This window comes from Mesorhizobium opportunistum WSM2075 (assembly GCF_000176035.2).
Lineage (GTDB): Bacteria > Pseudomonadota > Alphaproteobacteria > Rhizobiales > Rhizobiaceae > Mesorhizobium > Mesorhizobium opportunistum.
In genome coordinates this window covers 5,123,703-5,234,878 of record NC_015675.1, presented here as the reverse complement: position 1 = coordinate 5,234,878, position 111,176 = coordinate 5,123,703, and the positions used below count along the sequence as shown (strand labels likewise).

The following is a 111,176-nucleotide window of genomic DNA, read 5'->3' as shown; positions in this document are numbered from 1 at the left end:
AGTGACTTCATTGCCGATGGGGACAATTTCACCGGCGCCATCGCTCAGAGGCACGATGCCCCGGCGCGGCGTCAGCGGATAGGTGCCGTTGAGGATCATCGTGTCGCGCCGGTTAAGCGAGGCGGCGCGAACGCGCACCATGATTTCATGAGGTCCTGGCTCCGGCCGAGGCTCGTCGCGCATCACCAGGCTTTCGATTCCCGCGGATCCTTCAAGGCGTAAGCTTTGCATGTCGGTCTCGAATATATAGACTGATCTACATATTATGTAGACCGATTGTCATATTCGATGCAAGGCCTATAATGATCGCTGCTGACAGAGGTTGACATGGCGAACGATACACGGGCCCGCATACTCGAAACGACTGGACTGCTGCTCAGGCAGCGCGGCTATCACGGCACTTCGCTCAACGACATATTGAGCGCCAGCGGCGCGCCGCGCGGCTCGCTCTACTTCCATTTTCCCGGCGGCAAGGACCAACTCGTGATCGAGGTGACGCGCGATAGCGTTGCCGACGTCACCGAGAGGCTTGGCGCGGCTTTGGCCGCCGAACGCGACCCCGCGGTCGCCGTCCACCACATCTATCAGTCGGTCGGACACATGCTCGAAGAGAATGAGTTCTCACTCGGCTGCCCGATCGCGCCGGTCGTGCTGGACTCGCCAAGCGACGTGCCCGAGCTTGCCGAACTGTGCCGCTCGGCCTTCGAGCAGTGGATAGGCTTGCTGCGAGATGCCTTCGTCAGGGCAGGGGTGCCCGAGCGTCGCGCGCATGCCTTGGCGCTGCTGGTCGAATCATCTCTGGAAGGGCTGATGGTGATCGCGCGCGCCACCCGCGACCGCGCCCCGCTGCAGGCGGTCGCCGACGAGGTCGCGGCACTGATTGAAGGCGCCGTGCTGGCTGGGGGAGCACGGCAACGCGCGGATACAGCCGTCTGACGCCGATCGAAGGGTGGCGATCAGGAGCATGCAAACAAAAAGGGCGGCATCGCTGCCGCCCTTTCCGTATCTGAAGGCTGATGGAAGCGTGGATTAGAAATCCATACCACCACTCAAGCCCGCTTGCGGGCTTGAGCAATGTGAGTTCATGGGCGTGCTTTATGGATTTCTTAGAAATCCATGCCACCCATACCGCCCATGCCGCCGCCCATGCCGCCAGGCATGCCGCCGCCGCCAGCCGACTCCTTCTTCGGAGCCTCCGCGATCATGGCTTCGGTGGTGACGAGCAGGCCGGCGACCGAGGCCGCGTCCTGGAGGGCGGTGCGCACGACCTTGACCGGGTCGACGATGCCCATGGCGATCATGTCGCCATATTCGCCCGACTGGGCGTTGTAGCCGAAGGTCGCGCCCTTGTTCTCAAGGATCTTGCCGGCAACGATCGAAGCTTCCGCACCGGCGTTGGCCGCGATCTGGCGGGCCGGAGCCTGCAGCGCACGACGCACGATGTTGATGCCGGCGGCCTGGTCGGCATTGACGCCGGTGGCCTTGATGTTGGCCGAAGCGCGCAGGAGAGCGACGCCGCCGCCCGCAACGATGCCTTCTTCCACGGCCGCGCGGGTCGCGTTGAGGGCGTCATCGACGCGGTCCTTCTTTTCCTTGACTTCGACTTCCGTCGCACCGCCGACGCGGATCACGGCAACGCCGCCGGCGAGCTTCGCCAGACGTTCCTGCAGCTTCTCCTTGTCGTAGTCCGAAGTGGTCTCTTCGATCTGCTGCTTGATCTGGGCAACGCGGCCCTGGATCTCGGCCTTCTTGCCGGCGCCGTCGACGATGGTGGTGTTCTCCTTGGAGATCGACACCTTCTTGGCGCGGCCGAGCATGTTGAGGCCGACGTTCTCGAGCTTGATGCCGAGGTCTTCCGAGATGACCTGGCCACCGGTGAGGATGGCGATGTCTTCCAGCATGGCCTTGCGGCGATCGCCGAAGCCCGGAGCCTTGACGGCGGCGATCTTCAGGCCGCCACGCAGCTTGTTGACGACCAGCGTGGCCAGGGCCTCGCCTTCGACGTCTTCCGAGATGATGAGCAGCGGCTTGGAGGTCTGCACGACGGCTTCGAGAACCGGCAGCATGGCCTGCAGGTTGGAGAGCTTCTTCTCGTGGAGGAGGATGTAGACGTCCTCGAGCTCGGCAACCATCTTGTCGGCATTGGTGACGAAGTAGGGCGACAGGTAGCCGCGGTCGAACTGCATGCCTTCGACGACTTCGAGCTCGGTCTCGGCGGTCTTGGCTTCTTCAACCGTGATGACGCCTTCGTTGCCGACCTTCTGCATCGCTTCCGCGATCATCTTGCCGACCGACTCGTCGCCATTGGCCGAGATCGTGCCGACCTGGGCAACTTCCTCGGAGGTCTTGATCTTCTTGGCAGCCTTGCCAAGCGCCGCGACGACTTCGGTCACGGCCAGATCGATGCCGCGCTTCAGGTCCATCGGGTTCATGCCGGCGGCAACGGCCTTGTGGCCTTCCTGGACGATCGACTGCGCCAGGACGGTCGCGGTCGTGGTGCCGTCGCCGGCGATGTCGTTGGTCTTCGAAGCGACTTCGCGGACCATCTGCGCGCCCATGTTCTCGAACTTGTCTTCAAGTTCGATTTCCTTGGCGACAGTGACGCCGTCCTTGGTGATGCGCGGGGCGCCGAACGACTTGTCGATCACGACGTTGCGACCCTTGGGGCCGAGCGTGACCTTCACCGCGTCGGCGAGGATGTTGACGCCGCGCAGCATGCGCTCGCGGGCATCACGGGAGAATTTTACGTCTTTGGCAGCCATTTTTTAGCTCCTGGCAGGGGCTTGGGGTAAGCCCGGAATTCAGTTGACGGTGAGGCCGATAATCAGCCGATGATGCCCATGATGTCGGATTCCTTCATGATCAGAAGGTCTTCGCCATTGAGCTTGACTTCGGTGCCCGACCACTTGCCGAACAGGATACGGTCGCCAGCCTTGACGTCCAGCGGGACCAGCTTGCCAGCTTCGTCGCGAGCGCCGGAGCCGACGGCGATGATCTCGCCTTCCTGCGGCTTTTCCTTTGCCGTATCCGGGATGATGATCCCGCCAGCGGTCTTGGATTCGGATTCGACCCGGCGAACGACCACGCGGTCATGAAGCGGGCGGAACTTCGACTTTGCCATTTTTTCTTCCTCGATGAGAACGGTGAGAAACAGTTCCTCCATCCGGCGAAGCCGGACAACAACAAAGCCCGGCGGCGCCGGGCCCTGTAGTTAGCACTCACCAAAGGCGAGTGCTAACGTGGCGCTGAAATAGGCCGCTGGCTTTTGAGAGTCAAGGTGCGCGAAGGCCGCGATGCGAGCGAAATTTTCCTCATGCTGCCGCACGGTTTTAGAAAACCTGGGTTGCGCCTGCCCCGGCTTGTGCGCCGTCCTGCTGTCTTCATTGTCATGGCGCGTTCAGTGTCTTGGCGCCCGCAGCACCAACAGCGGGCATCGCTCGGCAAGCCCATAGCTCCCGGTCAAGGCGATGCGAACATCACCAAAATACGCTTCCGCCTCGCTCACCAATGCAGTCGCCGGTGCGAAGGTGTAGATGGCCGGCGAGTTCCGATAGACATCGATGGTGCCGATGGTGGGCAGATCCCAGCCTGTGCGAGCCGAAAGCTCGTTGCGGTCAGGAAACAGTGCGTCGAACCTTTCCGCGATCGTCCTGACCGGAATGGCATGGTCGGGCGCATCACCCGTCGCGGTCATTGCGACGCGCCATTTGAGTTCGTGGAAGGTCGAGACACCGGCCGAAAGTGCAAGCGCCCGCACCGCCGCCGGATCGTCCGGTGTTTCGGGACCGGCAAAGAGGCGCAGTCCCGCTCGGCCGTCGGTGCGCAGTACCCCGGCGATCGCCGCAAACAGCGCCCGGCGCGCGGTTGAAAGGCCGAGCGCCGACAGGCAGCCGTCGCCGATCACCGCATCGACGCTTGCTTTCGACACCGGCAAGTCGAGCCAGTCGCCGTTGATTGCCTTCCTCAACGCGGTGTCGCCTGGCCAGATACCGGCGATCATGTCGGACGATTCATCGACGGCCGTCATCGTCGTCCCGAGCCCGGCGAGCTCCGGCGTCACGCCGAGCAGAATGACGTGCGCCTTCGAAAGGTCGAGCTCACGCTCATAGGCCTCAACCGCTTCCGCTGGCGGCCGCAACGGTGGTCCGAGCAACTGCCAGTGCCTTCGAATGGCATTCCAATGGTCGGTCATCCGCAGCCCCCAAGCCGGCATTGTATTGGCAGCTATAATAGAGGACGCTAGAGAGACCAAGCGGGGGGCGCATGACACGCATCGCGGTTATTACGCATGAGTTCGACAGGTTCGAACGCCGGCGCGGGCCGCTGTTTCGCCGCGGAAACTCCTATATGCTTTTCGGTTTGCTGGAGGAACTGAAGCGACGCGGGCATTCCGTCCGCATAATCCCTGGAACGTCGGCAAAGCCGGAGGCCGATATAGCGGTGCTGCACGTCGATGCGACCGTGACGCCACCCGAATATGTCGAATACGCACGCGCTTTTCCCTTCTGCCTGAACATCGGGGCCGCCGACATCTCCAAGCGACGCGTCAGTGGCGCGGTGATCGGCAAGGATGACGACTGGCTAGGGCCGGTCATCGTCAAGAGCAATCTCAACAATCTCGGGATGCGGGAGCAGGCGCTCAACCGGCGATCGCTGCGTGCCGGAAAGCCGAAGCCGTTTCCCGGCGTCGAGCCTATCGAGGGTTATCGCGTCTATACATCCCTTTCGGAGGTCGCGCCGGCGGTCTTCGACCGCAGCGATCTCGTCGTCGAAAAATTCATTCCCGAGCCGGAACCGGACGGCTTTGGAGCCCGCTTCTGGATATTCTGCGGCGAGCGCGAGCGCTGCACCCGCCATGTCTCGCCACAGAGCCTCGTGAAGGGCGACGACACGATCCGCCGTGAGCCGGTTCCGGTTCCCGAGGAGCTTCGCGCGCTGAGGCGCCGGCTTGGCTTTGACTACGGAAAGTTCGATTTCGTCATGCATGAGGGCAGGGCGGTGCTGCTTGATGCCAACAAGACGCCCGGTGGCGCCCGCAATCTTTCCGCGTTTCTCGCTGCCGGCAATGCCAATCTTGCCGACGGCTTCGAAGGCCTTGTCCGCCAGCTCGCATAGCGGGCGTCCTGATGCTTGCGCCGCCCGGCACCTCTCATTCGCGGCAGCTTGCTGATGATCGCCAGGGCTACAGATCGCCTGGACTCCAAAAACACAGGGCTACAAAAACAGCCGCAACTGGGTGTGGATGATCGACCGGTAATCCTCGATGGTCCGGTGGCTTTCGGCTCCGCCTTCCGCAAGCGCCAGCCGCACCACGGCGCCGGCGAGCTGGAAGATCAAGAGAACCATGCGTTCGAACTGCTCGTGCTTGTCCGGCGCGAGCAAGGCGATGACATGGTCGCAGAACATCTTGGCTTGATGCCGGGTCTCGGCGATGTCGAGATTCTTGAGCGCCTTGTCGGCCTGGATGGCGTTCTGCAGGTCCTGGATGGCCGGATCGCCGGCAACGCGGCTGCGATAGTCGTCGAGCAGCCGGTCGGCCGCCACGATGATGTCCTTGGCTTCGCGGACATCGGCGACAATCACTGACAGCCGCGCCCGGCTGACTTCGGAGAAACGCTCATAGAGCATCGCCAGGATCGCCGACTTGTTGGGGAAGTAGTGATAGACGGTGGCGATCGGCCCGCCCGCCAGCATGCCGACTTCCTTCATGGTGACGGCATCGATGCCCTTTTCGCCGATCAGCCGCATGGTCGTCGACAGGATGGCGTCGATGCGCTCGCGGCTGCGCTCCTGCTTGGGCCTGCGCCTCGGCTCGATCATCGTCTGCCTTGCTTCAACCATGCACCGGTCTTTCGCGCGCGTTTCCAAATTCTGGTTGACAACAAATATGATCAAGTATCAGCTTCTGGAATCCTGACAGATTGTCAGTTTTTTTGCCGCGCGGCAAGGACGTTGGGAGGCGCCTTTGGCTTCGACAGATACCGGCCACACGGGCACCGGCCATACCGGACACAAGGACACCGGACACAAGGGCAATGGCGACTGGCTGGTCGGCAATCCGACCGGCGGGCAGCTTGCCTCGGCTCTGTGGATCGGGTCGGTCGGCCTGCTGATCCTTGGGCTGCAGCCCGTTCTGCTCGGCGCTCTCTATACCGAGGGCCATGTCAGCGGCGATGAACTGGCGCTGGTTGCCACCGCCGAGATGATCGCCATCGCCATCGGCTCGGCGATCGTGGCGATGCTGCTGTCCGCCCGCAATATGCGCTGGAAAAGTGCGGTTCTCCTGCTGCTGCTGGCGCTGGCGAACATATGGACGGCCTATGCCGCCGGGGCCGGCACATTGATGGCCGCACGCGCCCTGGCTGGTCTCGCCGAGGGCGGCCTGGTCGCGGTCGCCACCGAATTGATCGCCCGTTCGCGGCGAGCCGAGCGCATCGGCGGCTATTTCGTCACCATGCAGACCCTGGCGCAATGCGCCCTGGCGTTGCTGCTGGCGCTCTATGTCATCCCCGCCGCCGGATCGGCCGGCGGCTTCTTCAGCCTCGCGGTCGTCTGCGTCCTGTCGCTCGTGATCGCCTTCATTGTTCCCGCTGACTACGCCGATCTGCCGAAGGAGGAGGATCTGGCCAATGTGCTGACGGTTCCCTCGATCACCGCTTTGCTGTCGGTCTTCTGCTACTTCATGTTCTTCGGCGCGGTGTGGGCCTTTCTCGAGCCGCTCGGCGCGCAATTCGGCATCGACGGCCGCACCGTTGGCCTGATCGTCTCGGCCAGCCTCGCGGTGCAGGTCCTGGGCGCGACGACGGCGACCGTGTTCGAGGCGCGCATCGACTATCGCATCGCCATCGCAGCCATTGGCGCCGTCGCGGTCGTCGCCTCGCTCGTGCTCGCCAGCGGACCTGGCCTCACCACCTTCTGGGTCACCGCCCTGGTGATGGGTTTCATCCTCCTGTTCATCGTGCCCTACCAGATCCGGCTGGCGATCACCGCCGACGAGACGCGCACCGCCGTGCTTTTGGTGCCGGCCGCCCAACTCTTTGGCCTGGCGATCGGTCCGGTCGCGGCGTCCTTGCTCATCGACGGCAAGGATTTTCGCCCGGTGCCGGAATTCGCCGCCGCCAGCGCCGTCGCCAGCGTGGCGTTGCTCGGCCTGTTCATCCTGATGGCGCGGCGTCGCCGGCTTGTCGTGTGAGCGCCATGTCGAAAACCTGGAGCAACTGGTCCGGCTTTGTCACCGCCGAGCCACGGCTGATCGCCAGCCCCGCCGATGCCGGCGAACTCGGCGATCTCATTCGCACGGCACCGGGTCCCGTCCGCGTCGTCGGCGCCGGTCATTCCTTCACGCCGCTGGTGAAATCGCAGGGCACGATCCTGTCGCTCGAGAAACTCGAAGGCCTGGTCTCGCATGACGCGCAAAAGCATCAGGCACGCGTGCGGGCAGGGACGCGGCTCGGTTCGCTGATGCACATCCTGCAAGGCATCGGCCAGGGCCTGCCCAATATGGGCGACATCGACCGCCAGGCGATCGGCGGCGCACTGGGAACCGCCACCCATGGCTCCGGACCGACGCTCGGCGCCTACCATACGCAGTTGGAGACGGTGCAGATCGTCGACGGGCTTGGCAAGGTCCGTGACTTCAGTCGGGCAGGGGATCAGGACATGATCCACGCCATCGGCGTCGCGCTCGGCGCTTTCGGCATCCTCAACGAAGTGACGCTCAACAACATCCCGACCTACCGCCTGCGCCGCCGCAAATGGGTGCTGCCGATCGCCGATATGCTGCGCGATTTCGAGACCATGATGACCGCGCACCGGTCGGCCGAGTTCTATTACATTCCGTTCTCCGGCTATGCGCAGTTCATCGCCAGTGATTTCAGCACCGAGGCGACCACCGCACGCCCGACCGAGGATGACGAGGGCTCGTTGAGGACGCTGCGCCGGCTGCGCACCGCGCTTGCCTGGCTGCCGTCGCTGCGCCGCCGGCTGATCCTGGGCGCCGTCGCCAAAGTGCCATCCGAGGACTATGTGCAGGACTGGCTCAACGTCTATGCCAGCGACCGGCAGACAAAATTCAACGAGATGGAATATCATTTGCCCTTCGAGGAGGGCCCGAAGGCGCTGGCCGAAATCATCGAGCTGACCGAGAAGCGCTTTCCCGAGGTCTATTTCCCGATGGAGGTGCGCAGCGTCGCGGCCGATCGGTTCTGGCTTTCGCCCTTCCATGACAGGCCGACCTGTTCGATCGCCATCCACCACGATGCCGCCAACGATCCGCTGCCCTTTATGCGCGCGGCCGAGCCGATCTTCCACAAATATGGCGGCAGGCCGCATTGGGGCAAGATGCACAGCCTGCAAGCGGCGGACCTGAAGAAGCTTTACCCGCGTTGGGACGATGCGATGGCGGTGCGCCGCGACATCGATCCGCAGAACCGTTTCGTCTCGCCCTACATGGCTGGCCTGTTCGGCATCGAACCCAGCCCTTTCGGCACCTGATGATGAGCGCCTATTTCGCCACACTATCGGAGGCTCTGAAGCAAGCCGGCATCTTCCAGCCCTGCCTGCTGCTCGACCGCGACCGGCTGGATAGCAACATTGCCCTGGTCAAAGCGAGACTTGACCCCGGCCTTGCGGTGCGGCTGGTCGACAAGTCGCTCGCCTGCCTGCCGCTGCTTTCGCACATCGGCAAGGCGCTTGGGACCGATCGCTTCATGACGTTCCATCCGCCGATCAGCGAGGCGGTGTTGAAGGCGTTTCCGGATGCGGACCTCCTGTACGGCAAGCCGATGCCGGTCGGAGCGGCCAGAGCCATGCTTTCGAAGGGCGAAGTTGACCGGACACGCATCTGCTGGCTGATCGACACGCGGGAGCGGCTGGCGGAGTATGGCGCCCTGGCAGCCGAGCTCGATGTCGACCTGCGCATCGCCTTCGAAATCGACGTCGGGCTGCATCGCGGCGGCTTCGCTGAACCGGCGGCCTTGTCGCAAGCCTTGAAGGGACTGTCGGCGCACAAAAGGCTGCGCTGCGAGGGCGTCATGGCCTATGAGGCGCATGCGCCGCACATTCCCGGCCTGTTCGGTGGGCCGGCCAGGGCGCTGGCACGAGCGTCCGAGCGGGCCGCCGCTTTCGTTGCGTGCCTCGGCGCCGGCCAGCGCGGCATTCTCAACATCGGCGGCTCCAAGACCGCGCTGCTTCACCAGGGGGGCATGGCCAATGAAGTGTCGATGGGTTCGGCCTTCGTGCTGCCCGGCGATTTCGATACACCTGGCCTCGATGGCTTCCAGCCGGCGGCTTTCATCGCGACGCCGATCCTGAAAGTGGTCGAGCCGATGCTGCCCGGCCCGCCGGCTGTTTCCCGCCTGCTGCGGGCGCTCGGCCGGTTTCCGCGCAAGGGCTGCTACCTCTATGGCGGCAAATGGATGGCCGAACCGGCATTTCCCCGGGGGATGACGACGAACGGCCTGCTTGGCCTGTCTTCCAACCAGCAATTCATGGGCCTGCCTGCCGATGCCGTCGCCCGGCCCGGCGACTACGCATTCCTGCGGCCGACGCAGAGCGAGGCCGTGCTGCAGCAATTCGGGCCGGTCGCGGTGCTTTCCGGCGGCAAAATTGTCGATCGCTGGCCGGTGTTGCCGATGATGTGATCGCTCCGGATAGTTGACTCCGTCAAGTAAATGGTCGATCCTGTGCCGACAGGAGATACTCATGACGATTCACCATAAGGAAGTGTCCAACAAGGAACTGATCGATGCGGTCCGCGCCTTCAACCGCTTCTATACCCGCCAGATCGGCCTGCTTGACGAGGGGCTGTTAAAGAGCCCGTTCTCGCTGACCGAGGCGCGGGTGCTTTATGAGCTTGCGCATCGCGACGGGCTCGTTGCCAGCGACCTTGTGCGCGATCTCGGTCTCGATCCCGGCTACGTCAGCCGCTTGCTGAAGAAATTCGAGGAGCGGGGCCTGGTCGAGCGCGCCGCCACGGAAGCTGATGCGCGCCGCGCCTCGATTACGTTGACGCCGGCGGGCAAGGATGCATTTGCGCCGCTTAACCAGGATTCGCACGATCAGGTGCGTGCGTTGCTCGATCGTCTGGTGCCCGCGGATCAGGACCGACTGGTCAAGGCGATGCGCATTGTGCAGGATCTGCTCGGCGACAAGCCTGAACCTGGGGTGCCTTACATCCTGCGGCCGCTGCAGGTCGGCGACATCGGCTGGATCACCCGCCGGCAAGGAATGCTCTACGCGCAGGAATATGGCTGGGACGAAACCTATGAGGCACTGGTCGCCGAGATCCTCGCCGCATTCGTCAAATCCTTCGACCCGAAATGGGAGCGCGCCTGGATCGCCGAGCGGGAAGGCGAGGTGGTCGGCTCGGTCTTCATCGTGCGCAAGTCCGACCAGGTGGCGAAGCTGCGCCTGCTCTATGTCGAGCCCTCGGCACGTGGCCTCGGCATCGGCAAGCGGCTGGTCGAGGAGTGCATCGGCTTTGCCCGCGCCAAGGGGTACAAGACGCTGACCTTGTGGACCAACGACATTCTCTCGGCCGCCCGGCACATCTACCAGGCGGCCGGCTTCCAGCTGACCGAGGAAGAGCGGCACCGTTCCTTCGGCAAGGATCTGGTCGGCCAGAACTGGAACCTGGAACTGTAGCGGCGCCTCAGGTCTTGACCGGTATCCAGATCTCCAGCCCGCCATTGCCGCTACGCGGATCGAACTCCGGACCATAGCGCTCGAAATCGGGCGCGTCGGCCACCTCGTGCCCCGACGCGGGCAGCCATGTGTTCCAGATCGTGTTGACCGTACGGCGGATGGTCGAGATGTGCTCGCGATGCGCGAACACCGCATATTTCTGGGCCGGTATCCGCACGCGGCTGAATTCCCTGGGAAGATCGGAAAAGTCCGTCACCTCGACGCCGGCGATGTAGTCGAAATTGCCGACATCGTCGCCGTTGACGCAGACACCGTAGGCGACGTCGCCGGTCTCGCCCGGAATGTTGCCGATATAGGGGCCGAAGCGCTGCCATTGCATCGGTATGGCGGCGCTGGTTTCGCAGCTGTAGCGTTCGCCGAGACCTGCGATCAGGAACGGCCGGCTGGTCTCGAAGCGTGGCGGTTCAAGATTGGTGAGAGGGGACTGGTCCATCAGGATTGGCTCCACGAGTTCGAGGGACTTGGTCGAACCTTCCGCGCGCACCAGTTCCGGCGTGGTGCCGAACTGGTCGCGGAAGGCCCGGGTGAAAGCCTCATGCGAGTTGTAGCCGGCGTCGAGCGCGACGCGCAGGATGTCCGGCGCTCCGCCGGCGAGCTTGCGCGCCGCCTCGCTCAGGCGCCGCGCGCGCATATAACCCATGACCGAGCGGCCGGTGGCGGCGCCGAAGGCCCGTGTCACATGAAAGCGCGACACGCCGCTGCTTTGGGCGACATCGTCGAGTGATATCGCGTCCGGCAGATGGCTCTCGACGAACCACAGCGCTTTTTCGGTCGGGTTCATGGCTCTCCTTCCCGCATTGGCCAGATCATACTGCCGCCTTTCCACGCGGCCGGTTTGATCGAAATTGCGCAGCGCGCAAAGTGATGCAAACTAGCGCCGCTGACGCTGGAAGAACCGGCGAAGCCGGCGCCCGATCTCGCGCGGCTGATGGCGCAATCTGCCTTGATGTTTTTGGGCGGTTGGCACGATCGGCAGGGAGAAGGCCGGGTTGAGTGGCTGTTGGCGCCCTAGCCGTTCCCAGTGGATCAGCCCGCGCATGATCCGGTCCCAGGCAAGCACGGTTGCCACTGCGGTGGAAAGTTCACCATCATTGGCGGGCTCATGGCGCCGCTCGAACTCGGCATAGGCCTCGGCGACATAGGTCCCGAAATCGAAATTGTCGGGATTGGGATCGTACGAATCGCTTAGCGCATAGCGCGCCTGCCGGGCAATGAACGAAGCGATGTCGACATAGTTTTCGTGGTGAATGTGGAGGCAGTTCGGTGCCTCCAGCCGACGAAGGCGCTTGGCACCGGTCAGAACCTGCGGCACACGATGATGGCCTGGTTGCCAGGCGACGGTCCCCTTGCGGAAGAACCGTATCTGGTGATCCGGATAGAAGCCGGAGCCGCGCATGACATGGCCGGCGACGGAGTTGAATCTTGGCAGCGCAAAGGCGTCAGTGTTGTCACTATAATCGCGCACGAGCCCTTGCAGTGCCTCGTATGCGTCGTCGGCGAGGTACTCGTCGGAATCCAGCACAAGCACCCAGTCGTTTTGCGCCTGCGGCAGGTATTGGTTGCGGATTGCGTCGACGGCATCGACGATTGCACAACTCAGCACCCGGCAGCCGGCCGCACGTGCGATCTCGATGGTCGCATCGCCGCTTTGCATATCGATGACGATGCGCTCCGATGCCCAGGCGGTGGTTGCCAGCAGCCGGGGCAAGGTCAGTGCCGAATCCCGCGTATGGACGATCAGCGATATCTCGTTTGCCTGCGTCACCCGCTCTCGTCTCCGTCTATGGTGTAGCGCCCACGCCACCGCTCGAAGAACAGTTTGCGCGAGGCCTTGTGGCGGTCAGGCCGCCGGTCCGAGGTCGATTCCAGATGCAATGAATCCCGGCGCTGGCCACATGCGATGCGGATTCCCAATTGCCGTGCCCGAAGACAGAGATCGACATCCTCATAGCCGAAAGGGAATGTCTCGTCGAAACCGTTCAAGGCGTTGAAGGCCGCATGGTCGATCATCATGGCAGCCGCCGTCACGGCCTGCGGGAAAGTCGTCGCCCGGCTGACGATCGCGCTTCGCCTGCCATGATCCTGGTGATAGGGGCCACGTTCTCCAGCGTCGAACCGCACACCACAATGCTGGATCGTGTCGTCGGGCAAGACCAGCCTTGTGCCGCAGATGCCAACCTTGTGGTCACGGAAGATCTCAAGCATCTCCACCAGCGCGTCTGGATGCAGAAGCACGTCATTGTTGAGGAAGAGGTACCGTGTGGCGGCAAGCTCGCGGGCGCCGCGATTGCAGGCTGCCGAGAAGGAATGCCTTAGATCCAGCCTGACGATCCGCACGTGCGGCGGCGCGAGATCATCGGCGAGATAGGGTATGGCGGAGCCATTGTCGACGACGACGACACAGGTCTTGCCTAGCTGTGTCCTCGCCAAGGCATGCTCAAGCTGCAGCAAGCAACTTCGCAGCAGCGCCGTCAGGCCCCATGAAGGAACGATGACGCTTAGCTCCATGACAAGGCGTCCTTCAAGCCCGCCTCCATAGCAGATCGCAGTTTCTTTCTCTGAACCGCGATGCGGTAACGGGATGCCATCGCCGCGCCGCCGTCGCGCAGTGCGGCACGCCGGGAGCCTGCGCCTTGCTTGCTGATTTCGGCGAGCGCGGCTGGCAGTTCTGTCGGCTCAGCGATGTATGCGGTATGCCCATGTTTGAGATACTCCATCCCACCGATGACTGGAACCGATACTACAACGCAGCCCGCCGCCATCGCCTCGAGCGCCGGCAGTCCGAAGCCTTCAGAGACTGCCGTGCCCAGGAAGAACCCGGAGCGCTTAAGACTGTTCGCGCAGATATCTTCACTAACGCCGTCAATCGGCAGGAAGTGGAGGGAGAGCACATGCTTCTTCGCCGATTGGGCTATCGCGGCGCCTCTGCGCGGCATGAAGGCTGCGCACCGCTCATCCTTGGGGGATCCGTCATGGAAGAAAGCGTCGGAGATCGATATGCCGACATCGATCGAAACGCGCCGGGCGACGAACATTGCATAAGTCGTCGCTTGTTCCCAACACGTCAGCACGGTGACATCCCTGTCGTGCAGAATGGGGTTGATGAGGGGGTCGGTACCTTGGCAGTGGAAGATCAGCCGCGCCCCAGTTGCCTTCAACTCGGGATAGTCGTGCGGCAATGAGAAGATGAGCGTATCGCTCTTCCCGGCATTCGCGACGACCTGCTGCCTGTCCACCACAGGCTGACTGCATCGGAACCATGAAGGCGCAAGGTTGCCAGGGGTCGCGACCGCCATCGGCACGCCGGCGTCCGTCAGCAACTGCGCGAACTGGAAGCCAACCTTGATGCCGCCATAAATACCGACCCCAGGCAGAACATAGTAGTTCATCGGCCTTCCAGCGCACGCCACCGTTTTCGGCGCAGCGCTTCCCTGATACCGAGGCGGCGATGGAGAACCCATCGCAGACCGCGAAGCGTAGCCGCAAAGGCACGGCCGTAATGCAGCTCCGCGAACTTGAGCCGCGCATTGTCGATCAACGAGATCCGGACGGAGGTCGGGATATCCGCGCCTCGCTGACCGAGATGCGGCAGCACATGGTCCAGTTCGACGATTTCGAGCCCACGCCGTGCCATTTCAAATCCGACCGCGACATCTTCCATGTAGCAAAAGTATCTCTCGTCGAAACCGCCGATAGCATGAAAAATCTCTCGTCGAACGAACAGGGCGGCCGCGAGCGGCCAGCTCCACTTGTGGTCGTGATAGAATGGGAGACGTCTCAGGCGCCGAGCCCATTTCGCCATGCCGTTATTGTCCAGAAGGTCGGCTGTCAGCTTGAGTCGGGAATAGCCTGGCTGGCGACCGGCTGTGACTCCGCCATGCCAGTCGACATAGTCGGGAACGATCATAGCATCGGGTTTTCGACGAAGCGTCGAGAGTGCCACCTCGACCGCAGCCGATGTCACAAGGCAGTCCGGGTTGAGGAAGCATAGATATTTGGCGCTGGCGGCGGCGGCGCCTTGGTTGGCAGCGGCGGCGAAACCCTCATTGTTTTTGTTCCGGATGATGGTCACGCCCTCATGCGTCACGTGATCGAGTGTCTCGTCGGTCGAGGCATTGTCGACGACAATGATCTCATGCTGGTCCGGCAGGGCGTCGAGGCAGTAGCCGATTATCTTTGACGAGTTGTAGGTGATGATGATGAACGCCAGGTCGGCAGGTTGCCCTGTCGCTGCGTTGTCTAGCAAGGGGCCGGCGGGACCTTCGGCAAGAAGGTTATGCATCGCGAGAACGGTTTCAAATTCGGGGCCGTTGCAGAAGTTGCTGAAGTGGGCGATCAGCGCATCCGGTCGGGGAAAGCCCGTATCCCAGTGGCCGCAATGGTTCCATTGCCAGGAGAGGGAGACGCAGCGATCCGGCACCACTGAATTTGCCCACACCTGGAAATAGTCCTGGTCGGCGATCATGTGCGCGCCAACCGAGTGATCGGCAGGCAAAAGCAACCGTCGGGCCGCAACCCACTCCAGCAAAAGCTGCAGTTCGTCCCTGAAGGCCAGCACCACGCCACTGTTGAAGTAGCGAAACGATATCGCAGATGGCGCCGCCGCTGACCCGTCGATGAATGCTAGCGAGCGCTTGCTGTAATGTTCCTGGAAGTCCCCCGGCGTCATGCCCGAACCAGCGATGCCGGTCTGTTCGACCATTGCCATCCGCTGTTCGCCCAGCGCCGTCGACACCTCGGCCGCCGCCAGGGGGCGCAACAGGATGGTATCGGCATCGACCTGAATAATGATCTCGGCGCTGGACTGCCCGAGACACCAGGCCAATGCGTCGAATTTGGCCAGAAACCCGTCGGCCCGGTATTCCTGCCGTGCGGCGTCGAGCAAGTTGAGATGGATGCGCGGCGAGGGCGGCAAGATTGGGGAGGAGAACCGATCCGTGACTATATAGATTTCGAAATCCGTGTTCCGGAGAAAGGACGCAACGGCTTCGCGCGCCGCCAGCGCATAGCCTGGCTTGCCGATCGCGAGCATGCAGATTGCTACCGTCCGCTCGTTCATTCGGCTGGGTCACCACGCATCATGCCGGGCACCTCCGCTGTGCGGACCCGTCGCGCCAGATAACGTCGCCGGCGTCACGCCGTGCCTGGCATGGAGATAACCGAGGTTTGCCCCGGTTTCGTGAAATCTCAGGCCGGGAATGCCGGCCAACGACGACCTTGCGTCGATCCGGCGCCCGATGCGGAAAACCAGCCCCTCGCTCGCCCGACGTGTCAACGACCAGCCGGGCTCCGGAAATAGAAAATACCAGCCATTTCAAGCGAGCCCTTCTTCGTGAAGCTGGACCCAGATGCTTCTGCGATCCCGAACGATACCGCAATGTGTTCTCACGAGTATCGGCAGGTCAACCGTGCGCGCACGCTCTATTTTCCGCCAAAGATAAGATTGCGCGATCGCCACGGCACCACAACGAATGGTCTCGGCGAAAAAACGCATCGAAGCGATTGCGCAAACGTTTCGATGACATTATGGTTTTCCAAAATCCGCCGAAATCAATTAGAGCGGGCCAGGAAACGCATCATCAGGGAGGAGCGCTTGCCAGCACTCCGATTGAGCCATCATGCCGACAATGGCTGAGGTCGCGCGCCGCGCCGGCGTGTCGGTTTCGACCGTCTCGCATGTCATCAACCACACCCGCTTCGTCTCGCCGGAGAAGGCGCGGCTCATCAATGATGCGATTGCCGCGATGGGCTATCAGCCCAACGAGCTGGCGCGGTCGTTGAAGGTGGCGTCGACCAACAGTGTCGGCCTGGCGATCTCGGCGATCTCCAATCCCTACTTCACCGACATCATCTGCGCGGTGGAGGCCGAATGCGCGCGTCTCGGCCTCATGGTGTTCCTCTCCGACACGCAGGAAGATCCCGACCGCGAGCTGTCGGTGGTGCGCGCCTTCCACCAGCGCCGTGTCGACGGCGTCATCCTGGCACCGTCGGGTTCGCCGCAGCGCGCCATCGACTACCTGGCCGAGAAGAAGCTGCCTTGCGTGCTCATCGACCGCTTCGCCGATCAGCGCTTCGACCAGATCGGCGTCGAGAACGAAACCGCGATGCGGGCGCTCATCGACCACGTCGCCTCCTTCGGCCACAAGCGCATCGGCTATATCGCCGGCCAGCCGGGCCTGGCGACGACGCGCGAACGCATCGAGGCCTTTCGCGCCTCGCTCGTCGCCAATGGACTTGAATGCCTGCCGCACTATGTCTCGCCCGAGAACGTCGACACGGCGAGCGCCACGGCATCGACCCACGCCATCCTGTCCCTACCGTCGTCGCCCACGGCATTGGTCACCGGCAACAACATGACGACCATCGGAGCGGTGCGGGCAATCCGCGAAAGAGGCCTCTCGATACCGGGGGATCTCTCGCTTGCCGGTTTCGACGATTTCGAATGGGCCGATTGCTTCGAGCCGCGGCTGACGCTCGTCGCGCAGCCCTGCACCGAGATCGGCCGGCAGGCAGCGACCTTGCTGTGCGCCCGCATCGCGTCGAGCGGCCTGGAGCCGCAAGCGGTCCGGCTGCAGGCTATGCTGCAGGTCCGGCAATCCTGTGCGGGGCCGGTTCCCATGAGGTCGGCTCCCGTGAGGTCGGCTCCCGTGAGGTCAGCCCCCGTGAGGTCAATATGAGCGCGCCGTTGCTTTCCGTTACCGGTGCGGTCAAGCGCTTTGGCGGCGTCCAGGCGCTGCGCGGCGTCGACTTCGATCTCAAGGCCGGCGAGATCCATGCCCTGCTCGGCGAGAACGGCGCCGGCAAGTCGACGCTGATGAACCTGTTATCGGGCGTCTACACGCCGGACGAGGGCACCATCCTCATCGACGGCAAGCAGGTAACCTTCAACAATCCGCGCGAGGCGCAAGCCGCCGGCATCGCCACCATCTTCCAGGAGCTCGACCTGGTGCCGACGCTCGACGTCGCCGCCAACCTGTTCCTCGGCCGCGAGCTGATGCGGCCGGGCGGCTTCCTCGACGTGCCGGCGATGCGCGGCGAGGCCCGCAAGCGGCTGGAAGCCATCGAGCTTGCCATAGATCCGGCGGCGATGGTCGCCGATCTGTCGATCGGCCAGCGCCAGGTCGTGGCGATCGTCAAGGCGCTGTCCTACGCCTCGCGCGTGCTGATCATGGACGAGCCGACGGCGGCATTGACGGTCGGCGAGGTCGAGAGGCTGTTCGACATCATGCGCAAGCTCGCCGCCACCGGCGTCGGCATCGTCTATATCTCGCATCGCCTGGAAGAGGTGCCGCAGATCGCCGACCGGGTGACGGTGATGCGTGACGGCAGCATTGCCGGCGTCACCGAGCCGCATGCGCCGCAGGCGGAACTGGTTCGCCTCCTGGTCGGGCGGCCGCTGGACGAGCTTTATCCCGGGCGCTCGAGGGCCGCCGGCAAGACGCTGCTCAGCCTGCGCGATGCGAGCTTCAGGCTTGCCCATGAAAGTGCCGGATGGCAGCCGCCGACCGGCATCTCGCTCGATGTCAATGCAGGTGAGATCGTCGGGCTGGCCGGCATCATGGGGGCAGGGCGCACGGAACTGCTGAGCGCGCTCTATGGCGCCGGCCTGTCCGGCCGCTGGGAGGGCGAGGTCGCCATCGACGGACGGCCAGTGAAGCTGGATTCGATCAAGGCGGCCCGCGCGGCCGGCATTGCCTTCGTCACCGACGACCGCCGCGGCAGTGGCCTGATGCTCAGGATGGCTGTTGGACTCAACCTCGTGATGTCGGTGATCCGCCGCATCTCGCCGGCCGGCCTGATGTCGCCGCGCCGCCAGGCGGATGCGGTGCGGCAATCCTTCGGCCAGTTCGACATCAGGCCGAAGAACCCCGACATCGCCGTCGGCGCGTTATCCGGCGGCAATCAGCAGAAAGTGGTGCTGGCAAAGGAAATCCTCGGCAATCCCCGGCTGCTGCTGCTCGACGAGCCGACGCGTGGCGTCGATGTCGGCGCCAAGGGCGAGATTTACGCACGGTTGCGGCAATTGGCGGCACAGGGCCTCGGCATCCTGGTCGCCTCCAGCGAGATGCCGGAACTGATCGGGCTCTGCGATCGCATCGTGGTGCTGCGCCAGGGGCGCAATGTGGCGGAATTCATCGGCGGCGTCGACGAGCACACGGTGCTGGCCGCGGCAAATGGCAGGGAGGCCTGATGGCGGACGAAAAGATCTCGGTGGCAGTAGCTCCGGCGGTGCCGGCGGCAGCGCCAAAGCATCGCGACCCGCTGGCCCTCATCGTGCGCTTCCAGAGCCTGATCGGCCTGGTGCTGGTGGCGATCGGCGGCATCATCTTCTCGCCGCGCCGGCATGGCGAGATCCTGTTCCTCAACCCCGACAACATCGCCAACATCGTGCGTGCCGTGTCGGAGACCGGCATCATCGCCATCGGCATGACCTTCGTCATCATCACCGCCGGCATCGACCTGTCGGTCGGCGCCGTGCTCGGCCTGTCCAGCGTGGTGACCGCATCGATGATGATTTCCGGCGGTTTCGGCCTCATCCCGACCATCCTTGCCGTGCTGGTCATGGGCATCGTCTTCGGCACCCTCCAGGGCACCATCTCCACCCGTTTCCGGCTCGAACCCTTCATCGTCACGCTCGCCGGCCTGCAGGCCGCGCGCGGTCTGGCACTCGTCGTCTCCGGCAACCAGTACATCAACATCTCATACGGCGACGGGCCGGGCCTGGCGCCGCCGGTGTTTGCCGTGCTGGGCGAGCGTCTGTTCAACAACACCGTGCCGGTGGCGACGCTGGTCTTCATCGTCTTTGCCGCGATCGCGACGGTGGTGCTCAACACCACGCGCTTCGGCCGCTACGTCTTTGCCGTCGGCGGCAATGAGCGCGCGGCGCGCATTTCCGGCGTGCCCGTCTCCATGGTGAAGATCTCGGTCTATGCCATCACCGGCTTTGCCGCGGCGCTTGCCGGCATCGTGCATGCCGGCCAGTTCAATTTCGGCAGCGCCAATGACGGCATGGGCTACGAGCTGACGGCCATCGCCGCCGTGGTTATCGGCGGCACCAGCCTGTTCGGCGGCGCCGGCTCGATGGTCGGCACCGTTGCCGGCACCATCATGCTCGGCGCGTTGGCCAACATCCTTCAGCTCAACAACATCACGCCTGCCATGCAGCTGCTCGCGACCGCCGCGATCATCGTGTTGGCGGCAGTGCTTCAATCCCTCGTTCGCCGCCGCGAGGGTTTGGGTCGTTAGGAGGAAGGCGGCAGCAAGTGGACGTCAACCAAGGTCTGGCCCCCGGCCCGACGAGGAGGAGAGAGTTATGAAAACCACAACACAAAGGCGTGTGCTCAAGGCCGCGCTTCTGGCAGGCGCTGGCCTGTGCATTGCGGGAGCGGCGCAAGCCGCCGACCCGATGGTGAAAGCCTGCGCCAAGGACGGCCAGTTCATCATCGGCTTTTCGCAGGCGAACAATGCCGAACCCTACCGCCAGCACGTCAATGACGAGCTGACCGCGGCGGCCAAGGAAGTGCCGGGCTTCACCCTGCAGATCGCCGACGGCGCCGGCAACGTCAACACGCAGACCTCGCAGGTCGACAACTTCATCACCCAGAAGGTCGATATCCTTTTGATCTCGCCCTTCGAGGCGGCCCCGCTGACGCCGGCGGTCAAACGTGCCATGGATGCCGGCATCCCGGTCATCGAACTCGACCGCAAGACGGTCGGCGACCCCGGCAAGGACTACACCGCCTTCATCGGCGGCGACAATTACAAGATCGCCATGGAAGCCGGCAAATACACCGCCAAGACGCTGCTGCCGGATGGCGGCGAGGCGGCGGTGCTGGAAGGCCTGCCGAGCTCCACGCCGGCTGTCGAACGCCTCAACGGCTTCAAGGACGGCGTCAAGGAAAACGCCAAGATCCAGGTCGTCGCCGAGCAGGCCGCCGACTGGGTGCCGGACAAAGCCCAGACCGCCTTCGCCGCCATGCTGCAGGCGCATCCCGACATCAAGGTGCTCTATGCTTCCAACGACATGATGGCGGCCGGCGCGCTGCTTGCCGCCAAGGGCGCCGGCAAGGACGTCAAGATCATCGGCACCGATGGCTTGCCGGGACCGGCCGGCGGCATCGAGGCCGTCGCCAAGGGTGACTGGGCGGCGACCTTCACCTACCCGACGGGCGCCAAGGAAGCGATCGAGATGTCGAAGAAGATCCTGCTCGATTGCGCGACCTCGGTGGAGCCGACGGTGACGGTGGACACCACTGCGATCACGCCGGAGAACGCCAAGGCGATGGCTGGGAAGTAGGGCAGGGCTCTGCAATCGAAGGTGTCGCGACAAGGCCCCGCAAGGGGCCTTGTTTTTTGGGAATCGATCAATCGACAGGAGGCGGCTCGACCTCGGCTTTGCTAGGGCGCGGCCGCCACGGGTTCGTTCTTGCGCATCGTCAGTTCGTAGTTGAGCCGGTAGCGGCCGCCCTCGAATTTCCAGATCAGCGGGGTGCGCACGCCGTCGATCGAGCTGGCGCCGACCGGCAGGTCGGGAAAATCCCTGACATGGCTGGGGTCGTCCGGGCTGGTGTCGTCCTGCTCGAACACCTTAAGTCCGGCATGGTCGACGAAGGTAAGGTTCGAGCTGCCGAACCGCGTCGCCCAATCCTTCTGGTCGGCGGAGTCGTCGCAGTCGAACTCCACCTCGCCTGAAGCCGGAAAACGGATGGTGCGGCTGTCGATCGACAGTTGCGTGAAGATGTCGTCGGAGCCGAATTCCGGATTGGTCTCGTCCTCGCAGATCAGCGCCTTCATCTCGAGATTGCGCACCGTGGTCTGCATGGAGGCGCGCACCCGCACCGGCTGGTTTCCAGCCGCGGCCTGGTGGATGACCAGATAGCCACGCGTGCCGTCGCCCATGGCGTCGCTGACGATGCGGCTGCTGCCGGAAATAGCGATTGGGGGTTCGCCGCCATGCGGGTTGTCGAACTCCTCCAGCGTCGCCTTGTAGCCGTTCGGGTCGGGCAAGCCGTCGGCGGTCAGCGTGACGGTCTGGTCGGCGCCGCTGTCGGCCTGGCCGACGACGTCGAAACGGAACCAGGCTTCGTCCTGGCTGCCGAGCAGGCTGCCGGCTTCCGTGAGCGAGGCGAACTGCGGCGGCTCGCCAGGCTGCAGCGGGCAGGCCTCTTCCTTGGTCGCACAGGTATGGCGGCGCACCAGCAGCGCATAATTGCCTCGCCAGTCGCGGTCCTTGCCGGTGATGCGGATGAAGAACTCCTTGGGCAGCGCATAGGTGTGGACGGTGAAGGTCTGCTCGCCGTCTTGGATCGTCCTGGTGTCGCCGTAATAGCTGGAGATCGGCGTCGTCATGTTGGACGGCTGGTAGATGTCGATGTTGACGCCCGGATTGTCGGCGCCGATCGAATAGCTGCCCGCATCCTGGCGCACGACGTGGAACCACTGCATCGAACCCGGAAAGCGGATCTGGGTGACGTCCTGGCCGTTCCTGAAATCGATCACCTCCTCGGCCTGCGGCTTGCCGTCGGGCCCCTTCTTCGACTTCAGGTCGACTTGGTAGGCAATGCCCGGATGGCAGAAATTGTTGCCGAGATTGAGGTCGGCGGTCAAAAGATTGTGGTCGCTCTCGAGGTTGACGAAATCGACCGGGATGGTGACATGCTGGACGCAGATCGGTCCTTCGATGCCGCCGCTCAGATAAGGCTGCGGCGCGGCGAGGATATAATCGTAGCGCTCGCCGTCGATGTAGTTGGAGATGCCGGGGTCGGCACGGTTGGTCGCTGCCCAGCTGTCATAGTGCTTGGATGTCCAGTATTTGCCGGGACTGGCGAAGCGGCGCGCCCATTCGCCCATCGGCTGGTGGAACAGCGGCACGTTGAGGTCGCCCATCACCAGCACCCGTTCGCGCTTGCGCTGCGCTGCCGTCAGCGGCGACAGCGTCGTCTCGATCAGCTTCTGGACCTGGTCGAACTGCGCATCGCGGGCGTCGGCGTGAAGCTCGGGCGGGCTCTTGTCGAAATAGTCGGCCTGGGCATGGGTGAAGACGACCGTGTAATTGCTTTGCGAGGGCTGGTGGAGCAGTCGCACGATCGCCGCGCCCTTGCCGGACAGGCAGTCGACGCCGCCGCAATGATCGTAGAGCGTGAAGCCGACCTCGTCGGTCGCGGCATCCAGTGTCTCGCCGTCGTTCTTGCCCCATTTGAAGGTGTCGTCGGGCAGCGGCAGGAACTTGAAGTCCTTTTTGGCGAAGAACATCAGGCCGCTGTCCTCGCCGTCGATCTTCTCGATCGGCTCGCCATAGATGGCTATGGCCGCCGCCGGATCGAGGCTGGTGATGGCATCGACGATGGCCTGCGGCCGCACCTTCAAGAGCGCGGCGTCGATCTTGCGCACGAAGTTCGGATAGACCGGCGTCAGCCTGTCGATGAGGATCTGCTTGGCGTCCTCGTCCCAGGCCTCGTTGATGGCGATGATGTCGAAGCGGTCGGTGTCCTTGAGAATGGTCTCGGCGAGATGCTTGGCCTGTTTTTCGGTCTGGCCGTGGATCTGGATGAGGCAATCGGCGAAGTTCGGATTGGCGCATTTGAAGATCGGCGACAGCAGATAGGCGTTGAAGGTGGCGATGCGCACCGTTTCCACTTCCTGGCCGCTCGCGCCGATCGGCTCGGCAAGAAGCGTGACAGCAAAGATCGCCAACCCGGCCAGGACTCTGCCCAGCCAGGACCCGCAAGAAACCGCCAGCAATCGACCGCCCATCTTTGCCCCCGCGCTCACTGAACGAAACCCCGCTCACCCAATGAAACTATGACAAAGACAACCGTCCACACCATGAAGCGCTTCACATTGCCCTGCGGGCCAGGCTTGCGCGGCCTTGCTCGCCAATATCAGTTACAGGCAGCGGCGGTCTTCAGAGCCTGGGCTCGGGAAGGTGCGGGCAGATCCCCGATCCGGCGGACGGCGGCATAAAACCTTGGATAGTCGCCGGAGCACAAATCGAACAGGCGAAGAAATGCCGGAACCTGTTCGCCGTAGACAGCGGTCGCGGCGAGCTTGGCGTTGTTGATCGGGGCGGCGAACCAGGCATCGTATCCCCGATATCCGGCCCATTGCTTGTCGCGCATCCGCCGGTAGCGCACCCGCAGCCTGTCGATCGTGGCTGCCTTGGCAGCCGCCATCTTTTCCGGGGTACGTGGGCTACCATAGACTTGGCCCAACTCGTCCCGCGTTTTCGCGATCAGTCCGAGAAAATCGGCGCTACGCTTTCGATTGGCTTCGTAGCGGCGCAACCCGGCGCGGTTGCCGGTGGCGCGAAGCCATTTCCGCACGCCGCTGGTTTCGACGGAAACCGCGAAAGCCTCGTTGAACGCGGAGTCGCCGTCGACATAGATTTTCTGATGCGCCAGCTCGTGAAAGACAACGCTGGCGAGATAGGTGTCGTCCTGGCGAAGCATGGTGCTGAGCAGCGGGTCGCTGAACCAGCCCAGCGTGGAATATGCGGTGACGCCCGAAACGTAGACGTCGAGCCCCTGTCGTCGCAGTTCGACAGCACTTTCAGCCGCGGATTTCCGCGAAAAGTAGCCTCGGTACGGAACGCAGCCGAAGACCGGAAAACACCATGTAATTGGAGTCAGCGAGAATTGCGGCGCGGCAAAAACCGCATACGTCACATCGTCCCGACCGATGTCGACATAGCTGCGGTAGCTGCTGTTTTCGGGCAGCGCCAGTTCATCCGTGGCAAAGCGGCGTATGGCACTCGCCGACGTCAGCCTGGCGCGCAACGCCTCGGGTGTCGAAGGATCGCGGATCAGCCTCCCGACACTTTTCCGCGCCGCCATGATCCGTACATGGCCCTCCACCGACTGCGCATAATAGGAAATGCTGGTGCACCCGGTGATGGCGGACGCCACGATAACGGCGGCAAGCCATCGAAAAACCCGCTTCCTGCCCACTGCTTGCTTGTCTCCCCATGAAACGAAATGGGACATTCGTGCTACGAACTACCCGCCGGTCGCCGGGCATGGAATGCAGGCAAGAAGGTCGGAACGAAACGCCCTCTGAAACCTCGACAGATATGGGCGATTCGCTTCTTTTTCGATCGGGAGCGGCGTCTGCGAGACAGAGCGCTCTTCGATTTGGCGATCGACAGCAAGTTGCGCGGTTGCGACCTCGTCAAGATCAAAATAGGCAACCTTGTTGCCGGGCAGGATATCCGAACTCGCGCGATGCTCATCCAAAAGAAGACCGGCCGAGGCTGGCTGAGATCCGGGACGTTGCGAGCTAGATACGTGCCGGCGTCCGAAGGTTTGCCAGACGTCTTGCCGTCCGAGAAAGCTCATTTTTCCTCCTCAACGCGCTGCAGGATCGAGCGATAACGGTCGAGTACGGCAGGGTCTTCGTGGACCACCTCTTCTGTCAGAATGTCGTCCAGGGAATTTCCTACATGCCGGGAACAGGATGACCTTACGCGCGCGAGAGCTCCCCCGGCCTGCGCGGTTTCGCCCAGTTCTGCATGGCAGATGGCGACGTAGACAAGCGACCATGAGTGCAGGGTTGGCATTTTGGCGAAGCTGGCCAACCCCTCGCGGTAGCGTCCTGCGTTCGTGAGTATGATACCGAGCACATCATTAAACCATCCTACTGCGAACGGGTCGCGGCGCCGGGCCTGCTCCAGTTCGCGAAGCGCAGCATCGTACTTGCCGACGTAGTTGAGTAGAAGAGCGTTGTAGATGAGTATGAACGGATCGTTCGGATTGAGGGAGACGGCACGGTCGAGACTAGTTTCGGCTTCTCGGAATCGGCGCAGGAACATCGAGGCGAAACCGTTGGCGAGATGCGCGTAGGCCTCTTCGGAATCGAGTTGCAGGGCGGCTTTCGCCGTCCGTAGCCCAACCTCGACATCGTTGATGTCGTTGGACCAGAAGTATTTGATCGTCTCGACAAAGCTGAGCATGCCGAGCGCCCCTGCGAAGTCGGGATCGAGCTTGACCGCAATGCCCAGGAACGGCGCCGCTTGGACTGCCGTTTCAAGCTGGCTGACAAGCTGGAGCGCCCGAAGGTAGTTTTCGTACGCGGAGACATTTCCGGTCGGGTGAGCCCTGGCGCGCGATGCTATCGCCGTTCTGGCCTGTCGCGCCAGCCGAGCCGCGATCATCTGGGTGATGTCGTCCTGGATGGCGAAAATGTCATCGAGCTGGCGGTCGTAGTGCTCGCCCCATACATGAGCCATGGAAGCTGCGTCCGTCAGCTGCACGCTGACCCTGATGCGGCTACCGATTTTCCGAACACTGCCTTCCACGACATACTGGACACCAAGCCTCATCGCGACCTCGGCGAGGTCCCCCTTCTTACCACGAACGCGGAAGGACGAATTCCGCCCGATGACCAGGAATTCCCTGAATTTGCCGAGCTGCGCGATGATGTCTTCAGTAATCCCGTCGCTAAAATAGTCCTGCTCGGGATCGCCGCTCATGTTGTCGAAGGGAAGAACGGCGATGGAGGGTCTGGCTTGCATCGAAGCCGGGTCGGTCGCCGCAGAGGGCTTGGGACCAGCATACTTGTAGCCGCGACCATGCACCGTCACGATCATTTCAACGGGCAGCAGTTTTCGCAGCGCGGAAACATGGACCTGGAGCGTATTCTCCTCCACCACCAAGCCGGGCCAGGCGGCATCGAAGAGTTCGGCCTTGCCGATCACCTCGTCCGGCCGGTCCAACAACGCCGCTAGGATGTCAAAGGATCGCGCCGAAAGCTCGACCGGTCCCGTGGGTCCAAGCAGCAGCCGCTCGGTACGTTTCAGGCGAAAGTTGCCGAATTCCACGTCCATCACCAAAGACCTGTCGCTTCAGGGCAAGATAGCTGAAGCAGGATAGCTGAAGACGGTCCTGATGGCGAACTTCAGGAGTGTTCAGGTTCGTTGAGGAGTCTTCAGGTCTCGGACAAGGACGCAGGCATGGAGCGGTGTCATCCTTAGCGCTGCAGGAGAACCCATGACCGACATTTCGACTGATCCCCAAGTCCATTTTGGTTCAATAGTTATCCGGAGCACAGTCGTGGCTCGACGAAGCCTTCGAGGATCCCGAGCGTTACTGATTGCCATGGCATGTTTGGTCGGCGACGCATTCAGGATGGCCTACGTGGATCCCCTTGTCAGTCACGATCGCCAGCCCAAGATCGCGCCAGACAAAGATTTTGAAGGGCGGGACCCTACTTGGTGAAATATTCGCGCCTATCGAAGAACGCAAGCTATCCGCAATCTTTGCAAGGCAGCAGACGAACCGCTCTCTGGCCCGATCGTGCGGACAGGTGAACGTGCTAGCAGCAGCGGCTTTCTAGAACCGTACGTGACCATGGAACGATCGGGATGGTCGGTTGCTGCCGTTCGGTCACCGGTGATTGAATGGCAGCTATCTCACGGCCGATGCCCGAAAGCGGATTGTCCGGAACCAGCCCCCAAAGGCGACATCATGGGAATCCTGCCGCCGATGTTGGCGGATGTCCCCGCGTGCCGGATAGAAGGGAAATGACAACCAGCCTCGCACGTCACCCCAAACCCTTCGTCGACCGCTCCAGCGCATCCACCACCAAATCACAAAACTTTGCGTGATCCAGCGTCATCGCCACGCTGTGCAGGGGCCTTGTTTGTTTTGGGGTCGCCTGCCGGAGAATGGCAGCTTCGCGCGCCGTTTTCGGTGCGCAGGCTCAAGCTGCAGGGGCGATGATGGCAGGAACAATATCCGTGTTCTGAGCCACCTTGATGCGCCATCCCGACCGCCCTTCTTGGACGATCAGAAGCAATATGCCCTTCCTGATCCCGACCGGGGTTCCGTCCGGAGCAGATGCTCCCGTTAGGGTCCAACTGTAGTGAATGGAAGCAAGCCCCTGAGCCAATTCCACAACCGACGAGACATCGCCTTCCAGGCGGCTATCCCGAAACATGGTGTCATGAGTGGCTCGGTGCGCTGCTTCGATTTCGGACCGGTTCTTCCACCAGACACCTACGACGTTGACGAAATTAGCATCGGAAGCGAACAGAGATGCGAACTCATCCATGTCGTGCCGGTTCCAAGCGTTCGCAAAAGCGGCAGCGACATGCTCGGGCTTGCCGTTCGTCACGCTCATGACCCCACGCCTCCTGAATACTTCCGCTAACCATACAGGGGCCGGCAGCCGATGCGACCACTGCAAAAGTCAAATTTCAACTGAAACGCGGCATCGGATGCGGGATGCTGCTCGGCTTTCTCGGTGGTGAAAACGGTCGGGTCGATCATGGCCGCCACGCAGCACGCTGAGCGGCAGGTTCCGCAATGGACTGACGGCCACAGGCCTTCTACCACTTGACCCGCAAACCGAGCGAACCCGTCAGTGCATGGCTGTCACCGAAGTTCTCCAACCCCGTGCGGGCGACAGCTTCGCCAAAGACGGAGAACTTGTCGTCGGCCCAGTTGATCGTGCCGCCGATGCCGAGACCGCCCCATAGCCGCTCGTTTCGGCTTGAGAGGGTACTGCCGGCCAGGTCGACCGACGAGCCGTCCTCGAAATCGTAATAAAGGTTGGCGATCGTGTAGACATTCGTGTGCCCGGTCCGGCCGCTGCGGTCCTGCCACTGTGACTGGTGGTCCAGCGACAGGCCGAGACGGCCAAGCAGGCTGTCGTTGCTGCCGGGAGCAACTCTTGCGCCGAAGGCGTCGGTGAACGCGTCGAGGTCGACGGACGACCAGGCAAGCTGCGCTTGCGGCGTCAGCGACCAGCTCGGGTCGAGCATGATACGCTTGCCCGCTTCGACGCCGAGTGCGTAGCCGACGCCGTTGTTACCATCGACCAGCCGCTGTCCGGCGGTCGCCGAGTCGAGATCGCTGTCATACCAGATCACCTGCGCCTGGCTGTCGAGGTAGAACCCTTCCGCGCCGTACCAGGTCAGCGAGCCTGAAACGCCGGTGCCGGTGCTGTCGATCGACCCGCCGCCGAATAGCGACGAGACATCGGCTGATACGGTGCCGTACTGGAAAGCGACACCGCCGATGAGCTGACCGGCGGCGGTGTCGGAAAGGAGCATGTCTGCGCCAGTCTGAAGCTTCCAGGTCGAAGTGTCGTAAGTCGTCCCGGTTGTGGAGTTTTCCGGATCGTAGGAGCCGCTGGTGCCCTCGATCCTGCCCCACAGGCCGATGCCTGCCTCGGCCCTCACATCGTCGGAAACCCCGTCGGCGCATTGCGCTTCCACGGTCCACGACCGGTTGCCGAGTCGCTGCTGGAGCGTGCCTAGCTGGTTGAACGTCTGCAGCGCACCCGCATAGGCCTCGTACAGCGGTGCGCCGGCCTGATAGAGCGGCGTTCCGGGTCCACCGCCATCGATCAGGGCGGAACGCAGATACCAGTCGCCGTCGCCGGGTGTGCTCGTGCCGCCCTGGTAGAGCCGGTAGGCATAGGCGCCGCCGACCACCGCCTGATCGCCTTCGAAGGTGTAGTTGCCCTTTAGCGAGAAGCTGCCATTCGAGACGCCGCCGACATCGACGATCTTGATGCCTTCGACCGTCTGCGCCCCGCCGCCGCCGAGACCTGGAGCGTGCCCGTGCCTGACGTACCCCCGGCGATAACCATCATGTTGGTTTGTGAGTTGTCTGCACCCAGGGCGGTGCCGATGAGAATATTGCCCCCATTGCCGACATAGTCGCCGCTGACGGTCAGCTTGCTTCCAAGACTGCCGGCAATGCCCACCGTTCCGGCGTTGGTCAGCCCTGCGGTCGTCTGCGAGGTGCCGGCGAGATCGAGCGTCGCGCCCGAGGCGACCGAGAACTGCGAAGCGGAACTGAACGCGTTGGCCGCGCCCGCGGCGAGCGTGCCGCCATTGACCAAAGTGGCGCCGGCGAAAGCCGAGTTGTCCGAGGTCAGAACCACTGTTCCCAAGCCGTCCTTGACGAAATTTCCGGCGCCCGAGAGCGCGCCGGCATAGCTCGCATTGGCGGTCTGGTCGAAGGTGAACGAGGCGCCGGCGCCGATCGAGACATCGCCGCCGAAGCGCTCGGCCGCCGCGACGAGGCCGCCTTGGTCGATGGTCCAGTCCAGCAGCGACGTGCCTGAAAGGGTCAGCGTGCCGGCACCATCCTTCACCATCGCGCCGGTGCCGGAGATATCGCCGGCAAAGCTGGCGTCCATCGACTGGTCGAAGACGACCGTGCCGGCATTGCCGATGTCGCCCCGGATCGAGGCTGCATTGCCGACAAGCGTGCCGGCATTGACGATGTTGCCGCCCGTGTAGCTGTTGGATAAGTTGATGACATTGAGGGTACCCAAGCCGTGCTTGACCAGCGTGCCGGCGCCGGTCACCTGCCCGGTAAGGTCCAGTTGCGTGCCTCCGGCCGTTTCAAAGCCGCCATTGCCATTGAGCTGGACATTGCGGGCAGTGGAAAAGCTGGCGGTCGTGCGCAACGTGCCGCCGCCGAAACTGAGATTGCCCGAAGTCGCGCCGAGATTGCCGTCGGCGGCCACTTGAAGTGTCCCGGCGTTGATCACCGTGCCGCCGCTATAGGTGTTGGCGCCGGTCAGGATCGTCGTTCCGCTGCCGATCTGGCTGACCGAGCCAGTGCCGCTGATAACGCCGCCATAGGTCAGCGCATCGCTGCGGTTGAAGGCGAGCATGCCGGCGTTGGTGACGTCGCCGATGATCGAGCCGCTGGTGCCACCATTTCCCAGTTGCAGCGTGCCTTGCTGGATATCCCAGTTGGTGGTCGCCGTGTTGTCGGCCGTCAGTGCCCAGGTGCCGCTGCCGGTCTTCTCGAAAATATCGAAGTTGCGATACTGCCCGGCGGCGCCAATCGAACCATCCAGGACAGAGAAGCCGGTTCCGTTGAGCCGGAGGCGGTCGGTGGTCGCCGTGGCGTTCGCCACCACATTGCCGAAAATCTGCGAGCCGTCCTGGAGCTCGAGGTTGATTACGCCCGTCGTCGGCGTGACGCTCGAAATCCAGCCGATTGCGTTAGCGCCGGCACCGGCCCGGATCACGCCGCTGTTGACAATATCGAGTGAGACGGTAGCGCCGTTGGCTGCGATAGCGCCCCCACCCGGGCCACCGCTTTCGATGGTGCCGGTGTTGATGATCTGACCGGCGCCATTTCGAACGTAGACGCCAATGCCGCCGTTGCCGCTCGTAGCCGGCCCACCGCGGATGGTGCCGTGATTGGTCAAGCTCGCGACAGCGCCCGGGCCGCCGAAATCGACGCCCGAACCGCCGGATCCTGAAGCCCCGGTTCCGCCTTGAACCAAGCCCATATTGATCACCGCGGCCCCAGTCCGGATCTGCAGGCCCGCTGATGAAGTGCCGCCATCCGAGCCCTTGAACGTGCCCATCAGCGTCCGCACGGCGCCAGCGCCGGAAATTGCGACGCCGCTGCCCGGTGCGCCAAAGAGGGTGAAACCTTGCGTGTCGATCGTCAGCGGCTTAGTCGACGTCGGAAGGCTGGTGGACGACACGGTGAAGCTGCCGGTCAACGTGATCGTCGCGTTAGGATCAGGATCGGCATTCGCGGCGGTAATCGCGGCGCGAAGCGAGCCATCGCTGTTGGCGACGTAGTTGCCCGCGATCGCCTGGCGCGGCGCCACCCCGGCAACGACCAGCACTGCCAGGGAAGCCCCCGCCAAAAACCGGCCGCGCGCTGCAGTCAAAACCCCGCCGCGCGCGTGAACCCGTCCCACCATGCCTTCGCCCCTAATTCCAGATGCCCGAACGCAGCATGAATGCTACCGCCCGGCAATCCATCTATAGTCCAGAGGACTACCAAAACGCTAAGAATGTTGTGCAACTGCAACTATATAGCGGTGAGGACAAAATTTATATTTGTAGTATCTAAATTAGCCCATAAAACTATACAGGGGGGCGGGCCTGCGGTGGCATTGATCGAGGGATCGCTTGGCCGGCCCTCTCTGCCGGCAGACGTCTCGGCTTTCCAGACAATAGGGGTTGACATTATCCGCAAATATCGCTTCTAACGTAATGTTATTACATTAATAAACAGCATCGCAAAAACCCGTTGCGGTGCGATCGATGGAAATCTACGGTGGGTGCGTGATGGTCCCCGCGCCGAAAGGCAAGGGGTGAAAAGGGAACACGGTGAGATCCCCGGAAAGGGGTCGAGACCGTGGCTGCCCCCGCAACTGTAAGCGGTGAGCACGATCCGAAATGCCACTGGCCGGCAAGGCTGGGAAGGCAGGATCGAGCCGAGACCCGCGAGCCAGGAGACCTGCCATCACGGAGTTGACCGGACGGGGTGTGCCGGGAGGAGACGTGGACGTCGGTCTTGTCGGCCGGCTCGCCAACATCCTTCCGTCGCCTATCGAGAAAGACGGAAAGTTGGACGGCGCCATCGATCCCATTCATCTCATTCACCGCATCATCGTGTGCACGCTTTGCCGCGGCGTCCCGAGTGGGATCAGGTCGGGCGAAAGCCTGTACATCCTGCGCTCCCGGCTCTCGGCCCCTGCGGTGGCGCAAGGCTTCACGGTCGAGGGCGTCGAGTGCATGGCGGGCTGCGCGCGGCCGCTGACGGTGGCCTTCCAGGCGCCGGGCAAGGCCGCCTATCTGTTCGGGTCGATCGATGCGCAAGCCGATGCCGGCGATCTCGCGCGGTTCGCCAGCCTCTATGCCTCGCTCGCCGACGGCTGGTGCAATTCCGGGCAACGTCCGCCGCGACTGGCCGGCAAGACCGTGGCCCGCATCCCGGGCACGCCTGCGGAGGGAAACCGATGACGCCGCTTCTCGAAGCGCGCGATCTGGGCGCGACGGCGAACGGCCGGGACCTGGTCCTGTCGGTCAGCCTGTCGGTGGCATCGGGCGATCGGCTCGCCATCATCGGCCCCAACGGCGCCGGCAAGACCACGCTGCTGCGCATGCTGTCGGGCATGCTCAGGCCCAGTTCCGGGGAGGTTAAGCTTGGCGGCCGGCGCCTGGACAGGATTTCGGCCGCCGAGCGCGCGCTGCACATCGCCGTCGTCGGCCAGACCGACCAGCCGGATCCGCGGCTCGCGGTAATCGACTATGTCGAGCTTGGCCGCGTCCCGCATGCCGGCTTGAGGCGCAGGAGCGAGGAACGCGACATCGTCGTTGACGCGCTGCGCCGGACCGGCCTGTTGCCGCTGCTTGGCCGCACCATCGGCTCGCTGTCGGGCGGCGAGCGCCAACGCTCTCAGCTTGCCCGCGCCATCGCCCAGCAACCGAAGGTCTTGTTCCTCGACGAGCCGACCAACCATCTCGATCCACGCGCCCGTGGCGAACTGCTCGAACTCGTGGCCGGCTTCGGCATGACGGTGATCGCGGTGCTGCACGATCTGGCGTTGGTGGCGCCCTTCGCCACCAGGGTCGCGGTGATGAACGAAGCCCGGCTGCATGCGCTGGCGGCACCGCGTGAAGCACTGACCCAGCAGCTGATCCGCGAGATCTTCGGCGTCGACGTGTTTCGCCTGCGCCATCCGACCGAAGACCGCGAACTGACGGTGTTCGACGTTCCGAACCGCGCCGCGCCGTCTTCCTGATCGAAGACCATTCCTCATCCGACACTGTTCAGCCAAGGAGCAAAATCCGTGAAACGTCTTGCTATGTCGCTCTTCTTCTCGCTGCTGGCCTCGACGGCCTTCGCCTTTCCCGTCACGGTCGACAGCTGCGGCAAGCCGCTGACCTTCGACGCGCCGCCCAAGCGCGCCGTCATCCAGGATCTCAACATGGCCGAGATGGCCTTCGCGCTGAAGCTGCAGCCGTCGATCGTCGGGCTGACCGGCATCACCGGATGGTACAAGGTCGGTCCCGAATTCAAGGCCGAGCAGGGCTCCATCCCGGAACTGGCGCCAAAATACCCGACGCTCGAAAACCTGGTCGCCGCCGAGCCCGATTTCTTTTTTGCCGGCTGGTACTACGGCATGAAGCCGGGTGGCGAGGTGACGCCCGACACGCTGGCTCCGCACGGCATCAAGACGCTTGTGCTGACCGAAAGCTGCGTCCATCTCGACAAGAGCAGGTCCGCCGCCTCGATGGACCTGCTCTATGGCGACGTCGAAAAGCTGGGCAAGATCTTCGGCAAGGAAGCCGACGCGGAAAAGCTCGTCTCCGGCTGGAAGGCACAACTAGCCGATATCACCGCGAAAGTCGGCAGCGCCAAGGGAACGCGGGTGTTCCTCTACGATTCCGGCGAGGACAAGCCGTTCACCGCCGGGAAATTCGCCATCCCCAGCGCCATGATCACGGCGGCCGGCGGCGACAACATCATGGCCGACATGGACACCAGCTGGGGCAACACGGACTGGGAAACGGTGGCGTCGCGCAACCCGCAATTCCTCATCCTGCTCGACTACCAGGATGGCGGCGGCTACAGGAAGCTGCTCGATTTCCTTAAAGTCCACCCGGCGATGAAGGAGACCGACGCGGTCAAGAACGAGCGCTTCGTGGCGCTGCGCTATGCCGAACTGACGCCCGGACCGGCAAACATCGAGGCGATCGGCAAGATCGCCAGGGCGATGCATCCGGAAGCATTCTGATGCATCTTGCGCTTACGCATAAATCCGGCGCGCTTTCGGGGCACAAGGCATTCACGCTGGCCATGGCGGCGGGCGCGGTGGCGATGGCGGCCCTGGTGCTGCTGTCGATCGCCTATGGGTCGACGCTGATACCGATGAGGGATGTCATTGCCGCACTTGGCCATGCCATCGGGCTGGAGGAACATTCGGTATCGGGCCCGATCGGCACGATCGTCGTCGATCTCAGGTTGCCGCGTACGATCCTGGCGATCTGTGTCGGCGGGGGCCTGGGCATCGTCGGTGCGCTTTTGCAGACGGTGACTCGCAACGATCTAGCCGATCCTTTCCTGTTCGGCCTGTCGTCGGGAGCCGCGGCAGGCGCGGTTTCCGTCATCACCGTCTTTGGCGACAGTTTCGGCACCTGGACCTTGCCGGTCGCGGCTTTCACCGGCGGCATACTGGCGGCCTGCATCGTCCTGCTGCTGGTCACGCGGGTGCGGGGGCAAGGCCCGGAACGGCTGATCCTCGCCGGCCTTGCCGTCTCCTTCATGTTCACGGCATTGACCAACTATTTGGTCTTTGCCGGAGACCAGCGCGCGGCCCATTCGGTGCTGTTCTGGACGATGGGCGGGCTTGGGCCGGCGCGCTGGGACAATGTCTGGCTGGCTGCGGTGGGCGCCGGCACGATTGCGGTTTACGGGCTCTGGAACCATCGCCGGTTGGACGCTTTCCTGGCCGGTGAAAGTGCCGCCGAGAGCCTTGGCGTGCCGGTGGCGCGGATGCGCCGGGCGACATTTCTCGTCGCCGCCTTCTCGACGGCAATCCTGGTCTCCGTCGCCGGCGTCATCGGCTTTGTCGGGTTGATGATCCCGCATCTGTCGCGCCCGCTGGCCGGTCCCTTGCATCTGCGCCTGATCGCGAGCTGCGCGCTATTCGGGGCGGTGCTCTTGCTGGCAAGCGATCTCCTGGCCCGGACATTGCTGCCGCCGCAGGAACTGCCCATCGGCATCATCACCAGCTCGCTTGGCGCCTTCTTCGTCGTCACCATGGTCGTCCGGAACCGCGTGTGAAGGCAGCGTGTCCTGCTCAGTTCGGCTGTTTCCGGGGTCGCGTCGTTCACCTGGTGCTCGCGGCGCTGGTCCTGCCGCCCTAGGCGAAAGATAGGCCCGCTGCGGGAGCAACGGGCCATCAACTTGGGCCGCGGCGAATTGCCCGATCGCACGTCGGCATTGGGCAGTGGGCCTAGTGGCCCCTATCACCCGGCTTGTGGCCCGCGTCGCGCGTGTCAGCCATGGTCAGACTTGCCGTGATTCCGACGGCGGTGGAGCAGAGGACGACGATAGCCAGAACCCTGAATATTGCACGTAGCATCTTACCCTCCTGTTCGCCGAAACCGGCCAATCCAGCGTCGGGAACGCCTGAATTATACTGCCTTTCTCAAGGGGAGTGACGACGCCCGGATACCGCAATCGGCCAGCCTGGCATGTCCTTTCGACGGAGTACGACGGCGCTTGCTGGGCAGCCGTGCCCGTCAGGATGGCGATTGCACCGGTCCCGCGCCGCTGCTGGCAGGCGAACTCCTGGCCCGGACTTTGCTGCCGCCGCAAGAACTGCCCATCGCAATCATCACCAGTTCGCTCGGCGCCTTCTTCGTCGTCGTCCGAAACCGCCTGTGAAAGCAGCAGGTTCTGGGCCCAGTTCGGCTGTTTCCGGAGGCGCCTCGTTCACCTGGTGCTAACCATGATCGCGTCGCACGACTGCCATGCACATTTGCCGGCTTTCAGCCGCAATGTGGCGCTTGAATAGTAAGCACGCTTATTATATATACCGCTCATGGTTTCAGATGGCTTGGACAGATTGGGATTTTTGATCCACGACGTGCAGCGCTTGATGCGCAAGCGTTTCGAAACGCGCGCCAGCGGCCTTGGCCTGTCCTCGGCGCAATGGCGGCTGATGGTGCGCGTCGCCAAGGAAGCGGGCATCACGCAGGCGCGGCTCGCCGAACTGCTCGAGATCGAGCCGATCAGCGTTTCGCGCCTTGTCGACAGGATGGAGGAGGGCGGCTGGATCGAACGCCGCGCCGACGCCGCCGATCGCCGCGTGCGCATGATTTTCCCGACCGCCAAGGCGAGTGCCGCTTATGCGGAGGTCAAGAGCCTGGCTGGCGAAGTCTATGAAGAATCGCTCGTCGGCGTTTCGCCGGAGGATCGTCGCGTCCTGATCAGGGCGCTCGACGCAATGGCACAGAATCTCGGCGACGGCGATTCGCCGTCCGACGAAAAGGTCAAGAATACAGAAGGCGCAGCAGCATGAATGCCGTAGCGAAGATAGACGAGAACGAGAGCACTCCCAAGGTGGAGATGGAAGCGCCGGCCAAGCCGGCCGCCACGCCCGTCGCGGCGGCCCCGGTGGTGCCGGAGCCGGCCCCGGCGCCAAAGAAGAAGCGCGGCATCGGCCGCTCGCTCTTGATGTTTGCCTTGCCGGCGGCGCTGGCCATCGGCGGCGGCTATGTCTGGGTCACCGGCGGTCGCTACCAGGAGACGGAGAACGCCAACCTGCAGCAGGCCAAGGTGTCGATCGCCTCGGATACGGCTGGCCGCATCGTTAAGGTCGCCATATCCGACAACCAGCTGGTCAAGCAGGGCGATGTGCTGTTTGCCATCGACCCCGAGCCCTACCGCATCGCATTGGCCCAGGCCGACGCGGCGGTCGCGGTCGCCCGCGTCGGTATCGAGCAGTTGCGCGCGGCCTACAGCCAGGCGACGGCGCAGCAAAAGTCGGATGCCAGCGAGGTCGCCTTCGCCCAGTCGCAATACGACCGCGCCGCAGACCTTGCCCAGAAGGGCATCAATGCCAAGTCGTCGCTCGACCAGGCCAAGAACGATCTCGACAAGGCCAGGCAGCAGCTGGCGGTTGCCGAGCAGGGCATCATCAGCGCCAAGGCGGCGCTTGCCGGCAATCCCGACATCGAGACGGACAAGCACCCGACCGTGATGGCGGCGCTCGCCGCGCGCGACAAGGCTGCCTACGACCTGGCGCAAACCACGGTCAGGGCGCCCGCCGATGGCGTCATCAGCCAGGCCTCCTCGTTCAAGGTCGGCCAGTATGTCGGTTCCGGCACGCCGTTGTTTGCGCTGGTCGAGACCGGCGACACCTGGATCGACGCCAATTTCAAGGAAACGCAGCTGACCCACATGAAGCCCGGCCAGAAGGCCGAGATCGTGGTCGACACCTATCCCGGCCGCACCTTCGAGGCGACGGTCAAGGCGATCGGCGCCGGCACCGGGGCAGAGTTTTCGCTGCTTCCGGCGCAGAACGCCACCGGCAACTGGGTCAAGGTCACGCAGCGCATTCCGGTGCGCCTGGAGCTGACGGATCCCGACGCCAAGATGGCGCTGCGCACCGGCATGAGCGCCGCCGTCACCGTCGACACCGGCGTGGCGCGTGGCTGGCCATCGATCTTCGGTCACGCCACGGCCGGCGAGACCGCGCAGTAGAGACAGCGAAGCCCGCGGGGACCAGGCGGGTGGAAGCGAACAGCAGGATTGGTCTGATGGGAGTGGTGGGAAGGATCAGCGTTTGGCCGAACCGCGTCGCGGCTTGCCCGAATTTGAAACCTTCGACACGGACCCGTCGGTCCTCATGTTTCCGGGCGGCAGACATCCGCTCATCAGAGACTTCGGTCGATGTAACCCCCACATCGACAAATCGCGTCCCACCGCGATGAGGGTCTCTCAACGGAAGGCATTGCCGCCCGGAAACCCGTTGTACACGTTTTTGTTACCGGCTGGAAGTTCAACGCCATGAGCACGCCCGAACCTTTCAAGGAAGTGCCGCATCGCGGCCTGATCACGGTCGCGCTGATGCTGGCGACGATCATGCAGGCGCTCGACACCACGATCGCCAACGTCGCGCTGCCGACCATGACCGGCGATCTCGGCGCCTCGCCCGACAACATCAACTGGGTGCTGACCTCCTACATCGTGGCCGCCGCCATCATGACGCCGGTGACCGGCTGGCTCGCCGACCGCTTCGGCCGCAAGGAACTGTTCCTGGGGGCGGTTGTCGGCTTCACCGTGTTTTCGATGCTGTGCGGTATCGCCTGGAGCCTGGAGAGCATAGTGTTCTTCCGTCTGATGCAGGGCGTGTTCGGCGCCGCCATCGTGCCGCTGTCGCAGACCTTCCTGCTCGACATCAATCCCAGGGAACGCCACGGCCAGGCAATGGCCATCTGGGGCGCCGGCATCATGCTGGGGCCGATCCTGGGCCCGACGCTGGGTGGCTGGCTGACCGAGAATTTCAACTGGCGCTGGGTGTTCTTTATCAATTTGCCGGTCGGTATCATCGCCTTCCTGGGCATGGCCGCCTATCTGCCGGCAGTTGCCCGGCGGGTGCGCAGCTTCGATTTCTTCGGCTTTGCCATGCTATCGCTGGGCGTCGGTGCGCTGCAGCTGCTGCTCGATCGCGGCGGCGAGGTCGACTGGTTTTCTTCGGTCGAAATCTGGATCGAGCTTGCTCTTTCGATCACCGGCTTCTGGGTGTTCATCATTCACACGGTGACGGCGGAACGTCCTTTCATCGATCCCAAGATCTTCCTCGACCGCAATTTCGTGACCGGGCTCGCCTTCATCTTCGTGATGGGCGTGCTGATTCTCGCCTCGATGTCGTTGCTGCCGCCAATGCTGTCGACCATCTTCGGCTATCCGACCGTCACCATCGGCATCGTCCTGGGGCCGCGCGGCGTCGGCACGATGATTTCGATGCTCGTCGTCGGGCGGCTCATGAACAGGATCGACGCCAGGATCCTGGTCGTCATCGGCTTTCTCTTGACCGCGCAGTCGCTCTACACCATGTCCTCCTTCACGCCCCAGATGGACAACTGGCTGATCCTCAGCTCCGGCGTCATCCAGGGCCTGGGCATGGGAATGGTGTTCGTGCCGCTGTCGACGGTGGCCTTCGCCACACTTGACGTGCGCTTCCGCACCGATGCCACCGCTTTGTTCAGCCTGGTGCGCAACCTCGGTTCGTCCATCGGCGTGTCGGTGGTGACGGTCTTGATGGTGCGCAACACGCAGGTCAATCACACCGAGCTTTCGGCGTTCATCAACCCGTTCAATCCCAATCTCTGGGCGGTCTCGCCGGCGGCTGCGGGCGGCGATCCGATGGCGCTGTCGGAGGTCGATCGCATGGTCAACCTCCAGGCCATGATGATCTCCTACGTCAACGACTTCAAGATACTGATGATGATGACGCTGCTGGCCATCCCGTTCGTCGTCCTGCTGCGCAAGCCGAAGGCCAGTCCGGCCGCCGGCGGCGCGCCTGCCGCTCACATGGACTAGCGGGCCTTTGATGTCGAAACCTGAGGGGTCGCGATGACACAGGGGAAAAGTAACGAGATCATGGATTGCGACAATGCAGGCGGTATTGTCATCACGCAACGTTCAAAGACCGTATGCGTCGCAGTCGGAGTCAATCGAGGTCACGAGTACGAGGTGAAGGGGCGCTCCCCAAAGGCCGCGCTTGCGCTATGGATCGAAGCTGCCGGATACTTGGGGCGCGGTTCACTCGATTCATTCGATAAGAAGTAGCGCTGTCACGCGGTAGTGGAACGTCATTTGTCGGCAAGTTTCATCTACGGCAGCGTCCCTCACGCTGTCGGTCAAGGTCGCCAAGCCTCGGCCGGGCCCGCATCGCCCCGAGTGGTGTGGGCCACGCTGTGGCCGAAGCCGACCGTACCCATTCGGACGAATTGACTGCCCAAAGCTTCAGCAGCAATTTGCTCCTGTTAGGGCAGATATGCCCCCAACTCCAAGCCTGCCCTGACAGGAGCTCGCTGGTTTCACGGCTGGCGAGCTTTCTGATCATTTGCTTTATTAGAGGCATCTCAGCGATTCGGGGTCACTGTTGATCGGCGGCACGAGCATGGTTTCATACGTCAGACAGCGACTTGCGGAAATCCAAGCCGACCCTGCTCTGCGGCGTCGGCCGGCCAAGCCCCTTAGCTTCCAGAAACAGGCGGTTGTGGTGGCGAAGTTTCTGGCCGCCTTGGCGCACGAGAAGCGCCTCTTGACCTGCATTCATCTGATGGACGGCGAGAGAACGGTGACGGACCTGCTCGCGCGCGTGGGCGGGACCCAGCACTCCCTCTCGCAGCACCTGGGCATGCTTGTTGAAATGGGGATAGTTGAAAGTCGGGCCGAAGGCCGGTGGCGGTACTATTCCTGCAAATCGGAAGCCGCCAAGGATGTCATCAGAGTGCTTGATCTTCTGGCCCGGAACAATGCGCTTCCTGCGCCCCCGTCTGGTGCGCTAGAGCGACCTTGAAGTATCGGACGCGGGCTTTCACTGTCTCACCATAGGCAATCTCGGCACGACATTTGCTTCTCCCACTCCAGCATGGGTCCCAACGGCCCGTGTAGTCCCAGAATCCCAGGGACGCCCGCCGCTGCCGTGAATGGGGCGGCGGGATTTGCGTTTCGGTATTCCTGATGCTTGACGACGGCCGTTTCACCGCCGTCCGCAACTGCAATCTGTCGACCGTTGCGACAAAGGCTATCGAACCTCGGATCGCGAGACCCATATTTCTCTCGCCTGAATTAGGGTGTACTAATGCTTTGTTGGGGAGCAACTTGGGGCTGAGGGATTTATGCAACAAATACGCGCAAAGATTTTCGAGTGGGCGAACAGTCGCGGCATCTCAATCAAACAACGCTCAAAAACGGTATGGACTGCGGCAGGAAGCTATCGAGGCCGCAATTTTGAAGTTAAGGGCCGTTCGGCAACAATCGCGCTCGCACTGTGGATAGAGGGCTCTCGGTACAAAGGGCCACGGGCTTGAGGCCCTTCTTCGCAGCGATGCGGTAGATCCCATGTTCCATATGTTGTTAACGATCGATTTGGCTCGCCGCCGAGCCGGCAATCCAGTCAGCCTGAGCTGACTGTTGCTCAGCTTCGGAGACAACAGTTGACAGTTTTCGAACTTGAGCGCCGAGTCTCCCGCGCGAATTATCGCACGACTGCTCAAAGGGAGGACCGTACATGGAACACCTTAATCGCAGATCAGCCCTTAAATTTGGTCTCGCTGCGACCGCCGCGACCCCCGTATTTTCATTAGCAGCGCCGGCGGAGGCGGCAGCTCCCAGCTATAGCGTCACTGATGGTATGGACATGGGACACGGACGACGGATGGTGGAAGTCGGGGAGCAGGAGTCACAGATCAGTGCTTACAAGAGCATCAAGATAATCGATGTGATCTATCAACCCGGAGCTTCCGATCCGGACGACCAGCCTATGATGGACATGGACATGATCTGCCACATCATTGCCGGTGAGTTCAAAATCGAGAAGAAAGGTATTCCGGCCTATACCGTCAAAGACGGCGGCCTCTACAGCTGCGGCAAGGGAAAGTCGGATAAAGCCACCAACATCAGCAACGTGGTTGGCATCCATCGAATTGCACTCTTGATCCCAGCTTAAGATCTGCGACGACGCATTCGCCACGGTGGCGACTTTGTCGCCGAGCCGTCCGTGTGGCGGTGGCAAGCTGCCACACGGCAGGCGTTATGGGTGTGCAAGATGAGGAAGCGATTGCTGGAACGTAACGCAGTCGGGATTAAGCGGGATAGAGATCGATGAGGAAGTTGACAGCCTCTACCGCGCCCTCCTGGAAGCCAGTGATGTCGTTCCGGCATGGAGCGCGCTAACACGACGTAAGGAAAGTAGGATAGCCGGGAAGCTCTACCTGCCCAGAACCAGCGCCCAATAGCGCAGGTTAGGGTCACGCCCGTCGCGGACATAGGCGAGCCCGAAGCGGCTGAAATCCGGATCGAGTATGTTGCGCCGGTGGCCCTGCGAATGCATCCAGATGTCGAACAGTTTTTGCTGGTCGAAGCGGCCTTCGGCGATGTTCTCGGCCGCGGCCCCCCGTACTCCGTTGTCCTTCATGCGCGAGGCAAAATCCTTGCCCCAGCCCGTGGTGTGGCTCATGCGCTCACGCGACGCCATATAGCCTGCCTGCTGCAGCGCCGCCTGCTCGAGCTGGGTGTCGGGCACGAGCGGCCCGAGCCCAGCGGTGGCGCGCAGGCTTGTCAGCGTGCCGGTCGCGGAGGACGAGACTCCGGCGCCTTGCCCGGTCGGCAGCGAAACGGTGCCGCAGGCGGCAAGGCCGGCCAGGGCCGCGAGACCGATCAGAAGGGCACGCCTGCTTCGGCGCGTTTCGACGGCGGAATGGGAACGAGCAGCAGTGGTCATTCCTGCCTGAATAGTCGAAATCGTGGCTTTTGACGGGCAAGCGGCGAAAATTTCGTGCCGCCGCCCTTTGCGCCAATCGGTTTCCTGCCAGTCCTTAAGGACAACGAGGCGGCCTGGGACGGCAGCTTATGCAGCCTTCCGCCGCGATTGGCTCACGCTCAGCCACGCCGCCGAAACCAGGAAGTAGAAGGCGCCTACCGCGGCATAGCCGGCCACGTTGGTGATGGAGGGCGGCATCGGCATCCGCGCCTGGATGATGAAAAAGGTGCCCGCCAGCGCTGATTGCCCTCCGCTCAGTATCATCGCCCACTGCGCGCCAAAACGCTTCCAACGACGGACGGCGGTGCCGAGCTGAAGCAGGCCGGACAGGATCGCCCATACGCCGAACACGCCGAGCACCCAATTCATGCTCATCGTCAGCGCGAGAACCACCGCGAGCGCTGTCGCCAGGCTGGCCAGGACGTTGATGGCCTGCGTGCGATTGCGTCCCAATCCTCCACTGCGCGATGCGTCGACAAAATTGGCCAGCGCATCCCATGCGGGATAAGCCACGAGTAAAACCGCCGCGATCGCCCAGGAATGCTGTCCCGCCGTGAAGGCAGCCGCCACCCACGCAGCCGAAAATACCGTCCGGGCGAAGTAGTAGAGTTTGAGCCATTGTTCCTCGCTGGCCCGGGAAAGATCGCCACTGTGAACCGTCATCGGATTGTCCTTTCAACTAGTAGGTAGGGTTTTGCGGCGAGCGTCGCGGAGCAATTTGCGTTGTGATCGTTTGAGACCTAGGACCGTAAGGAAGCGATACGCTCCAGGAGCGGGCCCGTCACGGCGCCGAATACCTTCGGATCGCCATAGGCCCGCGCCGAAAGCATCGCACCGTGAACCGTCGCCATGAATGCTTCGGCCTCTGCGCGAGGGGTGGTCATCAGGTGCAGCTGGCCGTGCCGCGCCCCGCGCTCCAGCACCGATGCCAGCCACGCCGACAGGGAGCGGAAATGGGCGCGGACCTCCAGGCCAACTTCCCCGGGCAGGACCGGGAGTTGGCCTGCCAGCAGCGCGCAGACGCAGAATGGAGCGCTGGCGTCCGCGATACAGGCTTCCCAGTACCCAACGTAGAGTCGAAGCTGTTCGAGCGGGTCGGATACCTGCAGTTCGAGATTAGCCATCCCCGCTTCGGCTTCTTCCCGATACCGCGCAACCAGCGTGCGGACCAAGTCGACCTTGCTTGGGAAATGGTGATGGATGCTCGCCTTGCGAATCCCGACGACATCGGCGATGTCGGCATAACTGAAACCGTTGTAGCCGCCAGCGACGATCAGGGAACGCGCGCAAGCCAGGATGTCGTCGGAGGTCGTAGACAGGTTGCTCATGGCCTTACCTACCTTCTGATAGGATGGTCGTCAAGTGGACTAGCCTGGGTGATGGAGAGCACAATCTTGTGATGCTGTATCCAAGACCATCGATTTGGCGACAAGACCTGGCAAATCGGCTATGCTGCCACATCTACTAGTGGCAGCTGCGGGCGGCCTCACGGCGGTGACCGCCCCCGATTAACGGAGGGAAGGTTATGGCCAACTTTCATGTCATGGCGGACGCGCGTGGAATGCATGTGCAGCCCGCGGTGCGCCACATCACCACCTCGGATCTCTGGGACGCGTTGCGGCTCGGCGCTGAGGATTTCTGGGCAAAACCGTCCCACTATGTGTTCCTGTGCCTGATCTACCCGATCGTCGGCCTGATCCTCACCCAGTGGTCGTCGGGCTCCAATGCCATCCAGCTCGTCTATCCCTTGATGTCGGGCTTTGCATTGGTCGGCCCGTTCGCCGCCATCGGCCTTTACGAGATCAGCCGCCGGCGCGAACTCGGCATGAACACCAACTGGCGGCATGCCCTCGATGTCCGCCACTCCTCGGCACTGCCATCGATTGCGGTCATCGGCATCATGCTGTTCGCGCTGTTCCTGCTGTGGCTGTTCACGGCGCAGTCGATCTACACCAGCCAGTTCGGCGACCAGCCGCCGGCCTCCGTCGGCGCCTTCCTGCGCGACGTGCTGACGACCAGCAAGGGTTGGATGTTGATCCTCGCCGGCAATGCCGCGGGCTTCGTCTTCGCAGTGGTCGTGCTGGCCACCACGGTGATCGCCTTCCCGCTGTTGCTCGACCGCGATGTCGGCGCCGTTTCGGCAATCGAGACCTCGGCCCGCGCGGTCATGGCAAATCCGCTGCAAATGGCGCTGTGGGGCCTGATGGTCGCCGTGCTCCTCGTGATCGGCTCGATCCCGCTCTTTGCCGGCCTGGCCGTGGTCATGCCGATCCTTGGCCATGCCACCTGGCACCTCTACCGCAAGGTGATAGAGCCGGAGCGGACGCAGCAGATAAGGCGGCCGATGTAGGCAAGCCGGCGCCATCGCATGCAACGGCCGGGACCGCTTGGGAAGCTTTTCCGGCCGGTCTGCCTTGGCATGGCCGGCTATCTCGCTTGCGCGCCCGCGAACGCCGAGGAAGCGGTTCGATTTCAAAGCGCGGCGGTCGCGCCGACGCCACTTCAGATGCGCAATGCGCAACAAAACGGGCAAGCGCTCAAAGCTGTTCCAGGCACGCCATTGAATGGCTCTCTGACGCGGCCGCCGGGCGAGGGGCCGTTCCCGGCTGTCGTGGTTCTTCACGGGTGTACGGGTCTATCCCCGGATGTAAAGAAAACCTGGTCAGAGCGGCTGTCTTCCTGGGGGTACGTCTCCCTCTTTGTCGACAGCTTCAGCACCCGCGGCATTCGCGAGACGTGTGAAGGCAAGCCGCTTGCCGATCGCGTCTATGACGCCTACGGCGCCTTGGAGTTCCTGTCGAAATACAGTTTTGTCGATCCGCGGCGCATAGCGTTGGCGGGGTCCTCCGCTGGCGGAACCACAACGCTCGAGGCCGTGCAATCCGGTGGCGCCGAGCATCTTATGGAGCGCAAGTTCAAGGCGGCGATTGCCTACTATCCGAATTGTTCGGCAACGAATGGCGACATGGCGGTCCCGACCTTGATCCTGATCGGCGAGCTCGACGACTGGACACCCGCCAAAAAACGCCTGGGGATGATGGCCCGTCGCAATGGCAAGGGAAGCGCGGTGCAGCTCGACGTCTTCAAGGGCGCCCGTCACGCATTTGCCTCGCCCGGATCGAAGACTGGCGGCGAGGACTATGGTCACCGGGTGGAGTACAATGCGGCTGCCGCCGAGCAATCGATAACCGACGTACGCGTCTTTCTGAAAGAAGCGTTCGGCGGCTAGCGCTGCGCGTCGGTCGCCATCTTCAGGGCCAGCGCCGTCAGCACCGTTCCCATCATCCAACGCTGGATGACCAGCCACAATGGCCGGCCGGCAAGGAAGGCTGCAATCGAGCCGGCCGTCACGGCGATGATGGCATTGACGCTCAGGCTGATCGATATCTGCGTCGCGCCGAGCACCAGAAGTTGCGACAGCACATGGCCCTTGCCGGGACTGATGAATTGCGGCAGCAGCGACAGATAGAGCACGGCCACCTTGGGATTGAGGAGATTGGTCATCAGTCCCATGGCGAACAGCTTGCGCGGCCTGTCTTTCGGCAAATCGCGCACCTGGAACGGCGAGTGTCCGCCAGGCTTCACCGCCTGCCAGGCCAGCCACAAGAGGTAGAGCACGCCGGCAAAGCGCAGCGCATCATAGGCGAAGGGCACGGCGAGCAGTAGCGCGGTGATGCCGAACGCAGCCGACACCACATAGAACAGGAAGCCGACCGCAACCCCGCCAAGCGAGATCAGCCCGGCCTTCGGCCCTTGCGACAGCGAGCGCGAGATCAGGTAGATCATGTTCGGGCCCGGCGTCAGCACCATGCCGAGGCAGACCAGCGCGAAGGCGATATGATTGGCGGTGTCGGGCATTGTTCGTCCCCAAGGCTCGTCGCAGCGTGTCGCGATGGATGCGGGCGATCTCGCGAGCGCGCAATATGTGCCCGTCGCGGCGGGCGCCCGCAAGGGCTTGGCGGCGCCACGCGTTGCGCCAGGGGAAGCTTTAACCGACCACCCGCAGGTTCGACAGTTCGTTGCCGATTTCCTTGAAATCGTTCGACAGGCTGGCCCCGGTCGCATTCCAGAACAGCTTCGCCGGCTTGCTCGGATCGGTCGGATCCTTTCGGAAGCGCGACTCCGACGAGCAGGATTTCAGCGCATCGATCGCCAGCTTGTCGCTGGCCTTGGTCGTCGACAGGTCGAGCGCCACCGTCATCACCATGATGTTGGCCGCCTTGGCGTTGTTGCAAAGCGTCGCCATCTGCTCGTTGAGGGCGTTCGTGTAGTTGCCGTTCGAATAGTCGAACTGACCGATGGCGGTCGATGTGCCCATGAACATCCGCCCGACCGAGGTGCCGTTGTAACCGGGGTTGAGATAGCCGTAGGACGCATAAGTCGATTTCGAGTCGGCGGGATCTGAATAACTCAGCGAGGACGGCGTATAGTAGGTGTTGGCGCCGTCGGTCAAAACGATCACCACCTTGTCGTTGCCCTTTTCCGTCTCCAGGCGCCCTTGCGTGAACGGCTCGCCGCTCGAAACCACCCGCCAGCCCCACGCCATGCCTTCGGGAACATTGGTGCCGCCATTCGGCTGCATCAGGTCGATCGCGGCCTTGATCGCGGTGGCTCCATCGGTGACGCTGACATCGGTCAAAGGCGTGATCGCATTGGTGGTGCAGCTGTAGTTCGGGCCGTTGCCGGTGGGCAACGCCGGCGCATTGATCGGCCGCGGCTGGAAATACTTCGCCATGTTGCGCAGCCGTGATTGGCCGCTGGTGCTTGAAGGATCGTCATTCCACCAGCTGTTCACCGCGCCATAGGTCACCGGGGCGGCCTCGTCGGGATCCTGGGTGAGCTTCCAGTGATTGCCGGGTTCGTCCGGGGCGAACATCGGCACGAACATCGTTGCCGGATCGCCGACGCCGATGCCAGTGTTGGCCGAGCCGCCGGACGGCGGGGCGTCGTTGACATTATAGGGGTAGGGCCGGGCTTCGACGCAGCCCTGCCAACTGGCGAACGGGCCATAGGTATCGACGTAGTCGTACTCGTTGTGGCTGCGTTTGCAGGTGTTGTTCGAATAATATTCGTCGCACACCACGCGCTTGCTGTTGACGACACGCTCGTGGTTGGTGACCACCTGCATGTCGCGGTAGAGCGAAAACCGGGTCAGCATCTGGCCTTCCTCGCTGCCCCAGCCGGTGCCGCGCTTGTACCAGATGCCGTTGGTCTTCTGGGCGTATTTGTCGGCGGCGTTCAGCGTCGACCAGTCGAAATTCTCGTTCGACACCGGGGACAGGCCCTCGGTGTCCATCCACGATGCGTTGCCGTTGCCAGACCCCACATTCACCGAGGCAGCGAACGGCACGAGGCCGAATTGCACCGGTCTGTCGACCTGCTTGATCATGACCGCCTGCTGGGCAAGCGTGTCGACCAGCTGCTTGGACGCGGTCTTGAGAAGGTCGATGCGTTTTTGGCCCGAGCCGGTGCCGAGCGTGGTCATCGATCCGGAATTGTCGAGCACCAGGGCAACTTCCAGAGTGTTCTTCAGCCGCACCTGGGAGGTGACGTCGAAGCTGATGCTCTGGTTCGCATCGGTTGCGGATTTGCCGACGAGCTGGGCGAAGGCAGGATAGAAATAGGGCTTGTAGTTCAGCCGGGCGGTCATCTTAAGCAAGCCGCCGCCTGCGGTGTTGCTGGGCAAGGTGAGATTGAGCGTTGCGTTGGCGGGATTGAGATCGTTCAGGTTGGCGTTGAAGAAATCGAGCGCATAGGCTCTCAACTGGTCGTCGGTCGCGCCTTCCGTCAGCCGGCGCGCCGTGGCGAAATTGGCGGCGTCGAGCGCGTTCGTCACCATCTGCTTTTCGCGGTTCATTTCCGTGAAGTCGATCGCGAGCGCCAGCCCGCCCATCAGCGGTATCATCGCCACGGCTGTCATGAGAGCATAGTTGCCGCGCCTGTCGCGGCGGAACTGACGCCAGATTTCATGCATGTCTTGCAGCGGCCCCCGCCGGCGGATTCTCGATTGGCGCCAGCTTTTCACAAAACGCTGAAGGACGGGTTTGGGAAACCGCTCTATTGCTTGGTTGGCACTTCACCAACCGCTAACCAATCCAGAGCCTGCGGCCTCGATCCCGTCCAAAAGCAAAACGCCCTGCCGGGGCAGGGCGTTCATAAGGGGAACCTGCCGATCAGCTGACGATGCGCAGGTTGGACAGCTCGTTGCCGATCGCCTTGAAATCGTTGGACAGCGTTGCCCCGGTCGAATTCCAGAACAATTTCATCGGCTTGCTGGGGTCCGTCGGGTCCTTGCTGAAGCGGGAATCCGAAGAGCAGGCCTTCAGCGCATCCATCTGCGTTTTTTCCGCGGTATTGGTGGCATCCAGGTCGAGCGCGATGGTCATGACCATGACGTTGGCGGCCTTTGCGTTGTTGCAGAGCGTGGTGAAATGCTCATTCATCGCCTTCGTGTAGTTGGCGTTGGAGTAGTCGCTCTTGATGACGCTGCTGCTGGTCCCCAGGAACATGCGGCCATAGCTGTAGCCATTGCTGTACGGCGTCACATATCCCAGCGCGGAATAGATCGCCTTGTTGCCGGCGAGGTCGTTGGCGCCATAATTGTAGTTGGTGCCGGAATAGGTCTGCGCAATCACTGAATCCGGCGTGTAGTAGGTGTTGGCGCCGTCGGTCAGAACGATCAGCACCTTGTCATTGCCTCTTTCGGTCTCGGGTCGGCCCTCGGTGAAGGGAGCCGTGCTGGAAAGCGTCCTCCAGCCCCAGGCCATGCCTTCCGGCACATTGGTGGCGCCGTCCGCGGCCATGGCATCGATGGCTGTCTTGACCGCGCTCGCGCCGGCTGTCGTGGAGACATCGGTCAACGGTTTGATCGGCGTGGTGCTGCAGCTCGTGTTCGGGCCGGCGTCCATGCCGTAGCTGGGTGTAACCGTGGTGGAGCCCGGATCGGCGAAATACTTCGGCATGAAGCGCTGGCGTATGGCGCTGCTGCTGTTCGACGTGACGTCGGTACGCCAATTGTTGTTGGCGGGGCGGCTATTGCTGTCGGTGAGGTCGGTTTCATCGGGCGCAAACATCGGCACGAAAAGCGTTGCCGGTGTTCCGGTCGCTGCGGGAGTGTCATTGATATTATACGGATAGGGCCGGGATTCGACACACCCTCCCCAAGACGCGACACTGCCATATGTTGCCGGTGTCGTCGTCGTCGTGCAGCCCCTCCAGGTACATGTCGTGCTCGTGGAACTCGCCGTCACGACGCGCTTCATCTGGTTGTAGATGGAGAAGCGGGTCAGCGGCAGGTCTTTCTGGGTAGCGTCCCATCCAGTGCCCTTGGCGTACCAGACGCCGGCGATGTTCTGGGCATATTTGGTGGACGAGTAGGACGAACTCATGCTCGTCCAGTCGAAATTCTCATGATGGATCGGCGAGATGCCGGTGGTGTCCATCCATGCCGCAGAGGCATTGCCCGGATCGACATTCACCGAGGCGGCGAAGGGGACGAGGCTGAATTGAACCGGCTTGCTGACCTGCTTCATCAACTGGGCCTGGCCGGCCAATTGGTCGACCAACTGCTTGGCGGCGTCCTTGAGCAGGTCGAACCGGACCTTGTTGGAACCCTTGCCGAGTTCCTTCATCGAGCCGGAATTGTCGAGCACCAGCGACACTTCCAGCGTGTTCTTCAGGCGCACTTCCGAACATGTGTTGAAGGCCATCGTGGTGGCGTTGCCGCTGGTGCCGCCCGCCAATATCTTCGCTGTCGGCAGGAAGTAGGGCTTGTAGGTCAGCGTGCCGCATAGCTTCAGTGTTCCGCCGCCGGTGTTGTTGTTGGGCAGCGTCACGGCCAGCGTGGTGTTGGCCGGATCGATATGCGCGAGATTGGCCTCGAAGAAATTCTTGGCATAGGCTATGGCTTCGGCGTCGGTGGCGCCGGCAACGATCTGCTGGGCGGTGGCGATGCCCGCGGCATCCAGTGCGTTCAGGGCGTTTTGCCGCTCGCGCACCATTTCCGTATAGTCGATGCCGATCGCCAGGGCACCCATGAGCGGCACCATGGCAAGGACGGTCATCAGCGCATAATTGCCGCGCCGATCGTTTGCAAATTTCCGGATCATGCCTTTATCCACCCCCCGCCAAATCAAATTGGTGGTGACTGTGTCATAAATCGTTAAATTTCAGGTTGCCGGAATATATCCAAGGTCGAGCCTCGCTTTCAAAGCTCGTTAACCAAACCATCTGGTGATGGTTTCCGCCGCCGAATGGAGCACCCATCGGCGGACTGCCGGCCCTCTGCGCGATCTCCATGCGACACCCGGGCGAAAGCTGGTGACAGCATGGGCCGGTTCGGATAATTCGGACCGGTCGCGGCGAACCGTCGGCCGCGGCGCTCGCAACGGATCATATTGAAGGGAACGACATGGCGGATTCGCCTGAAATCGTCGGCTCGCTCGAAGATGTGTCGAAAGCCTATTCGGCAATTCTTTGCGATGTCTGGGGCGTGGTGCACAATGGCGAATGGCATTTTCCGGCAGCTGCGGCCGCGTTGGCGGCGGCAAGGGCGGCTGGTATTCCCGTTGTCCTCATCACCAATTCGCCTCGCCGCAGCGCCGATGTCGTGGCTCAAATGAGCGCGATCGGCGTTCCGCCGTCAGCCTATGACCGTGTGGTGACCTCGGGCGACGTGACCCGCGACCTGATCGCGGAAGGTCCACGCAAAGTCTTCCACATTGGCGCCGACCGCGATCTGAACCTCTATGACGGCCTCGATGTCGAGCTCGTCGAGGAATTCGAGGCCACCGGCGTCGTTTGCACCGGGCTGTTCGACGATGAGGTCGAAAAGCCCGAGGACTATGCCGAACTGCTGCGCCGTTTGCGTGCCAGGAACCTGCCGTTCATCTGCGCCAACCCCGATATCATGGTGGAGCGTGGCGAACGGATCATCTGGTGCGCCGGCGCCTTGGCGCGCGAGTATGCGCAGCTCGGCGGCCGCACACTGATCGCCGGCAAACCCTACGCGCCGATCTACGTGGTCGCGATGAAGGAAGCGGCCGAGGCTCTTGGCCGACCGCTCGAGCGTTCGCAGGTATTGGCCATCGGCGACGGCATGATGACCGATGTGAAGGGCGCGGCCGACAATGGTTTCGACGTTCTCTATGTCTCCGGCGGCATTCACGCCCGCGACTATGGCGATGCCTTGCAGCCGGATCCGGCAAGGCTCGGCCTCTTCCTGGAACGGCACGGCTATCGCCCGGTGGCCGTCATAGCCAGACTGCGGTAGGTGGCAATGGAAGCCTTTCAGCACCTCTCGGCGACCATGCCGCTGCCCGCCGAACTGAGGGGGGGCGTTGTCGCGATCGGCAATTTCGACGGCGTCCACCGTGGCCATCAGGCGGTGCTCGAACGGGCGTTGGCCGAAGCCGTGCGGCGCGGCGTGCCGGCCCTGGTGCTGACCTTCGAGCCGCATCCGCGAACGATCTTCAGGCCCGACATGCCGTTGTTCGTGCTGACGCCGCCGCCGATGAAGGCGCGGCTCCTGTCCTTGCTGGGCTTTGCCGCGTTGGTCGAGCAGCCGTTCACGCGCGACTTCGCCTCGCTGTCGGCGGAAGCGTTCGTCACCGACGTGCTGGAAAGGACGCTCGGCATCACGCATGCCGTGACCGGTTTCGATTTCCATTTCGGCAAGGGCCGCCAGGGCGGTCCGGCCTATCTCATGGCGGCCGGCGAGCGCCATGGCTTCGGCGTCACGCTTGTCGACGCCTTCCGGGACGAGGGCGCCGAGGTGGTCTCGTCGAGCCGCATCCGCGCTTTGCTCTGCGATGGCGAGGTAGCCGAGGCCGCCGGCCTGCTCGGCTACCGCTTCACGGTGGAAAGCGAGGTCGTCGGTGGCCAGCAGCTCGGGCGAACGCTCGGTTTTCCGACGGCGAACATGCGGCTTCCCGCGGAAGCCGCCCTCAGGCAAGGGATCTATGCCGTCCGCTTTCGGCGCGCCGACGGCACGCTGCACGACGGCGTCGCCAGTTTCGGCCGCCGTCCGACAGTCGACGACAATGGCGCACCGCTGCTGGAAACCTTCGTCTTCGATTTCTCAGGCGACCTTTATGGCGAGATTTGCCAGGTGTCGTTCTTCGGCTTCCTGCGCAGCGAGATAAAATTCGACGGGCTCGATGCGCTGGTCGTGCAGATGAAGCGCGATGAAGCCGAGGCAAAGGCGCTGCTGGCCGGCGTCGAACCGCTTTCGGAGCTGGACAGCGCGATCGCTTTCTGACGGTCCTTGGCTGAAATCACGGGAAAACGCCAACGACTGTGAAACAGTTCATCGAAGTCGGTTGGCGGGGCGCCCAACACTCGTTGATGAAAATCGACCTGTTCGTCTGGGGCGTGGTGATCGTCTGCGCAGGCTTGTTCATACTTTGCGATGGGCTGAGCGCGCATTGGGGCAAGACCGGCAGCGGCCGCAGCCTGGCCTATGTCATGCTGCTGTCGCCGCTCTCCTACTGGGCCTTTGCCTTCATCAACACACGACTGGATCTTGCCGTGACCGGGGCTCTGGTCAACACCATCGTGGTCGCCGGCGCCGTGCTGGTCGGTGCGGTCGTCTTCAAGGAAGAGGTATCGTCGCTGCAATATATTGGAATTGCATTCGCGCTGATCTCGGTGACGCTGCTCAACCTCGCCTGATCATCTACTTCTTCAAGGCAAGCCCGACCGCGATGAAGGTCCAGCCCTGGAAAATCAGGTCGATCGCCAGGAATAGTCCGAGCACCCACAGGCTGTTGACCGGCCAGCCCATGGCGATGATCAGGCCGGCGAGCACGCTGATGACGCCTGCCGCGACGATCCAGCCCCAGCCGCGTTCCGGGCGGTGACTATAGCCGACCCAGGCCCTGAGCGCGCCGGAAGCGACAAGCGCAACGGCCAGCAGGAAGGTCAGCACTGCCGAGGCGAGCAATGGATTGTCGAAGGCGAAAAATCCGGCGACAGCGTAAAGCAGTCCGCTGAGCAGCCAGTAGAAGAAGCGGCCCCAGGTCTTGACGCCGAACGCATGCATGATCTCGATGATGCCGGCCACCAGCATCAGCCAGCCGACGACATAGACGGAAGCCACCGTGGCGATGAACAGATTGCCGAAGGCGATGCCGCCGAGGATCAGCAGCAGCACGCCCAGACCGACGAACCATCCCCACTTGTCTCGCGTCTGGCCGATCGCGTTCTTCAGTGTATCGCCGTGCAGGGTCATGTCGCCACCTCCATTGAGGACCGCCAGCATGCAACGAAGTTATCCCTGGCGCCGATCCGCGTCCAGCCGATGGCGGGCTGGATGGTGCAGGCAATAAGAGCCGGATGTCTCGTCCTTAAATCAAATTTTACCAAAGCCTCTTCAATGCTGTCGCCGAAGGACAGTTGTATCGTGTTAGTGGAGTTGCCATGAGTCCGGTCGGGAAGATTTCTGCAGCCTTGGCAACCGTCATGCTGGCTACCTCAGGCGCGGCCGAGGCCGGCGAGGGCGCTTTCGGCTGGCTACCCGGTGACTGGTACCTGACGGTCGGCGCCACCGGCATGGTGGCGCCCAATTTCGAGGGCGGCAGGCAGTACCTGCTCAGTGCCTCGCCGATCATTTCGCTGGGCAAGGCCGGCCCCGCGGCTCGCTTCACCTCCCGCAACGACAACATTTCGTTGGCGCTTGTCGACGATGGCAGTGTTCGCGCCGGTCTGACCGGCAAGTTCCTGTTCTCGCGCGACGACAGCAATGCCGACGAGCTGAAGGGTCTCGATCCTGTTCGCTGGGGTGGCGAAGTCGGCGGCTTCTTCGAATTCTACCCGACGGACTGGTTGCGCGCTCGCGCTGAGCTGCGCCACGGCATCCGCGCTCACAACGGCTTTGTCGCCGATATCGCCGCCGACGCCTTCTACGACGTGACGCCGACCGTCAGGATTTCGGGTGGACCGCGCGTGTCTTTTGCCTCGGCCAATTATTTCGACGCCTATTATGGCGTCGATGCGCAGGAAGCCGTGGCATCGGGCCTGAGCCGGTACAATCCCGGCGGCGGGCTGAAGTCTGTCGGCCTCGGCGGCGCGGTGACCTGGAAAGTGACCGATCCGATGACCGCCAGCCTGTTCGGCGAGTATTCGCGCCTGGAGGGTCCGGCAGCCGATTCCAGCCTGGTCAGGGAACGTGGCGACCGCAACCAGTTCATGGTCGGCGTGTCGACCACCTATCGCTTCGACTTTTCGATGTAGGCGAATCGAACGAGACGCTTTATTCCTGCCGCGGCATCGGCTAAAAGCCCAGCCATGAGCAGCTTTTTGCGCCTTTTCGCAATCGCGATACGAATTACAGGCCCGGTGTTCCGGGCGGCCTGAGCGCCGCCGGAACCGCCGGGAGTTTCGCGCGCGCCCTCGCGCTTTTTCCAGAACATCAATGCATATCGCCCAAAAGTGGGTCCGGTTTTGGGAAACGGTATGCGTCAACCAAAGACTTCAACGCCCCGGCTTTTGTGCCGACGGGCTATGCAGATGGCAGATCAATGACCGACACTGTTGAAACGATCGACTATTCCAAGACGCTCTACCTGCCGCAGACGGATTTCCCGATGCGCGCCGGCTTGCCCGAGAAAGAGCCGGTGCTGGTCAAGCGCTGGCAGGATATGGACCTCTACCGCAAGCTGCGCGAGGAAGCCGCCGGCCGCACGAAATACGTGCTGCATGACGGCCCGCCCTACGCCAACGGCAACATCCACATCGGCCATGCGCTGAACAAGATCCTCAAGGACGTCATCACCCGTTCGTTCCAGATGCGCGGCTATGATTCCAACTACGTGCCCGGCTGGGATTGCCACGGCCTGCCGATCGAATGGAAGATCGAGGAGCAGTACCGCGCCAAGGGCAAGAACAAGGACGAGGTGCCGGTCAACGAGTTCCGCAAGGAATGCCGTGAATTCGCCGCGCACTGGATCTCCGTGCAGGGCGGCGAGTTCCAGCGCCTCGGCGTCATCGGCGACTTCAAGAACCCCTATACGACGATGGCTTTCCACGCCGAGGCGCGCATCGCCGGCGAATTGTTGAAATTCGCCATGTCGGGCCAGCTCTATCGCGGCTCGAAGCCGGTGATGTGGAGCGTCGTCGAGCGCACGGCGCTGGCCGAGGCCGAGATCGAGTACCAGGACTATGAGAGCGACACGATCTGGGTGAAATTCCCGGTCGTCAGCCTTGCCCGCGAGGTCGCCAATACCGTAGGGCCGGCAAAGCTGACCGAGACGTCGCTGGACCTGCTGGAAGCTCATGTCGTCATCTGGACGACGACGCCCTGGACCATCCCCGGCAACCGCGCCGTCAGCTATTCGCCGCGCATCGGCTATGGTCTTTACGAGGTCACCGCGGCCGAGAATGCCTTCGGGCCGCAGCCGGGCGAGAAGCTCATCTTTGCCGATGCTCTGGCGGAAGATTGCGCGGCCAAGGCCAAGGTCACCTTGAATCGCCTTCACAGCGTTTCGGCCGAACAGCTTGGAAGTCTTACGCTTTCGCATCCGTTCAAGGGTCTTGGCGGCGGCTACGAATTTGCCGTTCCGATGCTCGCCGGCGACCATGTCACCGACGATGCGGGCACCGGCTTCGTCCACACCGCGCCCGGCCACGGCCGCGAGGATTTCGATGCCTGGATGGATTCCGCTGCCGACCTGCGCGCGCGCGGTGTCGACACCGCGATCCCGTTCACGGTCGACGATGGCGGCTTCTTCACCAGGGACGCGCCGGGCTTCGGCCCGGACCGCGAGGGCGGGCCCGCGCGCGTCATCGACGACAACGGCAAGAAGGGGAACGCCAACCAGGCGGTCATCGACGAGCTGATCAAGCGCAACGCGCTGTTCGCGCGCGGCCGCCTGAAGCACTCCTATCCGCATTCCTGGCGGTCGAAGAAGCCGATCATCTTCCGCAACACGCCGCAGTGGTTCATCTATATGGACAAGGATCTCGGCGACGGCACGACGCTGCGCAGCCGCGCGCTGAAGGCGATCGACGACACCCGTTTCGTGCCGGCGGCAGGCCAGAACCGTATCCGCGCCATGATCGAGGAACGGCCCGACTGGGTGCTGTCGCGTCAGCGTGCCTGGGGCGTGCCGATCGCCGTTTTCGCCGACGAGGACGGCAATGTGCTCAAGGACGAGGCCGTCAACCAGCGCATCATGGACGCCTTCGAGACGGAAGGCGCCGACGCCTGGTTCGCGGCTGGCGCCAAGGAACGCTTCCTCGGCAATCACGATGCCTCCCGGTGGCGGCAGGTGATGGACATCCTCGACGTCTGGTTCGATTCGGGTTCGACGCATGTCTTTACGCTCGAGGACCGTCCTGACCTGAAATGGCCGGCCGATGTCTATCTCGAGGGTTCCGACCAGCATCGCGGCTGGTTCCATTCCTCGTTGCTCGAAAGCTGCGGCACCAGGGGCAGGGCGCCCTACGACACGGTCGTCACCCATGGCTTCACCATGGACGAGGACGGGCGCAAGATGTCGAAATCGCTCGGCAACACCGTCGTGCCGCAGGACGTGATCAAGCAGTCCGGCGCCGACATCCTGCGGCTCTGGGTGGTGACGACGGATTATTGGGAAGATCAGCGGCTCGGCAAGAACGTGCTGCAGACCAACATCGACGCCTACCGCAAGCTGCGCAACACCGTCCGCTGGATGCTGGGCACGCTCGCCCATGACGATGGCGAGAATGTGCCGCTGGAAGCGATGCCGGAGCTGGAGCGGCTGATGTTGCACCGGCTGTCCGAACTCGACGAGGTGGTGCGCCAGGGCTACGACGCCTTCGAGTTCAAGCGCATCACCCGCGCGCTCATCGATTTCATGGTGGTCGAGCTGTCGGCCTTCTATTTCGACATCCGCAAGGACGCGCTCTATTGCGACGCGCCGTCGAGCGCGAAGCGCAAGGCTTCCGTGCAGGTGGTGCGTCATCTCTTCGACTGCCTGGTGAAATGGCTGGCGCCGATGCTGCCCTTCACCATGGAGGAGGCTTGGCTCGACCGTCATCCCGATGCGGTCTCGGTGCACCTCGACCAGTTCCCGGAAATCCCGGCGGATTGGAAGAACGAAGCCCTGGCGGAGAAATGGCGCAAGGTCAGGCAGGTGCGCCGCGTCGTCACCGGCGCGCTCGAGATCGCGCGTGCCCAGAAGGTGATCGGCTCCTCGCTGGAGGCGGTACCGGTGGTCACGATCAACGACGCGGCGCTCGAGGCGGCGATATCGGATGTCGACATGGCCGAGATGGCGATCACCAGCGATCTCGTCATTGCTGATGGCCAGGCGCCGCAGAGCGCCTTCACCCTGGACGACGTCAAGGGCGTCGCCGTGGTGGTCGAGAAGGCCGAGGATCGCGGCCTGGTCAAATGCGCGCGCTCCTGGCGCTACACGGCCGATGTCGGGCAGGACACGGAATTTCCCGATGTCTCGGCGCGCGATGCCGCCGTGCTGCGTGAACTGAAGGCGCTCGGCCGGCTCTGATGCATGTTACCCAAAAGTGCATGGCGGCTTTTGGGATCACGGCATGCGCGGCCAGAATGCCCGGCATATCGGTGCACAAATACCACGCCGGGCGGTGCTGATCCGCCCGCGCGTTGCCCTTAATGAGTGGTTGAGGTAAACACGCGAAACTCCGGAAGACAAATTGTCGCCGGATTTCCGTCGCAAGTGCTTGGACGATGGGGACCGGACACAAGGCCGGTGGCAATCGAAAGGCTGTCTAGAGTGGGACTTTTTGGCATGACCGAGAGATATAACGCGCGCCTTGCGCTTTTGGCGCCGCTTGTCGCATCGGGCCTCGCTTTGTCCGGCTGCATGGGCTCTCCGACCTATGGAACCGACAAGACTGCCGCCGAACAGCTGGCCGGCGATCTCACCGGCGCCGTTTCCTTCGCGCCGAAGCGCAAGGACCCGATCGACTACAAGCCGCGCCCGACGCTGGTGAAGCCGGCACCTGGCCAGAAGGAAGCGCTGCCGGCGCCGCAGAACAGCATCCAGACGGCGAGCGCCGAATGGCCTGAATCGCCCGAGCAGCGCCGCGCTCGCCTGCGCGCCGACGCCACGGCACACCAGGATGATCCGAACTATCAGTCGGAGATCGTTGACGACGTGCAGACCGATCCCGAGGCGATCAAGAAGGCTATGGCCGAATCAGGCTCCAGTCACCCGCCGGCTTGGACGCCCGCGGATTCCGACAAGGGCCGCGCCGCCGAGATCCAGCGCCGCCTTGCCGAAGGCAAGCAGGGCAATCCCAACACCCGCAAATATCTGAGCGAGCCGCCACTGGCCTACCGTGTCGCGTCCGATCAAGCGCCGCAGAACGAACTCGGCGAGGACGAGTACAAGAAGGAACGCCGCCTGAAGAAAGAGGCGGAAGGCAAGAAGGGCGGCTGGTTCGACTGGCTGCCGTCCCTGTAACAGCCGGCTGCGTCGATTGTGGACGGGCACGGCGCCCGGTTCAGTCGCGACGTTCCCTGAAAAATCCCTTGAGCAGCAGGCCCGCTTCGGTCTCGGCCATCCCCGGGTAGATGTCGGGCGCATGGTGGCAGGTCGGTGAGGCGAAGAAGCGCACGCCGTTGACCACCGCGCCGCCCTTTTCGTCGGCGGCGCCGAAATAGAGACGGCGCAGCCTGGCGAAGGAAATTGCGCCGGCGCACATGGCGCAGGGTTCCAGCGTCACATAGAGATCGTGGCCGGTAAGCCGCTCGGTCGCCAGTTTGCCGCAGGCCTCGCGGATCGCCAGCATCTCGGCATGCGCCGTAGGGTCGGCAAGCTCGCGGGTGCGGTTGCCGGCACTGGCGACGACGGTGCCGCCGCTGGCGATGACGGCGCCGACCGGCACTTCGCCGCGCAAGGCGGCTGCTTCGGCCTCTTTCAGCGCCACGGCCATGAAATCCGGCCGCTTCACGCGGTTTCCATTCCCATTGTGTCCTCGCCGCTCCAGGCTTTTGGTTTTCGTTTGTCTTTCCGGAAAAACCGGTCTCCACTTTTCCCTGACAAACTCTGATGATCCTGTTATTGAGCGCATAACCTCGAAAATCGGACTCGATTTTCGGAAATGATCATGCGCCAAATCAAAAGTGCTACAGCGTTCGTTGCGCGCCCGAAAGGATGCGCCACGCTGTAGCAGCGCAAACGGACAAAGGCCACATGGACGACAACGACAAGAAATCTCCGCGCCAAAAAGGCCCGGGCAAGAAACCCGCAGGCCCGCGTGGCGGTGGCAAGCCGTCCTTCGGCGCCAAGAAACCCTACGCGCCGCGCGGCGATCGTCCGATGGCCGCCGAGGGCGAGCGGCCGAAGCGCAACTTCAAGAGCGGCGACAAGCCGTTCAGCAAGGGGCCGCGCCCCGAAGGCAAGCCGTACGAGAAGCGCGAAGGTCCGCGCAAGCCCTACGCCCCGCGTGGCGATCGCCCTGTGGCGGCCGAAGGCGAGCGCAAGCCCTACGAGAAGCGCGAAGGTCCGCGCAAACCCTACGCCCCGCGTGGCGACCGTCCAATGTCCGCCGAAGGCGAGCGCAAACCCTATGAGAAGCGCGAAGGACCGCGCAAGCCTTACGCGCCGCGCGGTGACCGCCCGGCTGCTTCTGCGGAAGGTGGCGAAAGGCGCTTTGACCGTCCCAAGCGCGATTTTGGCGACCGTCCCAAGCGCGATTTCAACGATCGCCCCAAGCGTGACTTCGGCGATCGTCCGCAAGGCGCGTCCGGCGGCTTCAAGCCCCGCCCGCGTCCCGCCGAGGCAGAAGAAGAAGCCGGTGAACGGATCGCAAAGCGCTTGGCGCGCGCCGGTCTTGCCTCGCGTCGCGATGCCGAGGACCTGATCGCCGCCGGCCGCGTGAAGGTCAATGGCCGAGTGCTGGCCTCGCCGGCCTTCAATGTGATGCCCGGTGACATTATCCATCTCGACGGCATGGAAATCCCGCCGATCGAGCGCACGCGCCTGTTCCTGTTCCATAAGCCTGCCGGCGTGGTCACCACCAACCGGGATCCGGAAGGCCGCAAGACCGTCTTCGACGTGCTGCCGGCCGAATTGCCGCGGCTGATGACCATCGGCCGGCTCGACATCAACACCGAGGGTCTGCTGCTGCTGACCAATGATGGCGGCCTGTCGCGCGTGCTCGAACTGCCGGCCACCGGCTGGCTGCGCCGCTACCGCGTGCGCGTCCACGGCAAGGTCGAGGAAAGCGCGCTTGCCGGCCTGCGCGAGGGCATTGCCGTCGACGGTGTCTTCTATGGCGCGATCGAAGCCAGCCTCGACCGCGAGCAGGGCTCCAATGCCTGGCTGACGATCGGGCTGCGCGAAGGCAAGAACCGTGAGGTCAAGAACATCCTCGGCGCGCTCGGCCTCGACGTGACGCGGCTGATCCGCATCTCCTACGGTCCTTTCCAGCTCGAGGATCTTCCCGAAGGCCATGTGCTGGAGATCAAGGGCCGCGTGCTGCGCGACCAGCTTGGCGAGCGCCTGGTCGAGGAATCCGGCGCCAATTTCGACGCCGAGATTTCAAAGCCGTTCTCCAACAAGCCGGTGCGGCGCACCGAACCGCGTCAGGAAGAAGCCGAGCGGCCGAAAATTATGCGCGAGGGCGACCACCGGCCGATCGGCGAGGGCGGTCTGATCAAGAACCGCAAGCGCCGCGAAGGCAGCCGCGACGAGGCTCTGGGCAAGCTGTCGACCAGTCCCGATAGAGGCGAGAGGCCGGAAAAGAGTTTTGGCGAACGCGGTCCGAGGCCCGAACGCGGCGGCTTTGGCGACAAGCCGCGCGGCAATTTTGGCGACAAGCCGCGCGGTGGCTTCGGTGACAAGCCTCGTGGCGGTTTTGGCGGCAAGAAGCCCGAGCGCGAGCAGCGGCCGATCGAGCCGCCCGGCCAGCGCAAGGCCAATGTCTGGATGGCGCCGGGTGCCCGGCCGATCGGCAAGGGCAGGGCGGAAGCCGACGCTGCCAAAGCGGCCGAAGCCAAGGCGCGCAAGGCGTCGTTCAAGCCGTCCTATGGCAAACCGGGCGGCGCAAAACCGTTCGGCAAGGCGCGTGGCGAGCGTCCTGGCGGCGTCGGTGGCGGTGAGCGGCCGCGCGGCGGTCCGAAGGGGCCCAGGACGAAATGAGACCGGACTTAAATGAGACCCGGACTTAAATGAGAATCGTCGGCGGTGAGTTTCGCGGGCGTCCGCTGGCGACGCCCCGCAGCAGTGCCATCCGTCCGACGACCGACCGCACCCGCGAGGCCGTCTTCAACGTGCTGGCGCATCGCTTTGGCGAGCAGTTGGACGGCGCGCGCGTGCTCGACCTGTTTGCCGGCACCGGCGCGCTTGGCCTGGAAGCGCTGTCGCGGGGGGCATCCTATGGCGTGTTCATCGAGGAATCGGCCGAAGGCCGCGGCCTGATCCGCGACAATGTCGAGGCCTTCGGGCTGACCGGCCGCACCAAGATCTTCCGCCGCGACGCAACCGCCCTTGGCGAAGCCGGCACGCTGACCCCGTTCGGCCTCGTCTTCGCCGATCCGCCCTATGGCAAGGGCCTTGGCGAGCGCGCCCTGCAGTCGGCCAAGGCCGGCGGCTGGCTGCGGCCCGGCGCACTCTGCGTGGTCGAGGAGACCGCGGCGGTTCCCTTCGAGCCAGGCGCCGGCTTTTCCGTGCTCGACGAGCGCAACTACGGCGAGACCATCATCCGCTTCATCGAGGCTGGCTGACACGCCCGCGTTCAGCGGCCTCTTTGCCGCCGCCTTTGCCGGCAACAACAATTCGCTTTGCTTGTCGCCAGCACCTTGCCTATCGTCCTGTCCAAGCAATTCCAGGAAAAGTGTGAAGCGGTTTTCCCACGGGAATTGCGTCAAAACGAAGAGAAAACCGGAGCCATTGATGACACCCAGGGTTGAATGGCTGCGGGCAGCGCTGCTGGCGACGTCGCTGGCTTTTGTCATGACCGGCCCGGTGCCGGCCGCCAGTCCCGTATTGCCCGACACCGTGCCGGCCGAGTTCAAGGTGACGGATTTCCTGCTCGACAACGGCATGGAAGTGGTCGTCATTCCCGACCACCGTGCGCCCATCGTCACCCACATGGTATGGTACAAGATCGGCAGCGCCGACGAGCCGCCGGGCAAATCCGGCATCGCCCACTTCTTCGAGCACCTGATGTTCAAGGCGACGACCCATCACGCGGCCGGCGAGTTCGACCGTGCCGTCTCCGATATCGGCGGCTCCAACAACGCCTTCACCTCCTATGACTACACCGCTTTCCACGAGACGGTGGCGCCCTCGGCGCTCGAACAGATGATGAGCTTCGAGGCCGACCGCATGCGCAACCTCATCCTCACCGACGACGTCATCAAGACCGAGCGCGATGTCATCCTCGAGGAGCGCCGCTCGCGCATCGACAACAATCCGCAGGCGGTGCTCGACGAGGAAGTCGATGCGACGCTCTGGCAGAACCAGCCCTACCGCATTCCGGTGATCGGCTGGATGCAGGAGATGGAGCAGCTCAACCGCACCGATGCCACCGCCTTCTATGACAGGTATTACAGGCCCAACAACGCCGTGCTGATCGTCGCCGGCGATGTCGAGCCCGACGCGGTGCGGGCGCTGGCTGAAAAGACCTATGGCAAGGTGGCGCGCGGGCCAGACCTGCCGCCGCGCGTGCGCCCGGTCGAGCCGGAGCAGAACACCAAGCGCACCGTCACGCTTTCCGACGCTCGCGTCAGCGTGCCCAGTTTTTCGACGCAATGGGTGGTGCCGTCCTACCACACCGCCAAGCCGGGCGAGGCCGAAGCGCTCGATCTGCTTGCCGAGATCCTCGGTGGCGGCAACCGCAGCCGGCTCTACCAGGCGCTGGTGGTCAAGCAGGGCATCGCCTCCAACGCCGGCGCGTATTTCCAGGGCACCATGCTCGACGACACCAATTTCACCGTCTACGGCTCGCCGCGCGGCGACGCCAGGCTCGCCGACATCGAAGTCGCTGTCGATGCGGAGGTGGCGCGTATCGCCAGCGGCGGCGTCACGCCCGGAGAACTCGAAAAGGCCAAGGACCGCTATGTCAGGTCTATGGTCTTTGCCCGCGACAAGCAGGATTCCATGGCCGAAATCTATGGCTCGACATTGGCCACCGGCGGCAATGTGCAGGATGTCCAGCAATGGCCCGACCGCATCCGCAAGGTCACCGCGGACGAGGTCAAGGCCGTCGCCGCGCGCTATCTGGTGCTGGCCCACTCGACCACCGGCTATCTCTTGCCGCAGCAACAGGCGGGGAATTGATGATGAAGCGGTCGATGCACATACACGAAGCCGTGAACGCGCCTTCCCTTCTCCCCCTTGTGGGAGAAGGTGGATCGGCGCGCAGCGCCGAGACGGATGAGGGGTGCGCGACAGAGTGCCGTCCTTGCCAAGCTGGAGCACCCCTCATCCTACCGAGCTTCGCTCGGCCACCTTCTCCCGCAAGGGGAGAAGGGAAGACCGCGCGTGGCCACCACGCTCGCAACTTTCGTCCTCGCCATCCTCTTCCTCGTCCTGCCGGCACTTGCCGCCCGCGCCATGGAGATCCAGTCCGTCACCTCCTCGAAGGGCGTCACCGCCTGGCTGGTGGAGGACTATTCCGTGCCGGTGGTCAGCGTCCGTTTCGTCTTCGGCGGTGGCTCGACGCAGGATCCGCCGGGCAAGGAAGGGCTGGCCAACCTGATGACCGGCCTGTTCGACGAGGGCGCCGGCCCGCTCGATTCGGAAGCCTTTCAGATCAGGCTCGACGATGCCGGCGCCGAGATGGGCTTCGAGGAGAACCGCGACGGCATCTACGGCTCGATGCGCATGCTGGCCGAACAGCGCGACGAGGCCTTCGACTTGTTGCGGCTGGCGGTCAACGAGCCGCGCTTCGACCAGGCGCCGATCGACCGCATCCGCGCCCAGATCCTGTCCGGCATCATCGCCAACGAGAATGACCCCGACACGGTCGCGCAGAACCGATGGGCCCGCGCCATCTATGGCGACCACCCCTATTCGCGTTCCGACCAGGGCACCAGGCAGAGCATCGCCGCCATCACGCAGGAAGATCTCAACGCGCTGCGCAAGGCGGTGTTCGCACGCGGCGGCCTGCATGTCGCCGTGGTCGGCGCCATCGATGCCGGGACGTTGAAGAAGAAGCTGGACATGGTGTTCGGCAACCTGCCTGAGAAACAGGCGCTCGCCCCTGTCGCCGATATCGAGCCGAAGCTGGCGCAGCATCTGGAGGTCAATTACGATCTGCCGCAGACCTCGCTGCAGCTCGCCTGGCCCGGCGTGAAGCGCAAGGCTGTGGATTTCTTCCCGGCGGTGCTGATGAACGAGATCCTCGGCGGTGGCACCTTCACCTCGCGCCTGTTCCAGGAGGTGCGTGAAAAGCGCGGGCTGGCCTACAGCGTCGATTCCTCGCTGGTCAACCAGGACCACGCCAACGCGCTGATCGTCACCACCGGCACGCGATCGGATCGCGCGGCCGAGACGCTCGGCATCGTGCGCGCCGTCGCCAAGCGGTTGGCTGAGGACGGCCCGACCGAGGCTGAGCTCGCCGCAACCAAGAAATATCTGATCGGCGCCTACGCAATCAGCAATCTGAACTCCTCGAGTTCCATCGCCGCGACGCTGGTCGAGCTGCAGCTCGACGATCTCGGCATCGACTACATGCAGCGGCGCGCCGGCTACATCAACGCGGTGACGCTCGACCAGGTCAAGGCGGCGGCGAAGAAGCTGCTGTCGGCCGAACCGACCATCATGGTCGTCGGACCTCCGCTGGCCGGAGCCGGCAAGGGATGAGCCCGACTTTTGGAATAGCCTTCGGCGGTGGCGGCGCACGAGGCCTGGCGCATATCCATGTCATCGAGGCGCTGGACGAGCTCGGCATCCGACCGGTGGCGATCGCCGGCTCGTCGATCGGCGCCATCATGGGCGCCGGCATGGCCGCCGGCATGACCGGCAAGGACATCCACGACTACGCCCGCTCGGTCCTCGGCCGGCGCGCCGAGGTGGCAAGCCGCATGTGGCGGGCCCGGCCGGGCACGATCGCCGAAGCCATGCAGGGCGGCATCCGCGTCAGCCAGTTCAATGTCGAGCGCATCCTCAAGGCCTTCCTGCCCGACGCCATTCCCGAAACCTTCGCCGAGCTGAAGATCCCGCTGAAGGTGACGGCGACCGACTATTTCGGCCACAAGCTCGCCGTGTTCGACGACGGCGATCTGCATTCGGCACTTGCCGCCTCGGCCGCCATCCCCGCCGTGTTCCGCCCGGTGATGCGCAACGGCCGCCTGCTGATCGACGGCGGCATCTACAACCCCGTGCCGTTCGACCTGATCGAGAACGATGCCGACATCATCATCGGCGTCGACGTGGTCGGCGCGCCGGAAGAAGCCGACCGCAAGCACCCCACCTCCGTCGATCTGATGTTCGGCGCCACGCAGCTGATGATGCAATCGATCACCGCCAACAAGCTGAGACAAACCCAGCCCGATATCCTGGTCCGGCCGACAGTGTCGAAATACCGCGTGCTCGATTTCCTGAAAATCGACGCCCTGATGAACGAGACGGTGGCGATCAAGGATCAGCTGAAGCGGGAGGTGGAGCGGGTGGTGGAGGCGCGGGGCGCCGCCGCCAAGGGGAGGCGGGCCAAGAAAGTCGGGTAAGGACGGTGCGACGCCGGCAATTGGTCGCCAAGGTCGACTACTGTTGTCATCCAGGCATGGAAGCCCATTACGACTTCGCCGCCACCGGCACATACTCAAGCGCTACAACCCCGTTGCTGAATGGCGTTGCGGAGATCAACTCAAGCGGCACTTGTTCAACAGGCGGGAACAGCTTCTTGCCTTGGCCGACAGCGCCGGGATAGCTGAGCAGCCTGACGCGGTCGACCAGACCGTGGCGCAGCAGTTCCTGCGCGACGCTGAGGCTGCCATGCACATAGATGTTGCCGCCGCTCCCTTCCTTCAGGGCTCGCACCGCCACCGGCAGTGGCCCCTTGAGCAGTTCGGCCGGTTTCCAGTCGAGCGCCTTCAAGGTGCTGGAAGCGACATACTTCGGCAGCGCGTTGAACCGATTGGCGAAGGTTCCGGTTTCATCAGGCCACGAACCGGCAAAGATCTCATAGGTCGTGCGCCCCAGAAGCATGGCGCCGCTGTCGGCCAGTTCGTCCTCCTTGAAGCTGTTCATCTCATCGTTCCAGGTGATGCTTGGCAGCTTCTCGACCTCGGCGATGCCATCGACGCTGATGAATTCGGTGACGATAAGTTTTCTCATGGCGTCCTCCTTCTTTGCTCAAAGGACGAACCGCAGGGACGTTTTGCGACTGCCCCAGTGAAAAAATCTGGAGCGGTTTGTCGGAGAGGGTAGTTTCTCTGGCCTAGACTAAGCTTCCAAGATCGAATTTTGGTGCTACATCTCGGCGGATATCCCCTAAATTACAGGAAGATCATGGGATTCGGGGTCTTCATCCACCGGTCGGATTCGATCTACGACGACAGCCCCGCTGAGCGATATCAGTTCCCCAGCCAGTATCTGCGTCGTGTGGAAGCATGCGTTGGTGACTGGATCATCTACTACGAACCAAGCAAAGTGGATGATACCCGCGGCTATTTCGCCATGGCCAAAGTCCAGCAGGTTATTCCCGATCCCGCTGCGCCTGGTATGTATCTCGCTTTGATTGAGCCAGGATCATACCTCGATTTTGCCAATCCTGTTCCATTTAATGGGACAGACGGTCTCGCTGAGCGGGGTCTGCTTAACGACCAAGGACGGATTTCCGGCCGCGCTCAATCTGCCGTCCGGCCAATCAGTCCAAGCGATTTCAACCGTATTGTCGATCTTGGCCTTGATGCCCGTGAGTTGCTGCTGCCACGCGTGGATGAGACCGGCATTTCCTCCGGGTTTGAGGACGAGGGGGCCGCATTCCAGTTCGAGCAGAGTCGTGATCGTGTGAGCTACATCGGATCGCGAATCGTGCGGGACCATATTTTCCGCCGCATCGTCTTGCGCGCCTATGACGAGCGCTGTGCGATCACGGGACTGAAGCTGATAAATGGAGGCGGTCGAGCAGAGGTTTCTGCCGCCCATATTCGACCTGTCGAAAAGAATGGACCAGATATCGTCAGCAATGGGATCGCGCTATCCGGTACCGCGCATTGGATGTTCGATCGAGGACTAATCAGCCTATCGGACGATCTGGAAATCCTGATATCGAGGCAGGTTAACGACCTGGCAAGCGTGCAGACGTTCATAAACAGGACTCGCCGCGCGATTCCGCCCCGCCGCCAAATTGAGCGCCCACATCCTCATTTTTTGCAATGGCATCGCGAGCACTGTTTCAAACAGTGAGGCATCGCTTGGCTTCCAGCTTGGGATTGGCGGACCTAAGGGTGCCCCCCTCAGTCCTTCGCCCGCTCCACATACGCGCCATCCGCCGTCATCACCACCACGCGGGTGCCGGGCGCGATGTGCGGCGGCACGGTGGTGCGGACGCCGTTGGAGAGGACGGCGGGCTTGTAGGAGGACGATGCCGTCTGGCCCTTTGTCGTCGGTTCGGTCTCGACCACTTCGAAGGTGGCGCGCTGCGGCAGCACCAGGGAGATGGCGATGCCGTTGAACTGCGAGACCTGCACCGGCATGCCTTCCTGCAGATAGGGCGCGGCGTCGCCGACCACGGCTTCCGACACCGCAACCTGATCGTAGGTTTCCGGATTCATGAAGTGATAGCCTTCGCCGTCGGCGTAGAGGAAGGTGTGCTCGCGCTCCTCGACATAGGCGCGCTCCACCTGCTCGGTGGTGCGGTAGCGCTCCGAGACCTTCACCCCGTCGCCGATGCGGCGCATGTCGAGCTGCGTCACCGGCGTGCCCTTGCCTGGGTGGATGTTTTCGGCAAAGAGGATCACATAAAGCTTGCCGTCCTTTTCGACGACATTGCCTTTGCGGAGCGAACTGGCGATGACTTTCACCACGGTTTTTTATCCTGCGAGAGTTGATGGGCGTTTGCCGGCTTCTGCGGCGCTGGATGGGGGCCTAGCGCATCTCGGCGCGAACCGCCAGCCCCCAGTGCAAACTGACACGCCCGCAGCCCGGCGATGACCGCCGCTTCGCCCTGGTGGACGCCTGACGTTCACGCCGACCGTCGCCCGCGCCTGATGCTGCGCAACGGCCTGACCACCGCCTTGCGTGACTGGTTCGCGGCCCAGGATTTCATCGAGGTGGAAACGGCGGCCCTGCAGATCTCGCCCGGCAACGAGGCCCATCTGGCGGCTTTCGCCACCGAGGTGGTCGGGCCCGATGGTGCGCGGTCGCCGCTGTACCTCCACACCTCGCCGGAATTCGCCTGCAAGAAGCTGCTTGCCGCCGGCGAGCGGCGCATTTTCAGCCTGGGGCCGGTCTGGCGCAATCGCGAGCGCGGCCCCTTGCACCATCCCGAATTCACCATGCTCGAATGGTACCGGGTGGGCGAGACCTATGGGAGCCTGATGCGCGACTGCGCCGATCTGCTGGCGCTGGCCGCGACCAGGGCAGGGGCCACGCGCTTTTCCTTCAGGGACCGCGATTGCGATCCGTTCGCCGAGCCCGAGCGGCTGACGGTGGCGGATGCCTTCACCCGTTATTCCGGCATCGATCTCCTGGCCACCGTCGCCGCCGACGGGAGCACAGACCGCGAGGCGCTTTACGCCGCCTTGATCAAGGCCGGCCTGCGCACGGCGCCCGACGACAGCTGGGCCGACCTGTTCAGCCGCGTCATGGTGGAAAAGATCGAGCCCAATCTTGGCATCGGCCGCGCGACCATCCTGTGCGAATACCCGGTCGCCGAGGCTGCACTTGCCCGGCCGAGCCCCGGAGATGCCCGCGTCGCCGAGCGCTTCGAGCTCTATTGCTGCGGGGTCGAGCTCGCCAACGGCTTTGGCGAACTGACCGACCCGGCCGAGCAGCGCCGGCGCTTCATCCTCGAAATGGATGAGAAAGAGCGCATCTATGGCGAGCGCTACCCGCTGGACGAGGATTTTCTCGCCGCCCTTGCCATCATGCCGCAGGCCAGCGGCATCGCGCTCGGCTTCGACCGGCTGGCGATGCTGGCGACCGGCGCGCGGAAGATCGAGGATGTGATCTGGACGCCGGTCACCGGGTCGTAAGTCCAGGCTCGCTCTGCCTCAATGTGCGAAAACCTGCTCCAGCGAGCGGAAACCCTTGAATTCCAAGGCATTGCCTGAGGGATCGCGAATGAACAGCGTCGCCTGTTCGCCGGGCTCTCCCTTGAAGCGCACCATCGGCCGTTCCAGCCAGTCGATGTCGTCGCGCGCTTCCAGCCGTGCCGCCAGGCGCTGCCACTCGTCCATCAACAGCACGGCGCCGAAATGCGGGATCGGCACCAAAATGCCATCAACCTTGCCGTCGCTTGGGGCCGGCGCGGCTTGTGGCCGCAAATGCGCCGACATCTGGTGGCCGAAGAGATCGAAATCGACCCAGGACGCCGAGGAGCGGCCGATCGCGCAGCCCAGCACCTCGCCATAGAAAATGCGGGTTTCATCGAGATCACGGACTGGAAAGGCGAGATGGAAAGGCGTCATCGAACATGCTCCGTGCAGGCTGCGGGCGGGTTTTTTGCTTCACTCGGTTCCTGAAGGAAGCCGTGAAGCTGCATTTTGATAGAGGCCTGTGCCATTGCACAAGCCGGACCGGAACAATAGATGGGTGGGCAGCGGCCAGACGCTGGCCGCAACAGCAGGAATCACAGGCATGGCCGATATAACAGACGCTGCAAGACTGACCGATCGCGTTGCGGCGCTGGTCGAGGCTGCCAAAAAGGCCGGCGCCGATGCCGCCGACGCCGTGGCCGTGCGCGGCCGCTCCACCGGCGTGTCGGTGCGGCTCGGCAAGGTCGAGGCCACCGAGGCTTCCGAGAGCGAGGATGTCGCGCTGCGCGTCTTCGTCGGCCAGAAGGTCGCCAGCGTTTCGGCGACCGCCGCGTCCGACCCGAAAGCGCTCGCCGAGCGCGCCGTGGCGATGGCGAAAGTGTCGCCGGAGGATCCCTATCAGGGCCTTGCCGATCCGGCACTGCTTGCCAAGCGGACGCCCGATCTCGATCTGTTCGACGCCACCGAAGTGTCAGCCGACCAGCTGAAGGAGGCGGCATTGGCGGCGGAAGCGGCCGCCCTTGCCGTCAAGGGCGTCACCAATTCGTCCGGCAGCAGCGCCGGCGCCGGCATGGGCGGTCTTGTGCTGGCCACCTCGCACGGCTTTCTCGGTCATTATGTCGTCTCGCGCTTTTCGCGCTCGGCCAGCGTCATTGCCGGCGAGGGCACCGGCATGGAGCGCGACTATGAATTCTCCTCGCGCCTGCATTTTGGCGATCTCGATGCGCCCGAAGACATCGGCCGCAAGGCCGGCGAACGCGCGGTGCGCCGGATCGGCGCGCGCAAGGCGGCGACCGGGCCGGTCGACGTGGTGTTCGACCCGCGGGTTGCCCGCGGCATCGCCGGCCATCTTGCCGGCGCCATCAATGGCGCCTCCGTCGCGCGCAAAACCTCGTTCCTGCGCGACATGATGGGCAAGCAGGTCGCGGCTGCCGCCATCACCGTCACCGACGAACCGCTGCGGCGGCGTGGCCAGGCGTCGCGTCCGTTCGACGGCGAAGGCATCGAGGGCGAGAAGCTTCTCATGGTCGAAAAGGGCGTCCTCAACCACTGGTTCCTGTCGACGTCCGCCGCGCGTGAGCTTGGCCTTGTCACCAACGGGCGTGGATCGCGCAGCGGCTCCTCCGTCTCCCCATCCTCCACCAATCTCGCCATCGAGCCGGGAGAACGCTCGCCGCAGGACATGATCAAGTCGCTCAAGAGCGGCTTCTACGTCACCGAAGTGTTCGGCCAGGGCGTCGACATGATCACCGGCGAATACAGCCGCGGCGCCTCCGGCTTCTGGATCGAGAATGGCGCGCTGGCCTATCCGGTCGCTGAAGTCACCATCGCCTCCAATCTGAAGACCATGTTCCTGAACATGGTGCCGGCTGATGACCTCGACCGCAATTTCGGCACGGCGGCCCCCACGCTTCTGATCGAAGGCATGACCCTTGCCGGAGCATGAGCTGATCTCGACCGACGCTACGGAAGACCTGCCGCTGCTGCGCGACGCCGCCCGCGAGGCGGGCCTCATCGCCATGCGCTACTTCGGCCAAAGCCCGCAGGTCTGGATGAAGGGCGGCACCTCGCCGGTGAGCGAAGCCGATCACGCGGCGGACGCCTATCTGCGCCAGACGCTGCTGGCGGCGCGGCCGGATTATGGCTGGCTGTCGGAAGAGACCGTCGATGATCCGGCCCGGCTTTCGGCGCGCCGCACCTTCGTCGTCGACCCGATCGACGGCACGCGCGGCTTCCTGGAGGGCCAGCGCACCTGGTGCGTCAGCGTCGCCGTCGTCGAAAATGGCCGCACGCTCGCCGGCGTGCTCGAATGCCCGGCGTTGAACGAGACCTATTGGGCGCTGCCCGGCCAGGGCGCCTTCCGCAACGGCAAGCGCATCGCGGTGCGCCAGCCCGGCGAGAAGGCCGAGATTTCAGGGTTGAAGCAGCTCATCGACCTGATGCCGGCCGGCTGGCAGAAGCGGCTGACGCGGGCACCCTACAGCCCTTCGCTCGCCTACCGCGTGGCGATGATCGCCAACGGCACGCTCGACGGCACCTTCGTCAAGCCGAACGCCCATGACTGGGACATTGCCGCCGCCGACCTCATCCTGCGCGAGGCCGGCGGGCAGTTGCTCGACCCGCATGGCCGTGCGCCGCTCTATGCCGGCGAGGTGACCCGCCACGGCGCGCTCGCCGCCGGCAGCGGCGACCTACTGGCGGTGCTGGTCGACGTCATCGCCGGGCTGGACGCGTGAAAGCGTTTTCGAAGGTTCCAAAGTCGACGGCTTTGGTCTAGACCTGTCACAAACTCACGATATGTGAAGGACCGACATGGCCGCGGAAGACGGAAAGAAACAGCTTTTGCATCTGGTGTTCGGCGGCGAACTGAAGAAGCTTGGCGGCACCGAGTTCCGCGATCTCGATGGGCTCGACATCGTCGGCATCTATCCCGACTATCAATCCGCGCATACGGCGTGGAAAGCCAAGGCGCAAGCCAGCGTGGACAATGCTCATATGCGTTATTTCGTCGTTCATCTGCACCGTCTCCTGGATCCCGACAGCAAGGCCGCCGGTTGACCTCGATGGAGCATGACCTGGCGAAAGGGCCAGCCGGCGATGCCGCGCCCACGGGCAGGGGCGGCAGGCGCACGACCAAGACCTTCTGGCGCAAGATCCGCGAACCGCTCGCCCAGTCGCGATTCGTCAAGAACGCTATTGCCAGCCTGCTGGCGCAATTCGTGCGCCTGGTGCGCCTGACCAGCCCGCTGGTCGCCGGATCGGCGCGCTTTTCGGGAGGCGCCTACGCCGAGTTCGAGCCCGGGATCATCGCCCTGTGGCACGGCCAGCATCTGTTGACGCCGGCCTATTACCCCAAGCGCAAGCCGCTGGTCGCCATGGTGTCGCGCAGCGCCGATGCCGAGCTCAACGCGCTGATGCTGGAGAAATTCGGCATCGAGGCTGTGCGCGGCTCGGGCGGCCGCGAGAATGCCAGGCATCTCGACAAGGGCGGGGCCAAGGCGCTCATCGCCCTGAAAAAGTCGCTCACGGCCGGCAAGAACGTCGCCATGATCGCAGACATTCCCCACGGCACGCCGCGCGACGCGGGGCTCGGTATCGTCCTCCTGGCGCGCCTCTCGGGCCGGCCGCTGCTGCCAGTCGCCATCGCCACCAGCCGCCGCAAGGTGCTGGAGAAGAGCTGGGACAAGACCACCATCAACCTGCCGTTCGGCCGTTCCGCGGTGACCATCGGCACGCCGATCTTCGTGCCGGCCGACGCCGACGAAGCCGAAATGGAGCGCAAGCGCCAGGAAGTGACAGTCGCGCTCAACGCCGCCACCGCCGAGGCTTACCGTCTCGTGGATGGCCCGCGATGAGCGGTCGCTGGGCGCGCGCCATGCTGTCGGCATACCGGTTCGCCGGTGCCGCCGCCTATCCGCTGGTCGGCCCCTATGTCGCCTGGCGCACCTCGCGCGGCAAGGAGGACCGCAACCGCCGCCGCGAGCGCTACGGCGTCGCCGGCCGCCCGCGCCCCGAAGGGCCGGTGATCTGGATCCATGCCGCGAGCGTCGGCGAAACCATCGCCGTCGTGCCGCTGGTCGAGAGCATTCTCGACTATGGCGTCAACATCGTGCTGACCACCGGCACCGTGACATCGGCCCAGGTCGCCGACGAGCGGCTTGGCGACCGCATCATCCACCAATATGTGCCGCTCGACCTGAAGCCGGCGGTCAGCCGGTTCCTCGATCACTGGCGCCCGGACCTGGCGATCATCGCCGAATCCGAGATCTGGCCGATGACCATCCTCGAGCTCGGCGCCCGCCACGTGCCGCAGGTGCTGGTCAACGGCCGGCTGTCCGACCGCTCGTTCACCTCGTGGAAGAAGCGGGCCAACATCGCCGAGGCGCTGTTCGAGAACCTCGCCCATGTCGTCGCTCAATCCGATGTCGACGGCGAGCGTTTTCGCGCGCTGGGCGCCCGGCCGGTCACGGTGTCGGGCAACCTCAAGGTCGACACCAACCCGCCGCCGGTCGATGATCGGGCGCTGGGCACCTTGCAGCGGCAGATCGGCAGCCGTCCGACCTGGGCGGCGATCTCGACCCATGATGGCGAGGAGGTGGTCGCCGCGGAAGTCCACGCGACGCTGCACAAGCGTCACCACGGCTTGCTGACGATCGTCGTTCCGCGCCATCCCGATCGTGCCGAAGCCCTTGCCGCGCAGATTTCCGGCATGGGCCTGAAGGTCGCGCGGCGCAGCAGGGGCGATCGCATCGGACCCGACACCGATATCCTGCTCGGCGATACGATCGGCGAGATGGGGCTCTATCTCAGGCTGACCGAGATTGCTTTCGTCGGCCGCTCGCTGACGTCCGAGGGCGGGCAGAACCCGCTTGAACCGGCCATGCTCGATACGGCGGTTCTGGCCGGCCGCAATGTGCAGAATTTTCGCGAGGCCTATCAGCGCCTGATCGACAGCGGCGGCGCCAAGCTGGTGCGCGACCGCGACATGCTGGCCGGTGCCGTCAACTTCCTTTTGACCAACGAAGTGGCGCGCCACGAGATGATGGCGGCGGGCATAGCGACCGTCGACGAGATGCGCGGCGCTCTGGCGCGCACGCTGAAATCGCTTGAACCCTATATCCAGCCCCTGGTCGTCAAGTCGCGCCTGAAGGGCGCCAACGGGCGCTAGAGCCGGATGATTTCAGGTCTATTCGACCTGAAATCTGAATCCGCCTCTAAATCAAGGAGATAGAGCATGATGTCACCCGAAAACCGTTTCACACTTTTCGGCATCATGCTCTAACGTGGCGTCCGAAGCACCACCATTCTGGTGGGAAGAGCCGGACTGGAAAGTCCTGGCACTGTCGCCGCTGTCGGCCGTCTATGCGTTCGTCGCCGGCCGCGGCATGCGGCGCGCGCGGCGCGAGAAGATCGAGGCGCCGGTCCTGTGCGTCGGCAATTTCACCGTCGGCGGCACCGGCAAGACGCCGGTGGCCATCGCGCTCGCCCAACAGGCCAAGCGCATGCAGCTCAAGCCCGGCTTCCTGTCGCGCGGCCATGGCGGCTCTTTCGCCGAGCCGCATGTCGTCGATAGCCATCACGACAGCGCCAGGCATGTCGGCGACGAGCCGCTGCTGCTCGCCGAACATGCGCCAGTTGCGGTGACGCCCAATCGCGCCGCCGGCGCCCGGCTGCTGCTGGAAAGGCACGGCTGCGACTTCCTGATCATGGATGACGGATTTCAGAGCGCGCGCATCCATATCGACTACGCGCTGGTCGTGGTCGATGCCCGCTACGGCATCGGCAATGGCCGCGTCATCCCGGGCGGCCCGCTCCGGGCCAAAATCGTCGACCAGCTGGTCTTCACCAGCGGGCTCTTGAAGATGGGCGAGGGCAACGCCGCCGACCCCGTGGTGCGCCAGGCCGCGCGTGCCGGCCGGCCGATCTTCGAGGCCCACACCGAGCCAAGCAGCAAGGCGGGGCTCGCCGGCAAGCGGTTCCTGGCCTTCGCCGGCATCGGCCATCCCGAGAAATTCTTCGACACCATTCGGGAGGCCGGCGGCGAGGTGGCTCTTTCGCGGCCCTTCCCGGACCATCATTTCTACGCCGAGGACGAGCTGGCCGAACTGGCGATGACGGCGCGCGCCGAAGGCCTCGCCCTCATCACCACGGCCAAGGATGCCGCCCGACTGCGCCACGGCGCCCCGCAGGACTTCCTCGACCGCCTCGACGTGCTGGAAATCGACACGGTGTTCGAACTCGACCATGTGCCTGAGCGCATCATCGAGGAAACGCTCGATGCCTGGCGGCAGCGCAAGCTGAAGGGCTAAGCAATTCCAGGAAAAGTGTGAACGGTTTTCCGTCCGGAATTGCGTCAAAACAAAGAGTTAGAGCGATTCGCCGTTTCCATGAAACGGTGAAACGCTCTAGCTGCGCCTGCGCAGCTCCGGATGCACTTCGATTTCGCGGCGCAGCGAAGCGGTGGCGCTCGCATAAGGCTCCTGCCTGGCGACGCTCCAGTATTTCAGTTCATCCAACGGGATGCTTTCCCCTGTCACGGCACAGCGCACGAACGAGCCGGGGCTGGTGACCTGGAAATCGCCATCGAGGTAGCGGATGCGGGCTTCCTTGCCGCCCGGGCCTTCAAAACGGTTCATCATGCGCTGGTGCCGAATGTCATGGAGATTTCATCGCCACAAATCTGCGGCCGGGTCAAGCATGCGACAAGCCTCAGACAATGCTGAGGCGCTACGACAGGTGTGAAAAGCGCTTTTGTTGGGGGCACGATGGATATTTCTTCCGCCCGCCTGGCTTCCTTGCTCAAGGAAGCGATGACGCCGCAACCCGTGCCGTTGGCGAAAGCCGATCCGGTCAGGGCGGCTTTGGTCAGGGAATTGGTCCAGCCCGCCACACCTTCCTTGTTCGCTCAACGGACGGCGCCGGCGCTATTGGCGATGCCCGCGGTGCCGATGGCCGTCAGATCGCAGCAGATTGCTTCGGCCGGTATCGTCGAGGCCTATCAGGCGCAGCTCGAGACGAGGGACGAGGCGGTGCTGGCAACGGTCGCGGCGAGAAAGGCAACGCCCGAAGCCGAAACGCAGCGCGGCTTCGTGCCGCCTTCGGCAACAGCCAACGACAACGCTCCCGCCAGGACCGCGGGCCTGTCCCTGCTGTCGTTCATCCCGCCGCCGGCTCCGGTTCCACGCGGCAGTGCCGTTCCGGATACACCGGCAGGACGGCACAGACCGGCCAATCAATCCCACGGTGCGGCGCCGAACCCCGAACGCCTGCTGGTGAAGATCGGCTTTGTTTCGATCATGACCGGCCTGTTGGCGACCATGATCTTCGGCTTCGTCCTGCTGCTGTTTCGCTGAAATCCGGATCAGCCAGGAATATGTTGGAGCCTATCGCTCGGCCTCTATGAACGCCTCGATCTTCTCCGCCGCCAAGCCAGCCTGCTGCGCGATGCGGCGGGCGAGATCGGCCGCGGCCGTGCGTGGCCGTCCCATCGGCCGATCGAGCCAGTAGGACACCGGATTGAGCGCTGTGCGCTCATCGACGGCGGTGATGCGGCCCGACGTCAGCTGATGCCCGCTCAGCGGCGGCCGCGCCAGCGCGATGCCAAGCCCATAGGCGGCCGCGTCGAGCACCAGATTGTAATCCTCGAAGCGGCGGTCCTGCGGGCGCGGCCGGTAGTCCATGCCTTGCGCCGCGAACCAGGCACGCCAGCCGGAGGCGTCGGAATCGTTGATCAGCGGAAATTTGAGCAGCCGGGCCGGGTCACCGCGGCCGATCTCGCGCGCCAACTCCGGTGAGGCGACTGGGAAGACATGCTCTTCGAAAAGCTGCACCGAAACACGGCCCGGAATGCCGCCGCGGCCACAGCGGATCGACAGGTCGATGCCCTCGTCGGCAAGGTCGGCCTGGCGGACGTCGACATCGAGCACGATGCGCAGCTTGGAGGGATTGTTCTCCAGGGCCGCCATGCGCGGCATCAGCCAAAGCCCGCTCACCGACGGGATCGAGGTCAGCCGCACGACCGCCGTGCCGCGCGGCTCTACCCAGCGGTCGGAATGGCTCGATATCAGCGCGAAAGCTTCCGACGTGCGCAGATGCAGCCGGTTGCCTTCGATCGTCAGCGAGACGCCCCGGGCGCCCCGGTCGAACACTTTCAGCCCCAGCCAATCCTCGAGCTTGGCGATCTGCCGGCTGACCGCGCCGTGGGTGATGTTGAGTTTCTCGGCCGCCGCCGAAAAGCTGCCGGTTCGCGCCGCCGCGTCGAAGGCCCGCAGGGTTTCGAGAGGCACCATCGTATCTGAGCTGTGATCCATAGTCACAGGTGATCCTCGATTTGGTCGTTTGTCAACGGACCGAAAAAGACGTTTTCTGCCTTTCAGGACGAGAAGAACACAAGGAGAGTGAGATGGGCGCGATGACGGGCACGTTGAATCAGACACAGCGCATGGATACCACGGCTATCGTCGCCGTGGCCCTGACGGTGGTCGGCTGGGCGTCCGCCTTCCCGGCGATCCGCGCCGGCCTCGCTGCCTTTCAGCCGCTGGAACTCGGCGCCATGCGCTTCGCCATCGCCGCGGTACCGGCGGCGATCTTCCTTGCCGTCAAGCGCCCGGCGCTGCCCAGGATCGGCGAATTGTGGCGCTTCGCCTTTGGCGGCGCCATCTTCGTCGCGCTCTACACCGCCATGCTCAATTTCGGCGAACTGACCGTCTCGGCCGGTGCCGCCGGCTTCATCATCAATGTCAGCCCGATCTTCACCGCCATCATGGCGATGGCGCTTCTGGGCGAGCGCTTCTCCGGCATGGCGTGGCTCGGCACCGTTATTTCCTTCGCCGGCATCGGCATCATTGCCATGGCCGACGGCAACGGCCTGCACTTCAATGCCGGCGCTCTGCTGGTGCTGGGCTCAGCGCTGTGCTCGGCCGTCAACACCATCGTCCAGAAGCCGCTGTTCGCCCGCCACCATCCGCTGACCATTTCAGCCTCCAACATGGTGCTCGGCGCGCTCTGCCTTGCGCCCTTCCTGCCTGCCGCTTTCCAGCAGGCGGCTGTCGCCGACACCGCCGGTCTCGGCGCCGTCATCTATCTCGGCATCGTGCCGAGCCTGATCGCCTATGCCGCCTGGGCGACCGCCCTGTCGCGCCTGCCTGCGGCGCGTGCCTCGAATTTCCTCTATCTGGTCTCGCCGGTGTCCGCCCTGATCGGCTTCTTCTGGCTCGGCGAAGTGCCGACCCTGCTCGGCATCCTCGGCGGCGCACTGGCGCTCGGGGGTGTGATCGTGGTCAATTTGAAGCGGTGAATCAGGGAGTTGGGATTGTTCCTTGATTCGAAAAGAGCCGCTTAAGCGGCTCTTTTCGGACCCCCACCCCGCTGCTTCGCAGCGACCCTCCCCACAAGGGGGAGGGTAAAGAGCGAGGCTCCCTACCTCCTCCTTGTGGGGAGGTCGGACCGAAGGTCCGGGTGGGGGTGCTTGGCGCCGACGGAGGGGGCCGCCCTGCCTTCACCGCCGCCCGAACAGCCGCTCGATATCAGCCAGTTTGAGCTCGATATAGGTCGGCCGCCCATGGTTGCAGGTTCCGGAGCCCGGCGTCGCCTCCATCTGCCGCAGCAGCGCGTTCATCTCCTCGGGCTTGAGCAGCCGGCCGGAGCGCACCGATCCGTGGCAGGCCATGGTGGCCGCGATCTTGTCCAGCCGCTCCTTCAGCGTCTCGACCGTGTCGTTGTCGGCGATCTCGTCGGCGAGGTCGCGCACCAATTGGCCGACATTGGTCTCGCCCAGCATCGACGGCGTCTCGCGCACCGCGACGGCGCCCGGACCGAAACGCTCGATGCCGAGCCCGAAGCGGGCGAGCGTTTCCGAATGCATGGCGAGCCGCTCGGCATCCTCTTCCGGCAGATCGATGATTTCCGGCAGAAGCAGCATCTGGGAGGGGACCGGCCGCGAATGCAGCGCGTTCTTCAGCGCTTCATAGACCAGCCGCTCATGCGCGGCATGCTGGTCGACGATGACCAGCGAATCGCGGGTTTGCGCCACGATGTAGTTCTCGTGCACCTGCGCGCGTGCCGCGCCGAGCACCGCGCCGAGCAGCGTCTCGGCCGCCTCGCTCTGCCCGGCGCGCGCATCGGCGCTGGCAAGCGGGCCGGCATCGAACGCCGCCTGGTCGGGCTCGCGCAAACCGCGGTGTTCGAATCCTCCGCCTTCAAAACCCATATCGAGCGGACGCTGCGACGATCGCGCCGGATCGAAACCGGCCGAGCCGGAGGCGTGGTACGATGCTTCGTAGCTGCGATGGCCGTTGGCCGGGCCGCCATGGCCGTAGGATGCGGCACTCGGCCGGAACGCCGCCATCATGCCGGCCGCTCCCGTGGTGGCTGAACGGATGCCGGCATCGGCCAGTGCCTGGCGAATGGCGCCGACGATCAGCCCGCGCACCAGGCCCGGATCGCGAAAACGGACGTCGGCCTTGGCCGGGTGGACGTTGACGTCGACGGTTCCCGGATCGAGAGTCAGGAACAGCACCGTCACCGCGTGGCGGTCGCGCGGCAGGACATCGGCGAAGGCGCCTCGGATGGCGCCGGCGATCAGCTTGTCGCGCACCGGCCGGCCGTTGACATAGGCATATTGCTGCAGCGCGTTGGCGCGGGTGAAGGAGGGGATCGAAACGTGCCCCGTCAGATGCACGCCTTCGCGCATCGCGTCGATGGCGATGGAATTGTCGGGAAACTCGGCACCCATCACCTGGGCGACGCGGCGCAGGCTGCCTTCGGCACTTTCGTCGGTTGCCGGCAATTCCAGCGTCGAGCGGTCGGAGCCGGCCAGTGTGAACCGCACGGCGGGAAAGGCGATGGCGATGCGCTTGACCACGTCGCTGATGGCCGAGCTTTCGGCGCGCTCGCCCTTCATGAATTTCAGCCGTGCCGGTGTTGCGAAGAACAGGTCGCGCACCTCGACCGTGGTGCCGCGATTGGCCGCCGCCGGCCTGACGGGCAGGATGCGGCCGCCCTCGATGCCGATCTCGGCGGCGCTATCGCCCAGGGCTGTGCGCGAGCGGATCGACAGCCGCGACACCGAGCCGATCGATGGCAGCGCCTCACCGCGAAAACCGAGTGAGCGAATGTCGTGGATATCCTCGGCAAGCTTGGACGTGCAGTGGCGCGCGATGGCCAGCGAAAGCTCATGTTCGGGGATGCCGGAGCCGTCATCGGTGACCCGGATCAGGTTTAGCCCGCCGCCAGCGGTGACAACCTCGACCTTGCTCGCACCGGCATCGAGCGCGTTCTCGACCAGTTCCTTGACCACGCTTGCCGGACGCTCGATGACTTCGCCGGCGGCGATCTGGTTGATCATCGTTTCGGAAAGCTGGCGAATGGGCATGACGACAGTATAGGCGGATTCGTATCGCGCGGGCGAGGGCGAACTGAGCAAACGAACTATGCCTGCGCGACCAGCCAATCCCTGACCTTGCGGGCATTGTCGCTGAGTTCGCGGTTCTTCGGCCAGATGACGTGGAATCCGATGCCGGTCCTCAGCACATGATCCGTCACGGGCACCAACAGCCCAGATGCCACGAGGCGCTCGACGAGATGACGCCAGCCGAGCGATATGCCTTGGCCCTCCATGACCGCCTGAATCACCAGGGCATAGTCATTGATGCGCAATCCGCGCTCGGCATTGCGCAGGCTGGTTCCGGCTGACGCGAACCATTCGTCCCAGTTCGGGGCCTCGCGGTAGGGCTCCTCCAGATGGATGAGCCGGTGCATGGCAAGTTCAGCGACGGTCTCCGGCAGCCCAAACTTCGCCAGATAGTTGGGGCCCGCAACCGGGAAGATCTCCTCGTCGGCAAGCGAAAGCGAATGATAATCCGGCCAGTCGCGCGGCACGCCGCCGCGCACGCCGAGCGGGATGCCCTCGGCGATGATGTCGAGGTCGCGGTCGGCGGTCTGGATGCGCAGATCGACGCCCGGCAGTTCGTCGCGGAACTGCTGCAGGCGCGGCATCATCCAGAACGAGCCGAAGGCGGTCGAGGCGGCGAGCGTCACATGGCCGCCGGTCGCCTGCAGGCGCAGATCCTCCGCCGACTTGCGGATATGCGACAGCCCGAGCGAGACGTCGGCGTGGAAGCGCTCGCCGGCTTCCGTTAGGAGAACCTGGCGGTGGCGGCGCTGGAAGAGCTTGGCGCCGAGTTTTTCCTCAAGCCCGCGCACGGCGTAGGAGACGGCCGCCTGCGTCATGCCGAGCTCGCGACCGGCGGCGGTGAAGCTCGACAGCCGGCCGGCCGCCTCGAAGACGATCAGGCTGCCGGCCGAGGGCAGGAGGTGGCGCAGGCTTCGCATAAGGAGAGTTTATACAAGAGATCAGGATTTTCCAGCGTCACAGCTATATCTCGGCTCGCTAAGTTGACGGGGCTGTTGGAGGATGAGTTGCCATGAATGCACCGGCCGTTGCCATGACCGAACACGCCAACCGCAGAAGTGGCGGCCGCCTGGGGCGCAAGGCGCTGCGAGGCGCTCCGGTCACGTCGTTCCCGACGCTGGTGCGCGAGATCCCCGCCTATCAGATGGTCCCTGACGAGGCGGTGGAGTTGATCCACCAGGAATCGCTCTCGATCCTCGAAGAGGTGGGCTGCGAGTTCCGCGACGATGAGGCGATCGCGCTATGGAGGGCCGCCGGAGCCGATGTCTCCGAGACGCGCGTCCGTATCGACCGTGCGCTCTTGATGGAACTGGTCTCCAAGGTCCCATCGGAGTTCACCCTCAATGCCCGCAACCCCGAGCGTACCGTGCGCGTCGGCGGCAAGAATTCCATCTTCGTGCCGATGTATGGTGCACCCTACGTGCGCGACCTCGACAACAACAGGCGCTATGGCTCGCTCGGCGACCTCAACAATTTCCACAAGCTCGCCTACATGGCGCCGGCGCTGCACTCGTCGAGCTCGGTCATCTGCGAGCCGATGGAAATTGCGGTGCCGAAGCGTCACCTCCACATCATCCATTCGGCGCTGAAGCATTCCGACAAGCCGTTCATGGGCATCGTCACCTCGAAGGAACGCGCCGAGGACACGATGGCGATGGCGGGCATCGTGTTCGGCGAGGAGTTCGTCCGCGACAATCCCGTCCTGGTGTCGATCACCAACTGCAATTCGCCGCTGGTGTGGGACGCCACCATGCTTGACGCCATGAAGGTCTATGCGCGCCACAACCAGCCGCTGATCCTGGCGCCCTTCGCGCTGTGCGGCGCCTCGACCTCGGCCTCCGCGGTCGGTGCGGTCGCGCAGGTCAATGCGGAAGCGCTGGCCGGCGTCGCCTTCACGCAGCTCTTGCGTCCGGGTTCGCCGCAGATCTACGGACAGTTCATGGTCACGGTCGACATGAAGACCGGGGCGCCGATGGGCGGCACGCCGGAGGCGGCCCAGATGATGTACCTGATGGGCGCGCTGGCCAGGAAATACCGGCTGCCTTGGCGCACCTCCGGCTTCCATGTCGGCTCGAAGCTCAACGACGCCCAGGCCGGCTACGAGGCGAACATGCTGATGCACGCCGCCATCCTCGCCGGCGCCAACTACATCTGGCATTCCGCCGGATGGCTGGAGGCGGGGCTGACCTGCGGCTATTCGAAATTCGCCACCGACTGCGAACAGCTCATCGGCTGGTACAAATATGCCGGCGGGCTGCCGTTCGACGACTTCAAGGAAGCGATGGCGGCAATCCGCGAAGTGGGGCCGCAGGGCCATTTCCTCGGCACCCAGCATACGCTCGAACATTTCGAGTCCGCTTTCTTCATGCCCTCGATCATGGACTTCAATTCGTTCGAACAGTGGAAGGCCGAAGGGGCGAAGGACCACGACACCCGCGGCCGCGAGAAAGCGCGCAACATGCTCGCCGACTATGAAGAGCCGAAGCTCGATGAGGGTGTCGCCGAGGGTCTCGCGGATTTTATCGCCCGGCGCGAGGAAAAGCTGCCGGACAGCGTTAGTTGAGAGAGAACGGGCAAAGAACCGACGAAACCAATGGGAGAGCGAAATGACACTTTTCAGAAGCAATAGCGACCGGGTCCCCGCCGCCATAGAGGCGATGGCTGAGGACGCGCGCGCGGGTCGCATGGACCGGCGCGAATTCCTGGCATTGGCCAGCGCCTTCGGCGCCACGACGGCTTTCGCCTATGGCATGATAGGCCTTGCCGCGCCGACAAAAGCCCTGGCGGAAGAACCGAAAAAGGGTGGGACGCTGCATGTCGCGATGTCGGTCAAGGCGCAGAAGGACCCGCGCACCTATGACTGGACGGAAATGGCAAACGTCACCCGGACTTGGCTCGAGCCGCTTGTCCGCTACACCCACCAGTTCACGTTCGAGCCGGTCCTGCTCGAAAGCTGGGACGTCAATGATGATGCCACCGAATACACGCTGCATCTGCGCAAGGGCGTGACCTGGAACAATGGCGATGCCTTCAACGCCGACGACGTGGTCGCCAATCTGAACCGCTGGTGCGAGAAGGGTGCTTCCGGCAATTCCATGGCGGCACGCGTCGGCGCGCTGATCGACACCAAGACCGGCAAGGCGAAGGATGGCGCCATCACCAAGGTCGACGACCACACGGTCAAGCTGAAGCTCAACGAACCCGACATTGCGATCATACCGGGCTTCACCGACTATCCCGCACTGGTCGTGCATCGCGACTTCGACAAGGATGGCGCCGACCCGACCACCAAGCCAATTGGCACCGGGGCTTTCGAACTGGTCTCCTACGCGGTCGGCCAGAAAGCGGTGGTCAAGCGCCGCGAGAACGGCAAATGGTGGGGTGGCGAAGCACCGCTCGACAGCGTCGAGTTCATCGACTACGGCACCGACTTCAACGCCACGCTGAATGCCTTCGATTCCGGCGAGATCGACCTCGATTTCGAAACGCCAGCCGACTTCATAGACGCCCTCGACAAGATGGATCTGGTGAAATCGGAGGTCGCGACAGCGACCACGCTGGTTGCCCGCACCAACGTAACCCACAAGCCCTATGACGATCAGCGGGTGCGTAATGCGCTGCAGATGGCCGTCGACAACGATGCCGTCATGCAGCTCGGCTATGCCGGACGCGGCACCGTCGGCGAGAACCACCACGTCGCCCCGATCCATCCCGAATACTATCCGCTGCCCAAGAAGACGCGGGATGCGGCGGGCGCCAAGAAGCTGATGGCGGATGCCGGGCAGGCCGACTTCGAGCACGAGCTGATCACCGTCGAGGACGAATGGCAGAAGAACACCGGCGACGCGATCGCCGGCCAGCTGCGCGATGCCGGCATCAAGGTGAAGCGTACGGTGCTGCCGGGCTCGACCTTCTGGAACGATTGGACGAAATATCCCTATTCGATGACGATCTGGTACATGCGCCCGCTCGGCGTGCAGGTGCTGGCGCTCGGATATCGCACCGGCGAGGCCTGGAATGAGACGGCCTATTCCAATCCGGACTTCGACGCCAAGCTCAAGCAGGCGCTGTCGCTGGCCGATCCCGCCCAACGCAAGGAGGTGATGAAGGACGTCGAGCAGATCCTGCAGGATTCCGGCGTCATCATCCAGCCGTTCTGGCAGAAGCTCTACTGCCACATGAGCAAGAAGGTGAAGAACTACGGCATGCACCAGACCTACGAAATGGACTTCCAGAACGTCTGGCTGGACGCCTGATATAACTCCCGAGACATGCAAGAAAACGCTGCCGGCGCCTGTCACAAAAGGCGCCGGCGGCCGGTAAATCGCTGACACGCAAATTCACGCAGGCAAAAAATGGCCGACGACGAGATCATCCTTTCCGAGCTTTCCGACGATGAGTTGGTGCAGCAGATGCACGATGATCTCTATGACGGGCTGAAGGAAGAGATCGAGGAAGGCACGCGGATCCTGCTCGAGCGCGGCTGGGTGCCCTACAAGGTGCTGACCGAGGCACTGGTCGAGGGTATGCGCATCGTCGGCGAGGATTTTCGCGACGGCATCCTGTTCGTTCCCGAGGTGCTGTTGTCGGCCAACGCCATGAAGGCCGGCATGTTCATCCTGCGGCCGCTGCTGGCCGCCACCGGCGCGCCCAAGCAGGGCAAGATGGTGATCGGCACCGTCAAGGGCGACATCCACGACATCGGCAAGAACCTGGTCGGCATGATGATGGAGGGCGCCGGCTTCGACGTCATCGACCTCGGCATCAACAATGCGGTCGAGAAATATCTCGATGCCATCGAGCAGCACCAGCCCGACATCATCGGCATGTCGGCGCTTTTGACCACGACCATGCCCTACATGAAGGTCGTCATCGACACGATGAAGGAAAAGGGCATTCGCGACGATTATGTCGTGTTGGTTGGCGGCGCGCCGCTCAACGAGGAATTCGGCAAGGCCGTCGGCGCCGATGCCTATTGCCGCGATGCCGCGGTGGCGGTCGAGACCGCCAAGGATTTCATGAAGCGCAAGCACAATGTGCGGGTCTGAGCACGGCAGCCGGGACAAGTTTGTGACCGAGAGCGTCGTCATGCAGTGGCCCGTCATGCACTGGAACGGCAACATTGCCGGAATAGCTTGGCTCGAAGGGAGCTGAGGTCGGCATGCGTATCGAAACGATCAAGGTCTATCAGGTGGATCTGCCCGTCAAAGGCGATGCCTACCGGATGGCTAGCGACACCGTGCGGGATCTGGACAGCACGCTTGTTGAAGTGACCACCGAGGACGGGCTGTCGGGCTGGGGCGAGACTTGCCCGGTCGGTCCTGTCTATCAGCCCCAACATGCCCTGGGCGCGAGAGCGGCAATTGCCGAAATGGCGCCTGGCCTGGTGGGCGAGGACACGACGTCCATGCGCCGTCTCGCGAAAAGAATGGACGAGCGGCTGAATGGCCACAACTATGCCAAGGCGGCCTTGGACATAGCGCTCCTCGACCTCGCCGGCCAGCGGCTGGGCGTTCCGGTCTCGACGCTTCTGGGCGGTGCGCTCACAGATCGTGTGCCGTCCTATTATTCCACGATTGTCGGCGCGCCGGACGAGACGGCGCGTATCGCCGCCGACAAGGTCAAGGCCGGATACCCACGGCTTCAGATCAAGATAGGCGGGCGCGATCTCGAGCAGGACGTCGCCACCGTACACAAAGTATGGGAGGCGGTCGGCTTCAAGGCCCGCATAGCTGTCGACGCCAATCGTGGCCTCACCGCCGCGGCGACGCTGCACATCGACCGGCTTTGCCAGGCGATCCCGTTTGTGTTCGAACAGCCTTGCAACACCATGGAGGAGGTCGCGAGCCTCAAGGGGCGCGTTACCCATCCAGTCTACCTCGATGAGAATACCGAGGATTTGAATGCCGTCTTGCGGGCAATTTCTTCGGGTATCGCGGACGGATTCGGATTGAAGGTCACCCGCCTTGGCGGCCTCACCAAGATGGCCACCGTCCGAGATCTTTGTGCGATACGATCTCTTCCGCACAGCTGCGACGATGCCTGGGGCGGCGATGTCATCGCCGCGGCATGCGTGCACCTCGCGGCCACCGTCGAACCGAGACGTTTCGAGGGCGCCTGGATCGCACAGGAATACATCGAAGGGCATACCGACCCCGTAAACCCCGTCGTCATCGAAGACGGCCATATACGCGTCCCGCAGACGCCGGGGCTCGGTGTCAGGCCTGAGCGCTCCCGTCTCAACGCGCCTGTCGCGACTTTCGGAGGCTGAGGATCCCATGATGTATCGTCCGCAGCTGACCGCGGAATTGCTTTTGCAAACTTCCAGGACGTCTGGCGGGGCGCCCTGGGCAAGCCGCCAGGGACTTCATGAACCGCAAAAAAGCCGATATGCAGGAGGCGTGGTATTGATTGCCGCAAGCCATCAAAAGCCGGAGATTCTGCATGAGACTGACAGTGCTCCTTGCCGCTCTTTCGACCGCCTTGCCCGCCGCGGCCTTACCCGCTGCAGCCTGGGCCGGTCCGGCGTCCGACGCCGTGAAATTCTTCTATGTTCCGGAGGTCAAGTTCGAGGCCGACACGCAATACCGGGATCGCTTCACCGAGCCGGTGACGAAACTGTTCGATCTCAACGATCAGGCGACGAAAAAGAATCCGGACCAGGTCGCGTGCATCGATTTCGATCCGGGTCTCGACGCGCAGGATTTCGACCAGAAGTCCGTGGCCAAGACGCTGAAACTGTCTGAGAAGCGCGATGGGGACAATGCCGAGGTCACAGCGTCATTCAGCCTGTTTTCGGAAGGCGATGATGCCAAACGCGAAATGCTCTGGTCGCTCAAGAAAATCGACGGCAAGTGGAAGATATCGGACATCGCCTCGAAGACCAGCGACTGGACGCTCAGTGCGTTGGAGTGCCTGGCCGGTCAAACGCCGGAGTGATGTGATGGACCGCCGCTCGTTCCTGGCACTGTCGACTATGTGCCTGATGGCGGTGGGTCAAGTTGGCGCTGCCGCACAAGGGCTGCTTGGCACCCCGCCAACAAACGCCCCGCCCGCAAATGCCCCGGAGGCCACCGCGCCGGCCGACAGCGGGTCGCCGCCCGCAACTGCGCCTGGCGGAGCAGCGGAGCCGGCAACGCCACCCGTTGCCTGGCCCCCAAGCGAACCGGCCGCGCCCATCCAGCCGGGATCGCCGACAGCGGTGGTGCGGCCATTCTACGATCACGTCAATCTGGAGGTCGATCCGTCGCAGCGCAGCCATTTCATCGATCCGGCAAAAACCGTGCTCGACAAGAGCGATGCGCTGCGCAAATCCGGGCAGGGCGAATGCCTCGACCCCAACATGGCATTGGACAATGCCGACTACGACAAGGACGAGATCGACAAGAGCCTGAAGACGCTCGAGGCGATCAATGGCGACCAGGCCAAGGTCATCGTCGCTTTCGTCGTCGCCGGCAACCCACATCGCCTTAAATGGAAATTCAAGAAGGTCGGCGGCGAATGGAAGATATCGGACCTGTTGTCGGTGACCGGCGAATGGGCGCTCAGCCAGTACCAGTGCGAATGATGGGCCGGCTAGCCGCGCCCGCGATAGGGCGCCACGCCGGTATCCGGCAGCCAGGCGCCTTCAGGGGGCGCACCGGTCTGCCAGAATACGTCGATCGGAATGCCGCCGCGCGGGAACCAGTAGCCGCCGATGCGCAGCCACAGCGGCTTGGTTGCCGCCACGATGCGACGGCCGATCATCACCGTGCAGTCTTCATGGAAGGCGCCGTGGTTGCGGAACGACGTCATGAACAGCTTCAGCGACTTCGATTCCACCAGGGCAGCATCGGGTGCGTAGTCGATGACGATATGGGCGAAATCCGGCTGCCCGGTGACCGGGCACAGCGAGGTGAATTCCGGGCAGGTGAAGCGCACGATCGCCGGCGGCCCGTCGCCGCGCGTATACGGCACGGTCTCCAGGACCGCTTGTTCGGGGCTCTGTGGCGTCTCGACGTGGGCGCCGAGCTGAGTGAGGGTTTTGGTATCGATCATGAGCAAAGCCTTCTTGGTTTGCGGCGCTCATTAGCATCGGATCGAAAGGTGTGCAGCGGTTTTCGGACGAATCCGACGCTTAAATAGGAAATGGAGCGGCTCCCGCTGCTCCAACACAATATGAAACGGCAGGAAGACGATGACCAGCAACGACCCGCTTCTCCAGCCCTACCAGCTCAAGCATCTGACGCTGAAGAACCGGGTGATGTCGACCAGCCATGAGCCGGCCTATTCCGAGGACGGCATGCCGAAGCAGCGCTACCGGCTTTATCACGCCGAAAAGGCCAAAGGCGGCATGGCGCTGACCATGACCGCCGGTTCGGCCATCGTCTCGCGCGACAGTCCGGCAGCCTTCGGCAATCTGCATGTCTATGACGACCGCATCGTGCCGTGGCTCGCCGAGCTTGCTGACGCCTGCCACGAGCATGACTGCAAGGTGATGATCCAGATCACCCATCTCGGCCGCCGCACCGGTTGGAACAAGGCCGACTGGCTGCCGGTGCTGTCGGCCTCGCCGGTGCGCGAGCCGGCGCACCGCGCTTTCCCCAAGACCATCGAGGACTGGGACATCGAACGCATCGTCGCCGACTATGCGTCGGCCGCCCAGCGCTGCCAGGCGGCCGGCCTGGACGGTATCGAGTTCGAGTCCTACGGCCATCTGATGGACGGCTTCTGGTCGCCGGCCACCAATCATCGCGACGACGAGTATGGCGGCTCGCTCGACAACCGCTTGCGCTTCACCAACATGGTGCTCGATGCCGTGCGGGCGGCGGTCGGCGAGAAATTCGTCGTCGGCATCCGCATGGTCGCCGACGAGGACTTCGAGAAAGGCCTGTCGAAGGAGGAGGGCGTCGAGATCGCCAGGCGGCTGGCCGGCTCCGGCAAGGTCGATTTCCTCAACATTATCCGCGGTTCGATCGAAAGCGACGCGGCATTGACCAAGGTCATTCCGGTGACCGGCATGCGGTCTTCGCCGCATCTCGATTTCGCCGGCGAGGTGAGGGCGGCGACAAAGTTCCCGACTTTCCATGCGGCGCGCATCTCCGATGTCGCTACTGCGCGCCATGCGATCGCGACAGGCAAGCTCGACATGGTCGGCATGACCCGCGCCCACATCGCCGACCCGCACATCATCAGGAAGGTGATGGAAGGCCGCGAGCACGAGATCCGCCCCTGCGTCGGCGCCACCTATTGTCTCGATCGTATCTATGAGGGCGGCGAGGCGCTGTGCATCCACAATGCGGCGACCGGCCGCGAGGCCGATATTCCGCACATCATCGTCAAGACCGAAGGGGCGAAGAAAAAGGTCGTTGTCATCGGCGCCGGCGCCGGCGGACTTGAGGCGGCGCGGGTGGCGGCCGAGCGCGGCCATTGGGTGACGGTGCTTGAAGCGTCGAGCCAGGCCGGCGGCCAGGTGCGTCTGGCGACCCAGAATCCGCGCCGAAAGGAATTGATCGGCATCATCGACTGGCGGCTGGCAGAGCTTGATCGGCTCGGCGTCGAGATCCGCTACGATACCTGGGCCGAGAAGGACGACGTCCTGGCGCTGGCGTCCGATGTGGTCATTGTCGCTACCGGCGGCTTGCCGCAGAACCCGCCGCTGGCGGCGGGCGACAATCTCGTCACCTCGAGCTGGGATATCATGGCCGGCAGCGTCAAGCCGGCCGAGAATGTCTTGCTCTATGACGACAATGGCGGCCATCAAGGGATGGGTGCCGCCGAACTGATCGCCAACAGCGGCGCACGGCTGGAACTGGTTTCGCCTGAGCGTTTTTTCGCACCCGAAATGGGCGGCATGAACCATGTGCCGTACATGCGCTCGTTCCAGGAAAAGGGCGCCACCATCACCATCAACACGCGCCTGCGCTCGGTGCGGCGCGAGGGCAATCAACTGGTCGCCGAACTCGCTTCGGATTTTGCCGACGGCTGGCGCGGCGAACGGCGGGTCGACCAGGTGGTGGTCGAGCATGGCACCGCGCCGCTCGATGATCTCTACCTGGCCTTGAGGCCGCTGTCGAAGAATGGCGGCGCGGTCGACTACGAACGCCTAGTCAGCGGCGGCGACATTTTTCCGGCGCGCAACCACGAAGCCGGCTTCGTGCTGTTGCGCATCGGCGACGCGGTCGCCTCGCGCAACATCCATGCCGCCATCTATGACGGGATCAGGTTCGGTTTGCGGATCTGAAATCTCGCCGCGAAAATTGATGGCGCGCGGCCGGGCTGGCATACGAGAGCCCGTGTATTCCGGCTCGATCCGCGCGCCCGCACGTCATTGGCTCGTTGCCAGACAACGCACGATGCTGTGAGGGTTGCGGCGTGGCGGCGCTCAGAACATTCTGGCGGTGGCCATGCACAGCACGGTCAGCACCAGCAGGCCTCCGGCGATGCGCTCGCCTCTTGTCATCTTCGCGCGCAACCGGCTTTCCGTAGCCGCATCAGCGCCGGCAAGCTGCCTGCTGGCAGAGCCTACCAGTGCGCCCTGCACGCCGGCGGCGATCAGGGCCGTCACGATCCCCAGCGCCAGCACTTTCTCCATCGAGCCGAAAGCGCCCTCATGGAAGAAATACCAGAGCAGTATGCCGGTCAGGAAAACCAGGCCGGCAGCGCCCATTTGCGGCCGGAAAAACCGTTCCGCGCGGATGTCCGGGTCACGGCCGACCGCGATGGTCGTGCCCGCCCAGAATACGCCTGCCATGACGTGAAGACCGATGACGACGATGTAGACATATTGCATGCCATCTCTCCTCTCTCACTTGCTAAAGATAATGATTAGATATCGAACTGTTCGATGTCAATGTATAAAATGAGCCAGTTCCATCCTTGGAAAACACCGTCTAGGGTCCGGCGATGACGCCCTTTGAACGCCCGCCAGTTGGTATGAATCTTGGCCGCACCGCCAAGCTTGTCGCCCAAGCCTTCGACGCCGCCTTGGTCGAAGCGGGCGGCACCTTGCCGGTCTGGCTCACGCTGTTGTCGGTCAAGTCGAGCAAGCTTGCCAATCAGCGCGAGCTTGCCGGCATGATCGGCATCCAGGGCGCGACGCTGACCCACCATCTGAATGCCATGGAGGCGCAGGGCCTGCTGACGCGCCGCCGCGATCCCGTCAACCGCCGGGTCCATCTGGTCGAACTGACCGAGGCGGGAGAAGCGATGTTCGAAACACTCCGTAAGGCCGCGCTTGTTTTCGACAAGCGGCTGCGGGTGGGATTGTCCGACGAGCGGCTGGCGGAGTTCGCGCAGGTGCTGGCGGTGTTGCGGGACAATGTGGAGGGCTAGGTCGGTCGACAGCCTTGTTTTATCCGACTCGCCTTGCTATATGACTACTCTAGTCACTTTGGAGTAAGCCATGCGCGAGATTCAGTTGAAGGATGCCAAGGCAACACTTTCCGCGGTGGTCGATCAAGCCATCGCCGGAACACCCGCCGTCATCACCCGTCACGGACGCAAGCAGGCTGTCATTCTGTCTTTTGAAGACTACGAAAGGCTCTCGCGCGTGCCAAGTTTTGGACAATTGTTGGCGGCCTTTCCCGGGGACCTTGACGATATTGCGCCTCGGCCCCGCAAACCGGCTCGCAAGGTCGAGTTGTAACGCAGCCGATGTTTCTGCTGGACACCAATATCATCTCGGCAATGGCTCCCTCGAAGAGAGCCGCTCGGCAAGCCTTGGCTACATGGCTTGATCAGGCGAGTGACCATCTGTTCCTGTCCGTTGTCACCGCATCCGAGATTGCTGCCGGAATAGCCAAGGCCGAACGTGAGGGTGCGACAACAAAGGCAAAATCATTGCGTGGTTGGTGGCAAGCGGTCCAGCACCTTTATGGAGAAAGAGTGCTCCCCTTCGATTTGCGTGCCGCACATGCCGCAGGACTGATCCTGGATCGCGCGAGGGCACACCGGCCCGGATTTGAAGACATAGCGATTGCTGCCACTGCCGAGGTCCATGGTTTGACGATCTTGACTGACAACGAGCGTCATTTCGCGCCACTTGGGGTGCCGATGCTCAATCCGCTGAAGAATTTGCCTATCTTATCCACTCAGTCGTCATAGGTCGGGATCGTTCCAAAGGCATAGTGGCGCAGCTTCAGCGCGGCGATCAGGTTGGTCAGCTTCGTCTTGCCATCGAAGCGGTCTTGGAACATCTCGTCATGCATCAACAGGATCAGCTTGCCGGGTCTGGCGAAATGACCATAGCCGAACAGGTGATCGATCTCGCTGACCAGATGGTCGACGCTCTGTACCGGCTCACCGCACCCATTCGTGGTCCCAGCCATAGAGATAGAAGCCGGAAGCCGCGACGAACTCGTAGTCGGGATCCTCGCGGCCGGCTTGCGCGGGCCCGAGCGAGTTGTCGTCCTTTGACATCGAGGGCAGCCGGAACACATCGCGGCCCGGCAGGCGCGCGTGCACCGCGGGCTTCAGGCCGAGCACGGCGTTCGCCTTGAGCATGTCGGCGACGACGCCTTCCGTATCGCCATAGAAGTGCCGGTAGTGATTGTAGGCGTGGCTGTAGCTGTGGTTGCCGATCGTCACCAGTGGCATCGTCTTGGCGCGCCGCACCAGCATCTTGTTGGACGCACTGGCCTCGGCGTGCATGCCGACCATGAACAACGTTGCCGGAACTTGGCTCGCCTGCAACACGTCGAGGATGTTGCCGGTGCCGCTGAGCGGACCGTCGTCGAAGGTGAGATAGATGGTGCGATCCGCCCCATGAGCCGGCAACGTGGACATCAACACGGCCGCGATGACAAACCGGAAAAGTGTCATAAGTCGCGGCATCCGTTTGGGTTGCGACAGGCCGCCATGTCCATGGCCGGTGTCAAGGCGGACCGCGCGGGTGCCTACGCCAGGCTGCCTTGCAGCACCGTCAGCTTTGCCTTCTTCGGCATGCGGGCGGTCAGCCACTCGAGCGCTTTGTCCTGCGGCATCGGGAAGGCGATGGAATAGCCTTGCACCTGGTCGCAACCGATCGCCATCAGCGAGTCGAGTTCGGCTTCGGTTTCGGCGCCTTCGGCGACGATCGAGATGCCGAGGCCGCGGGCAAGCTCGGTGATGGCGCGCACGATCTTGGAGTTGTCGCCGTTCTCGTGGATGTTCTGGACGAAGCGGCGATCGATCTTTAGCCGGTCGATCTCGTTCGGATTGACGTGGCTCAGCGAAGCATAGCCGGTGCCGAAATCATCGAGTTCCAGATGGACGCCGGCCGCCCTGATGTGACGCAGCTTTGCCGCGATGCCTGTCTTCTCATCGTCCAGAATGACGGATTCGACGATTTCCAGCGACAGTTTCTGCGGCGGCAATCCGGCCTTTTCCAGCGTCCCGAACAGGAACGCATCGAAATCATGCTCGCGTAACTCGGTGCCCGAAACATTGACGGCAAGGCGACCGAAGGCGATCCCGGCCCGGTTCCATTCGGCGGCTTCGTTGATCGCCTTGCTGATCACGATGCGGCCGATCTCCGGCATGAAGCCGCATTTCTCCGCAACCGGAATGAATTCGCCGGGCGAGATCATGCCGCGTTCGGCATGGTTCCAGCGCACCAGCGCTTCGATGCCGCTGATCGTGCCGGTGGTCAGCGAAACCTGCGGCTGGAAATAGACCTGGAACGCCTTTTCGGAGATGGCGACCTTGATGTCGTGTTCGAGTTGCTTGCGATAGTCGAGTTCGCGGCGCAGCTCCTCCGAGAAGAACGAGAAGTTGCCGCCTCCCATCTTCTTGGCCGAATAGAGCGCCAGATCGGCGTGAACCAAAAGATCCTGCGCGTTGTCGGCATCTATCGGATAGACGGCAATGCCGGCGCTGGCGCCGGGAAGAATGGTCGTGCCCTGGAAAATGATCGGCTCGTTGATGTGCGCCAAGATGCGCCGTGCCAGCATGTTGATGTCTTCGGTGCTGCCGGCGCCGTTGAGGATCATCACGAATTCGTCGCCACCGAGCCGCGCGCACAGATCCGACGCCCGGCAGGAATCACGCATTCGCTGTGCCGTGATGACCAGCACATAGTCGCCGGCGGCATGGCCCAGCGTATCGTTGATTTGCTTGAAACGGTCGAGATCGAGCTGGACCACGGCAAGACGCTCGCGCCGCCGATGCGCGCCCTTGATCAGCGTCTCGAAATGGTCGGTCAGGAAGGTTCGGTTGTGCAGGCCGGTCAGGCCGTCATGAACCGCGATGAAGGCCATCGAATTGCGCGCGTCGACCAGTTCATGCGTCTTGCGCAGGATCGCGTTGGACATCGGCCTGAAGATGAATAACGCCACCAGCAGGATGACGCCGAGGGTGGCGTAGAACAGCGTGCGGTGGAGGGAGAGCAACTTTTCGGAGCGCTCGTCGGCCTCGGCGCTGATACGCTGGCCGAGCGCGGCATAGCCCGACAAGGTGGCGTTGGCGACCGACATGTCGAGGTTGACGCGTTCAGCGCTGCCTTTGTAGCCGCCATTGTCGAGATTGTTGAGTTGCGATTCCAAGGCCGAGATCAGACGGTCGCCATTGGCGATCAGCCCAACCGAGAAATAGTCGAGATGGAAGGGTTTGGCGAAGAGTACGCTCTCGATCGACTTCGAATCGAGCTTGGCCGGTGATTCCGGATTTGCCCCCGTCTGCTCGAGCAGCAGATCGTAGTTGGTCTCGAACTCCGTCGTTGCCTGCTTGAGCGCGCTGACCAGCGCCGGCTGCTTGTCGAGCGACGCGGCACCCGTTGCACTGGCAAGGAAGACGATGCGCTGCGACAAGGTTTTTTGCGTGCCGACGATATCGAGCAAGGTATGGTTGTGCTGCTGCGTGGCCATCGTCTGCTGCAGCAGGACGAAAGAGGCTGCCACCATGGCGGCGATGATCAACAGCGCCAGCCAATAGCCGGCCTTGATCAGCAGTATGAGCTTGCCTGAAACGGTTTGCACCGGCTGCTGCGACATTTTCGGGGGCGGCCCTCTCGCCAACGGATTCCTGTATGAGCATCATTGAACCGCAAACGTTAACAGGACTGGAAATCGACAGCCGGCCTGCAAGGGGGAAACGCGGAAAGATCGGGGGAAACGCGGAAAGATCGCAGAATGGTTATCGGCTCCTTTCGCCGCCAACCCGCATTTGAACGGTTGCCAACCCGTGTGATCCTCGTGGGGCACGCTCGGGCGATACCCATGACGTTTCATTTGATGCCCCCCACCACCGGCCCGGTCGCTTTTGCGATGGATTTTTTGCGCGGGCGGGACAACAGTCGACCCACGTCAAACAGGGCCTGATCATGACCGCAGCATTTCTCTCGCATATCGACAACGAGCTTGCAGGGCTCAAATCGGCCGGTCTCTACAAGTCGGAGCGGGTGATTTCCTCGATGCAGTCGGCGCAAATCGAGGTCGGCGGCGAGAAAGTCCTTAATTTCTGCGCCAACAACTATCTCGGCCTCGCCGACAGCGCCGAACTGCGCGACGCGGCCAGCCAGGCGCTCGACCGTTATGGCTACGGCATGGCCTCGGTGCGCTTCATCTGCGGCACGCAGGAGCAGCACAAGCAGCTCGAGGCGACGATTTCATCCTTCCTCGACCTGGAGGACACCATCCTCTACGGCTCCTGCTTCGACGCCAATGGCGGTCTGTTCGAGACGCTGCTGGGCGAGGAAGACGCGATCATCTCGGATGCGCTGAACCACGCCTCGATCATCGACGGGGTCAGGCTGTCGAAGGCCAAACGCTTCCGCTACGCCAACAACGACATGGCCGATCTCGAAGCGCGGCTGAAAGAAGCGAAGGATTGCCGTTTCCGGCTGATCGCCACCGACGGCGTGTTTTCGATGGACGGCATCATCGCCAATCTGAGGGGTGTCTGCGATCTCGCCGACAAGTACGACGCCATGGTCATGGTCGACGACAGCCATGCCGTCGGCTTCGTCGGCCACAATGGCCGTGGATCGCCCGAACATTGCGGCGTCGAGGGCAGGGTCGACATCATCACCGGCACGCTCGGCAAGGCGCTCGGCGGCGCATCCGGCGGCTACACATCGGGCAGGAAGCAGGTGGTCGACTGGTTGCGCCAGCGCTCGCGGCCCTATCTCTTCTCCAACACGCTGATGCCGGCGATCGCAGGCGCTTCGATCAAGGTGTTCGACCTGATCCGCAACGGCGACGCCTTGCGCCAGCGCCTCTATGCCAATGCGGCGCGGTTCAGGTCTGAGATGGGCAAGCTTGGCTTCACCTTGGCCGGAGCCGACCATCCGATCATTCCGGTGATGCTGGGCGATGCGAGCCTGGCGCAGGAGATGGCGGCGCGCATGCTGAAACGCGGCATCTATGTCATCGGCTTTTCCTTCCCGGTGGTGCCGAAAGGCCAGGCGCGCATCCGCACCCAGATGTCGGCGGCGCACTCCACTGCCGATATCGACCGTGCAGTGGAGGCGTTTGGCGTGGTCGGCAGGGAATTGGGTGTGATTTCCTGAGCGATCGGCGCCGAAAAGCGATTCCGGATCAAGAGATTCAAGGGACAAAAGAATGTCGAACATGATGAAGGCGCTGGTAAAGGCCAAGGCCGAGCCGGGCATCTGGATGGAAGAGGTGCCGGTACCGGAGATCGGCCCCAACGACGTGCTTATCAAGATCAGGAAAACCGCGATCTGCGGCACCGATGTCCACATCTACAATTGGGACCAGTGGGCGCAGAAGACGGTGCCCGTGCCGATGGTGACCGGCCATGAATTCGTCGGCACCGTCGCCGATTTCGGCGCCGCGGTCACCGAATACAAGGTTGGCCAGCGCGTGTCGGGCGAAGGCCACATCGTCTGCGGCCATTGCCGAAACTGCCGTGCGGGCAGGGGGCATCTGTGCCGCAACACGCTCGGCGTCGGCGTCAACCGTCCCGGTGCCTTCGGCGAGTACCTGGCGATCCCGCAGCACAATGTGGTGCCGATCCCCGACGATGTGCCCGACGAGGTCGCCGCCATCTTCGATCCCTTGGGCAATGCGGTGCACACCGCTCTGTCTTTCGACCTCGTCGGTGAAGATGTGCTGGTCACCGGCGCCGGGCCGATCGGCATCATGGGCGCGCTGGTAGCGCAATGCGTCGGTGCGCGAAAAGTGGTGATCACCGACATCAATCCGGTGCGGCTGGCGCTGGCCAAAAAGCTTGGCGTCCAGCATGTCGTCGATGCGTCGAAGGAAAAGCTGCGTGATGTCATGCCGGCGCTCGGCATGACCGAGGGTTTTGACGTCGGCCTCGAAATGTCGGGCGCCGCGCCCGCCTTCCGCGACATGATCGACACCATGAACAATGGCGGCAAGATCGCCATCCTGGGCATCGCGCCGACCGGCTTCGAGATCGACTGGAACAAGGTCATCTTCAAGATGCTGCATCTCAAGGGCATCTACGGCCGCGAGATGTTCGAGACCTGGTACAAGATGATCGCCCTGGTCCAGGGCCCGCTCGACGTCTCCGGCCTGATCACCCACCGCATCGGTATCGACGATTTTCAGGCTGGGTTCGATGCGATGCGCAGCGGCAGTTCCGGCAAGGTGGTGATGGACTGGTGAGGCTGCTGTGAAGGCACTGTGCCGGAGACGTTAGCGGGACAGCACCCCCCCTCTGGCCTGCCGGCCATCTCCCCCGCAAGGAGGGAGATTGGCAGTTTCGACGCTGCGCTCATTTCTCTCCCGTTGATGATTGGCGAAAGCCGGGATGACGTTCGATCTCCCCCCTTGCGGGGGAGATGTCCGGCAGGACAGAGGGGGGGTGCTGCCCCGCGGCCTATCAGTCCTCGGTTTTGCCACTTACCTTGCCTCCAACGCGCTCTCCAGCGCCGCCACCCCACCGACAATCGCCGCGCGTTCCTCTTCATCGAGCCTCGCCAGCAACTCCCGTTCGAACGCCTTCGCCAGCGGCACCATCTCGCGATAGGCGGCCAGCCCCGCTCTGGTCAGCGTCAGATGTTCGACACGGCGGTCATTCCCATCAGGCGTGCGCGTCAGCCAGCGCCGCCGTTCGAGCTCGGCCACGGCGCGCGACACCTTGGTCTTGTGCATGGCCGATTGCTCGCCAAGTTCGGTCGCGGTCATTGTGCCGTGCTGGCCGAGCCCGGAAAGCGTCCGCCACTCCGGCCGCGTCAGTCCATGGCTGTCCTTGTATATCCTCGAGAATTCGCGGCTCACGGCATCGGCGAGGCGATAGAGCCGATAGGGCAGGAAGCTTTCGAGTTTCAGGATTTCCATGGCCTCACATCCCGATGTGATGGATTGATAGTTACATTTTCGATGGTTACAAATGAAACTAGTTTGGTCAATTGAGATCCATTCCGGGAGGAAGCGATGGCCTTTTCCTACATGCCGGGCTTCGGCAATGATTTTGAGACCGAAACCTTGCCAGGTTCGCTGCCGCAAGGCCGCAACTCACCCCAGCGGCCGGCCTACGGCCTTTACGCCGAACAGCTCTCGGGCTCGCCCTTCACCGCCCCGCGCGGAACCAATGAGCGCTCATGGCTTTACCGGATCCGGCCGAGTGTGAAGCACACCGGCCGCTTCAAGGCGTCGAGCTATCCCTTGTGGAAGACCGCACCCAATGTCGGCGATCACGAATTGGCGCTCGGCCAGTATCGCTGGAATCCGGTGCCGATGCCGAATGAGCCGACCGACTTTGTTCAGGGCATGCGCAGCATCACCACCGCCGGCGACGTGCTTGGACAGACCGGCATGGCGGCCCATGTCTATGTCGCCAACACATCGATGGTCGACGACCATTTCTTCAACGCCGACGGCGAGTTGCTGGTCGTGCCGCAGGTCGGCGCCCTGCGCTTCGTTACCGAGATGGGGGTCATCGAACTCCGGCCGGGCGAGATCGCTGTGCTGCCGCGCGGCCTCGTCTTCAAGGTCGAACTCGTTGACAAGGAAGTGCGCGGCTATGTCTGCGAGAATTACGGCGCCAAGCTGACCTTGCCCGATCGCGGCCCGATCGGCGCCAATTGCCTCGCCAACCCGCGCGATTTCAATACGCCTTGCGCCTGGTTCGAGGAGAAGGAAACGCCTTGCCGGCTGATCGTCAAATGGTGCGGCAATTTCCACGTCACCGAGATCGGCCATTCGCCGCTCGACGTTGTCGCCTGGCACGGCAACTACGCGCCCTATAAATATGATCTGGCAACCTTTTCGCCCGTCGGCGCCCTCCTGTTCGATCACCCGGATCCGTCGATCTTCACCGTGCTCACCGCGCCCAGCGGCGAGGAGGGCACCGCCAACATCGATTTCGTCATCTTCCCGCCGCGCTGGCTGATTGCGGAAGATACATTTCGCCCGCCCTGGTATCACCGCAACATCATGAGCGAGTTCATGGGGCTGATCCACGGCCAGTACGATGCCAAGGAGGAAGGGTTCGTTCCCGGCGGCATCAGCTTGCACAATCTGATGCTGGCCCATGGCCCTGATGCGCCTGGCTTCGAAAAGGCCTCGCGCGCGGCGCTGAAACCGGTCAAGCTCGACAACACCATGGCGTTCATGTTCGAGACCCGCTTTCCGCAGATGCTGACCCGCTACGGCGCCGAACTGGAAACCCGGCAGGACAATTACATCGACTGCTGGGCCGACCTGAAGAAGCGCTTCAACGGCACGCCGGAGGGTGACTGGTCTTGAGCGGCAAGCCAATGCCGGATCGTTTGGTGCTGCTGGGCTCGAAAGGCGGCCCGGCGTTGCGGCCGGGCGGACCGTGGCCGAGTTCGTCGCTGCTTGAGATCGGCGGACGGACCATCGTCGTCGATTGCGGGCTTGGCGTCACGCACGGTCTGGTCGATGCCGGCATCAGCCTGAAGGCACTCGACCTGATCTTCATCACGCACCTGCATTCCGACCATGTGCTGGAACTGGGGCCGCTGATCCACACCGCCTGGACGGCGGGGCTGGCGAGCCCGGTCAGCGTGTTCGGCCCGCCCGGCACCGGCCACTACTGGCATCGCTTCTGCCAGGCGATGGAATTCGACATCGAAATCCGCATCGCCGACGAAGGTCGGCCCGACATTCGCGATCTGGTTTCGATCAATGAATTCGGCGAGGGCCAGGTGCTTAGGCAAAGCGGCCTGAAGGTGACGGCGCTACGCGTCGACCATCCACCGGTGACCGATTGTTTTGCCCTTCGCTTCGATCATGACGGCAAAAGCGTGGTGTTTTCCGCCGACACGGCCTTCTTTCCGCCGCTTGCCGATTTCGCCGAAGGGGCCGACATCCTCGTCCACGAAGCCATGCTGGAAGAGGGGATCGAGCGGCTGGTCGCCCGAACCGGCAACGGCGCGCGGCTCAGGGAACATCTCCTCGCCAGCCACAGCTTTGCCGAGGAGGCCGGGCGCATCGCCAGCGATGCCGGCGTGAAGCGGCTGGTGCTCAACCATCTCATCCCGGCCGATGATGCCGAAATCGGCGATGCCGACTGGGTCGCCGCTGTCAGGAAAACATGGGCCGGCGACTTGACGATCGCCCGCGACGGCCTTGTTGTGGAATTAGCATGATCCCGAACCGAAGGACCGCGTCAGCGAAAAGTGGGAACCGGTTTTCGGAAAAGATCATGCGCAAAATAAACAACCAAAGCGGCGCCAAAGCCGCATCAGGAGAGGGAACCGCATGAAGCTTGCCACATTGAAGGACGGGACGCGTGACGGAAAACTCGTCGTCGTCTCGCGCGACCTGACGCAGTACACCGACGCCTCGTTCCTGGCGCGTACGCTGCAAGCGGCACTCGACGATTGGCGCAGGATCTCACCGCATCTCTCGACCATCGCGGAATCGCTGGAGAACAATGCGATGCCCTCGGCGCGCTTTCACGAGCATGATGCGCATTCGCCGCTGCCGCGCGCCTATCAATGGGCCGATGGCTCCGCCTATGTGAACCATGTCGAACTGGTGCGGAAGGCGCGCGGCGTCGAGATGCCGGCAAGCTTCTGGACCGATCCCCTGATCTACCAGGGCGGCTCGGACTCTTTCATCGCGCCGCGCGATCCGATCCGCATGGCCGACGAAGCCTTCGGCATCGACATGGAGGCGGAGGTCGCCGTCATCATCGACGACGTGCCGATGGGCGCCAGCCTCGACGAAGCGCGCGCCGCGATCCGGCTGGTCGTGCTGGTCAACGACGTGACGCTGCGCGCGCTGACCGGGCCGGAGCTGGCCAAGGGCTTCGGCTTTTTCCAGTCAAAGCCGTCCTCGGCTTTTTCACCCGTTGCGGTGACGCCGGATGAGCTGGGCGACGCCTGGGACGGCGGCAAGGTCAGCCTGCCGCTGCTCGCTGATCTCAACGGCAAACCGTTCGGCCGCGCCAATGCCGGTGTCGACATGACCTTCGATTTTCCGACGCTGATCACCCATGCCGCCAGGACACGGCCGCTGGTGGCCGGCACCATCATCGGCTCCGGCACCGTCTCCAACAAGCTCGACGGCGGAGCAGGCAAGCCTGTCTCGGCGGGCGGTGCCGGCTATTCCTGCATCGCCGAACTGCGCATGATCGAGACCATTGCGTCGGGCGAACCCAAGACGCCATTCCTGCGCTTCGGCGACACGGTACGCATCGAGATGAAGGACAGAGCCGGCCATTCGATCTTCGGCGCGATCGAGCAGAAGGTAGAGAAATACGAGCGATGAGGGCCTACGGGAGATTTCAGCCATGAATCTTCTTGACCATCTGCGCTGCATGGCCGGCAACAATCTCTGGTCGAACGACCGGCTCTACCGAGCCGTGCTCGCGCTCGAGCCCGGCGAATTCGAAGCCGAGCGCACCAGCTTCTTTCCCTCGATCAAGGCGACGCTCAACCATATCCTTGCGGTCGATCTTCTCTATCTCGATTTTCTCGAGGAGGGCGGCATCGGCGCCGCTGCCCATGATGATTACGTGCCCTTCGACGAGCCCAGGGCGCTGTTTGCCGCCCAGCTTGTGGCCGACCGGCGGCTGATCGCTTTCTGCGATGCCCTTTCGGAGGCCGATCTCGACCGCCGCGTCATCACTGACCGACGCGAGGACGGCATGATCCCCGAGCGCATCGGCGACATCCTCGCTCATGTCTTCCTGCACGACATCCATCATCGCGGCCAGGTGCACGCGATGCTGTCCGGCACCTCGGTTGCGCCGCCGCAGCTCGACGAATTCCTGCTCGATTATGATTTGAAGCTGAGGAAAACGGAGGTTGAGCGACTGGGCCTGGATGATCAGACCAACGCGACGTCGTAGCTTGAAAATTGCCGGTCCGCGGTGACCAAGGTCAGGCCTTCAATTTGAGCCTGTGCAACGAGCAGACGATCGAAGGGATCGCGGTGATGAAGCGGCAGATGCTCAAGTCTCGCCGCGTGCAGTTCGTTTATGCCGAGGATCGGAATCCCGTTTGATCGCAGAATGTCCACGACGTCGCCTGTGAGCGTGACTTTGCCGATCGATTTCTTGATCGCGATCTCCGCTACCGAGACGGCGCTGATGATCACTTCCCTGCCTGCGAGAAAGATGTCGCGATGATGGTCCGAAAGACGTGAATCCGCGTTGAGCACCCAAAGCAGAATATGGGTATCGACCAGATATTTGCCGCTCATTTAATGTACTCGTCCCATTCGGGACCGAGTTCGTCAAAATCATCCGATATCCAGACTTTGCCTTTCAAGGCTCCAAGCAAGCGCTGGCTGCCGCCGGGCCGGGCGGGAGCGCTCAAGGTAGCGACAATTTCCCCATGCCGGGTCAGATGGATTTCTTCGCCAGCCTGGGCACGCTTCACCAACTCGGAGAGCTGGGCCTTCGCTTTCGCCATCGGAACGTTCATCGTCAGACTCCTATGACCATAATTTAGGTCATAATCGATTGAGCCGCAAGAACTCCGGTGTCGCCTCGCTCTACTCCGCCGCCTGAACCTTGATCACGCCGCGCTTGATCTGGTCCTGCTCGATCGATTCGAACAGCGCGCGGAAATTGCCTTCGCCAAAGCCTTCGTCGCCCTTCCTCTGGATGAACTCGAAGAAGATCGGGCCGATCACGGTCTTCGAGAAGATCTGCAAGAGAATCTTGGTCATGCCGCCGTCGACCACGCCTTCGCCGTCGATCAGGATGCCGTGCTTCTTCATCCGCTCGATCGGCTCGTCATGGCCGTTCACTCGGTCGTACGACATATTGTAGTAAGTCTCGGGCGGGCCGGGCATGAATTTCAGCCCGTTGTCGGCGAGCTTGTCGGTGGCGGCGTAGATCTCGTCGGTGCCGACGGCGATGTGCTGGATGCCTTCGCCATTGTACTTCTTCAGGTACTCGGCGATCTGGCTGGTCTCGTCCTTGGATTCGTTGAGCGGAATGCGGATCTTGCCGCAGGGCGAGGTGATGGCGCGGCTGACCAGACCGGTGATCTTGCCGTCGATGTCGAAGAAGTGGATCTGCTTGAAGCCGAACAGATTGCGGTAGAAATCCCACCATTTGTCCATCTGGCCGCGATAGACATTGTGGGTCAGGTGGTCGAGGTAATAGAAGCCGACGCCTTGCGGCCGTGGATCGCGCGCGCCGAGCCACTCGAACTCGACGTCATAGGCTGAACCCTTCTTGCCATAGGTGTCGATGAAATAGAGCAGCGAACCGCCAATACCGACGATGGCCGGAACGTCGAGCGCCTTGTCGTCGCCTTCGTAGGGCGTGGCACCTTTGGCAACGGCGTGATCGAAAGCGTGCTTGGCATCCACCACCCGCCACGCCATCGAGGCCGCGCAGGGACCATGCTTGTCGACGAACTTCATGGCGTGCGAACCCGGCTCGGCATTGACGACATAGTTGATGTCGCCCTGGCGCCAGACGGTGACGTCCTTGGTGCGGTGCCTGGCCACCGCCACATAGCCCATGCGGGTGAACAGCTCGGCCAGCTTCTGCGGCTCCGGATGCGCGAATTCGACGAACTCGAAACCATCGGTACCGGCGGGGTTGTCCCTGCTGATCGTGGCGGGCGGGGCGTCGTGCGGAAAGGGACCCATGGCATTCCTCCGAAAGCTGGCTTGGCCTGAAAAGGCCATCTGACGCCATCATAGCGCGGAGCCGGTGCATGGTGCTTGCATTCAAACGCTTGAAATGATCATCTCGTGCGTGAAGCGTGCATGTTGCGGGAGAAAAGCATGGATGAGGCGCGCATTGATCAATTCGACCGCAAGATAATGGCGCTCTTGCAGGGCGACGCCCGGCTGACCAACAACGACCTTTCAGAGCGAGTCAACCTGTCGGCGTCGCAATGCTCGCGCCGTCGCCAGCGGCTGGAGGAAGACGGCTATATCAAGGGCTATCGGGCCGTGCTCGACCGCGACAAGCTCGGCTTCTCGCTGGTCAACGTCATTTCGGTGACCTTGGCCACCCACAACCGCGACAATGCACGGCGTTTCGGCGAATTGGTGGCGCGGCTGCCGGAGGTGCAGGAGGCGCACGCGCTGACCGGCGAGATGGATTACATCCTGAAAGTGGTGACGCCGGATCTCAAATCACTATCGGAGTTCGTCAACGGCGTGCTCCTGCCGCACGAATCCGTGCAGCACGTGAAGACGGCGATCGTTCTCGAGACGCTGAAGGAAACTGGCGCACTGCCGATTTAGTCTGAGCGAATTTCACTTGATACGTCGGAGGGACAGCACCCCCCTCTGGCCTGCCGGCCATCTCCCCCACAAGGGGGGAGATCGGATGTCACTTTCGCTTTCGCAAATTGCCAACGCTGCAGAATGGTGCTGAGCCCAATGCTGCCAATCTCCCCCCTTGCAGGGGAGATGTCCGGCAGGACAGAGGGGGGTGTGAAGGATCACCATCGCTGGAATTTGGCGTTCCTTCATCTGCGATGATGAGACCGTTCAGCCCTTCGACTGCTGGATCAGCCCATAAAGATTGGTGCAGCGCGCACCGGAACGGCAATAGGCGAACACCGGGCCTTCCAATTCGTCCAGCGCCTCGGCCTGATCCTCGACATTCTCGGCGGTGATCTGGCCGCTGATGACGGGAATGTAGCGGAAGGCGAGGCCGGCGGCTTCCACCGCCGCCTTTACCGTGTCGGCCGAAGGCTGGCCGGGCTGCTCGTCATCGGGGCGGTTGCAGATCACGCTCTTGAAGCCGGCTTCCTTGATGGCGGCGGCGTCTTCGGGCTGGATCTGGCCCGAAACCGAATAGTCTTCACTGATCTCGCGGTATTCCATGGCAGCATCCTCGCAATCTGGTCTGGAGGCAGTCTTGCCACCGCCCTGCATGCGCGGCAATCCGCATCGAGAGAATTCTCTGCCAAATAGACATTGTGCGCGGAAAAATCCAACCGGGCCAATGCGACCCGGTTGGATAGCGCTGGCTCGCCTCAGCTGCCGAGGATCGCGCCTTTGATCTGGCGGATGTTGTTGTGCATCATGTCGATATAGGTCGAGGCCGGGCCATCGGGCTGCGACAGCGCGTCCGAATAGAGCGTGCCGCCCACCTTGATGCCGGTTTCATCGGCGATCTGCTCGATCAGGCGCGGATTGGTGATGTTCTCGACGAAGATCGCGGCTGCCTTGTCCTGCTTCACCTGGGTGACCAGCTTGGCGACGTCGGCTGCTGACGGTTCGGAATCGGTCGAGATGCCCTGCGGGGCGAGGAAGGTCAGGCCGTATGCGTGCTCGAAATAGCCGAACGCATCGTGCGAGGTGATGACGACGCGCTTCGCCTCCGGGATCGACTGGATCGCTGTCTTCACTTCGCCTTCCAACGCATCGAGCTTCTTGGTGTAGGTCGCGGCATTGGTCTGGTAGGAGACGCAACCATCGCTGTCGGCCGCGCAGAAGGCCTCGGCGATATTCTTCACATAGATCCTGGCGTTGGCGATCGACTGGAAGGCGTGCGGATCGGTGACCGTCTTGCCGCCGCCGGTGCCGGCGCCTTCGGCGGCGTCCGCGTCGGCGAATTCAGGCTTGAAGTCGATCGGCGTCACCCCCTTGGTCAAGGTGATGATCGAGGCCTTGGTGGCGCTGGCATCGACCAGCCGCTGCAGGAAACCTTCGAAATGCAAGCCGTTGACCAGCACGATATCGGCCTTGGCCATGGCCACAGCATCGGCCGGGCTCGGCTCGTAGACATGGGCGTCCCCATCCGGCCCGACGATGGTGGTGACGTCGATGCGGTCGCCGCCGACATTTTTGGCGAAATCGGCGATGACCGTGAAGCTGGCGACCACTTTCAGCGGTGCCGCGAGGGCCGATGAGGCGCCAAAGGCGGTTAATGTTATAACGCTCATCGCCAGGGCGGCACGGAGTGATTTCAGCATGGTCAAGTCTCCTTTGGGGGGCGGGGATCAGGCCGTTCTGTGACGGTGGTGGATAATGCGGGCGCGCAGGATGCCGCGCGTGCCGAACAGGATCGAGGCGAAATAGACGACGCCGGACGACAGGATGATGGCCGGGCCGGATGGCAGCGAGGCGTGATAGGACAACAGCAGCCCTGCGATGCAGGAGGCAAAGCCGATCAGAACCGCCAGCACGCACATCGGCTCGACGCGCACGGTCCAGAAGCGGGCGGCAGCGGCGGGCAGCATCATCAGCCCGACCGACAGAAGCGTGCCGAGCGCCTGGAAGCCGCCCACCAGATTGAGCACGACGAGGCCGAGGAAGATGAAGTGCACTGGACTGCCCATGCGGCTGACCGAGCGCAGGAACAGCGGATCGAGGCATTCGGCGACCAAAGCCCGCCAGAAAATGGCGAGGCTGACCAGCGTTACCGCGACAATGCCGCCGATCAGTGTCAGCGCCTCGTTGTTGAGCGCCAGCACGGTGCCGAACAGCACATGCATGAGATCGACGCTGGAGCCGCGGATCGACACCATCAGCACGCCGATGGCGAGCGAAATCAAATAGAAGGCCGCCATCGAGGCGTCCTCGCGCTGGATGGTGAAGCGCGAGACCGCACCGGCGCCGAGCGCGACGATGACGCCGGCAATCAGGCCGCCAATCGTCATCGGCAGGATTTCCAGCCCATAAAACAGGAAGCCCGCGGCCGCACCCGGCAGGATGGCATGCGCCATGGCATCGCCGGACAGGCTCATGCGCCGCAGCATCAGGAAAACGCCGACCGGGCAGGCGCCGAGCGATAGCATCAGCGAGCCGACCAGCGCCCGCTGCATGAAGGCGAAATCGGCGAAGGGCGCGATCAAGAGACCATAGAGCATGTCCATCAGGCAGCCCTCGGTCCGGCGCCGTGGTGATGATCATGATCGTGATCGTGGCTATGATGGTCGTGATCGGGCCCATGGGCGTGCTCGTCCGGCTCGCACCAGGGAGCGTTTTCCTCCCAGGCTTCGTGGAAACGGCGTGCGCGCAGAAGATTTTCCGGCTTCAACGTTTCCCTGGTTTCGCCCCAGGCGATGGGCTGGCGGGCCAAAAGCAGCGTTTCGGGGAAATTCTGGCGCACCAGGTCGAGGTCATGGACGACGACCATGATGGTGCGTTCCTCGCCATGCCAACGCTTGATCAGCGCGATCAGGTCGCCAACCGTCTTGGCATCGACGGCGTTGAACGGCTCGTCGAGGAGGATCAGATCGGCGTCCTGCAGCAGCACGCGGGCAAACAGCGTGCGCTGCAACTGTCCGCCCGAAAGCGTGTCGATCGGCCGCTTCTCGAAACCGCCGAGGCCGACCGCCATCAGCGCCCGGCTGACGGAGTCGCGATCTTCCTTGGTGTAGCGGCCGAGCATGCCGCGCTTCGGCCACAGGCCGAGCGAGACCAGATCGACGACGCGCGCCGGGAAGGAGCGATCAAGCTCCGACTGCTGCGGCAGGTAGGCGGCGCGCACGCCGGGCGCCCGGATCACGCTGCCGGCCATCGGCTTCAGAACCCCGACAATGCCCTTCATCAGCGTCGACTTGCCCGAACCATTGGCGCCGACCACGGCCGTCAGCGAGCCCTTGCGGATCGTGCCGTCGAGATGATGGATCGCGGGATGGCTGTTGTAGCCCAGTGTCAGGTCACGGAATGTCAGGCAGGTCTGGGTCATATCGTTCCGTGGGCAGGCCAAATCCGGCTGCATGCAGAGACCGGTTGGATATGTGATGTTATTACATTAGTCAACAAGCCAATCGGGCGGAATTGCGGCCGGCGGCACAACTTGCCGTGAATCCCGTCCCTGGCTGGTCCAAGGGGATTTGGGTCCGGCGGCCTTGCCCGAAGCAAGTCGCGACTCTAAAGAGGCGCGACCGACAAAAGGAAGGAAAACATCCCATGAGCATTCGTCGCATCGATGTAGGCCCGCGCATGACCCAGATCGTCATCCATGGCAACACCGTCTACCTGGCCGGCCAGGTCGGCGAGCCGGGCGGCAACGTTGCCTCGCAGACCCGGGATATCCTGGCGACCATCGACGAGTTGCTGGCCAAGGCCGGCACCGACAAGACCAAGATCCTGCAGGCGATCATCTGGCTGGACGACATGGGCACCTTCGCCGAGATGAATGCGGAATGGGACAAGTGGGTGCCGAAGGGCCACACGCCTGCCCGCGCCACCGGCGAAGCCAAGCTCGCCAGCCCGGAATATCTGGTCGAGATCATCATCACGGCGGCGATTTGAGGCATTGAAACTGCCGATCTCCCCCCTCGTGGGGGAGATGCCTGGCAAGGCAGAGGGGGGCGCTGTCCCGCCGGCCTTCCCGGTTTTTGAGTAAGCTCATGCCAGGCAACATCGAGGGTCGCGCTCTACGGCGCCTCCTCTGTCCTGCCGGACATCTCCCCCACGAGGGGGGAGATCACTCATCCCTGCGGCCTGAACCTTGCCACCAGCGTGTGGCTCTCGGCCGCGTAGGTGAAGCGGACATGGGTGACCGGGTGTTCGGCGCTCCACGTCCGTCGTTCGACCACCAGGCAGGGTGCACCGGCGGCGATGTCGAGCGCCGCCGCGATCTGCCTGTCGGCGGCAACCGCGCGGATGCGGTGCTCGGCCTCGCTCCACGGCACGCGGCCGATCAGCCACGGGCCAGGCGCGACATCGAGAAATTCCTCGTCGGCCGCCCCAGGCACGGCGGCGAGGTTGATCAGCCGCTGTTCATGCGCGAACGGCCGCATGCCGGCGAAATGCCGGCATTCCAGCGACAGCACCGATCCGGCCGCGTCGAGCTCCAGCAGGCCGCGATCCTCTGCGCTGCTGCGCCTTTTGTGCCGCGCCACGCGCTCGTAGCGATAGGGCAGGCCGAGCGCTTCGACTTCGATCCTGATGTCGTGGATTTCCAGCACCGCCGCCTGCGACTGCGGCTGGCGGACGAAACTGCCGGAGCGCCGCCGCCGTTCGATCAGCCCGGCCTTGGCCAGCTGCGACAGTGCCTTGTTCACCGTCATGCGTGAACAGCCATATTGGTCGGTCAGTTCATGCTCGAACGGGATGCGATGGCCGGGCGCCCACGTGCCGGACAGGATCTTCTCGCTGATGTCGGACAGGATGCGCTGGTGGAGTGAGCCGCCGCCGATGTCCGCATCCGCTATTGCGACCGCGTTCATGCTGAAAGTGCTGTCATGACGCTACGAAACCGCGCGGCGATGGCCTCGCGCTTGGCATGCTTGCCGCCACTGACTTGCTTCTGCCCATGCACCCAGACGCAATCGACCTTGCTGCCATTGGAGAAGATCCAGGCATCGAGGATCGCGTCGCCTGTCTTGCCTGCCAGCGAGGGGTTGTCGGCATCGAGCGAGACGAGATCGGCGGCGGCGCCAGTGGCGATCTCGGAGGCGCCGGCGCCAAGCGCGACGCTGCCGCCGTCGAGTGCCGCGTCAAACAGCGCGCGCCCGGTCGAACCGCCTGCCACCGCCAGCACGTTGCGGGCGCGGTGGGCGAGGCGCTGCGAATATTCGAGCTGGCGCAATTCGTCGGGCAGGCCGATCAGCACGTTGGAATCGGAGCCGATGCCGAAGCGACCGCCATGTTCCCGGAACAACGGCGCGGCAAAGGTGCCGTCGCCGAGATTGGCCTCGGTGATGGGGCACAGGCCGGCAACGGCGCCGCTCCTGGCCATACCGATGGTTTCCGCATCGGTCATGTGGGTGGCATGGATCAGGCACCAGCGCCGGTCGACCTCAGCGTTGGCGAGCAAGAATTCGACCGGCCGCGCGCCCGACCAGGCAACACAGTCCTCGACTTCCTTCACCTGCTCGGCGACATGAATGTGGATCGGCCCATCGGGCGCCAGTGCCGCGATGGC

At 63.3% G+C, this 111,176-nt stretch carries 108 protein-coding genes, 3 pseudogenes and 1 riboswitch (2 of these 112 cut by a window edge); of the genes and pseudogenes, 63 read left to right on the top strand and 48 right to left on the bottom strand.

Annotation, left to right across the window (positions count from 1 at the left end):
- Positions 1 to 183, bottom strand: partial view of a zinc-dependent alcohol dehydrogenase family protein gene (locus MESOP_RS25290; RefSeq protein ID WP_425339710.1) — the 5' end (the start) only. It extends 780 nt beyond the left edge of the window; the window shows 183 of its 963 coding nt (coding positions 1–183); its start codon is at positions 181 to 183; its stop codon lies off the left edge, out of view.
- A gap of 144 nt (positions 184 to 327) precedes the next feature.
- Here MESOP_RS25290 and MESOP_RS25285 point away from each other — a divergent pair, with 144 nt between their 5' ends.
- Complete coding sequence (locus MESOP_RS25285; protein ID WP_013896173.1) at positions 328 to 936, top strand: TetR/AcrR family transcriptional regulator; 609 nt, start codon at positions 328 to 330, stop codon at positions 934 to 936.
- 170 nt (positions 937 to 1,106) lie between these two features.
- Here MESOP_RS25285 and groL read toward each other — a convergent pair whose 3' ends face one another.
- From groL to MESOP_RS25270, 3 genes are all read right to left on the bottom strand, one after another.
- Positions 1,107 to 2,762 carry a chaperonin GroEL gene (gene groL / locus MESOP_RS25280; protein WP_013896172.1) on the bottom strand — a complete coding sequence of 552 codons (1,656 nt, stop codon included), beginning with the start codon at positions 2,760 to 2,762 and terminating at the stop codon, positions 1,107 to 1,109.
- A 62-nt stretch (positions 2,763 to 2,824) separates the two neighbouring features.
- On the bottom strand, positions 2,825 to 3,121 hold the full coding sequence (gene groES / locus MESOP_RS25275; RefSeq protein ID WP_006203049.1) for a co-chaperone GroES: 297 nt from the start codon (positions 3,119 to 3,121) through the stop codon (positions 2,825 to 2,827).
- A 276-nt stretch (positions 3,122 to 3,397) separates the two neighbouring features.
- Positions 3,398 to 4,192, bottom strand: coding sequence for a class I SAM-dependent methyltransferase (locus MESOP_RS25270; RefSeq protein ID WP_013896171.1), 795 nt, complete (start codon positions 4,190 to 4,192; stop codon positions 3,398 to 3,400).
- A gap of 71 nt (positions 4,193 to 4,263) precedes the next feature.
- On the opposite strand from MESOP_RS25270, the gene MESOP_RS25265 reads away from it, so the two are divergent.
- Positions 4,264 to 5,115, top strand: coding sequence for a hypothetical protein (locus tag MESOP_RS25265; RefSeq protein WP_013896170.1), 852 nt, complete (start codon positions 4,264 to 4,266; stop codon positions 5,113 to 5,115).
- 99 nt (positions 5,116 to 5,214) lie between these two features.
- Here the strand turns inward: MESOP_RS25265 and MESOP_RS25260 are convergent, their stop codons facing one another.
- A complete protein-coding gene (locus tag MESOP_RS25260; protein ID WP_041164994.1) occupies positions 5,215 to 5,841 on the bottom strand; it encodes a TetR/AcrR family transcriptional regulator in 627 nt (208 codons plus the stop codon).
- A 124-nt stretch (positions 5,842 to 5,965) separates the two neighbouring features.
- Between MESOP_RS25260 and MESOP_RS25255 the strand changes: the two genes are divergently transcribed.
- From MESOP_RS25255 to MESOP_RS25240, 4 genes are all read left to right on the top strand, one after another.
- Positions 5,966 to 7,192 carry an MFS transporter gene (locus MESOP_RS25255; protein WP_013896168.1) on the top strand — a complete coding sequence of 409 codons (1,227 nt, stop codon included), beginning with the start codon at positions 5,966 to 5,968 and terminating at the stop codon, positions 7,190 to 7,192.
- 5 nt (positions 7,193 to 7,197) lie between these two features.
- Positions 7,198 to 8,493, top strand: coding sequence for a D-arabinono-1,4-lactone oxidase (locus MESOP_RS25250; protein WP_013896167.1), 1,296 nt, complete (start codon positions 7,198 to 7,200; stop codon positions 8,491 to 8,493).
- Positions 8,494 to 8,495: 2 nt separating this feature from the next.
- Positions 8,496 to 9,641, top strand: a complete 1,146-nt coding sequence (locus MESOP_RS25245; protein WP_041164992.1) for a DSD1 family PLP-dependent enzyme — start codon at positions 8,496 to 8,498, stop codon at positions 9,639 to 9,641.
- 61 nt (positions 9,642 to 9,702) lie between these two features.
- Positions 9,703 to 10,644, top strand: coding sequence for a bifunctional helix-turn-helix transcriptional regulator/GNAT family N-acetyltransferase (locus tag MESOP_RS25240; protein WP_013896165.1), 942 nt, complete (start codon positions 9,703 to 9,705; stop codon positions 10,642 to 10,644).
- A gap of 7 nt (positions 10,645 to 10,651) precedes the next feature.
- Here the strand turns inward: MESOP_RS25240 and MESOP_RS25235 are convergent, their stop codons facing one another.
- The 5 genes from MESOP_RS25235 to MESOP_RS25215 all read right to left on the bottom strand — a co-directional run bounded on the left by MESOP_RS25235 (position 10,652) and on the right by MESOP_RS25215 (position 15,763).
- Positions 10,652 to 11,485 (bottom strand): AraC family transcriptional regulator, encoded by an 834-nt coding sequence (locus MESOP_RS25235; RefSeq protein WP_013896164.1) that lies wholly within the window; start codon positions 11,483 to 11,485, stop codon positions 10,652 to 10,654.
- A 90-nt stretch (positions 11,486 to 11,575) separates the two neighbouring features.
- Complete coding sequence (locus tag MESOP_RS25230; RefSeq protein WP_013896163.1) at positions 11,576 to 12,469, bottom strand: glycosyltransferase family 2 protein; 894 nt, start codon at positions 12,467 to 12,469, stop codon at positions 11,576 to 11,578.
- A complete protein-coding gene (locus tag MESOP_RS25225; RefSeq protein WP_013896162.1) occupies positions 12,466 to 13,212 on the bottom strand; it encodes a glycosyltransferase family 2 protein in 747 nt (248 codons plus the stop codon). Before MESOP_RS25225 ends, MESOP_RS25230 begins: the two co-directional genes overlap by 4 nt.
- On the bottom strand, positions 13,203 to 14,093 hold the full coding sequence (locus tag MESOP_RS25220) for a glycosyltransferase (protein ID WP_013896161.1): 891 nt from the start codon (positions 14,091 to 14,093) through the stop codon (positions 13,203 to 13,205). Before MESOP_RS25220 ends, MESOP_RS25225 begins: the two co-directional genes overlap by 10 nt.
- A complete protein-coding gene (locus MESOP_RS25215) occupies positions 14,090 to 15,763 on the bottom strand; it encodes a glycosyltransferase (protein ID WP_013896160.1) in 1,674 nt (557 codons plus the stop codon). The genes MESOP_RS25220 and MESOP_RS25215 overlap by 4 nt, the downstream gene beginning before the upstream one ends.
- 273 nt (positions 15,764 to 16,036) lie before the next feature.
- Between MESOP_RS25215 and MESOP_RS35275 the strand changes: the two genes are divergently transcribed.
- Complete coding sequence (locus tag MESOP_RS35275) at positions 16,037 to 16,339, top strand: hypothetical protein (RefSeq protein ID WP_140571637.1); 303 nt, start codon at positions 16,037 to 16,039, stop codon at positions 16,337 to 16,339.
- A complete protein-coding gene (locus MESOP_RS25210; protein WP_013896159.1) occupies positions 16,323 to 17,381 on the top strand; it encodes a LacI family DNA-binding transcriptional regulator in 1,059 nt (352 codons plus the stop codon). The genes MESOP_RS35275 and MESOP_RS25210 overlap by 17 nt, the downstream gene beginning before the upstream one ends.
- Here MESOP_RS25210 and MESOP_RS36800 read toward each other — a convergent pair.
- Positions 17,342 to 17,479 (bottom strand): annotated as a pseudogene (locus MESOP_RS36800) (hypothetical protein); the annotation flags it as partial. The gene MESOP_RS25210 and the pseudogene MESOP_RS36800 overlap by 40 nt on opposite strands.
- On the opposite strand from MESOP_RS36800, the gene MESOP_RS25205 reads away from it, so the two are divergent.
- From MESOP_RS25205 to MESOP_RS25195, 3 genes are all read left to right on the top strand, one after another.
- The gene (locus MESOP_RS25205; RefSeq protein WP_425339709.1) at positions 17,438 to 18,895 is read left to right on the top strand and encodes a sugar ABC transporter ATP-binding protein; all 1,458 of its coding nucleotides are present in this window, start codon (positions 17,438 to 17,440) and stop codon (positions 18,893 to 18,895) included. The pseudogene MESOP_RS36800 and the gene MESOP_RS25205 sit on opposite strands and share 42 nt — an antisense overlap.
- Positions 18,895 to 19,950: an ABC transporter permease gene (locus tag MESOP_RS25200; RefSeq protein ID WP_013896157.1), complete on the top strand. Its 1,056-nt coding sequence runs from the start codon at positions 18,895 to 18,897 to the stop codon at positions 19,948 to 19,950. Before MESOP_RS25205 ends, MESOP_RS25200 begins: the two co-directional genes overlap by 1 nt.
- Positions 19,951 to 20,017: 67 nt before the next feature.
- A complete protein-coding gene (locus MESOP_RS25195; RefSeq protein WP_013896156.1) occupies positions 20,018 to 21,001 on the top strand; it encodes a substrate-binding domain-containing protein in 984 nt (327 codons plus the stop codon).
- Positions 21,002 to 21,102: 101 nt separating this feature from the next.
- Here MESOP_RS25195 and MESOP_RS25190 read toward each other — a convergent pair whose 3' ends face one another.
- Both MESOP_RS25190 and MESOP_RS25185 read right to left on the bottom strand, forming a co-directional pair.
- Positions 21,103 to 23,397: an endonuclease/exonuclease/phosphatase family protein gene (locus MESOP_RS25190; RefSeq protein ID WP_041164311.1), complete on the bottom strand. Its 2,295-nt coding sequence runs from the start codon at positions 23,395 to 23,397 to the stop codon at positions 21,103 to 21,105.
- A 188-nt stretch (positions 23,398 to 23,585) separates the two neighbouring features.
- Entirely contained in the window at positions 23,586 to 24,650 is a 1,065-nt protein-coding gene (locus MESOP_RS25185; RefSeq protein WP_013896154.1) for an aminopeptidase, read from the bottom strand.
- Positions 24,651 to 24,677: 27 nt separating this feature from the next.
- Between MESOP_RS25185 and MESOP_RS36280 the strand changes: the two are divergent.
- Positions 24,678 to 24,950: pseudogene (locus MESOP_RS36280) on the top strand (integrase); the annotation flags it as partial.
- 83 nt (positions 24,951 to 25,033) lie between these two features.
- Here MESOP_RS36280 and MESOP_RS25175 read toward each other — a convergent pair.
- The 4 genes from MESOP_RS25175 to MESOP_RS33070 all read right to left on the bottom strand — a co-directional run bounded on the left by MESOP_RS25175 (position 25,034) and on the right by MESOP_RS33070 (position 31,389).
- Positions 25,034 to 26,524 carry a winged helix-turn-helix domain-containing tetratricopeptide repeat protein gene (locus MESOP_RS25175; RefSeq protein WP_013896152.1) on the bottom strand — a complete coding sequence of 497 codons (1,491 nt, stop codon included), beginning with the start codon at positions 26,522 to 26,524 and terminating at the stop codon, positions 25,034 to 25,036.
- 875 nt (positions 26,525 to 27,399) lie between these two features.
- Entirely contained in the window at positions 27,400 to 27,819 is a 420-nt protein-coding gene (locus tag MESOP_RS25170; protein ID WP_013896151.1) for an SgcJ/EcaC family oxidoreductase, read from the bottom strand.
- A 208-nt stretch (positions 27,820 to 28,027) separates the two neighbouring features.
- The gene (locus tag MESOP_RS33075) at positions 28,028 to 29,212 is read right to left on the bottom strand and encodes an autotransporter family protein (protein ID WP_245265132.1); all 1,185 of its coding nucleotides are present in this window, start codon (positions 29,210 to 29,212) and stop codon (positions 28,028 to 28,030) included.
- Positions 29,170 to 31,389 carry an autotransporter-associated beta strand repeat-containing protein gene (locus tag MESOP_RS33070; RefSeq protein ID WP_013896150.1) on the bottom strand — a complete coding sequence of 740 codons (2,220 nt, stop codon included), beginning with the start codon at positions 31,387 to 31,389 and terminating at the stop codon, positions 29,170 to 29,172. The genes MESOP_RS33075 and MESOP_RS33070 overlap by 43 nt, the downstream gene beginning before the upstream one ends.
- Positions 31,390 to 31,743: 354 nt before the next feature.
- A riboswitch (cobalamin riboswitch) is annotated at positions 31,744 to 31,953 on the top strand.
- Positions 31,954 to 31,975: 22 nt separating this feature from the next.
- Here MESOP_RS33070 and MESOP_RS25160 point away from each other — a divergent pair.
- The 10 genes and pseudogenes from MESOP_RS25160 to MESOP_RS25115 all read left to right on the top strand — a co-directional run bounded on the left by MESOP_RS25160 (position 31,976) and on the right by MESOP_RS25115 (position 41,670).
- Complete coding sequence (locus tag MESOP_RS25160) at positions 31,976 to 32,437, top strand: DUF1636 family protein (RefSeq protein ID WP_013896149.1); 462 nt, start codon at positions 31,976 to 31,978, stop codon at positions 32,435 to 32,437.
- Positions 32,434 to 33,219 carry an ABC transporter ATP-binding protein gene (locus MESOP_RS25155; protein ID WP_013896148.1) on the top strand — a complete coding sequence of 262 codons (786 nt, stop codon included), beginning with the start codon at positions 32,434 to 32,436 and terminating at the stop codon, positions 33,217 to 33,219. The genes MESOP_RS25160 and MESOP_RS25155 overlap by 4 nt, the downstream gene beginning before the upstream one ends.
- 48 nt (positions 33,220 to 33,267) lie before the next feature.
- Positions 33,268 to 34,215: an ABC transporter substrate-binding protein gene (locus tag MESOP_RS25150; RefSeq protein WP_013896147.1), complete on the top strand. Its 948-nt coding sequence runs from the start codon at positions 33,268 to 33,270 to the stop codon at positions 34,213 to 34,215.
- Positions 34,215 to 35,264, top strand: coding sequence for a FecCD family ABC transporter permease (locus MESOP_RS25145; protein ID WP_013896146.1), 1,050 nt, complete (start codon positions 34,215 to 34,217; stop codon positions 35,262 to 35,264). Before MESOP_RS25150 ends, MESOP_RS25145 begins: the two co-directional genes overlap by 1 nt.
- A gap of 480 nt (positions 35,265 to 35,744) precedes the next feature.
- Positions 35,745 to 35,870 (top strand): annotated as a pseudogene (locus MESOP_RS35265) (iron ABC transporter permease); the annotation flags it as partial.
- 157 nt (positions 35,871 to 36,027) lie between these two features.
- Positions 36,028 to 36,507 carry a MarR family winged helix-turn-helix transcriptional regulator gene (locus MESOP_RS25140; RefSeq protein WP_013896145.1) on the top strand — a complete coding sequence of 160 codons (480 nt, stop codon included), beginning with the start codon at positions 36,028 to 36,030 and terminating at the stop codon, positions 36,505 to 36,507.
- Positions 36,504 to 37,691, top strand: a complete 1,188-nt coding sequence (locus MESOP_RS25135) for an HlyD family secretion protein (RefSeq protein ID WP_013896144.1) — start codon at positions 36,504 to 36,506, stop codon at positions 37,689 to 37,691. Before MESOP_RS25140 ends, MESOP_RS25135 begins: the two co-directional genes overlap by 4 nt.
- Positions 37,692 to 37,997: 306 nt before the next feature.
- Positions 37,998 to 39,533, top strand: a complete 1,536-nt coding sequence (locus MESOP_RS25130; protein ID WP_013896143.1) for a DHA2 family efflux MFS transporter permease subunit — start codon at positions 37,998 to 38,000, stop codon at positions 39,531 to 39,533.
- Between the two features lie 565 nt (positions 39,534 to 40,098).
- Positions 40,099 to 40,518 (top strand): ArsR/SmtB family transcription factor, encoded by a 420-nt coding sequence (locus MESOP_RS25120; protein WP_245264965.1) that lies wholly within the window; start codon positions 40,099 to 40,101, stop codon positions 40,516 to 40,518.
- Between the two features lie 714 nt (positions 40,519 to 41,232).
- Entirely contained in the window at positions 41,233 to 41,670 is a 438-nt protein-coding gene (locus MESOP_RS25115) for a hypothetical protein (RefSeq protein WP_013896140.1), read from the top strand.
- A gap of 261 nt (positions 41,671 to 41,931) precedes the next feature.
- On the opposite strand, the gene MESOP_RS25110 is transcribed toward MESOP_RS25115, so the two are convergent.
- The 3 genes from MESOP_RS25110 to MESOP_RS25100 form a co-directional block, all read right to left on the bottom strand.
- The gene (locus MESOP_RS25110) at positions 41,932 to 42,444 is read right to left on the bottom strand and encodes a CAP domain-containing protein (RefSeq protein WP_013896139.1); all 513 of its coding nucleotides are present in this window, start codon (positions 42,442 to 42,444) and stop codon (positions 41,932 to 41,934) included.
- 126 nt (positions 42,445 to 42,570) lie between these two features.
- Entirely contained in the window at positions 42,571 to 43,146 is a 576-nt protein-coding gene (locus MESOP_RS25105) for a DUF308 domain-containing protein (RefSeq protein WP_013896138.1), read from the bottom strand.
- Between the two features lie 77 nt (positions 43,147 to 43,223).
- The gene (locus MESOP_RS25100) at positions 43,224 to 43,811 is read right to left on the bottom strand and encodes a TetR/AcrR family transcriptional regulator (RefSeq protein ID WP_013896137.1); all 588 of its coding nucleotides are present in this window, start codon (positions 43,809 to 43,811) and stop codon (positions 43,224 to 43,226) included.
- A gap of 197 nt (positions 43,812 to 44,008) precedes the next feature.
- On the opposite strand from MESOP_RS25100, the gene MESOP_RS25095 reads away from it, so the two are divergent.
- Positions 44,009 to 44,833 (top strand): DUF2189 domain-containing protein, encoded by an 825-nt coding sequence (locus tag MESOP_RS25095; RefSeq protein WP_013896136.1) that lies wholly within the window; start codon positions 44,009 to 44,011, stop codon positions 44,831 to 44,833.
- A 69-nt stretch (positions 44,834 to 44,902) separates the two neighbouring features.
- Positions 44,903 to 45,712, top strand: coding sequence for a dienelactone hydrolase family protein (locus tag MESOP_RS25090; RefSeq protein ID WP_150111231.1), 810 nt, complete (start codon positions 44,903 to 44,905; stop codon positions 45,710 to 45,712).
- On the opposite strand, the gene MESOP_RS25085 is transcribed toward MESOP_RS25090, so the two are convergent.
- The 3 genes from MESOP_RS25085 to MESOP_RS25075 all read right to left on the bottom strand — a co-directional run bounded on the left by MESOP_RS25085 (position 45,709) and on the right by MESOP_RS25075 (position 50,591).
- Complete coding sequence (locus tag MESOP_RS25085) at positions 45,709 to 46,341, bottom strand: LysE family translocator (protein ID WP_013896134.1); 633 nt, start codon at positions 46,339 to 46,341, stop codon at positions 45,709 to 45,711. The genes MESOP_RS25090 and MESOP_RS25085 overlap by 4 nt on opposite strands.
- Before the next feature lie 130 nt (positions 46,342 to 46,471).
- A complete protein-coding gene (locus MESOP_RS25080) occupies positions 46,472 to 48,457 on the bottom strand; it encodes a TadE/TadG family type IV pilus assembly protein (protein WP_013896133.1) in 1,986 nt (661 codons plus the stop codon).
- 199 nt (positions 48,458 to 48,656) lie between these two features.
- The gene (locus MESOP_RS25075) at positions 48,657 to 50,591 is read right to left on the bottom strand and encodes a TadE/TadG family type IV pilus assembly protein (RefSeq protein WP_013896132.1); all 1,935 of its coding nucleotides are present in this window, start codon (positions 50,589 to 50,591) and stop codon (positions 48,657 to 48,659) included.
- 302 nt (positions 50,592 to 50,893) lie between these two features.
- Between MESOP_RS25075 and MESOP_RS25070 the strand changes: the two genes are divergently transcribed.
- The 3 genes from MESOP_RS25070 to MESOP_RS25060 all read left to right on the top strand — a co-directional run bounded on the left by MESOP_RS25070 (position 50,894) and on the right by MESOP_RS25060 (position 53,154).
- Positions 50,894 to 51,754: a TIGR01459 family HAD-type hydrolase gene (locus MESOP_RS25070; protein WP_013896131.1), complete on the top strand. Its 861-nt coding sequence runs from the start codon at positions 50,894 to 50,896 to the stop codon at positions 51,752 to 51,754.
- A gap of 6 nt (positions 51,755 to 51,760) precedes the next feature.
- Positions 51,761 to 52,741, top strand: coding sequence for a bifunctional riboflavin kinase/FAD synthetase (locus MESOP_RS25065; RefSeq protein ID WP_013896130.1), 981 nt, complete (start codon positions 51,761 to 51,763; stop codon positions 52,739 to 52,741).
- Between the two features lie 86 nt (positions 52,742 to 52,827).
- Entirely contained in the window at positions 52,828 to 53,154 is a 327-nt protein-coding gene (locus MESOP_RS25060; protein WP_049802475.1) for a hypothetical protein, read from the top strand.
- 4 nt (positions 53,155 to 53,158) lie between these two features.
- On the opposite strand, the gene MESOP_RS25055 is transcribed toward MESOP_RS25060, so the two are convergent.
- Positions 53,159 to 53,713 carry an HdeD family acid-resistance protein gene (locus tag MESOP_RS25055; protein WP_013896128.1) on the bottom strand — a complete coding sequence of 185 codons (555 nt, stop codon included), beginning with the start codon at positions 53,711 to 53,713 and terminating at the stop codon, positions 53,159 to 53,161.
- A gap of 230 nt (positions 53,714 to 53,943) precedes the next feature.
- On the opposite strand from MESOP_RS25055, the gene MESOP_RS25050 reads away from it, so the two are divergent.
- The gene (locus MESOP_RS25050) at positions 53,944 to 54,714 is read left to right on the top strand and encodes a MipA/OmpV family protein (protein ID WP_245264963.1); all 771 of its coding nucleotides are present in this window, start codon (positions 53,944 to 53,946) and stop codon (positions 54,712 to 54,714) included.
- Here MESOP_RS25050 and MESOP_RS35260 read toward each other — a convergent pair.
- Complete coding sequence (locus MESOP_RS35260) at positions 54,690 to 54,893, bottom strand: hypothetical protein (RefSeq protein ID WP_150111230.1); 204 nt, start codon at positions 54,891 to 54,893, stop codon at positions 54,690 to 54,692. The genes MESOP_RS25050 and MESOP_RS35260 overlap by 25 nt on opposite strands.
- Positions 54,894 to 55,001: 108 nt before the next feature.
- Here MESOP_RS35260 and ileS point away from each other — a divergent pair, with 108 nt between their 5' ends.
- Together ileS and MESOP_RS25040 are read left to right on the top strand one after the other, a co-directional pair.
- Entirely contained in the window at positions 55,002 to 57,971 is a 2,970-nt protein-coding gene (ileS, locus tag MESOP_RS25045) for an isoleucine--tRNA ligase (RefSeq protein ID WP_013896126.1), read from the top strand.
- Between the two features lie 258 nt (positions 57,972 to 58,229).
- Entirely contained in the window at positions 58,230 to 58,907 is a 678-nt protein-coding gene (locus MESOP_RS25040; RefSeq protein ID WP_013896125.1) for a metal ABC transporter substrate-binding protein, read from the top strand.
- Between the two features lie 40 nt (positions 58,908 to 58,947).
- Here MESOP_RS25040 and MESOP_RS25035 read toward each other — a convergent pair whose 3' ends face one another.
- On the bottom strand, positions 58,948 to 59,397 hold the full coding sequence (locus tag MESOP_RS25035) for a nucleoside deaminase (RefSeq protein ID WP_013896124.1): 450 nt from the start codon (positions 59,395 to 59,397) through the stop codon (positions 58,948 to 58,950).
- 242 nt (positions 59,398 to 59,639) lie between these two features.
- Between MESOP_RS25035 and MESOP_RS25030 the strand changes: the two genes are divergently transcribed.
- From MESOP_RS25030 to MESOP_RS25010, 5 genes are all read left to right on the top strand, one after another.
- A complete protein-coding gene (locus MESOP_RS25030) occupies positions 59,640 to 61,589 on the top strand; it encodes a pseudouridine synthase (protein WP_013896123.1) in 1,950 nt (649 codons plus the stop codon).
- 29 nt (positions 61,590 to 61,618) lie between these two features.
- Positions 61,619 to 62,173, top strand: a complete 555-nt coding sequence (gene rsmD / locus MESOP_RS25025) for a 16S rRNA (guanine(966)-N(2))-methyltransferase RsmD (protein WP_013896122.1) — start codon at positions 61,619 to 61,621, stop codon at positions 62,171 to 62,173.
- 169 nt (positions 62,174 to 62,342) lie between these two features.
- Positions 62,343 to 63,731 carry a M16 family metallopeptidase gene (locus MESOP_RS25020; RefSeq protein WP_013896121.1) on the top strand — a complete coding sequence of 463 codons (1,389 nt, stop codon included), beginning with the start codon at positions 62,343 to 62,345 and terminating at the stop codon, positions 63,729 to 63,731.
- 204 nt (positions 63,732 to 63,935) lie between these two features.
- A complete protein-coding gene (locus MESOP_RS25015) occupies positions 63,936 to 65,258 on the top strand; it encodes a M16 family metallopeptidase (RefSeq protein WP_013896120.1) in 1,323 nt (440 codons plus the stop codon).
- Complete coding sequence (locus tag MESOP_RS25010) at positions 65,255 to 66,121, top strand: patatin-like phospholipase family protein (RefSeq protein ID WP_013896119.1); 867 nt, start codon at positions 65,255 to 65,257, stop codon at positions 66,119 to 66,121. The genes MESOP_RS25015 and MESOP_RS25010 overlap by 4 nt, the downstream gene beginning before the upstream one ends.
- Positions 66,122 to 66,188: 67 nt before the next feature.
- Here MESOP_RS25010 and MESOP_RS25005 read toward each other — a convergent pair whose 3' ends face one another.
- Complete coding sequence (locus tag MESOP_RS25005) at positions 66,189 to 66,731, bottom strand: dihydrofolate reductase family protein (RefSeq protein ID WP_013896118.1); 543 nt, start codon at positions 66,729 to 66,731, stop codon at positions 66,189 to 66,191.
- Positions 66,732 to 66,905: 174 nt separating this feature from the next.
- Here MESOP_RS25005 and MESOP_RS25000 point away from each other — a divergent pair, with 174 nt between their 5' ends.
- Positions 66,906 to 67,805, top strand: a complete 900-nt coding sequence (locus MESOP_RS25000) for an HNH endonuclease (RefSeq protein ID WP_013896117.1) — start codon at positions 66,906 to 66,908, stop codon at positions 67,803 to 67,805.
- A 50-nt stretch (positions 67,806 to 67,855) separates the two neighbouring features.
- On the opposite strand, the gene efp is transcribed toward MESOP_RS25000, so the two are convergent.
- Positions 67,856 to 68,422 carry an elongation factor P gene (gene efp, locus MESOP_RS24995; protein ID WP_023766508.1) on the bottom strand — a complete coding sequence of 189 codons (567 nt, stop codon included), beginning with the start codon at positions 68,420 to 68,422 and terminating at the stop codon, positions 67,856 to 67,858.
- Positions 68,423 to 68,548: 126 nt separating this feature from the next.
- On the opposite strand from efp, the gene epmA reads away from it, so the two are divergent.
- On the top strand, positions 68,549 to 69,595 hold the full coding sequence (gene epmA, locus MESOP_RS24990; protein ID WP_013896115.1) for an EF-P lysine aminoacylase EpmA: 1,047 nt from the start codon (positions 68,549 to 68,551) through the stop codon (positions 69,593 to 69,595).
- A gap of 18 nt (positions 69,596 to 69,613) precedes the next feature.
- Here the strand turns inward: epmA and MESOP_RS24985 are convergent, their stop codons facing one another.
- Positions 69,614 to 70,030, bottom strand: coding sequence for a VOC family protein (locus MESOP_RS24985; RefSeq protein WP_013896114.1), 417 nt, complete (start codon positions 70,028 to 70,030; stop codon positions 69,614 to 69,616).
- Between the two features lie 169 nt (positions 70,031 to 70,199).
- On the opposite strand from MESOP_RS24985, the gene MESOP_RS24980 reads away from it, so the two are divergent.
- From MESOP_RS24980 to lpxK, 6 genes are all read left to right on the top strand, one after another.
- Complete coding sequence (locus MESOP_RS24980) at positions 70,200 to 71,543, top strand: TldD/PmbA family protein (protein ID WP_041164303.1); 1,344 nt, start codon at positions 70,200 to 70,202, stop codon at positions 71,541 to 71,543.
- Positions 71,530 to 72,333, top strand: coding sequence for a 3'(2'),5'-bisphosphate nucleotidase CysQ (locus MESOP_RS24975; RefSeq protein ID WP_013896112.1), 804 nt, complete (start codon positions 71,530 to 71,532; stop codon positions 72,331 to 72,333). Before MESOP_RS24980 ends, MESOP_RS24975 begins: the two co-directional genes overlap by 14 nt.
- Positions 72,334 to 72,409: 76 nt before the next feature.
- Complete coding sequence (locus tag MESOP_RS24970; RefSeq protein ID WP_013896111.1) at positions 72,410 to 72,655, top strand: DUF4170 domain-containing protein; 246 nt, start codon at positions 72,410 to 72,412, stop codon at positions 72,653 to 72,655.
- A 5-nt stretch (positions 72,656 to 72,660) separates the two neighbouring features.
- Positions 72,661 to 73,452 (top strand): lysophospholipid acyltransferase family protein, encoded by a 792-nt coding sequence (locus MESOP_RS24965; protein ID WP_013896110.1) that lies wholly within the window; start codon positions 72,661 to 72,663, stop codon positions 73,450 to 73,452.
- On the top strand, positions 73,449 to 74,765 hold the full coding sequence (waaA, locus tag MESOP_RS24960) for a lipid IV(A) 3-deoxy-D-manno-octulosonic acid transferase (RefSeq protein WP_013896109.1): 1,317 nt from the start codon (positions 73,449 to 73,451) through the stop codon (positions 74,763 to 74,765). Before MESOP_RS24965 ends, waaA begins: the two co-directional genes overlap by 4 nt.
- Positions 74,766 to 74,880: 115 nt before the next feature.
- Positions 74,881 to 75,906: a tetraacyldisaccharide 4'-kinase gene (gene lpxK / locus MESOP_RS24955; protein WP_013896108.1), complete on the top strand. Its 1,026-nt coding sequence runs from the start codon at positions 74,881 to 74,883 to the stop codon at positions 75,904 to 75,906.
- A gap of 96 nt (positions 75,907 to 76,002) precedes the next feature.
- Here lpxK and MESOP_RS24950 read toward each other — a convergent pair whose 3' ends face one another.
- Positions 76,003 to 76,236, bottom strand: coding sequence for a DUF2093 domain-containing protein (locus MESOP_RS24950; protein WP_013896107.1), 234 nt, complete (start codon positions 76,234 to 76,236; stop codon positions 76,003 to 76,005).
- A 126-nt stretch (positions 76,237 to 76,362) separates the two neighbouring features.
- On the opposite strand from MESOP_RS24950, the gene MESOP_RS24945 reads away from it, so the two are divergent.
- Complete coding sequence (locus MESOP_RS24945) at positions 76,363 to 76,950, top strand: hypothetical protein (RefSeq protein ID WP_013896106.1); 588 nt, start codon at positions 76,363 to 76,365, stop codon at positions 76,948 to 76,950.
- A gap of 30 nt (positions 76,951 to 76,980) precedes the next feature.
- Here MESOP_RS24945 and MESOP_RS24940 read toward each other — a convergent pair whose 3' ends face one another.
- Positions 76,981 to 77,907, bottom strand: coding sequence for a LysR substrate-binding domain-containing protein (locus MESOP_RS24940; protein WP_013896105.1), 927 nt, complete (start codon positions 77,905 to 77,907; stop codon positions 76,981 to 76,983).
- A gap of 92 nt (positions 77,908 to 77,999) precedes the next feature.
- On the opposite strand from MESOP_RS24940, the gene MESOP_RS24935 reads away from it, so the two are divergent.
- The gene (locus MESOP_RS24935; RefSeq protein WP_013896104.1) at positions 78,000 to 78,893 is read left to right on the top strand and encodes a DMT family transporter; all 894 of its coding nucleotides are present in this window, start codon (positions 78,000 to 78,002) and stop codon (positions 78,891 to 78,893) included.
- Between the two features lie 201 nt (positions 78,894 to 79,094).
- On the opposite strand, the gene mutL is transcribed toward MESOP_RS24935, so the two are convergent.
- Both mutL and MESOP_RS24925 read right to left on the bottom strand, forming a co-directional pair.
- Positions 79,095 to 80,969, bottom strand: a complete 1,875-nt coding sequence (gene mutL, locus MESOP_RS24930; RefSeq protein WP_041164302.1) for a DNA mismatch repair endonuclease MutL — start codon at positions 80,967 to 80,969, stop codon at positions 79,095 to 79,097.
- Positions 80,970 to 81,025: 56 nt separating this feature from the next.
- Positions 81,026 to 81,928, bottom strand: coding sequence for a LysR substrate-binding domain-containing protein (locus tag MESOP_RS24925; protein ID WP_013896102.1), 903 nt, complete (start codon positions 81,926 to 81,928; stop codon positions 81,026 to 81,028).
- Positions 81,929 to 82,020: 92 nt separating this feature from the next.
- Here MESOP_RS24925 and MESOP_RS24920 point away from each other — a divergent pair, with 92 nt between their 5' ends.
- The 6 genes from MESOP_RS24920 to MESOP_RS24895 all read left to right on the top strand — a co-directional run bounded on the left by MESOP_RS24920 (position 82,021) and on the right by MESOP_RS24895 (position 88,575).
- The gene (locus MESOP_RS24920) at positions 82,021 to 83,571 is read left to right on the top strand and encodes a trimethylamine methyltransferase family protein (RefSeq protein ID WP_013896101.1); all 1,551 of its coding nucleotides are present in this window, start codon (positions 82,021 to 82,023) and stop codon (positions 83,569 to 83,571) included.
- Between the two features lie 43 nt (positions 83,572 to 83,614).
- Positions 83,615 to 85,264: an ABC transporter substrate-binding protein gene (locus MESOP_RS24915; protein WP_013896100.1), complete on the top strand. Its 1,650-nt coding sequence runs from the start codon at positions 83,615 to 83,617 to the stop codon at positions 85,262 to 85,264.
- A 99-nt stretch (positions 85,265 to 85,363) separates the two neighbouring features.
- Positions 85,364 to 86,056 carry a corrinoid protein gene (locus MESOP_RS24910; protein WP_013896099.1) on the top strand — a complete coding sequence of 231 codons (693 nt, stop codon included), beginning with the start codon at positions 85,364 to 85,366 and terminating at the stop codon, positions 86,054 to 86,056.
- A gap of 113 nt (positions 86,057 to 86,169) precedes the next feature.
- Positions 86,170 to 87,279, top strand: coding sequence for a mandelate racemase/muconate lactonizing enzyme family protein (locus MESOP_RS24905; RefSeq protein WP_013896098.1), 1,110 nt, complete (start codon positions 86,170 to 86,172; stop codon positions 87,277 to 87,279).
- Positions 87,280 to 87,452: 173 nt separating this feature from the next.
- Positions 87,453 to 87,947 (top strand): DUF3828 domain-containing protein, encoded by a 495-nt coding sequence (locus MESOP_RS24900; RefSeq protein ID WP_013896097.1) that lies wholly within the window; start codon positions 87,453 to 87,455, stop codon positions 87,945 to 87,947.
- Between the two features lie 4 nt (positions 87,948 to 87,951).
- On the top strand, positions 87,952 to 88,575 hold the full coding sequence (locus MESOP_RS24895; protein ID WP_013896096.1) for a hypothetical protein: 624 nt from the start codon (positions 87,952 to 87,954) through the stop codon (positions 88,573 to 88,575).
- An 8-nt stretch (positions 88,576 to 88,583) separates the two neighbouring features.
- Here the strand turns inward: MESOP_RS24895 and queF are convergent, their stop codons facing one another.
- Entirely contained in the window at positions 88,584 to 89,045 is a 462-nt protein-coding gene (queF, locus tag MESOP_RS24890) for a preQ(1) synthase (RefSeq protein ID WP_013896095.1), read from the bottom strand.
- 139 nt (positions 89,046 to 89,184) lie between these two features.
- On the opposite strand from queF, the gene MESOP_RS24885 reads away from it, so the two are divergent.
- Entirely contained in the window at positions 89,185 to 91,230 is a 2,046-nt protein-coding gene (locus MESOP_RS24885) for an oxidoreductase (protein WP_013896094.1), read from the top strand.
- 141 nt (positions 91,231 to 91,371) lie between these two features.
- Here the strand turns inward: MESOP_RS24885 and MESOP_RS24880 are convergent, their stop codons facing one another.
- Positions 91,372 to 91,779 (bottom strand): hypothetical protein, encoded by a 408-nt coding sequence (locus MESOP_RS24880; RefSeq protein ID WP_013896093.1) that lies wholly within the window; start codon positions 91,777 to 91,779, stop codon positions 91,372 to 91,374.
- 113 nt (positions 91,780 to 91,892) lie between these two features.
- Here MESOP_RS24880 and MESOP_RS24875 point away from each other — a divergent pair, with 113 nt between their 5' ends.
- From MESOP_RS24875 to MESOP_RS24865, 3 genes are all read left to right on the top strand, one after another.
- On the top strand, positions 91,893 to 92,321 hold the full coding sequence (locus MESOP_RS24875) for a MarR family winged helix-turn-helix transcriptional regulator (RefSeq protein WP_013896092.1): 429 nt from the start codon (positions 91,893 to 91,895) through the stop codon (positions 92,319 to 92,321).
- Between the two features lie 70 nt (positions 92,322 to 92,391).
- The gene (locus MESOP_RS24870; protein ID WP_013896091.1) at positions 92,392 to 92,634 is read left to right on the top strand and encodes a type II toxin-antitoxin system Phd/YefM family antitoxin; all 243 of its coding nucleotides are present in this window, start codon (positions 92,392 to 92,394) and stop codon (positions 92,632 to 92,634) included.
- 8 nt (positions 92,635 to 92,642) lie between these two features.
- Positions 92,643 to 93,092 carry a type II toxin-antitoxin system VapC family toxin gene (locus MESOP_RS24865; RefSeq protein WP_013896090.1) on the top strand — a complete coding sequence of 150 codons (450 nt, stop codon included), beginning with the start codon at positions 92,643 to 92,645 and terminating at the stop codon, positions 93,090 to 93,092.
- On the opposite strand, the gene MESOP_RS36275 is transcribed toward MESOP_RS24865, so the two are convergent.
- The 3 genes from MESOP_RS36275 to MESOP_RS24855 form a co-directional block, all read right to left on the bottom strand.
- Positions 93,080 to 93,316: a polysaccharide deacetylase family protein gene (locus MESOP_RS36275; protein WP_013896089.1), complete on the bottom strand. Its 237-nt coding sequence runs from the start codon at positions 93,314 to 93,316 to the stop codon at positions 93,080 to 93,082. The genes MESOP_RS24865 and MESOP_RS36275 overlap by 13 nt on opposite strands.
- Entirely contained in the window at positions 93,288 to 93,809 is a 522-nt protein-coding gene (locus MESOP_RS24860; RefSeq protein WP_013896088.1) for a polysaccharide deacetylase family protein, read from the bottom strand. Before MESOP_RS24860 ends, MESOP_RS36275 begins: the two co-directional genes overlap by 29 nt.
- A gap of 74 nt (positions 93,810 to 93,883) precedes the next feature.
- Positions 93,884 to 95,956: a putative bifunctional diguanylate cyclase/phosphodiesterase gene (locus tag MESOP_RS24855; RefSeq protein ID WP_013896087.1), complete on the bottom strand. Its 2,073-nt coding sequence runs from the start codon at positions 95,954 to 95,956 to the stop codon at positions 93,884 to 93,886.
- 329 nt (positions 95,957 to 96,285) lie between these two features.
- Between MESOP_RS24855 and MESOP_RS24850 the strand changes: the two genes are divergently transcribed.
- Entirely contained in the window at positions 96,286 to 97,473 is a 1,188-nt protein-coding gene (locus MESOP_RS24850; RefSeq protein ID WP_013896086.1) for a glycine C-acetyltransferase, read from the top strand.
- A 52-nt stretch (positions 97,474 to 97,525) separates the two neighbouring features.
- Positions 97,526 to 98,560 (top strand): L-threonine 3-dehydrogenase, encoded by a 1,035-nt coding sequence (tdh, locus tag MESOP_RS24845; protein WP_013896085.1) that lies wholly within the window; start codon positions 97,526 to 97,528, stop codon positions 98,558 to 98,560.
- 237 nt (positions 98,561 to 98,797) lie between these two features.
- Here the strand turns inward: tdh and MESOP_RS24840 are convergent, their stop codons facing one another.
- Positions 98,798 to 99,235: a MarR family winged helix-turn-helix transcriptional regulator gene (locus MESOP_RS24840; protein WP_013896084.1), complete on the bottom strand. Its 438-nt coding sequence runs from the start codon at positions 99,233 to 99,235 to the stop codon at positions 98,798 to 98,800.
- Positions 99,236 to 99,331: 96 nt separating this feature from the next.
- Between MESOP_RS24840 and hmgA the strand changes: the two genes are divergently transcribed.
- The 4 genes from hmgA (at position 99,332) to MESOP_RS24820 (ending at position 103,220) form a co-directional block, all read left to right on the top strand.
- A complete protein-coding gene (gene hmgA / locus MESOP_RS24835; protein WP_013896083.1) occupies positions 99,332 to 100,645 on the top strand; it encodes a homogentisate 1,2-dioxygenase in 1,314 nt (437 codons plus the stop codon).
- 11 nt (positions 100,646 to 100,656) lie between these two features.
- Entirely contained in the window at positions 100,657 to 101,511 is an 855-nt protein-coding gene (locus MESOP_RS24830; RefSeq protein ID WP_041164988.1) for an MBL fold metallo-hydrolase, read from the top strand.
- A 112-nt stretch (positions 101,512 to 101,623) separates the two neighbouring features.
- On the top strand, positions 101,624 to 102,637 hold the full coding sequence (locus MESOP_RS24825; protein ID WP_013896081.1) for a fumarylacetoacetate hydrolase family protein: 1,014 nt from the start codon (positions 101,624 to 101,626) through the stop codon (positions 102,635 to 102,637).
- 22 nt (positions 102,638 to 102,659) lie between these two features.
- Positions 102,660 to 103,220: a DinB family protein gene (locus MESOP_RS24820; RefSeq protein WP_013896080.1), complete on the top strand. Its 561-nt coding sequence runs from the start codon at positions 102,660 to 102,662 to the stop codon at positions 103,218 to 103,220.
- On the opposite strand, the gene MESOP_RS24815 is transcribed toward MESOP_RS24820, so the two are convergent.
- From MESOP_RS24815 to hppD, 3 genes are all read right to left on the bottom strand, one after another.
- On the bottom strand, positions 103,199 to 103,573 hold the full coding sequence (locus tag MESOP_RS24815; RefSeq protein ID WP_013896079.1) for a type II toxin-antitoxin system VapC family toxin: 375 nt from the start codon (positions 103,571 to 103,573) through the stop codon (positions 103,199 to 103,201). The genes MESOP_RS24820 and MESOP_RS24815 overlap by 22 nt on opposite strands.
- Positions 103,570 to 103,797, bottom strand: a complete 228-nt coding sequence (locus tag MESOP_RS24810) for a type II toxin-antitoxin system Phd/YefM family antitoxin (RefSeq protein WP_013896078.1) — start codon at positions 103,795 to 103,797, stop codon at positions 103,570 to 103,572. Before MESOP_RS24810 ends, MESOP_RS24815 begins: the two co-directional genes overlap by 4 nt.
- A 70-nt stretch (positions 103,798 to 103,867) precedes the next feature.
- Positions 103,868 to 104,980 carry a 4-hydroxyphenylpyruvate dioxygenase gene (gene hppD / locus MESOP_RS24805; protein WP_013896077.1) on the bottom strand — a complete coding sequence of 371 codons (1,113 nt, stop codon included), beginning with the start codon at positions 104,978 to 104,980 and terminating at the stop codon, positions 103,868 to 103,870.
- A gap of 138 nt (positions 104,981 to 105,118) precedes the next feature.
- On the opposite strand from hppD, the gene MESOP_RS24800 reads away from it, so the two are divergent.
- Entirely contained in the window at positions 105,119 to 105,586 is a 468-nt protein-coding gene (locus MESOP_RS24800; protein WP_013896076.1) for an Lrp/AsnC family transcriptional regulator, read from the top strand.
- A 249-nt stretch (positions 105,587 to 105,835) separates the two neighbouring features.
- Here the strand turns inward: MESOP_RS24800 and MESOP_RS24795 are convergent, their stop codons facing one another.
- The 4 genes from MESOP_RS24795 to aztA form a co-directional block, all read right to left on the bottom strand.
- Positions 105,836 to 106,174 carry a protein tyrosine phosphatase family protein gene (locus MESOP_RS24795; RefSeq protein ID WP_013896075.1) on the bottom strand — a complete coding sequence of 113 codons (339 nt, stop codon included), beginning with the start codon at positions 106,172 to 106,174 and terminating at the stop codon, positions 105,836 to 105,838.
- Positions 106,175 to 106,326: 152 nt separating this feature from the next.
- Positions 106,327 to 107,268, bottom strand: a complete 942-nt coding sequence (aztC, locus tag MESOP_RS24790) for a zinc ABC transporter substrate-binding protein AztC (protein WP_013896074.1) — start codon at positions 107,266 to 107,268, stop codon at positions 106,327 to 106,329.
- Between the two features lie 27 nt (positions 107,269 to 107,295).
- On the bottom strand, positions 107,296 to 108,171 hold the full coding sequence (gene aztB / locus MESOP_RS24785; protein WP_013896073.1) for a zinc ABC transporter permease AztB: 876 nt from the start codon (positions 108,169 to 108,171) through the stop codon (positions 107,296 to 107,298).
- A complete protein-coding gene (aztA, locus tag MESOP_RS24780; protein ID WP_013896072.1) occupies positions 108,171 to 108,989 on the bottom strand; it encodes a zinc ABC transporter ATP-binding protein AztA in 819 nt (272 codons plus the stop codon). The genes aztB and aztA overlap by 1 nt, the downstream gene beginning before the upstream one ends.
- Before the next feature lie 224 nt (positions 108,990 to 109,213).
- Here aztA and MESOP_RS24775 point away from each other — a divergent pair, with 224 nt between their 5' ends.
- Positions 109,214 to 109,558: a RidA family protein gene (locus tag MESOP_RS24775; RefSeq protein ID WP_013896071.1), complete on the top strand. Its 345-nt coding sequence runs from the start codon at positions 109,214 to 109,216 to the stop codon at positions 109,556 to 109,558.
- A gap of 179 nt (positions 109,559 to 109,737) precedes the next feature.
- Here the strand turns inward: MESOP_RS24775 and hutC are convergent, their stop codons facing one another.
- Positions 109,738 to 110,478: a histidine utilization transcriptional repressor HutC gene (hutC, locus tag MESOP_RS24770; RefSeq protein WP_013896070.1), complete on the bottom strand. Its 741-nt coding sequence runs from the start codon at positions 110,476 to 110,478 to the stop codon at positions 109,738 to 109,740.
- On the bottom strand, positions 110,475 to 111,176 hold the 3' portion of the coding sequence (locus MESOP_RS24765; RefSeq protein ID WP_013896069.1) for a formimidoylglutamate deiminase. It continues 651 nt past the right edge of the window; the window shows 702 of its 1,353 coding nt (coding positions 652–1,353); the start codon falls outside the window, past its right edge; its stop codon occupies positions 110,475 to 110,477. The genes hutC and MESOP_RS24765 overlap by 4 nt, the downstream gene beginning before the upstream one ends.

Excerpts from the sequence above, each read along its gene's own strand:
- MESOP_RS25285 (WP_013896173.1), top strand. The coding sequence starts at position 328 with ATGGCGAACGATACACGGGCCCGCATACTCGAAACGACTGGACTGCTG.
- groL (WP_013896172.1), bottom strand. The coding sequence starts at position 2,762 with ATGGCTGCCAAAGACGTAAAATTCTCCCGTGATGCCCGCGAGCGCATG.
- groES (WP_006203049.1), bottom strand. The coding sequence starts at position 3,121 with ATGGCAAAGTCGAAGTTCCGCCCGCTTCATGACCGCGTGGTCGTTCGC.
- MESOP_RS25270 (WP_013896171.1), bottom strand. The coding sequence starts at position 4,192 with ATGACCGACCATTGGAATGCCATTCGAAGGCACTGGCAGTTGCTCGGA.
- MESOP_RS25265 (WP_013896170.1), top strand. The coding sequence starts at position 4,264 with ATGACACGCATCGCGGTTATTACGCATGAGTTCGACAGGTTCGAACGC.
- MESOP_RS25260 (WP_041164994.1), bottom strand. The coding sequence starts at position 5,841 with ATGGTTGAAGCAAGGCAGACGATGATCGAGCCGAGGCGCAGGCCCAAG.
- MESOP_RS25250 (WP_013896167.1), top strand. The coding sequence starts at position 7,198 with ATGTCGAAAACCTGGAGCAACTGGTCCGGCTTTGTCACCGCCGAGCCA.
- MESOP_RS25245 (WP_041164992.1), top strand. The coding sequence starts at position 8,496 with ATGAGCGCCTATTTCGCCACACTATCGGAGGCTCTGAAGCAAGCCGGC.
- MESOP_RS25240 (WP_013896165.1), top strand. The coding sequence starts at position 9,703 with ATGACGATTCACCATAAGGAAGTGTCCAACAAGGAACTGATCGATGCG.
- MESOP_RS25235 (WP_013896164.1), bottom strand. The coding sequence starts at position 11,485 with ATGAACCCGACCGAAAAAGCGCTGTGGTTCGTCGAGAGCCATCTGCCG.
- MESOP_RS25225 (WP_013896162.1), bottom strand. The coding sequence starts at position 13,212 with ATGGAGCTAAGCGTCATCGTTCCTTCATGGGGCCTGACGGCGCTGCTG.
- MESOP_RS25220 (WP_013896161.1), bottom strand. The coding sequence starts at position 14,093 with ATGAACTACTATGTTCTGCCTGGGGTCGGTATTTATGGCGGCATCAAG.
- MESOP_RS25215 (WP_013896160.1), bottom strand. The coding sequence starts at position 15,763 with ATGAACGAGCGGACGGTAGCAATCTGCATGCTCGCGATCGGCAAGCCA.
- MESOP_RS25210 (WP_013896159.1), top strand. The coding sequence starts at position 16,323 with ATGCCGACAATGGCTGAGGTCGCGCGCCGCGCCGGCGTGTCGGTTTCG.
- MESOP_RS25200 (WP_013896157.1), top strand. The coding sequence starts at position 18,895 with ATGGCGGACGAAAAGATCTCGGTGGCAGTAGCTCCGGCGGTGCCGGCG.
- MESOP_RS25195 (WP_013896156.1), top strand. The coding sequence starts at position 20,018 with ATGAAAACCACAACACAAAGGCGTGTGCTCAAGGCCGCGCTTCTGGCA.
- MESOP_RS25175 (WP_013896152.1), bottom strand. The coding sequence starts at position 26,524 with ATGGACGTGGAATTCGGCAACTTTCGCCTGAAACGTACCGAGCGGCTG.
- MESOP_RS25170 (WP_013896151.1), bottom strand. The coding sequence starts at position 27,819 with ATGAGCGTGACGAACGGCAAGCCCGAGCATGTCGCTGCCGCTTTTGCG.
- MESOP_RS33070 (WP_013896150.1), bottom strand. The coding sequence starts at position 31,389 with ATGGTGGGACGGGTTCACGCGCGCGGCGGGGTTTTGACTGCAGCGCGC.
- MESOP_RS25155 (WP_013896148.1), top strand. The coding sequence starts at position 32,434 with ATGACGCCGCTTCTCGAAGCGCGCGATCTGGGCGCGACGGCGAACGGC.
- MESOP_RS25145 (WP_013896146.1), top strand. The coding sequence starts at position 34,215 with ATGCATCTTGCGCTTACGCATAAATCCGGCGCGCTTTCGGGGCACAAG.
- MESOP_RS25140 (WP_013896145.1), top strand. The coding sequence starts at position 36,028 with ATGGTTTCAGATGGCTTGGACAGATTGGGATTTTTGATCCACGACGTG.
- MESOP_RS25135 (WP_013896144.1), top strand. The coding sequence starts at position 36,504 with ATGAATGCCGTAGCGAAGATAGACGAGAACGAGAGCACTCCCAAGGTG.
- MESOP_RS25130 (WP_013896143.1), top strand. The coding sequence starts at position 37,998 with ATGAGCACGCCCGAACCTTTCAAGGAAGTGCCGCATCGCGGCCTGATC.
- MESOP_RS25115 (WP_013896140.1), top strand. The coding sequence starts at position 41,233 with ATGGAACACCTTAATCGCAGATCAGCCCTTAAATTTGGTCTCGCTGCG.
- MESOP_RS25110 (WP_013896139.1), bottom strand. The coding sequence starts at position 42,444 with ATGACCACTGCTGCTCGTTCCCATTCCGCCGTCGAAACGCGCCGAAGC.
- MESOP_RS25105 (WP_013896138.1), bottom strand. The coding sequence starts at position 43,146 with ATGACGGTTCACAGTGGCGATCTTTCCCGGGCCAGCGAGGAACAATGG.
- MESOP_RS25100 (WP_013896137.1), bottom strand. The coding sequence starts at position 43,811 with ATGAGCAACCTGTCTACGACCTCCGACGACATCCTGGCTTGCGCGCGT.
- MESOP_RS25095 (WP_013896136.1), top strand. The coding sequence starts at position 44,009 with ATGGCCAACTTTCATGTCATGGCGGACGCGCGTGGAATGCATGTGCAG.
- MESOP_RS25090 (WP_150111231.1), top strand. The coding sequence starts at position 44,903 with ATGGCCGGCTATCTCGCTTGCGCGCCCGCGAACGCCGAGGAAGCGGTT.
- MESOP_RS25085 (WP_013896134.1), bottom strand. The coding sequence starts at position 46,341 with ATGCCCGACACCGCCAATCATATCGCCTTCGCGCTGGTCTGCCTCGGC.
- MESOP_RS25080 (WP_013896133.1), bottom strand. The coding sequence starts at position 48,457 with ATGCATGAAATCTGGCGTCAGTTCCGCCGCGACAGGCGCGGCAACTAT.
- MESOP_RS25075 (WP_013896132.1), bottom strand. The coding sequence starts at position 50,591 with ATGATCCGGAAATTTGCAAACGATCGGCGCGGCAATTATGCGCTGATG.
- MESOP_RS25070 (WP_013896131.1), top strand. The coding sequence starts at position 50,894 with ATGGCGGATTCGCCTGAAATCGTCGGCTCGCTCGAAGATGTGTCGAAA.
- MESOP_RS25065 (WP_013896130.1), top strand. The coding sequence starts at position 51,761 with ATGGAAGCCTTTCAGCACCTCTCGGCGACCATGCCGCTGCCCGCCGAA.
- MESOP_RS25060 (WP_049802475.1), top strand. The coding sequence starts at position 52,828 with ATGAAAATCGACCTGTTCGTCTGGGGCGTGGTGATCGTCTGCGCAGGC.
- MESOP_RS25055 (WP_013896128.1), bottom strand. The coding sequence starts at position 53,713 with ATGACCCTGCACGGCGATACACTGAAGAACGCGATCGGCCAGACGCGA.
- MESOP_RS25050 (WP_245264963.1), top strand. The coding sequence starts at position 53,944 with ATGCTGGCTACCTCAGGCGCGGCCGAGGCCGGCGAGGGCGCTTTCGGC.
- MESOP_RS35260 (WP_150111230.1), bottom strand. The coding sequence starts at position 54,893 with ATGTTCTGGAAAAAGCGCGAGGGCGCGCGCGAAACTCCCGGCGGTTCC.
- ileS (WP_013896126.1), top strand. The coding sequence starts at position 55,002 with ATGACCGACACTGTTGAAACGATCGACTATTCCAAGACGCTCTACCTG.
- MESOP_RS25040 (WP_013896125.1), top strand. The coding sequence starts at position 58,230 with ATGACCGAGAGATATAACGCGCGCCTTGCGCTTTTGGCGCCGCTTGTC.
- MESOP_RS25030 (WP_013896123.1), top strand. The coding sequence starts at position 59,640 with ATGGACGACAACGACAAGAAATCTCCGCGCCAAAAAGGCCCGGGCAAG.
- rsmD (WP_013896122.1), top strand. The coding sequence starts at position 61,619 with ATGAGAATCGTCGGCGGTGAGTTTCGCGGGCGTCCGCTGGCGACGCCC.
- MESOP_RS25020 (WP_013896121.1), top strand. The coding sequence starts at position 62,343 with ATGACACCCAGGGTTGAATGGCTGCGGGCAGCGCTGCTGGCGACGTCG.
- MESOP_RS25010 (WP_013896119.1), top strand. The coding sequence starts at position 65,255 with ATGAGCCCGACTTTTGGAATAGCCTTCGGCGGTGGCGGCGCACGAGGC.
- MESOP_RS25005 (WP_013896118.1), bottom strand. The coding sequence starts at position 66,731 with ATGAGAAAACTTATCGTCACCGAATTCATCAGCGTCGATGGCATCGCC.
- MESOP_RS25000 (WP_013896117.1), top strand. The coding sequence starts at position 66,906 with ATGGGATTCGGGGTCTTCATCCACCGGTCGGATTCGATCTACGACGAC.
- epmA (WP_013896115.1), top strand. The coding sequence starts at position 68,549 with ATGACCGCCGCTTCGCCCTGGTGGACGCCTGACGTTCACGCCGACCGT.
- MESOP_RS24985 (WP_013896114.1), bottom strand. The coding sequence starts at position 70,030 with ATGACGCCTTTCCATCTCGCCTTTCCAGTCCGTGATCTCGATGAAACC.
- MESOP_RS24980 (WP_041164303.1), top strand. The coding sequence starts at position 70,200 with ATGGCCGATATAACAGACGCTGCAAGACTGACCGATCGCGTTGCGGCG.
- MESOP_RS24970 (WP_013896111.1), top strand. The coding sequence starts at position 72,410 with ATGGCCGCGGAAGACGGAAAGAAACAGCTTTTGCATCTGGTGTTCGGC.
- MESOP_RS24965 (WP_013896110.1), top strand. The coding sequence starts at position 72,661 with ATGGAGCATGACCTGGCGAAAGGGCCAGCCGGCGATGCCGCGCCCACG.
- waaA (WP_013896109.1), top strand. The coding sequence starts at position 73,449 with ATGAGCGGTCGCTGGGCGCGCGCCATGCTGTCGGCATACCGGTTCGCC.
- MESOP_RS24950 (WP_013896107.1), bottom strand. The coding sequence starts at position 76,236 with ATGATGAACCGTTTTGAAGGCCCGGGCGGCAAGGAAGCCCGCATCCGC.
- MESOP_RS24945 (WP_013896106.1), top strand. The coding sequence starts at position 76,363 with ATGGATATTTCTTCCGCCCGCCTGGCTTCCTTGCTCAAGGAAGCGATG.
- MESOP_RS24940 (WP_013896105.1), bottom strand. The coding sequence starts at position 77,907 with ATGGATCACAGCTCAGATACGATGGTGCCTCTCGAAACCCTGCGGGCC.
- MESOP_RS24935 (WP_013896104.1), top strand. The coding sequence starts at position 78,000 with ATGGGCGCGATGACGGGCACGTTGAATCAGACACAGCGCATGGATACC.
- mutL (WP_041164302.1), bottom strand. The coding sequence starts at position 80,969 with ATGCCCATTCGCCAGCTTTCCGAAACGATGATCAACCAGATCGCCGCC.
- MESOP_RS24925 (WP_013896102.1), bottom strand. The coding sequence starts at position 81,928 with ATGCGAAGCCTGCGCCACCTCCTGCCCTCGGCCGGCAGCCTGATCGTC.
- MESOP_RS24920 (WP_013896101.1), top strand. The coding sequence starts at position 82,021 with ATGAATGCACCGGCCGTTGCCATGACCGAACACGCCAACCGCAGAAGT.
- MESOP_RS24915 (WP_013896100.1), top strand. The coding sequence starts at position 83,615 with ATGACACTTTTCAGAAGCAATAGCGACCGGGTCCCCGCCGCCATAGAG.
- MESOP_RS24910 (WP_013896099.1), top strand. The coding sequence starts at position 85,364 with ATGGCCGACGACGAGATCATCCTTTCCGAGCTTTCCGACGATGAGTTG.
- MESOP_RS24905 (WP_013896098.1), top strand. The coding sequence starts at position 86,170 with ATGCGTATCGAAACGATCAAGGTCTATCAGGTGGATCTGCCCGTCAAA.
- MESOP_RS24900 (WP_013896097.1), top strand. The coding sequence starts at position 87,453 with ATGAGACTGACAGTGCTCCTTGCCGCTCTTTCGACCGCCTTGCCCGCC.
- MESOP_RS24895 (WP_013896096.1), top strand. The coding sequence starts at position 87,952 with ATGGACCGCCGCTCGTTCCTGGCACTGTCGACTATGTGCCTGATGGCG.
- queF (WP_013896095.1), bottom strand. The coding sequence starts at position 89,045 with ATGATCGATACCAAAACCCTCACTCAGCTCGGCGCCCACGTCGAGACG.
- MESOP_RS24885 (WP_013896094.1), top strand. The coding sequence starts at position 89,185 with ATGACCAGCAACGACCCGCTTCTCCAGCCCTACCAGCTCAAGCATCTG.
- MESOP_RS24880 (WP_013896093.1), bottom strand. The coding sequence starts at position 91,779 with ATGCAATATGTCTACATCGTCGTCATCGGTCTTCACGTCATGGCAGGC.
- MESOP_RS24875 (WP_013896092.1), top strand. The coding sequence starts at position 91,893 with ATGACGCCCTTTGAACGCCCGCCAGTTGGTATGAATCTTGGCCGCACC.
- MESOP_RS24870 (WP_013896091.1), top strand. The coding sequence starts at position 92,392 with ATGCGCGAGATTCAGTTGAAGGATGCCAAGGCAACACTTTCCGCGGTG.
- MESOP_RS24865 (WP_013896090.1), top strand. The coding sequence starts at position 92,643 with ATGTTTCTGCTGGACACCAATATCATCTCGGCAATGGCTCCCTCGAAG.
- MESOP_RS36275 (WP_013896089.1), bottom strand. The coding sequence starts at position 93,316 with ATGGCTGGGACCACGAATGGGTGCGGTGAGCCGGTACAGAGCGTCGAC.
- MESOP_RS24860 (WP_013896088.1), bottom strand. The coding sequence starts at position 93,809 with ATGACACTTTTCCGGTTTGTCATCGCGGCCGTGTTGATGTCCACGTTG.
- MESOP_RS24855 (WP_013896087.1), bottom strand. The coding sequence starts at position 95,956 with ATGTCGCAGCAGCCGGTGCAAACCGTTTCAGGCAAGCTCATACTGCTG.
- MESOP_RS24850 (WP_013896086.1), top strand. The coding sequence starts at position 96,286 with ATGACCGCAGCATTTCTCTCGCATATCGACAACGAGCTTGCAGGGCTC.
- tdh (WP_013896085.1), top strand. The coding sequence starts at position 97,526 with ATGTCGAACATGATGAAGGCGCTGGTAAAGGCCAAGGCCGAGCCGGGC.
- MESOP_RS24840 (WP_013896084.1), bottom strand. The coding sequence starts at position 99,235 with ATGGAAATCCTGAAACTCGAAAGCTTCCTGCCCTATCGGCTCTATCGC.
- hmgA (WP_013896083.1), top strand. The coding sequence starts at position 99,332 with ATGGCCTTTTCCTACATGCCGGGCTTCGGCAATGATTTTGAGACCGAA.
- MESOP_RS24830 (WP_041164988.1), top strand. The coding sequence starts at position 100,657 with ATGCCGGATCGTTTGGTGCTGCTGGGCTCGAAAGGCGGCCCGGCGTTG.
- MESOP_RS24825 (WP_013896081.1), top strand. The coding sequence starts at position 101,624 with ATGAAGCTTGCCACATTGAAGGACGGGACGCGTGACGGAAAACTCGTC.
- MESOP_RS24820 (WP_013896080.1), top strand. The coding sequence starts at position 102,660 with ATGAATCTTCTTGACCATCTGCGCTGCATGGCCGGCAACAATCTCTGG.
- MESOP_RS24815 (WP_013896079.1), bottom strand. The coding sequence starts at position 103,573 with ATGAGCGGCAAATATCTGGTCGATACCCATATTCTGCTTTGGGTGCTC.
- MESOP_RS24810 (WP_013896078.1), bottom strand. The coding sequence starts at position 103,797 with ATGAACGTTCCGATGGCGAAAGCGAAGGCCCAGCTCTCCGAGTTGGTG.
- hppD (WP_013896077.1), bottom strand. The coding sequence starts at position 104,980 with ATGGGTCCCTTTCCGCACGACGCCCCGCCCGCCACGATCAGCAGGGAC.
- MESOP_RS24800 (WP_013896076.1), top strand. The coding sequence starts at position 105,119 with ATGGATGAGGCGCGCATTGATCAATTCGACCGCAAGATAATGGCGCTC.
- MESOP_RS24795 (WP_013896075.1), bottom strand. The coding sequence starts at position 106,174 with ATGGAATACCGCGAGATCAGTGAAGACTATTCGGTTTCGGGCCAGATC.
- aztC (WP_013896074.1), bottom strand. The coding sequence starts at position 107,268 with ATGCTGAAATCACTCCGTGCCGCCCTGGCGATGAGCGTTATAACATTA.
- aztB (WP_013896073.1), bottom strand. The coding sequence starts at position 108,171 with ATGGACATGCTCTATGGTCTCTTGATCGCGCCCTTCGCCGATTTCGCC.
- aztA (WP_013896072.1), bottom strand. The coding sequence starts at position 108,989 with ATGACCCAGACCTGCCTGACATTCCGTGACCTGACACTGGGCTACAAC.
- MESOP_RS24775 (WP_013896071.1), top strand. The coding sequence starts at position 109,214 with ATGAGCATTCGTCGCATCGATGTAGGCCCGCGCATGACCCAGATCGTC.
- hutC (WP_013896070.1), bottom strand. The coding sequence starts at position 110,478 with ATGAACGCGGTCGCAATAGCGGATGCGGACATCGGCGGCGGCTCACTC.